We start from the raw sequence: 115,343 nt of genomic DNA, 5'->3' as shown, positions 1-115,343 counted from the left end.
CGGTGAGGTTCCGGCCGAGATGGTGCACCAACTCGGACGGCGCCTGGTCGAGCTGGGGCAGGAACTCCAGCGCTGGCGCGACCCCGACGCCGCCGGGGAGGGATAGCGCGATGCCGTCCAACGTTGCCTTCCCCCCGGCACGTGCTCTGCCTGGACGCCGACTTCGCCAGCACGTGCAGCACCGCCGTGGATGTCATGCCCGACCGGAACGGTGTCGTGCTGCGGCTGGCCTGCCTGACGGCGTTCACGGTCGTGGTCGACATCGAGGCCGCTGATGCCTTGATGGACGCACTGCGCACCGGAGACATCGGAGCCGTGCTCGCCCACCACGACCAGCGCGGCCGCGTGCTGCTCGGCGTCCGCCCACACCCGCTGCCCGGTGCGCCGGCCGCCGTGGAGCTGGCGCCGATGGAGCTGGAACTGCACCTCTCGCCCCGGCACAGCGTGCGGCTGGTGTTCAGTCGTTCACGGGCGCACGAACTGCTCCAGCACCTCGCGGACGCGCGTGACGTGCTGAGCAGGGTTGCGGGCCGCCGGCAGTGAGCGCGCCGGTAGGTACGATCCGGTCGTCAGCGGTCCGGAGGATGCGGGGACGGTGAATGAAGCACATCCACGCCGGGAAGGTGCGGGACCTGTACACGATCGACGGCGACCTGCTGCTGGTCGCGTCCGATCGGGTCTCGGTGTACGACGTGTCGTTGCCCACGCCGATCCCGGACAAGGGCAAGCTGCTCACCCAGCTCTCCGTGTGGTGGTTCGAGCGGCTGGCCGACATCGTGCCGAACCACCTGATCTCCGCCACCGACGTGCCCGCCGAGTTCGCCGGCCGGGCGATCCGCTGCCGGCCACTTGAGATGATCCCGGTGGAGTGCATCGCTCGCGGCTACCTCACCGGGCTCGGCCTGCGCGAGTACCAGAGGCACGGCACGGTGTCCGGGGTGCCACTGCCGGCCGGGCTGACCGAGGGCAGCCAGCTACCCGAACCGATCTTCACCCCGACCACGAAGGCCGAGGTCGGCCACGACGAGTTCATCACGTTCGAGGACGTGGCCAAGGCGGTCGGCGCGGACACCGCGGAGCGGCTGCGCGACCTGACCATCCGGATCTACCAGGCCGGCGCGGAGCACGCGGCGCGCAACGGCATCATCATCGCGGACACCAAGCTCGAGTTCGGCTGGGACGCCGACGGCACTCTCACCCTGGGCGACGAGGTGCTCACCTCGGACTCGTCCCGGTTCTGGCCGGCGGACGAGTGGCGGCCGGGCCGGCCGCAGCACTCCTTCGACAAGCAGTTCGTCCGCGACTGGTCGACCAGCACCGGCTGGGACAGGACGCCGCCCGGCCCGGAGATCCCGGACGACATCGTGCGGGCCACGCGGCAGCGCTACATCGACGTGTACGAGCGAATCACCGGCCACCGCTGGACCGGCTGACCGTGCACCGCGGAGTTCAGTGGCGGGCGATCACCACGAACGGGCCGACGTCCTGCTGGGCGAAGGTGGGCGAGGCGAACAGCCGTTCGGGGAACACCACGTCGTAGGCGCCGACGTTCGGCGTTCCGGGGAAGGTGTCCCGGGTGAGCCGCACGTGCAGCCCGTCCGACTCGCGACGCAGCACGAACACGTCCGGAGCGCGATGCGGGTTGGCGGCCAGCCGGTGCAGCAGGTCGGCCGCGTCCCTGGCCTGCGCCCAGGACGCCACCTCGGCGCGCCGCGCGTCGAAGTCGGCGAGCGGGTTGGCGTAGTGCGGCGTGGACTGCTGGAAGCCCCGGTACGGCTGAAACGACAGGATCTCGGAGTACGTGCTGAGCACCACCACGTCCTGCGGCGGCCGGCCGGTGAGCCGGTCGATGGTGTCGATCAGCCGCCCGTTGTAGGACCCGTCGTCGCTGGGCGAGGACTGCCGCAACGCGGTCACCCCGGTCGGGTAGTAGTCGTGGTAGGCGGAGTAGATCGCCGGGGACAGGCGGTGCGGGGTGGCCTGCGCCACGCCGACGGCGGCCAGGAAGCCCACGGCGACCACCACGGTGACCGCCCTGCGCCGCTGGTCGTCACGCACCAGCCGGAGACCCCAGCGGACCAGTTCCACCACGCCGAGTACGCCGGCCGCGGCGAACACCGCGTTCAGCGGCACCTGGATGCGGAAGGCCAGCAGCGTAGTCTTGCGCAGCAGGTCCAGAGTGGACAGCGCGAACCACAGGTAGCCGCCGGCCGCGCTGATCAGTAAAGCCCTGGCCCGCTCGTCCCGCCGGGCGGTGAGCAGCATCCAGGCGGTGCCGACCAGGCACAGCACGCCGAACAGTGACGGCTCCAGCATCGGCAGCGGGAACACCGCGCCGTCCGCGGGTAGGTAGCGTGGCGCCACGCCGGACGGCATGCCGGCGCGGACGCTGGCCACCAGGTACGGCGCCCAGACCAGCAGCATGATCGGCAGCGCGGACACGCCGACCACGACGAGGCGCAGCAGCACCACGCGCAGCACGGTCGGCCACGCTGGCCCGGGTTCGCCCCGCCGGGCGGCCAGCCACGCCGCGCCGACCACCGAGGCGCCGGCGAGCACCAGGACGAACACCGCGAAGCCGAAGTACAGCGTGTAGACGGCGCCGGCCAGGCCGACGTAGCAGCCCACGCCGACCAGCGCCCAGCGGTGCCGGTGCGCCGGCGGCTCGGCGCGGCCCAGGCCGGCGTGCAACGCATGGTGGGCGAGCACCACGATCGGCGGGAGCAGCCCGGCGACCAGCCAGGAGTACGGCTCGGTGGCGCTGCCGTCGGTGAGCGCCACGGCCACCGTGGTGGTCAGCGCGACCAGCAGGGCCAGGTGCCGGCGCAGCACCACGCTCCACAGCACGAATCCGGCGGCGGCGACCACCGCGACGGTGGCGATCGCGTACGGCTTGAACGCCTCCCAGCCGGGCCTGCCGATCAGGTTGGCGAACCGGCCGCCCAGCCAGAACCAGCCGGCCGGGTAGTACGGCGGCAGGCCCGCGTAGTTCATGTCGGACAGCGCGGGCGAGCTGGTCATCCTGGTCAGGTACTGGGTGCGGAAGACCTGGTCGATGGAGATGCCGCCGAAGTAGAAGTGGGTGCCCGCCAGCGGCAGCGCCAAGGCCATGGTGACCAGCGCGGACAGCCCGGACCACGAGCCGAGCAGGGTCCACCACGGCCACCGCTGCGGCCGCCGCCAGCGCCACAGCACCAGCGCGCCCAGGGCGAGCAGCACGACGGTGGTGCCCAGGGTGGCCAGCGCGGTGGCGGCGTTGGTCGGGAACGGGATGTGCGCCCGCCCGATGACCCACTGCAGCACCACGCTGACCAGCGCGGCGACCGGCACGGCGACGGCGAGTTCGCCGGCGACCCGGCCGGGTGAGCGGCGCTGGCCGCAGCCGCCGTCGGCCGGCCCGTGCGTGTCCGGTTCGGCCGCGACGGCCCCACCCCGCTGGGCCTCACCAGCTTCCGACCATGTCGTCACCATGTGACTCCGACTCCTTACCGGCGGCCCCCACGCACCGAGCTGACCTGCGAACTCATGGTTCCACACCGCGGGTGGACCATCGCGGGCGGCACGGTCACGGCGGCCATCCGGGTAGGAGCGTCAGGACAGGTAGAAGGCGAGCGACACGGCGACGAACCAGATGCCGCCGAGCGCCTGGAGCACCCGGTCGCTGAGCGCGATCTCGTCCGGCGCGCCGGCCTTGCCGCCGTCCACGTCCACCGCGTACCGCAGCACCGCGACCACGAATGGCACCATGGACACCACCGACCACACCGAGTGGGTGCGCTGGTGCAGCTCGAACGCCCACAGGCCGTAGCTCATGATCAGCACCGCGGCCGAGGTGGCCCAGACGAACCGCAGGTAGCTGCTGGAGTACTTGCGCAAGGAGGCCCGGATCTCCGCGCCGGTCTCCTCGAACAGCCGGATCTCCGCGTACCGCTTCCCGGCCACCATGAGCAGCGAACCGAACGCGGTAATCAGCAGGAACCACTGCGAGAGGTAGATCTTGGCGGCGAGACCGCCGGCCATCGAGCGGAGCAGGAAGCCGGAGGCGACGATGCACAGGTCGACCACCGGCTGGTGCTTGAGCCCAAAGCAGTAGCCGAGCTGCACCGCGATGTAGACGGCCAGCAGCAGGGCCAGCGGCCAGCCGGTGACGAACGCCACCGCGAGCCCGGCCGCGGCGAGCAGCACCGCGGCCACGTACGCGACCGGCACCGGGACGATGCCGGCCGCGATCGGCCGGAACCGCTTCTTCGGGTGCGCTCGGTCGGCCTCCACGTCGATCGCGTCGTTGACCAGGTACACCGCGGACGCGCACAGCGAGAAGGCGACGAACGCCAGCAGCGCGGCGATCAGTACGCCGCGGTCAAGGATCCGGCCCGCGGTGAACGGCGCGGCCAGGACCAGGACGTTCTTCACCCACTGCTTGGGCCGGGCGGTGCGGACCAGCCCGACGACCATCGGCACCGGCCCGGTCTTCTGCGCCTCGGTTGTCTGCACGCTGCTGCTCATGACTTCCTCTTCGGTCGCACCCAGCGGCGCAGCCCGGCCGCGACCGCTGCGCCCAGCGCCGAGCCCGCCATGACGTCGGACGGATAGTGCACGCCGAGCAGGAGCCGGCTGACCAGCATCGGCGGCACCAGCACGGGAAAGAGCCTGCGCCCGAGCAGCCGGCCGTAGAGCACGGCGGCGGCGGTGGTCGAGGTCGCGTGCGAGGACGGGAAGCTCAACCTGCTCGGCGTGCCGACCAGCACCTGCACCCCCGGGTCGTCCGGGCGGTGCCGCTTGACCACCCGCTTGACCGCGATGGACGCGCCGTGCGCGGCGACCACCCCGGCCGAGGCGACCAGCCAGTCCCTCCGCCGGCGGCGGTCGACCAGTGCGCCCAGCAGGCCGAGCGCGAACCAGCCCGCGCTGTGCTCGCCGAACAGGGACATCGCGCGGGCGGCCTTGACCGCCGGCGGCTTGGCCAGGGCTCCCTGGACCCTGCGGACCACGGCGGTCTCCCCACCGCCGAATGGCAGATTGCCGTTCAACGTTCCTCCGCGCCTGGAGTCGGATGGCGTTGGCGCACCTTGCCGCCGCCGGTCGGCCTGGTCTCGGCTCAGTCGTCGAGCGAGCCGTCGAGCGGACGCCCCTCGGTGAGGTGCGGTGCGATCTTGTTGTCGAAGGCGCTCAGCGCGGAGCCGATCGCCATGTGCATGTCGAGATATTTGTAGGTACCCAGCCGGCCGCCGAAGAGCACGTTGCGCTCCCGGGCCTCCCGCTTGGCCAGCTCACGGTACTTCTCCAGCTTGGCCCGGTCGTCGGCGGTGTTGATCGGGTAGTACGGCTCGTCGCCGTGCTCGGCGAACCGGGAGTACTCGCGGACGATCACCGTCTTGTCGGTCGGGTAGTCCCGCTCCGGGTGGAAGTGCCGGAACTCGTGAATCCGGGTGAACGGCACGTCCTCGTCGGCGTAGTTCATCACCGAGGTGCCCTGGAAGTCGCCGGTGGGCACGACTTCCTGCTGGAAGTCGAGCGTCCGCCAACCCAGTTCGCCCTGCGAGTAGTCGAAATACCGGTCCAGCGGTCCGGTGTAGACGACCGGGGTGCCCTCGGGGATCTGGTCGCGCACGTCGAAGAAGTCGACGTTCAGCCGCACCTCGATATTGGGGTGATCGGCCATGCGCTCCAGCCACGCGGTGTACCCGTCGACCGGAAGTCCCTCGAAGGTGTCGTTGAAGTACCGGTTGTTGAAGTTGTAGCGCACCGGCAGCCGGGTCACGATCGCCGCGGGCAGTTCCTTCGGGTCGGTCTGCCACTGCTTCGCCGTGTAACCGCGGAAGAACGCCTGGTAGAGCGGGCGGCCGACGAGCGAGATCGCCTTTTCCTCGAAATTCGTGGCGTCCTTGCTGTCGATCTCGCCGGCCTGCTCGGCGACCAGCGCCCTGGCCTCGTCCGGCGTCATGTACCGGCCGAAGTATTCGCAGATCGTGGCCAGGTTCACCGGCATCGGGTAAACGCGGCCCTGGTAGATCGTGAACACCCGGTGCTGGTAGCCGGTGAACTCGGTGAACTGTCGGACGTAGTCCCATACCCGCTTGTTCGAGGTGTGGAACAGGTGCGCGCCGTAGCGGTGCACCTCGATTCCGGTCTCCGGTTCCGCCTCGGAATAGGCGTTACCACCGATATGATCACGGCGCTCCAGCACCAACACCCGCTTGTTCAGCTGGGTCGCGGTGCGCTCGGCAACCGTGAGGCCGAAGAATCCGGAACCGACGACGATCAGGTCGTAGCCTGCGAAGCTCACGGTGGAGCAGGGTACCCACGTCACGGCGCGTCACCGAACCCCCCGTCCGAACGGACCATCCGGTCCGCCGAACCGCAGCGCACAGGCGTGCCGGGTGCACCCGCACCCGGCACGCCACGTAGTGCCACGGCCGTGTCCCCGTTCACGGTCACCCGTTCTCGAAGACCTTGCGCCAGGACTCGACCGAGGTCAGCTCGGGCAGCGCGTCCCGGTAGGCCCGCCGCAGCCGGGGCCACTCGCGGACCAGCCGCCGGTAGTTGCGGACCGCCCGGGTGGCCAGCTCGCGGAAGGCCTGCGGGTCACGCCGGCGGAACGCCACCCCGCTGCCGTCCGCATTGGACACCGTGGCGCTGTCGAGGTTGCCGAGCAGGAACCAGCGGGCGTTCGCCGCCGGAACGTTGATCTGCGGCCGGTCCTTGGCCGACGGCTCCGGCGCGCTCAGGTTGTGCACCAGCGCCTTGGACGCCCGTGCCGCGATGACCACCGGGTTGACCGGCGGCTTGAGCAACTGCTCGGCGCGCACCAGGTCGAAGGTCGGCGGCGGGAACTCCCGCGCGGACGGCAGCACCTGCGCGTCCGAGTACTTGCTGCGCAGCTCGCGAATCTCCGGCAGCGCGCCGCGCAGGCTGTCGAACAGCTTCGCCGGGCCGGCCAGGAAGTCCTCGATGGCCTTCTGCTGCACCGCCACCGTCGAGTACTCCATGGAGAGCAGGTGCCGCAGGGACAGCTTGAGGCCCTGCTTGAGCAGCGTGGACCGGACGTCGTACGGGCTGTGCAGCGCGGCCATGATCAACCGGTTCCGCACGTGGAAGTACGCGGTCCAGTCGGTGGCGTCGTTCTTGTCCGTCCACGGCATGTGCCACACCGCCGAGCCGGGCAGGGTGACCGTGGGGAAGCCGTGCTCCTGCGCGCGCAGCGAGTACTCCGCGTCGTCCCACTTGAGGAACAGCGGCAGCGGCAGGCCGGTGCGCTCGATCACCTCACGCGGGAAGGTGCACATCCACCAGCCGTTGTAGGTGGCGTTGATCCGGGTGTGCAGCTCCTCGGTCTCGCGCAGCGGCTCCTCGCCGAAGTCGTGGTCGGTGACCGCGCCCGGAGCCGCCCGCCACAGGCAGGAGTGCAGGTCGACCACCTCGCCCATGCTGTGCAGCCGGGCCCGGGCCTGCAGGTTGAGCATCTGGCTGCCGACGATCGCCGGCTGTGCCAGCGCGCGGGTGAAGGCGTTGGCCCGCAGGATGCTGTCCGGCTCCAGCCGGATGTCGTCGTCCATCAGCATGACTTGTGGGACGTCGGTGTGCTCCATCGCCTCGTACAGGCCACGGGTGAACCCGCCGGAGCCGCCGAGGTTGTCCTGTTCGATGACCTCCAGCCGGTCGCCGAGCAGCTCCGCGGCCTCGGCGAAGCCCTCGGTGTCGCGCACCTTCTGCGCGCCCTGGTCGGCCACGAAGACCTTGTGCACCACGTCCAGCACGGCCTGGTCGTCGCCGAGCGCGCGCAGCGCGATCACCGCGTCCACCGGGCGCATCGTGGTCATCCCGATGGCCATCTTCTGCTCGGGCAGCTCCTGGTCGGTGGTCCAGGCCGCCTCCCGGATCTCCAGCGTGGAGTCGTCGGTGAAGACGTCGAACCAGATCCAGCCGCCGTCCTCGAAGGGCGTGAGGTTGACCCGCAGCTCCAGCTCGCTGAGGGCGCGCGGGCTGCGTACCGGGTGGCCCTGCAGGTGCACGATGTCCCCGGTCGGCTTGGACCGGTAGACGTCGATGCGGCCGGAGCCGCGCACGGTGAGCCGGAGGACCACTTCCTCCACCACGGTCCAGCGCTTCCAGTAACTGGCCGGGAAGGCGTTGAAGTACGCGGCGAAGGACACCCGGGCGGACTTCGGCACGGTGACCGCGCGGCGCGAGGACACGTGGCAGTGGGTGTTCGCCGGCTCGTCCAGGTACAGCGGCCGGACGTCCAGCGGGTCCTCGTCGCGCGGCAGGATCACCCGCTGGAGGACTCTGCGCGGATCGATCTTGGATCGCCCGGAGGCGACACGCACCGAGGTGACGTCGCTCAGCTTGCTGTCCTCGACCTGTTCCTCAGCGGCCTGGCCGGTGGCTTCGGCGCTCGCCTTTTCAGTCACGTCGCGTCCTCCAGGGGCCGTGGTGCAGGCACGACCCGCTCCGTTAGGGCGGAGTAATCGGTAGCGGGACGGTCCGGCGACCGTTCGTCCGCGCGGTGGCCCCAGGGTACCTGCGCGTCTGTCAAGCCCCGAGAGGGTCGTTGGACCGACGTGGCGTAACAACGTGGCTACGGTCAGGCGGCGGAACGTAGCTCCTCGGCGAGCTTGCGGTCCAAGGTCACCCGGACGAGTGCGGCGGCGAACCGGGCCATCTGGTCGTCCGGCACCATGCCGGCGAGCTTCTCCGGGTCCTCGGGCAGTCGCAGCTCGCGGGCGCCGGAGAGGGTCTTCTTGTCGAAGTGCGGGCGCACCTCGGGCCACACCGCCTGCACCTCGCGGCAGAAGATGTCCGCTCCGGTGGGGCCGATGCCCTTCACCTCGGTGAGCAGCCGGTGCAGCTTCCGCGGATCACCATCCGCGGCCTTGCGCATCCGCCGCAGGTCGCCACCGTACTTGTCGAGCAGCAGGCGGGCGCCGTCGCCGAGCGTGGTGGCGGTGCTCTCGTCGTAGCGGACGTAGTGACCGCGGCCCAGCGCGTCCACCCGCTGCTGCCACGTCGTGTCCACGGTCTTCTCCGGCGTGGTGCAGCCGGCCGCGAACAGCTCCCGGGCCGCGGCGACCGCGATGTCAGCCTTGATCCGCGCGGACAGCAGCACGGCCAGCACCAGGAGCTGGTACAGCGGGGCCGGCGCGTCACGCAGCTTGATGCCGGCCTCGTCGGCGTAGGTCCGGCCGCACGCGTCCAACGCCCTGCGCACCTTCATGTCCACGTCCCGGGCGTACCCCGCCGGGCGGCCGGTCAATCAGCGCGGCGAGCGGCTGCGCTCCAGCTCGGGCAGCACGTCGGTGGCCACCGTCTCGAGCACCGACTCGTGCCCGGCGAACACGCCCTCGCCGCGCGGCCAGTGCGCCACCACGTCGGTGAAGCCGAGTTCGGCCGCCCGGCCGACGGCGTCCCGGAAGCACTCCGCGCTGGAGAGCGAGTAGACGGGGCCAGCATCCAGGTTGACGTAGCGGTCCACCGCGGTGGGTGGCCGGCCGGTCGCCGCGAGGGTGTCGTCGAACCGGCGGGACAGCTCGGCCAGCGAACGCCACCACGCCGCGTCGTCGTCGCGGTCGGTGCCGGTGGTCACCCAGCCCTGCCCGAACCGGGCGGCCACCCGCATGGTCTTCGGTCCGTTGGCGGCCACCACGAACGGCATCCGGGGCCGCTGCACGCAGCCGGGCGCGCTGCGCGCGTCCACCGCCGCGAAGTGCTCGCCGCGCCAGGTGGTCCGCTCCTGGCTGAGCAGCAGGTCGAGCAACTCGACGAACTCGCCGAACCGGGCGACGCGCGCCCGCACCGGCGGCGGCGGTTGACCCAGCACGGTGTCGTCATAGCCGTTCACGCTGCTGCCGCCGGCGCCGAGGCCGAGCACCACCCGGCCGTCGGAGATGTCGTCCAGGGCGAGCAACCCGCGGGCGAACGGCACCGGGTGGCGGTAGTTCGGCGTGGCCACGAGCGTGCCCAGCCGGATCCGCGAGGTGACCATGGCGGCGGCGGTGAGGGTGGGGATCGCGCCGAACCACGGGCCGTCCACGAGGGTGCGCCAGCCCAGGTGGTCGTATGTCCAGGCGTGGTCGAACCCGTACTCCTCGACCGCCCGCCACTTGGGCTCGGCCACCCACCACCGGTGTTCTGGAAGCACCACGATGCCTGCGCGCACGGCGAGCGACCCTAGCGGTCACCGGCAACCCGAGGGAACGGCTGCGGCTGGCGATTTCGGCCATCTGCTCGGAACTGCCGGTTCAGGAACGGCGTGCAGGATGGAAGGGTGGAGAGACCTCGCCTGGTGGCCTCGGACGTGGACGGCACCCTGCTCGACCCGATGGAGCGGGTCACCACCCGAACGCTGCGCGCGATCCGCAGGGTGGAGGCGAGCGGCACGCCGTTCGTGCTGGTCAGCGGTCGCCCACCGCGGTGGATTCCGCGGGTGGCGGCGGCCGCCGGGGTGCGCGGCTACGCGGTGTGCGCGAACGGCGCGGTGCTCTACGACATCGGTGCGGACCGGGTGCTGACCGTGCGCGGGCTCGACCCGGTGCTGCTGCACGACGTGGTCGGCGCGCTGGACGCCGCGCTGCCCGGCTGCGCGGTGGCCACCGAGCGGGTGGGCGACTCCGCGCTGGCGGGCGCCGCCCGCCAGTTCCTCGCCGAGTACGCCTACCAGCACCCGTGGCAGGACGGTGACCACGCGGCCGCGCCCCGGGCCGAGGTGCTCGGCCACCGCGCGGTCAAGCTGCTCATCAGGCACGAGGGGATGAACAGCGAGGAGATGGCCCGGGCCGCGGCGGCGGTGCTGGACGGCCAGGTGCACGTCACCTACTCCAGCGGCGCCGGGCTGCTGGAGGTGTCCGCACCCGGGGTGACCAAGGCCACCGGGCTGGCCGAGGTGGCCGAACTCACTCGGGTGGACGCGGCCGACGTGGCCGCGTTCGGCGACATGCCGAACGACGTACCCATGCTGCGCTGGGCCGGGCACGGGGTGGCCGTGGCCAACGCCCACCCGGAGGCGCTGGCGGCCGCGGACGAGATCACCGCGCCCAACTCCGAGGACGGCGTCGCGCTCGTCCTGGAACGCTGGTTCTGACAACCCGTCCCGCAACGGAACCAGCACCGACCTAGCCGACCGGTTCGAGGATCTCCCGGCCGCCGAGGAAGGGGCGCAGCGCCTCCGGAACCCGCACCGAGCCGTCGGCCCGCTGGTGGTTCTCCAGGATCGCCACGATCCACCGGGTGGTGGCCAGCGTGCCGTTCAGCGTGGCCGCCACCTGCGGTTTGCCGTTCTCGTCTCGATACCGGATGGCGAGCCGGCGGGCCTGGAACGTGGTGCAGTTCGAGGTGGAGGTCACCTCGCGGTAGGTCTGCTGGGACGGCAGCCACGCCTCGCAGTCGTACTTGCGGGCGGCGCTGGCGCCCAGGTCCCCGGCGGCCACGTCGATCACCCGGTACGGCAGCTCGACCTTGGCCAGCATCTCCTCCTCCCAGGCCAGCAGCCGCAGGTGCTCCTCGTGCGCCTGCTCGGGCCGGCAGTAGGAGAACATCTCCACCTTGTCGAACTGGTGCACCCGGATGATGCCGCGCACGTCCTTGCCGTAGGAGCCGGCCTCCCTGCGGTAGCAGGACGACCATCCGGCGTACCGCCTGGGGCCGGCGGACAGGTCGATGATCTCGTCGGCGTGGTACCCGGCCAGCGGCACCTCGGAGGTGCCTACCAGGTAGAGGTCGTCGTCCCGCAGCCGGTACACCTCGGCGGCGTGCGCGCCGAGAAACCCGGTGCCGTCCATGATCTCCGGGCGGACCAGCGACGGCGTGATCATCAGGGTGAACCCGGCGGCCACCGCCTGCGCGGCGGCCATGTTCAGCAGGGCGAGCTGGAGCTGCGCGCCGACGCCGGTGAGGAAGTAGAACCGCGACCCGGACACCTTGGCGCCGCGCTGGGTGTCGATCGCGCCGAGCGCCTCGCCGAGGTCCAGGTGATCGCGCGGGGTGAAGTCGAACGACGGCGGCTCGCCGACGTGCCGGAGCACCACGTAGTCGTCCTCACCGCCGGGCGGCGCGCCCTCCTCGACGACGTTCGGGATCCGCTTGTGTGCCTCCAGCAGCGCCTGCTCGGCCTCGGCCTGCTCCGCCTCGGCCGCCTTGACATCCGCGGCCAACTGTTTCGCCCTGGCCAGCAGCGTCTCCCGCTCCTCGCCGGAGGCCTTGCCGACCTGCTTGCCGAGTTGCTTCTGCTCGGCGCGCAGCGAGTCGGCCCGGGACACCACGGCGCGGCGCCACTCGTCGGCGGACAGCAGCGCGTCAACGGGCTTGTCGTCCTCACCACGGGCGCGCTGCGATGCGCGCACGACGTCCGGGTCCTCGCGCAGCGTCTTCAGGTCGATCACAGCAGGTCAGCCTACTTTGTTCGGACCAGCCGTTTTCGGCCGGTCAGGACTCCGGGATGCGATGCGGGACGAACGCGGAGCCGTTGTCGGTGACCAGGCCGACGGTCTCCCGGATGCCCAGGCCGGCGGCCGCGTCGCCGACGATCCACGCGCCCAGGCACGGGCGCAGGCCGTCGAAGTCGGGCAGCGGGTCGAACGCCTGGTAGACGTAGCCCTCCCTGCCGTACACGCCGCCGGTGGCGGTCTCGTACCCGGGCGCGACGATCTCGATGTTCGCGCCCTCCCGGCCGAGCTTGGGCTTGCGCACGTACTCGGTGAGCAGCCCGGGCTGGTCCACGAAGGCGGGCAGCAGGTTGGGGTGGCCGGGATACATCTCCCACAGCACGGCGAGCATCGCCTTGTTGGACAGCAGCATCTTCCACAGCGGCTCGATCCACAGCGTGCCGGGCAGGCCCTCCACCGCGTAGCGGCCGAACTCCTCCTCGACCATCCACTCCCACGGGTAGAGCTTGACCACCGTGGACATCGGCGCCTCTTCCAGGTCGACGAACCGCTTGAGCAGCGGGTCCCAGCCGATCTCCTCGATGGCCAGGCCGACCGTGTTCATCCCCGCCTCGGCGGCGGTCTCCTGCAGGTAGGCGACGGTGACATGGTCCTCGCCGGTGGCGTCCGCGGTGGACCAGGTGAAGTGGGTGTCGCCGGAGGGCAGCAGCCCGGTGATCTCCTTCCACCGCTCGACCAGCTTCTCGTGGATGGAGTTCCACTGGTCGTCGTCCGGGAACAGCTCGGTCTTCCAGTGCCACTGCACCACCGACGCCTCCAGCAGCGCGGTCGGGGTGTCCGCGTTGTACTCCAGCAGCTTGGCCGGGCCGGAGCCGTCGTAGCGCAGGTCGAAACGGCCGTAGACGTGCGGGTCGCGGCGGCGCCACGACTCGGCGATGTGCGGCCACACCCACTCCGGGATGCCGAACTCGCGGTAACGCTCCGTGGTGATCACATTGTCCACCGCATCCAGGCACATCGAGTGCAGCAGTTCGACGTCCGCCTCGATGGCCAGCACCTCGTCCATGTCCAGGACGTAGTGCGCGGACTCGTCCCAGTAGGGCCGCGGCGCGCCATTCGGCAGGCTGGACGGCGAACCGAAGACGAGGCCCTGCTCGGCGATCTTCTGCCGCCAGTCCGGCCGCGGCCGGGAGATTTCCCGGCGCACTAGCTGCCGCCTCCGCTCTTGCCGCTGAAGCCCTTGATGCCGAAGCCGCCGCGCTGGATGGTCTTGCCCGACCCGGTCCTGATGGTGGCGTTGTCCGGCTTGGTGAACGTGCCGCCGCTGACCGTCTGGCCGACGTGGAACGGGGATGGGCCGTAGTAGTAGCGGTACTGGCCGAAGCCGGGCAGGAAGAAGATCCCGCCCGAGTTGTAACCGCCGTGTGAGGCCACATAGTTCTGGTCGCAGTCCTCTTCCGGCACCGCGACGTTGTTCTGGTCGACGCAGGTCGCGCTGACCTCCTCGGGGCTGGCCAGCGCGTAGCCGGCGGCCACCAGGGCGGCGACGCCCACGGTCACCCCGCCGCCGATGAGCAGCCGCTTCTTCCGCCGCCGCTTCCGCTCCGCCTCGGCCTGCTCCGCCTCCTCGCGTTCCCGCTCCTCCTGCTCGGCGCGGGCCCGGGCGCGCTGCTCCGCGACGGTCGGCGGGCGGGGCGTGGCGGACTCCGGATCCTGGAAGCGCATCGTGCCGCGCACCGTGGGCTCCTCGGGCGCCGCCCGCTCGCCGCCCGAGCCCGCGGCGCCTTCGTCGGCGGCCGCACCCAGGTCCAGCGGTTTCGTCTCCGGGGGTGGCTCAGCATGCTGCGCCGATGTGGCCGGCTCTGCTGCGCCGGACGTGGCACCGTCTGTGGGGCGGCCGGCCGCGGTGCCGTCCACCCTGCTGTTCTCGCTCATGGGCCCTCCCGGCGGGCACCGTATCCAAGGATCGCCCATTCGGTGGGCGAAATGGCTCCATCTCCCGCCACGTCACACTGGTCGGCTGCCCGTGCCGTGGCTTCGCCTGGTCGTGGCAACTCCACCGCTCATTCTGCCCGTCACACCAGCGTCAACGGCAAGGAGCGGCATCATGGAGGAGATGTCCGCAAGCGCCGATCGGTTCCCTCGTCCGGGTCGCACCCGGAGCACCCGCGTGGTCATGGCGGGAGCACTGGTCGGCGCCTTCGCGCTGCTCGCGTCGAGCACGCTGCTCTCCTGGCCGGTGCGGGGCGGCGGCGGGCTCGGCTTCAGCCACGCCGCGTCCACCGCCGTGTTCAACGCCGCCCCCGGAACCTGCCTGACCTGGTCCAAACCGGACGGCTCGGACATGGCGGCGGTGAACTGTGCGGATCGTCACCTGTTCGAGGTCAGCGCGGCCGTGGACATCGCGGCGAGGTACCCGCAGGGGGCGGCGTTCCCCGACCCGGCGGCCTGGCCGCAGCTCACCCAGCAGACCTGCACCGAGCCGACCAGGAAGTACCTGGGCGGCCGCCTCGACCCGTTCGGCAGGTTCGGCGTCGGCGCGCTCAAGCCCAGCGAGGACCAGTGGCGCCGGGGCGTGCGTACGCTGCACTGCGGCCTGCAGAACGCCGCACCGTCCGGCCGGCTGCTCTTCACCACCGGGCGGGTGGCCGAGGGTGACCAGTCCGACGTGCACGAACCCGGTAGCTGCCTGGGCATCGTGAACAAGGGCGTCGGCGACCCGGTGAACTGCGCCCAACCGCACTCCTTCGAGATCGTCGGTGTGATCGACCTCGGTACCCAGTTCCCGAACGGCTTCCCGCCGGAGGGCAAGCAGGACGAGGCGCTGGCCGGCCTGTGCGGCAAGCTCGCCGCCGACTACTCCGGCCACGCCGACCTCGGCGCGCGGAACCTCATCGTCGCCTGGGACAACCGCCGGCAGGAAAGCTGGAACGCCGGCTCGCACCGCACCGACTGCAAGGTCGGGCAGAAACTGCCGGACAACAGCGGGCTGGCCCCGGTGACCGGCAGCATCCGGGCTAAGGCGCCGCTGCAGGCCGCTCCGCCGCAGGAGGCGCCGCAGGGCGCGCCGCAGGAGCAGCAGCCGCCCCGGCAGGGAGGCTGAGACGGTGCCGGTGCAGATGTCCCGCGCGCGGTTCGAGGAACTCGTCGGCGAGGCCCTCGACCTGCTTCCCCCCGAGCTGGCCAGCGCGATGGACAACGTCGTGGTACTGGTCGAGGACTGCGACCCGGACGACCCCGGCCTGCTCGGGCTGTACCACGGCATCGCGCTGACCGAGCGCACCTCCAGCTACGCCGGCGTGCTGCCGGACCGGATCACCATCTACGCCGAGCCCATCCTGGCCATGTGCTCCTCGGAGGAGGAGGTCGTCGACGAGGTGGCGGTCACCGTGGTGCACGAGGTCGCGCACCACTTCGGCATCGACGATGCCCGGCTGCACGAACTCGGCTGGGCCTGATCAAGCCAGGTGGACGCCGGTCCACTCCAGGCAGCGCCAGCCGGTCGGCGAGGCGTGGTCGGCCTCCAGCACCACCTGGCCGGTGTTGGGTACCAGGGCGTGCTTGGTGAGCTCCGCCGCGACGTTGGCCAACTGGTGGGCGACCAGCCGGACCGCGGCGCCGTGGCTGACCAGCACCACGGCGCCATCCGGGTGCTCGGCACGGATGCGTGCCACCACGGCGACGAACCGGTCGAGCACCTGGCGGCCGGTCTCGCCGCCCGGCATCGACACGTCCAGGTCGCCGTCCGCCCACGCGGCGTAGACCGCGAAGAACCGCTCCAGGGCGGGCCGGTCGTTGCGGCCCTCCAGGTCGCCGACGAACACCTCGTGCACGCCCTCGACCACGCGCACCGGAAGACCGTGCGCCTCCGCTACCGGGGCGGCCGTCTGCTGCGCGCGCACCGCCGTGCTGGCGTACACCGCGACCACCGGCTCGGTGGCCAGCGCCGCGGCCAGTTCGGCGGCCTGCCTCCGGCCCTCCTCGGTCAGCGGCGGGCCCGGCGGCTTGGAGTCCAGCGCCATGTGCACGTTGGACGGCGTCTGGCCGTGACGTACCAGGTGCAGCCGCAACGTGCTCATCGACGCTCCCTCCGCTCGTACGGGTCATCCGGTCTCGCCGTGGCGGACCGCGGTGAGCCACTCTGCGGCCTGCCGGAACTCCGTGTCCACCGCGTATGCGGGCACGGCGGTGCTGATCCGTTCCGCGGTGGGATACGAACCCAGGAAGCGGACGTGCAGGCAGCGGCGGCGCAGCGCGGCCAGCGCGTCCCCCACCCGCTCCTCGGCGACGTGGCCGATCAGGTCGAGGAAGAACCGGTACTCGCCCAGCCGCTCCTTGGTCGGCCGCGACTCGATCCGGGTCAGGTTGATCCCGCGCAGCGCCAACTCGGCGAGCATCTCGGCGAGCGCGCCGACCCGGTCGGGGGTCACCGCCACGATCGAGGTGCGGTCCGACCCGGTGGGTTCCGGCAGCGACCCGGGGCGGCGGACCAGCAGGAACCGGGTGGCCGCGTCGGCGACGTCGGCGATGTTGGTGGCCAGCACGTCCAGCGGGTAGTGCTCGACCGCGACCGGCGCGGTCACCGCCGCGTCGTACTCGCCCCGGCGTACCGCCACCGCCGCGGCGGCGGTGGACGTCGCGGCGACCGTCGCGGCGTGCGGCAGGTGGGTGGCCAGCCAGTCGTGCACCTGGGCCAACGCGTGCGGATGGCTGGTCACCGTGCGTATCTCGGCCGGCCGGGTCCCCGGTCGGACCAGCACGCTGAACCGCACCGGCAGCACCGTCTCGGCCACCGCCACCACCGGTTCCCCGGTGGCCAGCGCGTCCATGGTGGCGGGCACCGCGCCCTCGACCGAGTTCTCCACCGGCACGCACGCCGCGTCCGCCTCGCCGGTGCGCACCGCGGCCACGGCGGCCGACACCGTGTCGGCCGCCACCAGTTCGTCGCGATCAGGATGGGCGAGCGCGCGGGCCGCCTGCTCCGTGAACGTTCCCTGCGGTCCGAAGTAGGCGATGCGCGGCACGTTGACACCCTAACGACCGCACAGAGTGATTGTTGCTGAGGCGGAGATCACTCAAATGGCCGGTAGCCGGCCGGGTGACATGTAGGACGGCTCTCCTGCAATGCTTGAGCCGTGACGGCCGATTCGGAGGGTGTGACGGACGCTCCGGGACGATCGCTGCGGTTGGTGCTGTGCGCGGTCGACAACGCCCTTGCCGAGGCGTGGCTCGCCGAGGCGGAGGGGCGCGACGGCATTGTCGTGCATCACGGGTCCGTGCTGGACATCGGCGCGGACGCGGTGGTCAGTCCGGCGAACTCGCACGGCTGGATGCGCGGCGGGATCGACGCCATGTACGCGCGAGCCTTCCCGGCCGTGCAGCAGAACGTGCGCAGCGCGGTGCTCGCCTACCACGGCGGCGAGCTCCCGGTCGGCGAGGCGGTGATCGTGCCCACCGGCGAGGTGGCACCGTTCTGGCTGATCAGCGCGCCGACCATGCGGGAGCCGGGCGAGCGGCTGCCGGCCGACAGCGTGCACCCCTACCTCGCGGCGCGCGCCGTGTTCCGGCTGTGGCTGCACGGGCGGCTGGACGAGGGCAGCCCGGTCCGTGAGGTGGTGCGCACCATCGCCATGCCCGGGCTCGGCACGGGGGTCGGCGGGATCTCCCCGCGTACCTGCGCCCGGCAGGTGGTCGCCGCCTGGGACGAGGCGTTCAGCGAGATCACCACCTCGAACGGCTGACACCTGTGGACAACCTGGGGACAGTCCCCGGGACGGCTGTGGACAACTCCGCGTCCGACCAGGAACGTACTGTGGACGCGTGGCGGTGCGAGTGCTGCTCGTCGACGATCACGAGGTGGTCCGCCGGGGTCTGCGCGACCTGCTCGACTCCGAGGACGGCATCGAGGTGGTGGCCGAGGCCGGCGGCGTCGCCGAAGCCGTGGCCATGGCCGGGGCGCACCACCCGGACGTCGCGGTGATCGACCTCAAGCTGCCGGACGGTGACGGGGTGGCGCTGTGCCGCACACTGGGCGCCGGCTCGGGCGGTCCGCGCTGCCTGGTGCTCACCGCGTTCGACGACGAGGAGGCGCTGGTCGGCGCGATCAGGGCGGGCGCGTCCGGGTACCTGCTCAAGCAGGTGCGCGGGCACGATCTGGTGCACGCGGTACGTGAGGTCGCCGAGGGCCGCTCACTGCTCGACCCGCTGACCACCGCCCGGGTGCTGGACCGGATGCGGCGGGGCGAGCGGCCGGACGAGTTGGCCACGCTGACCGACCAGGAGCGCCGGGTGCTGGACCTGGTCGGCGAGGGGATGACCAACCGGCAGATCGCCGAGCGGCTGTTCCTCGCCGAGAAGACGGTGAAGAACTACGTCACCTCGGTGCTGGCCAAGCTCGGCATGGAGCGGCGCACGCAGCTGGTCGCCTGGGTGGCTCGCCGCACTCGCCCGCGGTGATGTCCTCGGCGGCCGGCGGGCCCCGCACGTCGCGAGCTCGGGCCCGCCGCTAGGACGGGACCGGCGCGGTCCAGCTCACCGTGGTGCCGCTGCGCGCGGAGGACACCACCTCGCAGTGCCCGCCCGCGGCGGCCGCCCGCTCCTCCAGGTGCCGCAGGCCGCGCCGGGTCACCCCGGGCGGGATGCCGCACCCGTCGTCGCTGACCGAAAGTCGCAGCGTGCCGGCGTCCCGGGAGAGCCGCACGAGCACCGTGTGCGCACCGGAGTGCCGCACCACGTTGGACAGTGCCTCGCGCAGCGCCGCCCTGGCGTGGTCGGCCACCGCGACCGGCACGTCCGCCGGATCGCCCTCGATCTCCAGCCGGGGTGGGAAGCCGAGCAGCTCACCGGCGGTGTGTACCTCGGCCCGCACCGAGTCGAGCAGGTCGGGAACCTTGGCCGGCTGGTACGGGTCGGCGCTGCGCAACGCGCGCACCGTGGCCCGCACCTCGGCGATGGTCCGGTCGAGCTGGTCCACCGCGTCGGTGAGCCGGTCCCGCTCGGCCGGGTCGAGCCGGTCGGCCAGCTTCCGGGACAGCACGTCGAGCCGCACCCCGGAGGCGTACAGCCGCTGCACGATCACGTCGTGCAGGTCGCGGGCGATCCGCTCGCGCTCCTGGTAGACGGCGATGCGCTGGCGGGCGGTGGAGCCCTCGGCGAGCACCAGCGCCAGCCCAGCATGCGCCGCGAACGAGGCCAGCACGTCCACCGCGACCGGGGCGAACGGCGCCGCGCCCTTGCGCCGGTACACCGCGAGCGCGCCGAGCTTGCGTTCCCGGGTGCCGAAGGGGGTCACCGCGAACGGGCCGTAGCCGCGCAGCGCCCGGGGCACGTAGGGCGCGGTCCTCGGGTCCGCGGTGAAGTCGTCCACCACGAACGGCACCGCGCCGCGCGCCACCCGGGCGGCGGTGGACCGGGCGGAGAGCACGGTGCCGACCGGATCCTCGCCGGGCCCGGCGACCCGACCGTGCGCGGCCTCCACGGTGAGCCGGCCGTCGTCGGCGCGCACCATCGCCAGCCCCAGGTCGGCCTCGGCCAGCTCGGCGGCCCTGCGGACGACCAGCGGCAGCACCGCGTCCGGGTCGTCCCCGGCGAGCGCCGCGGTGGTGATCTCGGTCGACGCGGCGAGTACCCGCGAAGCCAGGTTCGGTTCCATGGTCAGGTTCAGGTTATGCACCCACCGGTTCCGGGTGCGACAGACGCGCACTGGCCTATTCAGAAGTTCGCGTCATTCAGCGGCACGTGCGGTCTACCCGGCCCTCACCACACCGGCCGCTCGCACGGGCCTGGCGGCCCGTGGTCGCTGGGCCGGTTCTGAATGAGGCTCACAGGCGGCGCGCAGGTCGATCACCAGGTCGGCGCCGGCGGCCTCCTCCGGGCGGTGCGTCACGTGCACCACGGTCCGGCCGGCGAGCACCGTGCGCAACCGGTCCAGCAGCGCGCGGGCGGTGGGCTCGTCCAGGTGCGCGGTGGGCTCGTCGAGCAGCACCAGGTCGGCGTGCTCGGCCGCCAGCAGCGCCCTGGCCAGCGCCAGCCGCTGCGCCTCGCCACCGGAGATGGCCGCTCCCCCGGTGCCCAGCCGCACGTCCAGCCGGTCGGTCCAGCCGGGCAGCCCGGCGTCCCGCAGTGCCCGGCGCAGCCGCTCGTCGTCCGCGTGCGGGTCGCCCAGCCGCAGGTTCTCCCGCACCGTGGTGGACACCAGCTGCGGTTCCTGCGGGCACCACGCCACCGCGTCCGGCAGGTCGGCCCGGCCGCGTTCCGGGACGAGGAAGCCGAGCAGCAGGGCGAGCAGGGTGGACTTGCCGGCTCCGGAGGGGCCCGTCACCGCGACCAGCGAACCGGCCGGCAGGTGCAGCGACACATCCCGCAGCGTGGGTGCGGCGGCACCCGGCCAGCGGGCGGCCACGCCGTCCAGGCACACCTCGGCGGCGGCGTCCGGACGGATCGGTGGACCCGTCTCGGCGTGCAGCACCTCGTCCAGCCGGCCGGCGGTGGCGTGCAGCACGCCGAGTTGCTGGGCGGCGGGCGGCAGCAGGGCCAGCGTCTCGGCCAGGGCCAGCGGCAGCAGCCCGAGCAGCGGGGCCAGCACCGGGTCCAGCCGGCCGGCGGCGACCGCGGCGGCGGCCAGCACCACCCCGGCCAGCGCGGCCAGCCCGGTCGCGGCGGTGACCACGGCGGTGGCCGCGCCCGCGCCGAACGCCTGCCGGCGGGCGCGGCCGGCCAGCTCGGCGTCCCGGCTGGCCAGCTCGACGCGGCGCGGGCGATGCGCCCCGCAGGCGATCAGGTCGGCGGCGGCGTCCAGCAGGCCCAGCACGGCGGTGGTCACTCCCCGGCGGCCGGCGGCGAGCGCGTGGCTTGCCCGGCGCTCGGCGAGCACCGCGACGGCCGGCGCTCCCAGCCCGGCCACCAGCAGCGCGGCGGCCAGGGCGAGCCCGGCGGCGGGGAGCACGGCCGCCTGTACCGCCACCGCGCCGGTGGCGACCAGGCCGGCGACCAGCGGCGGCAGCAGCACGCGCGGCACCAGATCGCGCACCGTGCCGGTGTCGTCCACGAGCCGCTGCAGGCCGTCGGCGCGGCGCAGCCCGGCGGTGCGCGCCGGCCCGAGCGCGACCAGCGCCCGCCACAGCCGCACCCGCAGCGCCCCGGCCAGCCGGAACGCGGCGTCGTGCGACACCAGCCGCTCCGCGTACCGCAGCGCGCCCCTGGCCAGGCCGAAGGTGCGCACCGCGACCACAGCGACGGACAGGGTGAGGATCGGCGGCTGCTGGGACGCCTTGGCGATCAGCCACGCGGACGTGGCGGTGAGCGCCACGCCGCAGCCCAGCGCGGCCGCGCCGAGCACGGCGGCGCCCAGCAACCGCCGGTCCACCAGCCGGCGCAGCGCGGCCCGGCTCGGTGTGGTGGTCGGTGTCGCGGCGGTGAGCACCGGGGCGGCTGGGCTCGGCGACGGGTCCGGGTCGGCGAGCCGGTGGCTGACCAGGAGCACCGCGGCGCCGCGGTCCGCGGCCCGGTGCAGCGCGGCGGTGACCCGCGCGGCGCTGGCCGGGTCGAGGTGCGCGGTGGGTTCGTCGGCGAGCAGCAGCCAGGCGCCGCGGCGCAACCGCAGCAGCCCCCTGGCCACCGCGACCCGCTGCCGCTCGCCAGTGGACAGCTCGCCCACCGGCCGGTCCAGCAGGTGCTCGGCGGCCGCCTCGCCGGCTACCTCGCGCAGCTCGTCCCGGGTGGCCGGCCCGCCCGGCTGGTCGGTGACCGCCAGCGCCAGCTCGCCGGCCACCGTGCCGCCCGCGAAGGCCGGTCGCTGCGGGATCCAGGCGGTTCGCGCCCGCCAGGCAGCACCGTCTACTGTGGACAAGTCGGTCCCGCCGACGGTGATCCGCCCGGATGCCGGAGTGACGAAGCCGAGCAGCACGCCCAGAGTGGTGGACTTGCCGGTCCCGCTGGGCGTGTCCAGCCGGGTGATCTCACCGGGCCGCACCCGCAGTGACAGCCCGTCCGGGGCGTAGCCGTCCCGGCGGGCCACCCGCAGGCCGTCCACCCGAAGCTCGCCGGGGCCGGGCGCGGCACCCCCCGCGCCCGCCGGCACGGGTTCGTCCAGCACCTCGGCCACCCGGCGCACCGCCTCCATGCCGTCCTCGCTGGCGTGGTGCGCCGCCCCGGCCGCGCGCAGCGGCAGGTAGCACTCCGGCGCCAGCACCAGCACCAGCAGTCCGGTGGCCAGGCCCAGGTGCCCGCCGACCAGCCGCATGCCGATGTCCACCGCGACCAGCGCCACCGACAGGGTGGCCACCAGTTCCAGCACGAACGCGGACAGGAACGCCACCCGCAGGGTGCCGAGCGTGGTCCTGCGGTGCTGCTCGCCGACCCGGCGCACGGCCTCCGCCTGGGCCTCGGCGCGGCGGAACGCGGTGAGCACGGGCAGCGCCCGGACGAGTTCCAGCAGGTGCCCGGACAGCCGCGCGGTGGCGTCGGCGGCCCGGGCGGCGCGCTGCTCGGTGTGGCGGCCGATGAGGACGGCGAACACCGGGATCAGCGGCACCGTGATCGCGATCAGCATCGCCGACGTGGGGTCGGCGAGCAGGATGTAGCCGCCGACCAGCGGCGGCACCACCGCCGCGGTGACCAGCGCCGGCAGGTACCGGGTGAAGTACGCGTCCAGCGCGTCCAGCCCGCGGGTGGCCAGCACGGTCAACTCGGCCGGGCCGCGAGCGTCGATCCACTCTGGGCCGAGCGTGAGCGCCCGGTCCAGCAGCCGGGCGCGGAGTTCCTCCTTCGCGCCCGCGGCGGCCCGGGCGGCCACCGACTCGATGGCCCAGCCGAGCACCGCCCGGGCGACCACGGCGACCGCCAGCACCCCCGCGCGATCGGCCACTGTGGACAGCCCGGAGCGGTGCCCGACCACGTCCGCCAGCGCGGACGAGATCGCCCATGCCTGCACGGCAAGAGCGACGGCATTCAGCGCGGCCAGCAGCCCGCAGCCGTACAGGGCCCGGCGCGCGGAACCGGACAGCCGGGGCAGCGCGCCGAGCGGACCCCGTGATCCGCGCCCTGCCGGCGCGATCGCGGGCGGGCCGACTCGCGGAGCAGCAGGCGGCCCGTTCATGGGACGTGCACCGGGGGAATGTGGTTGGTTCCGATCCGCTTCCGGAACACCCAGTACGTCCAGCCCTGGTAGACCAGCACGGCCGGGGTGCCGAAGGCGGCCACCCAGGTCATCACGGTGAGGGTGTACGGGCTGGACGCGGTGCCGTGCACGGTCAGCGAGTACGCCGGGTTCAGCGTGGACGGCAGCACGTCCGGGTACAGCGCGCCGAACAGCGAGATCACCGACGCGGCGAGTGCCGCGCCGAGCAGGGCGAACGCCCGGCCGGCCCGCCCGGACGCGAGCACCACCAGGGCCCCCACGGCGGCCAGCGCGGCCAGCCCGGCGGCGACCGCGGTGGGCGCGCTGCCGTGCCGCAGTTGCACCACGGCCAGCAGGGCGGCCAGCGGCAGCAGCGCGACCGGGCCGATCCGCATGGCCAGGCGGGCGGCCCGTCGCCGCACGTCGCCGTCGGTCTTCAGGCTGAGGAACAGGGCGCCGTGCAGCAGCGAGAACCCGGCCACCGCCAGCGCGCCGAGCGCGGTCTCCGGCCGGATGATGGCCAGCGCCGAGCCGACCCGGTTGCCCTGGGCGTCCAGCGGCATGCCGACCACGTTGGTGGCCAGCAGCGCGCCCACGCCCAGCGCCGGCACCCAGGAGCCGAACACGATCGCCCGGTCCCAGTTGCGCCGCCACCGGTCGGTGTCCACCTTGCCGCGGTACTCGAAGGCCACCCCGCGCAGGATCAGCGCGACCAGCACCAGCAGCAGCGGCAGGTATGCCGCGCTGAACAGGGACGCGTACCAGCCGGGGAACGCGGCGAAGGTGGCGCCGCCGGCGACGATCAGCCACACCTCGTTGCCGTCCCACACCGGCCCGATGGTGTTGACCAGCACCCGCCGCTCCTCGTTGGTACGGCTGAGCACCGGGAGCAGCATGCCAACCCCGAAGTCGAACCCCTCCAGGAACAGGTAGCCCAGCCAGAGCAGGGCGATGACGCAGAACCAGAATGTCGCAAGGTCCACTGTGGACTCCTCGGTGCGGGCCGCGGACCGGCGGGCGCTAGTAGGCGAAGGCCAGGACGTCTTCGGCGGGTTTGTCCTCGCCGGCCGGGGACGGCGCGGCCCCGTACTCCGGCATCACCCCGGGTACGCCGGCCCGGGCGTAGCGGACCAGCAGGAAGCCCTCGACCGCGGCGAGCGCGGCGTACAGCGCGGTCAGCACGATCACCGAGGTGAGCATCTCGCCGGCGGAGACGCCGCGCGAGACGGCCTGCGCGGTGTACAGCCACACGCCGTCCACACCAGATGGATTCGGGTTGGGCACCACGACGAACGGCTGCCGGCCCATCTCGGTGAAGATCCAGCCGAAGCTGTTGGCCAGGAACGGGGTGGCGATGGCGGCGAGCGCGGCACGGTGGAACCACCTCCCCCGGGGCACCCGGTCCCGGCGGGTCAGCCACAGCGCCAGCGCGGCCGCCAGCGCGGCGATCCCGCCGAAGCCGATCATCAGCCGGAAGCCCCAGTAGGTCACCGGCAGCGAGGGCACGTAGTTGATCGGTTTGCCGGCCAGCGAGCCGAGCGCCGGGTCGTTCGGGTAGGTGGTGCCGTACTTCGCCTGGTATTCGCCGATGAGCTGGTTGACGCCCTTGACCTCGGTGGAGAAGTCGCCGTGCGCGAGGAAGGAGAGCAGCGCCGGCACGGTGACGCTCTTCACGCTCTCGCAGTCCCGGCGGGCCACGTCGCCCACCGCGAAGATCGAGAAAGAGGCGGGCGACTCGGTGTTGCACAGCGCCTCGGCCGACGCCATCTTCATCGGCTGCTGCTGGAACATCAGCTTGCCCTGCACGTCGCCGCTGACCGCGACGGCGGCGAACGCGGCGAGGCCCACCCAGGCGCCCAGCCGCAGCGAAGCCCGCCACACCGTCCGGTCCGGGTGGTCCTTCGGGGTGTCGCGGTGCTTGCGGGCCAGGTGCCAGGCGGCGACGCCGACCAGGAAGGTGCCGGCCACGGCGAACGAACCAGCCAGCGTGTGCGGCAGGGTGGCCAGCACGGTCGGGTTGGTCAGCACCGCCCAGATGGAGGTGAGCCGGGGCCGGCCGTCGACGAAGGCGATCCCCACCGGATGCTGCATCCACGAGTTCGCCGCCAGGATGAAGAACGCGGAGACGTTGGTGGCCAGCGCGGCCGCCCAGATGCAGGCCAGATGCGCGGCCCTGGGCAGCCGGTCCCAGCCGAAGATCCACAGGCCGAGGAAGGTGGACTCGACGAAGAACGCGACCAGGCCCTCCATCGCCAGCGGCGCGCCGAACACGTCGCCGACGAACCGGGAGTACGCGCTCCAGGCCATGCCGAACTGGAACTCCTGCACGATGCCGGTCACCACGCCCATGGCGAAGTTGATCAGCATCAACTTGCCCCAGAACTTGGTCATCGCCAGGTAGTGGGGCTTGCCGGTGCGGAACCACGCGGTCTGCATGACCGCGACGAGGACGGAAAGGCCGATGGTGAGCGGCACCATCAGGAAGTGGTAGACGGTGGTGATCCCGAACTGCCACCGGGCGATGTCCAGCACGTCCACGGCCGTTGCACCTCACTCACGCCGGCACCCGCCGCGGCGGCGGGTGCCTTTCCCGATCGACGCTAGATCGGCCGGAGAACACCAGATCAGATACAACGGTCCTCTTTGCGCACGGGACCTAGGTCCCGTGCGCTGCGTCACCTTCCCACGACACCAAAAGCCCAAGTCAGAACGGGTTCGGCGGACTCGGTCACGGGAATGGCAGGGGATCGCGTGACGAAGAACGCAATCCGCGGAAGTGACCGCGGTGATGCGTTCTGCAGCGGTGGGTCAACGCAGCGCGTCGGCGACCACGGCGGCGGCCTGCACCACCCTGGGGCCGACCGCGTCGACGTCCAGCGGCTCCATGGCCACCACGCCCACGCTGGCCCGGATTCCGGGCACGCCGCGCACCGGGGCGGCCACCCCGTGCGCGCCCGCCTGAAGTTCGCCGGAAGTCACCACCCACGGCGGGCCGTCCGCGGGCAGGCCGATCGCCCGCCCGGCGGCGCCGCGATTGAGCGCATGCCGGGTGCCGACCCGGTAGGCCACGTGGTACGCGGTCCAGGACGGTTCCACCACGGCGACCGCCTGCGCCTCGTTGCCGTCCGCGACGGTGAGGTGCGCGGTGGCACCCACCTGCTCGGCCAGCGCGCGCAGCGCGGGGAGCGCGGCGAATCGAAGTTGCGGCAGCACCTTGGCGGCCAGGCTGAGCACGCCAAGGCCCAGCCGCACGCGGGAGCCCTCCCGGCGCACCAGGCCGCGCGCCTGCAACGGCACCAGCAGCCGGTACACGGCGGCCCGGCTGGCCCCGATCGCGGCGGCCAGCTCGCTGATGCTCGGCGCCTCCGCCTCGGCGTCGGCCACCGCCTGCAGCAACGCCAGCCCGCGCTCCAGGGTCAGCGAACTCTCCTTGGTCGACCCGCCGCCCCGAGCCGCCGACCCGGGTCTGGCCAGGCCGGTCACCGCTGCTCCCGTTGATCCGCGGGTCCGGCCAGCACCGTCCCGGTCACCTCGGCCAGGCCGACGAGCGAACCGCCGTCGCCCGGCGCCGTTGCCGTGATCATCACCGTGTCACCGTCCTCGAGAAAGGTGCGCCGCGTACCGTCGTCCAGGGTGACCGGTTCCCGGCCGCCCCAGCTCAGCTCCAGGAACGAACCACGCTGCCGCCGCTCGGGCCCGGACACCGTGCCGGAGGCGAACAGGTCGCCGGGCCGCACCGTTGCCCCGTTCGACGTCAGGTGGGCCAGTTGCTGGGCACACGTCCACGACATCGTGGCGAACGGCGGGGTGGCCACCAGCGTGCCGTTCCAGCGCACCTCCAGGGAGAGGTCCAGGCCCCACGGCCCGGACTCGAGGAGGTACTCCAGCAGCGGGTGGTCCGGCAGCGGCGGCGTCACCCTGGCCACGGTCAGCGCCTCCAGCGGCGTGATCCACGCGGCGATCGAGGTGGCGAAGGACTTGCCCAGGAAGGGGCCGAGCGGCTGGTACTCCCAGGCCTGGATGTCCCGCGCCGACCAGTCGTTGACCAGCGCGACGCCGAAGACGTGCTCGGTGACCGCCGAGGTGGGCACGCGGGAGGCGACCGGGCCGCCGCAGACGAATCCCACCTCTGCCTCGATGTCCAGCCGCTCGGTCGGGCCGAACACCGGGCCGCCGGTGCTCCGGCGCTGGCCGCTGGGCCGGACGACGTCCGTACCGGAGACCACCACGGTGCCGGCCCTGCCGTGGTAGCCGACCGGCAGGTGGGTCCAGTTCGGCAGCAGCGGCTCCGCGTCCGGGCGGAGGATGCGGGCGACGTTCTCCGCGTGGTGCCGGGAGGCGTAGAAGTCGACGTAGTCGGCCACGGTGAAGGGCAGCACCGGCCGCACCTCGGCCAGGGGCAGCAGACTGGCGCCCCGCGGCGCGGACGCCGAGCGCACCGCCTCCCCCAGCCGGACCCGCAGTTCCTGCCAGGCCACCCGGCCGGCGGCCAGCAGTGGGTCCAGCGAGTCCGCGGCGACCAGCGGGCCGACCCGCTCGCCGAGCGCGTCTGCCAGCGGCCGCAACGGCAGCGCGTGGTCCCCCACCCGCACCGCGACCTGCCGGCCGCCTTCCGTGTCGATCACCCCGTACGGCAGGGTCTGCGGGCCGAACGGCCGGTCGGCACGGAACTCCGGGTCGTCGATCCAACTCACAGCAGGCCCAGCCGTTCCAGGTCGGCGACGGGCTCGGCGATCGAGCGGGAGCCGTACGAGGCGAACACCCCGCGCACGGCGTGCGCGGCGGCGTCCGAGAAGGACTTGGCCTCGGCGGCCAGCGCCGGGCCGTCCGTACTGGACAGTGCGGCGCGCACGTCGCCGCCGGAGAGCGCCCGGCCGGTGGCCACCAGCAGGTTCAGGAAGCCGTGCCGGGTGATGCCGGTCCGGTCGTCGGTGCACCGCACCGCGCCGTCCAGGCCGGTGGTGGCCTTGAAGGACACTCCGCTGCCGGCGAGCACGGACAGGAAGTCGGCGACGTCGTCCACGGTCGGGTACGCCTGCGAGTTCAGGCCGCCGCAGCGCAGTTTGGGCCAGCTACCGTGCTCGGCGACCCGGCGGACGCCGTCCAGCCAGTCCGGGCCGCCCCGGCGCGGCTCGACGACGCGGATGACGTCCTCGGGCACGAACTCCGACACCCGCTCCAACCAGACCTCGTCCACGTCGGAGGGTGCCGGCATCTCGACCATGCGCAGCGCCAGCAACTCGCTGCGGGACTCCACAATGGACACCGATTTGGGCACTCCGCCCAGGCCGGTGTCGATCACCAGTGACAGCGCCACCGGCTTCACCGGCTTGAGCTTGATCAGCTCGGTGATCAGCTCGGGCAGCCGGGACGCCGGGCAGAGGAAGAGACCCATCACGCCGGCCCGTTCGCCGGCGCGCTCGTCGAGGTGGACGCGTACCGCGTCGGCCATGGTCACGTCGCTCGGGGGGAACAGAGCGGCGTCGTCGACCAGCCGCGCGAGCAGGGGTGGAGTGCCTCCGGGACCGAGCGAGCGGAGTTCTGCAGCGCTTGACACGGATGACACGCTAACGGTGACTCAGAAGCGAACAAAGACGTTCGCAGAACGAACACCGGGAGGGGCTATGCCGTACTATCGCCAGATAGGACAAATACCCCGAAAACGGCATACGCAGTTCCGCCGGCCCGACGGGGGGCTGTACGCCGAGGAACTGATGGGCGCGGAGGGCTTCGCCTCCGACTCCGCCCTGCTGTACCACCGGCACCTGCCCACGGCCATCGTGAACGCCGAGGCCGTGCCGGACGATTCCCGGGAGACCACACCCAACCTGCCGCTCAAGCCGAGACACTTCCGCACCCAGGAACTGAAGTGGGAGGCGCCGGGTGAGGTGGACGCCGTCACCGGCCGGCGGCTGCTGTTCGGCAACGCCGACGTGCGGATCTGCTTCGTCGCCGCGAACCGGCCCAGCCCGCTGTACCGCAACGCCACCGGTGACGAGTTGCTGTACGTGCAGACCGGGTCCGGCGTGGTGGAGACGATCTACGGGGTGCTGCGCGTCAGCGCGGGCGACTACCTGGTCGTGCCCACGTCCTGCACCTACCGGGTGGTGCCCGGGGAAGGCGGGGAGCCGTTGCGGGTGCTCGTGCTGGAGGCGTCCGGGCACATCGGCCCCCCGAAGCGGTACCTGTCGGCCAGGGGGCAGTTCCTGGAACACGCGCCGTACTGCGAGCGGGACGTGCGCGGGCCAACCGAGCCGCTGGTGGTGGACGGCGAGGACGTCGACGTGCTGGTCCGGCACCGCGCGGGCGTCACCCGCTACACCTATGCGCACCATCCCTTCGACGTGGTGGGTTGGGACGGTTGCCTGTACCCGTGGGTGTTCAACATCCGCGACTTCGAGCCGATCACCGGGCGGGTGCACCAGCCGCCGCCGGTGCACCAGACCTTCGAGGGACCGAACTTCGTGGTCTGCTCGTTCTGCCCGAGAAAGGTCGACTACCACCCGCAGGCCATCCCGGTGCCCTACAACCACGCCAACGTGGACTCCGACGAGTTGATGTTCTATGTGGGCGGCAACTACGAGGCGCGCAAGGGCTCGGGCATCGGCATCGGGTCGATGTCGCTGCACCCCTCCGGCTGCACGCACGGGCCGCAGCCCGGTGCGGTGGAGGCGGCGCTCGGCGTGGAGTACTTCGACGAGACCGCGGTCATGGTGGACACCTTCCGGCCGCTTTCCATCGGCGAGGCCGGCCAGGCCTGCGAGGACCCGCGCTACGCCTGGACCTGGGCACGTCGCGGACCGGACTGGAGTTGACCCGGCTGAATCCGCCGGGGTCGCGACCGTCGACCGTTCGGGGAGTGACAATCGTCACTCAGTGAAGCCGCGGGGATCGCCAGCCGCCCGATCGGGCTCTTCCCCGCGCGACCCACTCCGCTTAGGGTTACCTAAGTTGGAGGTGCCAGTGTCTGCCAGTCGCCGCCCCCCGGCGCCGGACCCGGCCGAACGCGCGCGGACCATCGCCATGCGCGGCGGCCGGGCCACACTGATTCCCTGCGCCGACGATTCGATGCGGCTGACGCCGTTGCTGCACCACGTGCAGCCGGACGGCTCGGCGGCACTGCTGCTGCCGGACGACCACGCCCTGGTGGCCACCGCGTGGCAACTGCCGCGCGGAGACCTGACCGCCGTCCTGGAGATCGCCGACCCCGCGCCGGTCGCGCTGCGCGAACCGGTGCGGGGCCTGCTGTGGATCGCGGGCTGGCTGCACGTGCTGGACGAGACGGCGGCGCGGGCGGAGGCGCTTGCCATCGCGGAGGAGCGCGCCGACCCTCGGCTGCTCGACGTCGGCCACGGTGTCGCCGTGCTCCGGCTGGTACCCGCCTCGCTGGTGCTGGCCGACGCGGAGGGCACCAGTTCGGTGCAGATCGCCCAGTTCGCCGCCGCCCGGCCCGACCCGTTCTGCCGGGACGAGGACGGCTGGCTGCGGCACCTGGAACTGTCCCACCGTGACGTGGTCGGGTTGCTCACGCGGCACCTGCCGGAGCGGTTGCGGGGTGGCCATGTGCGGCCGCTCGGCCTGGACCGCTTCGGTCTCCGGCTGCGGGTGGAGGCGGCTGACGCCGATCACGACGTGCGGATCGCGTTCTCCCGCCCGGTTTCCACCGCCGGCGAGTTGGCCGCCGAGCTACGCCGCCTCGTCGGCTGCCCGTTCCTCGCCGCCACCCGAGGATCAGGGCGGTAGCCGAACTGGCGAGCGATTACCGAGGTAGCCCCACTGGTTTTCGGCCGCGGGCTGCGGTGGGGTGGGTGGTTGCTGCCGACCGCCGCCGTCCCTCGTCGGTCGACCGGTCGCCGGAACCGCGGCGCGGTGGGCGGGTAGCGTGCGGGCGTGGCGCTGCGCGACTGGGTGCTGCCGGAACGTCCGGCCGGGATCGTGACCATCGACGAGGCAGAGCAGCGTCGAGCCGCCACCTGGGAACTGCTGATCGTCTTCAGCATCACGCTCGGGCTGTCGGCGCTGCGCAGCCTGCTGTCCCTGCTGGACTCGCTCCTCAAGCCCGGGCCGCTGAACCGGCAGTCGGTGGCACTGAACGTTCCGCAGGCCGCCGCACACCTGATCGACCTGCTGCTCCAACTCGCGAACGTGCTGCAACTCGCCGCCTGGGGCGCCCTCGGCGTGTACCTGCTGTGGCGCACCGGCACCCGCGCCCGGGAGATCGGGCTGGACCGCCGGCATCCGGCGGGTGACCTCGCGAAGGGCGTCGGTCTGGCCGCGCTGATCGGCATTCCAGGACTCGGCTTCTACCTGCTCGCCCGCGCGCTCGGGCTGAATCTCACCGTGCTGCCGTCCACGCTGACCGACACCTGGTGGCGGGCTCCGGTGCTCGTCCTCGCCGCCATCGGGAACGCGTGGGCGGAGGAAGCCCTGGTGGTCGGCTACCTGATCACCCGGCTCCGCCAGTTCGGCTGGCGGGAGAACCGTTCGCTGCTGGCCTCCGCCGTACTGCGCGGCTCGTACCACCTCTACCAGGGCTTCGGCGGCTTTCTCGGCAACGTCGTGATGGGGCTGGTGTTCGGCCGGGCGTGGCAGCGCACCAACCGGCTGTGGGCGCTGGTCGTCGCGCATGCACTCCTCGACGTGGTGGCCTTCGTCGGCTACACCGTGCTGCACGGCCACGTCCGGTGGCTGCCCTGAAATCCAATGTGACGGCTATCACGTCTGACCCCAGGTTTCCGAAGTGGCCGGATCTCGCCCCCAGGAGCACGGCGTCGCCCCACCGTACCGGACCGCGGACGCAACGATTCACCCTAGGAAGAGGCGTCCTGGTTAACGATCAGCTCTTCTAAACCGCGATATTCGAGGATCTCGCTCGTACGTTGGCGGTTGGGTGCAGCCATCCACCGCCGCAGCCGCTACCCTGCATGGCGTGACCGCGCAATCAACGGCTGCCGAGGAGTTGATCGCCGAGCAGGGTCCGGCTCCCCGGGTGGACAGCGAAGTTGGCCCGTTGCGCACCGTGCTGCTGCACCGGCCGGGCGCCGAACTGAAGCGACTCACCCCGCGGAACAACGACCAATTGCTCTTCGACGGCATCCCGTGGGTGGACCGCGCCCAGGAGGAGCACGACGCCTTCGCCGAATTGATGCGGGCCCGCGGCGTCGAGGTGCTGCTGCTGGCCGATCTGCTGGTCACCGCGCTGTCCGACGGGCGAGCCCGGGCCGCCGGGATTCACTCCGCGGTGGACGAGCGGCGACTCGGCATCGACCTCGCCGACGCGGTCCGCTCCTACCTCTCCAGCGCCGGCCCCGAGGAACTTGCCGGCATGCTGACGGCCGGCCTGACCTTCGAGGAACTGCCCGCCGCCGAGGGCGCCTCGCTGGTGCGGAAGATGCACCACCCGCACGACTTCGCCCTGGAACCGTTGCCCAACCTGCTGTTCACCCGCGACTCGTCGGTATGGGTGGGCGACCGGGTGGCGATCACCTCGCTGGCCATGCCGGCGCGCAGCCGGGAGACCGCGCTGACCGACCTGGTCTACGCCTATCACCCGCGGTTCCGCCGCACCGGTCGCGCCTACGGGGCGCACTCGGCGCCGCTGGAGGGCGGCGACGTGCTACTGCTGGCCCCGGGCGTGCTCGCCGTCGGCGTCGGTGAACGCACCACGCCAGCCGGGGCGGAGTCCTTCGCCCGCTCGGTGTTCGCCGACGGCCTGGCGCACACCGTGCTCGCGGTGCCGATCGCGCAGGCACGCGCCACCATGCACCTGGACACCGTGTGCACCATGGTGGACCGGGACGCGATGGTGATGTACCCGGCGGTGCGCGACAGCCTGTCCGCCTACCCGTTGCGGCCCAACGGGTCCGACGGCGTCGCGGTCTCCGGCCCTGTGCCGTTCCTGGCCGCGGCGGCGGAGGCGATGGGCATCGAACGGCTCCGCGCGATCGAGACCGGCCTGGACCCGGTGACCGCCGAGCGGGAGCAGTGGGACGACGGCAACAACACCCTGGCAATCGCACCCGGGGTGCTGGTCGCCTACGAGCGCAATGTGGAGACCAACAAACGCCTCGAGGAGGCGGGCATCGAGGTGCTGCGCATCTCCGGCTCCGAGTTGGGCTCCGGCCGCGGTGGGCCACGCTGCATGTCCTGCCCGATCGACCGCGCGCCGTTGCGCTGAGCAAGCCGCGCACTGACCGAGCCCGGCAAGCTGAGCAAGCGGCCGAGCCGGGCCCGGTGCTGTCAGGTCAGCAACACGGCCAGCACGTTGCGGTCCACGGTGGTGGGCTGGCCAGCGAGCCAGTCGCCGACCTCGCGGACGAACCCCTCGGCGCCGGTCACCGCGACGTCCGTGCCCTCCCAGGTGCTCGACGCAGCGGCGTCGGAGGTCTCCGGCCAGACCAGCACCACGCCGCGCACCTCCAGCCGGGGCAGCAGGAGTTGGAAGGCGCGGGCGGCCTCGCCCAGCACCAGCGCGCCGCCACCGAAGGACTTCCCGTCCCGCTGGATGTAGCCCTGCCGGTCGACGGTGTACCTGCCGCCGGGCCAGATCATCGAGTCGATCAGCACCAGCCGGTGCCCGCACAGCACGGCGTGGTCCACCTCGGGGAACTCGGTACCCGGCCAGGTCACCTGGTGGAACACCCGGGCCGAGGGGATGTCGGTGACGTAGCGCGCCAGCAGGTCGGCGGTGAGCCGCACGGCCAACTCCCGCCGCGCCTCGTGCGGGTGGCGCACGGACGCACCGAAGATCCGCGCCGGCGCCGGCCTGCCGAACACCCGTCGGGCCCGGATCTCCGGGGTGAACATGCGGTCGGCCACGCGCGCCCTGGCGTCCCGCAGCGCGAACACCGCGACGACCGGGATGCCGGCGCCGAACATCAGCAGGAGTAACCCGGTGATCATGTGCCCGGTGACCATCAGGCCAATGCCGCCGACGCCGAGCAGCAGCGCCAGCCCGTAGGACATCCAGCCCAGCGGGGCCAGCCAGCGACCGGTCATGCAGAGCACGACGTGCAGCCCGGGAACGACCATCACCAGCAGCACGGCCGCGTCCGCGATTCCGGGGATGGACGCGTTGATCGCGCCGGTGACGCTGCCCACCGTGCCGACCAGCCAGAGCGCGCCCCAGATCGCTCCGGCGATGGAGAGCGGCCGCCGGTCGTGGTCGAACGGTGGCGTCCAGGCCACCTCGGTGTCCGGATCGACCCGGCGCCGCCACGGGATCTGCGCGGCGTCCAGGTCGGGCACCCGCGGACCGGTGGGCGCCTTGGGTCGCGCGGACTCGGCCTTCTCCGGCACCGACCGCTCGATCCTGCTGCGCACGGATTCCCGGCGGTCGTAGGTGGCCCGGCGGCCGGGATCGGCGAGCGTCTGGTACGCCTCGCTGAGCAGGCTGAACCACGCCGCATCGCCGCCGCGGTCGGGATGTAGTTTGCGCGCCTTGCTGCGGTATGCCTTTTTGATCTCGTCGGTGCTGGCGCCGCGCTTGACCCCGAGGAGGTCGTAGTAGTCCACCGCAACCACGCGATCACTTTAGGCCGACCACGAGTCCGCGAGCCGAATTTCATCATGATTGGTGAGTCCGACTCGATTCCGTGACGCCGCGCGACCACGCCTGGTTATCTGGTCAGCCGGCCGAGCAGAGCAGAAGCCACCGCGATCGCCACCACGGCGGCCAGTACCAGGACACCGAAGTCCAGCGCCAACCGGCTCGGGGTGCCGATCAGCAGGCCGCGCACCGCGTCCACCTCGTAACTCAACGGATTCACGTGGTTCAGCACACGCAACCAGGTCGGCATGATGTCGACCGGATAGAGAGCGTTGGACGCGAAGAACAGCGGCATGGTGATCGCCTGACCGATACCCATCAACCGTTCCCGGCTCAACACCAGTCCGGCAATCGTGATCGACAGGCAACAGAAGAAAGCCGAGCCGAGCACCAGTGCGGCCGCCACACCCAGCAGCTTCAGCGGGTTCGCGGTCAGCGCGACGCCGAGCAGCGCGGCCAGCACCAGCACGATCACCGCCTGGGCGAGTGCGCGCACCCCGGCGGCGAACGCCTTGCCGGTGACCAGAGCGGCCCGCGGCGTGGGTGTGACCAGCAGCTTGGCCAGCACGCCGGCGTCCCGCTCCCAGATGATCTGGATGCCGAAGAAGATCGCCACGAATAGCGCGGACTGCGCCAGGATGCCCGGCGCGAGGTAGTCCAGGTACGGGGTCGACCCGGTCGGGATAGCCCGGATGCGGGTGAAGGTTTCGCCGAACACCAGCAACCACAGCGCGGGCTGGATCGCCCTGGTCACCAGTTCGGTGCGGTCGTGCCGCAGCTTCTGCAACTCGACCAGGCACATCGTGCCCACCCGGGACGCCAACTGGCGGACCGGGTTCGGCGCGTTCTCAGCCGAGACGGCGGGCCGTGCGGCGGGCGGCGCGGACATCCCTGATCCCTCCCCCCGATTCGAGGTCGTCTCCGGTGATCACGCGGAAGACGTCGTCCAAAGTGGACTCCCGGCCGAGGTTCGCCTTGAGTTCGGCGGGCGTGCCCAGCGCGCGCAGCCGGCCGCGGTGCATCAGCGCGATGCGGTCGCAGAACTGGTCGGCCTCGTCCATGTAGTGCGTGGTGACCAGCACGGTCATCCCGGTCTGCTCGCGGACCTCGCCGATCCGCCGCCAGACGCTCGCCCTGGCCACCGGGTCCAGCCCGATGGTCGGCTCGTCCAGGATCAGCAGTCGCGGCGCGTTGACCAACGCCTGGGCCAGCTCCAGGCGGCGGATCATGCCGCCGGAGTAGGTGCCCGCCAGCCGGTCGGCCGCATCGCCCAGGCCGACCATGGCCAGCGACTCGTCCACCCGCACCCGCCGCTGGCCGCGCGGCACGTCGAACAACCGGGCGAACAGCGCGACGTTCTCCCGACCGGTCAGCGCTGAGTCGGCGGAGAGCTGCTGCGGCACGTAACCGACCATCCGGCGGACCGCCATCCGGTGCCGTGCCACGTCCACGCCGAACACCTGAACCACCCCGGACGGCGCCCGCAGCAGCGTGGTGATCAGCCGGATCGTGGTGGTCTTGCCGGCGCCGTTCGGGCCGAGCAGGCCGAACACCTCACCGGGCCGGACGGTGAGATCGACCCCGTCCACCGCGACGTTGTCGCCGAACGCGTACCGCAGGCCAGTACACCGCACGGCCGGGAGGTCGTCCGTCATGGCCGCTCCTTCATGTCCGCGAGTCTGCGGCGAGCTCACCGCCCTCGCCATGGCTCGCGCCGGTCACGGGGACTCCCCGCTGCCGGCCAGGCGCTCGGCCAGGCGGCGCAGGGCCGGCAGGGCCTGCTCGATCGCCTCGACGTCGGCGGCGTCGAGACCGGCGAGCGCGCGACCGACCAACTCGCTGCGCGCCTGCCGCCACGCGGTGAGCCGGTGCGCCGCCGCCGGCGTCAGCCTCAGCCGCGCGGCCCGGCGATCGCTCGGATCGGTCTCCCGGGACAGCAGGCCGGCGTCCACCAGCCGGTTGACCAGCGTGCTCACCGAGTTCCCCGCCAGGTGCAGCTCACGCGCGGCCGCGGCGACGCCGATACCGGGCTGGTCCTCCACCACCCGCAACAGCTCCACCTCCGCGCCACGCAGCCGCTCACCCGGCCAGCGGTCCCGCAGCCGCCGCCGGATCAGCCGGCGCAGCCCGGCGACCGCGGCCATCAGCTCGTCGGCCAGCACGGTTGCCATGCCACCACAGTACCTCTCATTGAGAGCTAATCTCCATGAGAACTGTCCGCCGATCGGTCGGGTGCTTCCTCATGCGTACGTCGGGTCGCGGCAGCCAACGTGACCAAGGCGCGCGCCAGGGCCGCGATCGCGGCGGAAAAGGAAGGCCGCGTCAGTACCGCTGCGGAGCCGCCAGCATGCCCTCGCAGGTGCGCACCACGATGCGCGCCGCGTACCGCTGGTCGTGATTGAGCAGCGGATCGGCCGCCACCTCCTGCCAGCGGCGCAGCGCGTCCAGCAGGGCGGCGCGCAGTTCCGGCTCGGTGGCGCCCTCGCCGAAGCCGAGACGCGCGGCCGGGCTGACGCCCTCCGCGCCCACCAGCCGCCCCGCCTCCTCGTCCAGGCCCTCGGGCAACCGCGTCCGGCCGACCTGTAGGGCCGCGAGCAGGCGCAGCTCGCGGAAGTCGTGCGCGCCGCACAGCGCGCGCTCGGCGTCGGCGGCCAGCCGCCCGGCCTCCGGGCGGGAGTCCGCGCGTACCACGCTGCCCAGTGCGATCAGCGCGGACCGCGCCTTCAGCACCTCGTGCCGGTCGGTGAAGTAGCTGGCGATCGACTCGCGCAGCTCGCTCAGCCCGCTGCGCTGCACGAGTTGGCCGGCCAGCTTGGGGTGCGTGTCGCAGCCGGTGCGGATCAGCGTGGTGGCCAACCGCACCCCGAACAGGCCGAAGCGGTCCAGCAGCGCGCGGCGCACGTCCGGTCCGACCGGGAGTCGCAGCTCCGCGGCCGTGAACCGGTCGGTGGACAGCAGCACCCGGTCCAGCTCGTCCCTCGGTCTCCCGGCCAGCGCGGACAGCGCGGCGAACTCGGCCTCGCGCAGCGTCCGGCCGGCCTGGGCGACCAGCCCGGCCACCGCGATCACGTTCTGGCACAGCCCGCGCACCGCCGGGTCCCGGCGCAGCCGCCTGGCCACCTGCTTCGCCGAGGACAGCGCGTCGACCCGGCCCGCGCCGACCTCGTCCGCCCGGCAGAGCACCAGAATGGTGTTCACCCGGGTGCTCCTGGCCAGCGGGCCGTCCTGCACCGCGCGCAGCAGGCGCAGATCGGTTCGGTGCATGCGGCGCATCAGGTAGATCACCGCGTCCGCCTCGGCGGTGACCTGGCGCACGCCGTCCTCGTCGGCCACCTCCGACCCCGGCGGGTCGACCAGGGTGAAGTCCCGCAACGCCCGGGCCGGCCAGTCCACCACCAGCCGGCTGACCGGCGCCGCGTCCCGGCTCGGCGGGGAGATGTGCAGCCGCTTGTCCCGGCGCGCGACCGGAAGCTCGCCCAGCGGGCCCTGCGGCGAGAAGGCGGTGGCCCTCGGCTCGGCGCCGTTGGAGTACCAGCCGGTGACCGCGTCGCCGTCGGCCGTCCGGATCGGCGCGACCTCCTCCCCGACGATCGCGTTCACCAGCGTCGACTTGCCGGAGCCGGGCAGCCCGGCGACGGTGACCCGCAGCGGCTCGTCGAACCGGGCGAGTTGGTCGCGCAGCCAGTGTGCGGTACGCGGGTTGTCCCGGTACAGGCCGAGGGCGCCGTTGAGCATCGCCCATGCCGCGTCGACCAGGTCGTTCCCCCATCCGCCCTGACCGCCGCCCGGTGCGGCGCCGGTCATGCGGTGATCTCCCGGCGCGTGCCGGCGAGCGCGGTGGGCGGCGCGGCCAGCGCATGGGCGCGCTGGTAGAGCGCGGTGAGTCGCTGCAGTTCCTGGTTCAACTCGGTGGTGCGGCGGTTGCGCTCGTCGGCGTCGGCCTGCAGCGCCTGCTTCGCGTTCGCGGCGGTGGCGGTGATCCGCGCCTGCAGGTCCTCGACCAGCGCGGCGAAATGGTCACGCAGCGAGCGCTGCACCTGCCGCGCGGTGTCCTTGCACTCCTTGCTGAACTTGAGGAAGTAGTCGTCGACGTGCCGGTGCACCGCGGACTTCGCCTCCGCCTGGCGCCGCTTGAGCCGGGCCTCGCCCTCGTCCAGCACGGTCTTCCCGCCGAACACCACGCCAGCCGCCAGCGAGATGGCGTTGATCGGCTTCATCCCGGCCAGGCTGGTGGCCAGCCCGACCATCAGCACACCGCCGTAGGACCCGCGCAGCCCGGTGAACACCTTCTGGCCGACGGTGAAACGTTCCAGGATCGGCCGCTCCAGCCGGACGAGGTGATCGAGCAGGTCGTCCGGCACGTGGAACTCCTCGCCGAGGACGAGGTCGTCGCGTACCGGAAAGAGCCGGGCGATCTTGTGCGCGATCCACCGGGAGCGCTCGACCAGCCAGGCGAAGTTGGCTTCGGCGGCCTCCGCCAGGTTGTCCTCCAGCCAGTCCCCGAAGGTCTCCCACACCACGGCCGGGTCGGCCTCGCTGAACGCCCGGTCCGCCTCCCGGAGGATCCGGCGGGTGCGGTCGCGCAGGTCGTAGTCGATGTCGGAGATCAGGTCGGCCATGTCGTCGGCCAGCATGTTCTGCCACTTGGCGGTGCGCTGACGCAGGTCCTCGACCATCCGCTGGGCGGCCTGGATGGTGGACAGCGCGACGGTGGCCCGACCCGAGTCCACTGTGGACGCCCGGGTGTGCAGCGCGGCGGCCACCTCCTCGATCGCGGCGGTCGCGACCACCGCGACGGTGCGCCGGGCGAGCGCGTCACCCTTGCCGCCGGCGTCCCGCTGCAGCGAGGCGAGCAGGTCGGGAAAGCCGGACTCCGCGTTGAGCGCCCGGTCGCCGGTGCGCGCGGCCTCCAGCCGGAGCGCGGCGGAGACCGCGAGCACCGGCACGGCGAGGCCGGCCTCGGCGAGTTGCGCCCGCGTGCGCTCGGCCACCTGCCGCCAGGCCGGCGCGATATCGATCTTGGTGAGGACGACCAGCGCGTTCGGGCAACGTTTCGTCACGCGCCGCAGCAGGTCGATCTCGGCCGGGGACAGCTCCGTGGTCGCCTCGGTGGCGAGCAGCACGGAATCCGCCTGGTCCAGCGCGGTGAAGGTGTTCGCGTGCCGCGCCGAGTCCGGGCCCCCGACCGCCGGGGTGTCGATCAGGGTCAGCCCGTCGGCCAGCAACTTGCGCGGGATGCCGATCTCGACGCCGACGACCTTGCCCTGCTTCTCCCGGTCCTTGCGGTCGATCCGCCTGGTGACCTCGTCGATCGGCACGGAGACCCGCTCCTCCGACGCGGCGGGCGCGCGCGGGACGGCCGGTGCGGGCGCGGGCGCCGGAACCCGGACCAGCGCGGCGGACGGCGTGTCCGAGTACTCCACGATGGTCGGCACGGTGGTGGTCAGGTCGTCGCCGACCGCGCAGACGGGGGCGTTGAGTAACGCGTTCACCAGCTGGCTCTTGCCCTGCTTGGGTTCCCCGACCACGGCCACCCGCAGCCTCGGGTCCAGCAGTTGCGCCCGCTTCTGGCGGAGCCGTTCGACCAGCTCGGGACTGCCGTGGTTGCCGCATGCCCCAATCGTCTCGTCAAGAACGTCCAGCCAGGGCCGTGCCGTCACGGGGAAAGTGTCCCTCGTCCCGCTCCGTGCATGCGCGAGGGGGCCGAACCCGCACGCTGTGCTGCGGGTTCGGCCCCCTCGGCTACCGCGACGACGCTACCGCCGACTCAGAGGCCGAGGTGGTGGTCGTCGAGGTTGGGCAGGTTGACCGGGGCGTGCTCGGTCACCGCGCCCAGGTGGTCGGTCACGTGCTGGTCGACGACGTTGGTCACGCCGGTGTCGTGCAGCGCGTTGGTCACCGAGGACACCGGGCTGTCGTGCAGCGGGTTCACGCCGCTGACGTCCGGCACGTGCACCTGCGGCGCCGCGTCGGTCACGTTCGGCACGGCGGCCGGGATGCTGCCGTCCACCGCGTGGTCGACCGCGTGAACGCTGGTGTCCGCGGCCTGGGTGACCGCGTGGACGCTGGTGTCGGCCGCCTGCGTGGCGGCGTGCGCGCCCTCGGTGGGCACGGCCGGAGCCGCCGGCAGGTTCGGCAGGCTCGGCAGCGAGGGCAGGCCGGCGGCGGGAACGCCGGGCAGACCCTCGACGCCGGGCATCGCGGGCAGCGGAGCCGGGGCAGCCGAGCCCAGCGTGCCGGCGGCGCCCTCGACCGCACCGGTCGGGTTGGACAGCACCGAGGTCACCGTGGTCGGGTCCACCGGCAGCTCGCTGGTCGGCAGCGCACCGGTCACCGCGGAGGCGTTCGCCGGCAGCGCGTCGAGCGTCCCGGCCGGGTCGGCCAGCGCGCCCTCGACGTTGCCGAGCGCGGCGGACGGGTTGGACGCCGCGCTGGTCACCTCACCGGCCACCGCGGTCGGGTTCACCGGCAGCGCGTCGGTGCCCGGCACCGCGCCCAGCGCCTCGGTCGGGTTGGACAGCGCGGTGGTCGCCGGGTCGGTCGCCGCGGCCGGGTCGGAGAGCGCCGACTGCACCGTGCCGAGCGCCTCGCCCGGGTTGCTCAGGGCCGAGGTCACCGCGGAGGTCACCCCGGTGGGGTCGGCCGGCAGGCCGCCGGTCGGCAGCGCGTCGGTGGGCAGGCCGCCGGTCGGCAGCGCGTCGGTGGGCAGGGCACCCTTCAGCGCGTCGAACGCTGCGCCCGGGTCGGAGGCCGCGGAGGTCACCGTGTTCAGCGCCGAGGTGGCCTGGGACAGGTGCGAGTCCAGCGCGTCGGCGGCGTCGCCCAGCCCGCCGAAGGCCTGGTGGCCGTCGTGGTGCCCATGGTGGTGCCCGTGGTGGGAGGCGCTGATCCAGCCGGCGCCCACGACTCCGGCGTGCAGGTCACCGCCCGGGGTGTTGATGCCAAGGCCGCCGCCGCCGTGCGCCTTGGCGACGAAGTGCTCGCACCCGTCCGCCAGGTGCTTGAGCTGCTGGATGGCGCCGGCCGGGCCGTCCGCCAACTCCTCCAGCGGCAGGGCGCTCAGGCCCTGCGTGGGCGCGGCGGAGGCGTAGTCCAGGACCAGCGGGATGACCTCCTGCACGTCCTGCGCGCTGATGTCACCCAGACCCGCGTGCTGCAGGGCACTGGTCGGGTCCTGCGCGAAGGCGTCCCGCGCCCCTTGGTCGGTCAGCAGGTTGAGCACGAAGTCGTGCAACGTCAAGCCAGAGGCCATCAAACGTCTCCTTGCGAAACGGGGATCGAAGGCAGGCCGGGCCGATGGTCCGGCGCCGCGGGAGACGCTAGGGCGGCGACCACACGGAGATCATCGGGGATGACTCCGGGTTGCGATCACTCGCCTACCGGGGTGATCGACTCCGTCCCGTTAGGGGATTAGGGGAACCTCACCGACCCCTTGACTCCCCATAGGGGTTACGACTTTGGTACGAACAGGGGACACCCAAAGTGGGCGTCGGTCGGGGTACGTCCCGGGCATACGGGTGTCGGCAGGCTGTGGCTTGGAGGAACGTCTACATGCCATACGTGCTTGGCATCGACGTTGGCACCGGCTCCACGGCCGCCGCCACGTGCCTGCTCGGCGGTCCCGGACCGGCCCGCGCCGACGCGGTCCGGCTCGGCGGGCGGGGCTTCGGCGTACCGTCCGTCGTCCACGTCGCACCGGACGGCGCCTTTCTGGTCGGCGAGCCCGCCGCGCAGCGCGGCCTGGTCGAGCCGTCCCGCACCGCGCGGGACTTCGTGCGCCGCGTCGGCGACGAGGTGCCCCAGTTACTCGCCGGCCGGCTGGTCACCGCGCACGAACTGACCGCGTACCTGGTCACCTGGGTGGTGCAGCGGGCGGAGGCGCAGTACGGCGGGCCGGCGGAGCACGTGGTGCTCACCCATCCCCCCGAATGGGGCCCCTACCGGCGCGGGTTGCTGCATCAGGCGCTGTGGCACGCCGGGGTGGGCCGGGTGACCCTGCTGCCGGAACCGATCGCCGCCGGGGAGAGTCATGCGGCGCGGGAGGACGTGCCCGACGGTGGCCTGCTCGCCGTGTACGCGCTCGGCGAGCACTCGTTCTGCGGCTCGGTGGTGCTCCGCACCGACAGCGGGGCGTTCGAACTGGTCGCCGCCATGGAGGGGAACGAGCACACCGGTGGCGCGCACTTCGACGACGCACTGCTGGAGCACGTGCGCACCGAGATGGGCGGCCGGTGGGTGCCACCGGATCCGGGCGACCCGAGGTCCCGGCCGAACATGGCCCGGTTGCGCCACGAGTGCGCGGTGGCGAAGGAGCGGCTGTCCACCGCGACCGAGGCCGCTGTGCCGGTGCCGGTGCCGCAGGGCGTGGCCGAGGTTCGGGTGGCCCGCGCCGACTTCGAGGACCTGATCCGTCCCGAACTGGACGGCACCGTGGAGACCCTGCTGCACGCCCTCCGGCTGGGCTCGGTGGAGCCGGAACGGTTGGCGGCCGTGCTGCTCACTGGCGGCTGCGCGCGGATTCCGCTGGTCGCTGAGCTGGTGTCGGCGGCGCTGCCCTGCCCGGTCTCGGTGGAGCCCGATCCGGAGCTGACCGCGGCCCGGGGCGCCGCGCTGGCCGCGTACCGGATGGTCACCTCCTCCGAAGCGGTGCACGCCAGGCCGCCCTCGATGGAGGAGACCTCGGTGCTGGTGCCCACCCGAGCGGAGCTGGACCCGCTCGGCGACGACTTCGACGCCCCGCCGCCACGCCCCGCGGTCGAGATCACCCCGCTGGAACTGCCGGAGCGGCGCGGCGTGCGGCGTTTCCTCCCCGGTTTCCGGGCCAACGCGCTGAGCGCGGTGCTGATCTCGACGATCACGCTCGCGCCGGTGCTGCCGCTGGCCCCGCGCCTTCCCGCGCCGCCGGCGGGTGTTGCGGAGACGGCCAGATCCTTTTCCCTTCCCGGCGCGTTTACCGGCCGAGAACAGCCGCGGACCGACCGTACCGGCGACGACCACCACCACGAGGACGGCCGTTGAACAACCGAGCAGCGAACCAGCCGAAGCCCATCCTCGACCGCCACGCCAGGGAACTCCTGCAGGCGGTCGAGGCCGACCCGTTCGCCCCGCTGCACGTGGGCGTCATGGCACCCGGCGGCTACGGCAAGACCAGACTGCTCGCCGAGCTGGCCCAGGCGTACCGCAGCGCGGGCGTCGACGTGGCGGGTGTCCGGCAGGCGATGACCGATTCGGTGGACACCACCTCGACCGCGCTGCTGGTGGACGACGCGCACCTGCTCGGCGAGCCGCAGCTGGACCGCCTGCGCCGTCTCGCGGAGACGGAACAGATCCGTCTCGTCGTCGGCTACCGGCCGTGGCCCCGGCCCGCCGGGCTGTCCGAGCTGACCGAGGTGCTCGGCCCGACCCGGCAACCGCTGACCCTCGGCCCGCTGGACCGGGACCAGATCAGGGAGCTGGCCGGCTCGTCGCTGGGTGCCCGGCCGCGGCCGGCGCTGGTCGAGTTCGTGCAGGCGTGGACGGGTGGCGTGCCGGCGTTCGCGGAGCGGCTGGTCCGCGCGCTCGCCGAGTCCGGGGAGGCAGCGCGGGAGAAGAGTCTGGAGGTGCCCCCGGCGGCGATCGCCGCGTTCCGGCACGACCTGGACCGGCTCGATCCCGACGTGCTGCGCTTCCTGCTCGCCGTGGAGGCCGGCGTCGGCCTGCACATGGATCTGCTCAACGCGCTGTTCGGCGAGGAGTCCACGGCGCTGGACGAGGTGATGGAGGCGGCAAGGGCCACCGGGCTGCTGGGTCGGGACGGCGCCCTGCTGCCGATCGGGGTGCTCGCGGTGCGGGCGCTGATCCCCGCGGAGCGCCGGATCGCGGTGCGGCAGCGGCTGGCCGAGCTGCAGCTCGCCCGGGGCGGTTCGGTGCTCGGGCTGGCCAAGCCGCTGCTGGGCACCGGCATCGGCGGGGCGAGCGCCGCGGCCGCGTTCGAGGCGGCGGGCGAGGAGGCGATGGCCGACGACCCGGCGCTGGCCGCGCGGTTCTTCGCCGCGGCGGCCACCGCGGGAGGGCCGGTGTCCCGGCTGGCCTGCCGGTGGGCGCGGGCGGCCGCGCTGGCCGGCGACCTCGACTCCGCGCTCCGGCTGGCCGACCGGTTGATCGCCGAGGAGGAGTCGCCGGACCGCCGGGAGGGGGCGCGGATCGCCGCCACCGCGCTGGCACACCGCGGTCAGCTCGGCCGCAGCGCCGAGCTGTACCGGTGGGCGGGCAGCGGCGCGGCCGGCGGGTTCGCCACCGTCGGGCTGATCGGCACCGGGCAGCTCGCCGGCGCGCAGCAACTGCTGATCGCCGCGCCGCCGGACGATCCGCCCACCCTGCTGTCCGGCGCGGCCTCGCTGATGGCGCACGGCGTGCACGAGTCGGTGGCCGGGTCCGCCACCAGCGCGTTACACAACCTGGTGCGCTCCGCCACGCTGCTGGAGCCGGCGGCGCGCGGAGTGCTGCTGCCGGACAGCCCGGCGGCGCTGGCCGCGCTGGTCGCGCTGCACTGCGGCGAGCTGAACGTGGCCGAGTCGGTGCTGGACCGGGCGGTGGCCGCGGACATGGGCGGGCCGCTGATGGCGGTGCGGCACCGCTTGCTGCGGGCCTGGATCGCCATGGTGCGTGGGCAGACCGCCGCGGCCCGGGAGCACCTGGCCGAGGCGGGCCGGAACCGGAAGACCCTGGAACCCCGCGACTGGCTGTTCGCCACCGCCCTGCAGGCCGGCCTGGCCCGGCGGGACAGCGACGTCGCCGCGTTGCAGCGGATCTGGGGCGACGCCTGCGAGGCGATCATGCGGCACCCGGTCGACCTGTTCACGTTCCTGCCGCTGGGCGAGTTCGCCACCGCCGCCGCCCGGCTGCGTGACCAGGACCGGTTGGTGCCGCACCTGCACGAGGCCAACCGGCTGCTGGCCCAGCTCGGCAACCCGCCGCTGTGGTCGGCGCCGCTACACTGGAGCGGGCTGCACGCCGCGATCATCGCCCAGGACACCGCCGCGGCGAAGGAGCACGCCGACGCGCTGTCCGACGGCGGCGAGCACGGCAGGTACCGGGCGGTGCTGGCGGCCGCCGCGGCGTGCTGGGTGGATGTGCTCACCGGCGAGGTCGACCCGGGCAGGGTGGACACCGCCGCGCACGGGCTGCACGACGCCGGCCTGTGGTGGGACGCCGCCCGATTGGCCGGGCAGGCGGCGATCCGCACCTCCGACCGCAAGGCCATGGTCAGCCTGCTGGACTGCGCCCGGCTGCTGCAGGGACGCTCGCCCGGGACCAAGGCACCGGCCCCGGCCACGGGCGGCCGCTCGTCCGGCCGCGGCCGGACCGCCGCGGACCCGGCCGGCACCGGCACGCTCAGCGAGCGCGAGCAGGAGGTGGCCCGGCTGGTGCTCGCCGGGCTGACCTACAAACAGGTCGGCGACCGCCTGTTCATCTCCGCCAAGACCGTCGAGCACCACATGGCCCGCATGCGGCAGCGGCTCGGCTGCACCAGCCGCAGCGAACTGCTCGACCAGCTTCGGATGCTGCTCCAGGAGGGCCCGCCAGGGTGAACCACACGGCCAACCGCGGCGAAACTGTCGGCCGCGGATGGCAGGCTGCCCGCCATGGACGTGCTGTCGTGGACCGCGGCACTGCGCCGTGGTCAGCGCCACCGACGCCGGGCGGTACTGGCTGGTGCGCCTCGGTCCGCACGCGCCGCGCACCACGGAGACACCGGAACCGGTATCCGCCGGCACGGTGATCAGCGGGGCCGCGGCCGACATCTATCTCGCGCTGTGGAACCGGCGGCCGTGGGACGGCGTCGCCGTCACGGGTGACGACGACCTTCCGGCCCGCTGGTCCGACGCCGTGCGGGTGCGCTGGGCATGAGCCCGTCCACGGGTTGTCCACAGCGTCCGCCCGGTTGTCCACAGGAGAGTGGCGGGTCTTTCCCCAGACCGTCCCCAGTGGATCGGTCGCCTTGTGGACAACTCGGTGATCAGGCCGTGATCGGGCCGGCGAGCAGGTCGGCGGTCGATTCGGGCAGCCGGAACGAGCCGTCCGGCTCGGGCGGGAGGTCGTGCACCGCGACCACCGCCTCTACCGGGATCGGTCCGTAGACATGTGGAAACCACGGACCCCCCGGCTCGGGCGGGTCGCCTGGCTCCCACCGCAGCGGCACGGAGAGCCGGTGCGGGTCGATCACCAGCAGCACCAGGTCGGTCCGGCCGCGGAACAGGCGGTTCGCCGGCAGGTGCAGGGTGCCCGGGTCCGAGCAGTGCACGAAGCCCACGCTGTCCAGCGACGGAGGGCGGTAACCCTGCTCCGGCCGCGCGGCCGCCCATTCCTCCCGGCCACAGATGTGCAGGATCACGCCGTCAGCGCAAGGTCACCTGACGGCCGCGCAGGCCGTCCCTGGCCCGCCGCTCCGCCTCGCCCAGGGGCTCGGACTCGACCGTGGCCAGCGCGTCATCCAGCCGCTTGGCCAAGGCCTCGGCCGGGCCGGCCCACTCCCGGGAGTGCCGCTCCCGGTCCAGGTCCCAGACCGGGACAAGGGTGCCGTGCGCGCGGAACGACCCGGCGTACCGGGAACCCTCACCCAGGTCGAGCTCGCCGCGGGCGGACAGCCGGGCCATCGCGGCCAGCAGCCGCTCCTCCGGCTCCGGCCGAACCCAGCGCAGGTGCGCCTTCTCCCCGGCGTCCACCCAGTAGGCCGCGCGCACCCCGGCGCCGGTGACCCGCTCGGTGGGCATGATCGCCGAGTTGGCCCGCTCCAGCGACAGCGCCACCTCCCCGGTGGGCTGGGTGTCTTCCGGAATCCACCAGGCGAAGTCGGGATGCAGTTCGGGCTCCAGCACCGCGTCCGCCGGCACCAGGTCCTGCAGCCGGCCGGGATCCTCGCCGGTGCCCCGGCCCACCACGGGCAGCGCGTCGCCGGGCTCCGCGGTCAGCGCCCAGCGCACCGCGCGCGCCACGTCCCGGCTGATGTCGCCGGAGCGGGTCTGCACCTGCAGGCCGACGAACGCGGTGCCATCCGCGCGGACCAGCGCCGCCGCGGCCATCGGTAGCACCGTGGCCAGGGTGATCTCCCGCTGCGCCGCCACGTCCTCGCGCAGCGGCAGGCGAGCCGTGGCGGAGGGCACGAACTCGCGCAGCGCGACCAACTCCGGTTCCGCGGCCAAGCCCGCGAACGGCCGGGTGACCAGCACGTCCTCGGCGCCGCCCGCGGAGCCGTGGCAGGCCTTGTACCGCCGGCCCGAGCCGCACGGGCAGGGCTGGCGCGGATTGATCCCTTCGCGGGAGCCGGCCTTGCCGGCGCGCCTGACCGCGGTTCGCTTGCTCACCCGGGATCTCCTTCTTTGCGCGTTCCCCCCGGCCGCCGCCGTTGCCGAAATGCCGTGTCCGCGACGTTAGCCCACCCCGCGCGGGCGGGTCCGGTCCGGGTCGGTCAGCGTCCCCGGCCGTCCAGCACCGCCCTGGTCGCGGCGGGCACGTTGGTGGCCAGGTAGTGCACCTCGAGCCGCTGGCACAGCCGCACGTCCTCGGGATCGTCCACGGTCCAGCAGTAGGTGCCATGGCCGCGCTCCGCCACCCGGCCGGCGTACCCGGGGTCGGTGTGCAGCAGGTGCACGCCCGGCCCGGCGTAGTCGGCCCACGGCGGCAGCGAACCGTCCCGCCGCGCCCGCGGCAACCGATCGACCAGCAGCACGGTGGGCAGCATCGGCGCGTGCTCGCGGACCCGGCGGACCGCCGCCGAGGAGAAGGACATCACCGCGACGCGCGACTCCTCCCGGGACGGCGGCCGGGCCAGCCCGTACCGGGCGAGCAGGGCCAGCAGCTTGGCCTCGACCAGGCCGCCGTAGCGCACCGGATGCTTGGTCTCCACGAACAGCCGCACCTCGGGCGGGGCGTCGACGAGCAGCCCGAGCAGAGTCTCCAGGGTGAGCAGGCCGCGGTGCGCCACCGGCGCGGAAGGCAGCCCGCTGGGCTGGTGCACCAACTCGTCCGCGGACGCCGGCGGCGCGTGGTGCCACCGGCCGAAGTCGTGGCCGGCCAGGCGCTCCAGCGTCATGGTGCTGACCACGCCGCGGCCCGAGGATGTCCGGTCGATTCGCCGGTCGTGCACGCACACCAGGTGACCGTCGCGGGTGAGCCGGATGTCGCACTCCAGGCCGTCCGCCCCCTGCTCCAGGGCGAGGGCGTACGCGGCCAGCGTGTGCTCGGCGCGGTGCTCGGAGGCACCTCGGTGCGCGACAACGGCGGGTTGCACGATCGAATCGTCCGGTACCTCGGTGACGGGATCATGGCCGTTCGCCCGAGCCTGCCCTATCGGCGCGTGAGTGTCCCTCAAATGTGATCCGAACGAAGGACCAACGAGACCCGGCAGGGACGTAAAACCGTCAGATGGGGTGGACTCGGACGGGTAGCCGCCCTACTGTCCGCGGAGTGACCAGGTGGTTGCTCGGTGTCCGCAGGCGCGCAGCGCGGCGGCGCGGACCCGCGGGGTGGGAGACATGACCGGCGCGGCGCCATTCGACGTGCACGACCCCGCGTTCATCGCCGACCCCTACCCGCATTTCGCCGCCGCCCGCGCGCGGGCCGAGGTGCACTGGCACCCGCAGCTCGAACTGCCCGTGGCGGTGTCGCACGCCGCGGCCTCGGCCGTGCTCCGGCACCGCTCGCTCGGCCGGATCTGGTCGGACGCGCGGCCACTGGAGGCGTTCCCCTCGTTCAACCTGTTACACCGCAACTCGCTGCTGGAGCGCGAGCCGCCGACGCACACCCGGCTGCGCGGGCTGGTTGCCACCGCGTTCGGCCGGGGGCACGTGCGGCGGCTGCGGCCCAGGGTGCACGAGCTGGCCGCCGGGATGGTGGCCGGGCTGGCCGACCGGGCCGCCGGGGACGGCGCGGCCGACCTGCTGGACCACCTGGCCGCGCCGCTGCCGGTGGAGGTGATCGCGGAGCTGCTCGGTGTCCCGCCGGCAGACCGGCCGTTGTTGCAGCCGTGGAGCAACGCGATCGTCAAGATGTACGAACCCGCACCAGGGCCGGAGCTGCGCCGCCGTGCCGAGCGGGCGGCCACCGAGTTCGTCGGCTACCTGCGCGAACTGGTCGACCTGCGCCGGCGCGCACCGGGTGAGGACCTGATCAGTGACCTGGTCGCGGTGCGCGACGCGGACGGGGCGCGGCTGTCCGAGGACGAGCTGGTCGGCACCGTGGTGCTGCTGCTCATGGCCGGCCACGAGGCCACCGTGAACGTCATCGGCAACGGCACGCTGGCGTTGCTGCGGCACCCCGAGGCCTGGCAGAAGCTGGTAGCCGACCCGGGACTGGTGCCGACCGCGGTGGAGGAACTGATCCGCTACGACTCGCCGCTGCAGCTCTTCGAGCGCACCGCCACCACCGACGTGGAGATCGCCGGTTACCGGGTCCGCGCGGGTGAGAAGATCGCAGCGCTGCTCGGCGCCGCCGGCCGGGACCCGGCGGTGTTCGCCGAGCCGGACCGGTTGGACGTGACCCGGTCCCCCAACCCGCACCTGGGCTTCGGCGCCGGCATCCACTACTGCCTGGGCGCGCCGCTGGCCCGGCTGGAGATCGAGGCGGCGCTGCACGCGCTGGTCCACCGGATGCCCGGGCTGGCGCTGGCCGGCGAGCCGGTGCGGCGCCGCGAGTTCGTCATCCGGGGGCTGGCCGCGCTGCCGGTCACCGCCTGACCCCGGCGGGGCGGGCCGGGCGGAGCGGGGGCGGCGGCGCGCCGGTCACCCGCACCACGCGGGCGCGTCGCACCCGGTGCGTGTCCACCGGGCCGATCAGGCCGTTGATCCAGTGCACCACGCGGATGGTGAGCACCGCGAGCGCGGCCGCGGCCAGGTCGTTGACCGCGTGCAGCAGCACGCCGTCGGCCGCGGCCTGCACGCCGCCGCGGAACGACCACAGCACGGTGAGCACGAACAGCAGCACGCCCACCACCCATGCGCCCCACCACAGCAGCACCAGCCGGGACGGCGTGGGCCGAGTGGCGGCCGGCCGGCCGAGCGCCGCATGCTCCAACTCGGCCAGCGCCGAGCCCGGAACCACCAGGTTGATCCCGGGCAGCAGCAACCCGAGGACCACCTGCCAGTCCGGGCGGGGCGGTGCGAAGCCGGCGGCGAGCGCGGCGACCTCCCTAGCCCGTCGCAGCCACAGCACGGCGAGCAGCAGGGACAGCAGTGCGGCCAGCACGCTGACCACCCCGGTGGTGATCACCAGCGCGTCGGACAGCGAGACCACCGCCCCGGACAGCGCCCCGTAACGGCTGGCCAGCAGCAGCGTGTACCGCCAGCCCTCACCGCAGGCGGCGGTCAGGCAGAGTGCCGCGGTGATCCAGAGCGCCTGGACCGCGGCCGCACCGGTGGCCCTGGCCCGGTCCACCGGCGACACCGAGGCGGACGACCCGGGCACCGGCGGCAACGCCGTCGGCCACCGCCACACCAGCAGCGGGAATCCCCATCGCGGCGTGGCCGGGTAGGAGGGTGGCCCGGTGTAGGGCAGCCGGCGCGGGGCGAACCGGGGCGGCTGGGCACCGGGCGGCGGGGTCGCCACCCAGTCCACCCGCATCGGCCCACCCGGATACGTCACCGTCAGTTCCCGTTCCGGAACGCGCGCCGCGACCGCGTTGTCCGGGCGCTGCGATGGCCCGGCAGCCGCCGGTTCGGCCAGGAGAGGCGCCCCGCCACCGCGGTGGCGGGGACTTCACCCCGGCGCGTTCCCATAGTCGTCATCGCGGGTCCGTCCGCCTCCGAAGAGTCCGTCAGAGCACCTCCGGCTGACCGCCGGGGTCCTCGCTGACCATGGGACGACCGGCGGCCGCCCAAGACTTCATCCCGCCGTCCACGTTCACCGCTTCCCAGCCGTTCTGGTTGAGGTAGGCGGCGGCCCGGGCGGACCGGCCACCGCTGCGGCAGATCACGTACACCTGCCCCTCCTCCGGCACCTCGCCCAGCCGCCCGGCCAGCTCACCGAGCGGGATGTGCACGGCGCGCGGCGCATGGCCGGCGGTCCACTCGTCGGGTTCGCGGACGTCAAGTAGCACCGCGTCCTCAGGCACCTCGGAGGCGGTCACGGTGGGCACGTTCAGCGGCATCACGGTCCCGATGCTGCCACGTCCAGCCGTGGGAGCAAGGTGAACCCGGGTCACCGGTGGGATCGGTCGCGGAGCAGCCGGTGCCGGCCGTCGGTGGCCGCCCGGCCGTCGGCCGGGGAGCCGAACCTGGCCACGTCCCGGTCCTTGACGAAGCCCAGCCGGTCCGGCGCGTGCAGCCGGAGCACGATCCGGCCGACGTCCGGCGGCAGCCGCCGGCTGGTCGCCTTGCTGACGGCCACCATGGTCAGGAACGCGACCGGCACGCTGACCAGCGCCGGCTCGTACAGCAGCGGGCTGGCCCAGCCACCGGTCAGCGAGCTGACACTGGTGACCACCGCCGCGGCCACCGCCAGGCCGCCGCCCACCACCATGCCGGCCGCCGCCCCGGCCGCGGTCAGCCCCCGCCACCAGATGCCGAGCACCAGCAGCGGGCAGAACGTCGACGCCGCCACCGCGAAGGCGAGGCTGACCGACCGGGAGATGTCGATCGAGGTCATCGGGACGGCCAGCAGCAGCGCCGCCGATCCGGCGATCAGCGTGGCCACCCGGAAGTCGCGGACCCGGCCGGGTAGCACGTCGGTGGACAGCACCCCGGCCAGGCTGACCACCAGACCGGACGAGGTGGACAGGAACGCGGCGAACGCACCCGCGGCGACGATCGCGCCGAGCAGCCGGCCCACCACGTTGGGCAGCATGGTGTTGGGTAGCAGCAGCACCGCCGCGTCGGTCTGCCCGGTGACCAGTAACTGCGGCAGGTACAACCGGGACAGCGCGCCCAGCACGGTCGGGAACGCGTAGAACAGGGCCAACAGCCACAGGACGTGCAGCGTGGTCCGCCGGGCCGCCCGGCCGTCCGGGTTGGTGTAGAAGCGCACCAGTACATGCGGCAGGCCCATGGTGCCCAGAAACGTGGCGAAGATCAGCGAGTAGGTGGCGAACAGCGAGCGGGCCCCGCCCGCCTCCGGGTGCAGCCAGAGCGCGTTGGTCGGCGGGTTGCCGTCCACCACCGGCGCGGAGGCGCCGGCCGGGAACCGCAGCGTGGTGCCGCGGTCCACGTCGTGCAGCCCACGCCCCCAGTACACCGGCCCGTTCGCCGGAGCGCCGTCCACCGCGCCGGTGGCCGACAGCCGCACCGGCTCCGCCACCCGCAGCCGCACCGGGGAGCGCACGGTGACCTCGGTGGCATGGGTGAAGCTCGGTGGCGCCGCGGCGGACAGCGGGCGTGCCTTCGCCGGCTGATCGGTGAAGAACACGGCGAACAGCACGAACGCCGGCAGCGCGATGGCGAACAGCTTGACCCAGTACTGGAACGCCTGCACCACGGTGATCGCCCGCATGCCGCCGCCGAGCACGTTGACCATGACCACCGCGGCGACCACCACCGCGCCCACCCAGGCCGGCACCGAACTGACCGCGTTCAGCGTGAGCCCCGCCCCCTGGAACTGCGGCACCAGGTACATCAGCCCGATGATCACCACGAACCCGGTGGACAGCCGGCGCAGCGCGGTCGAGCCGAGCCGGGCCTCGGCGAAGTCCGGCAGGGTGTACGCGCCGGAGCGGCGCAGCGGCGCGGCGACGAACAGCAGCAGGGCGAGGTAGCCGGCGGTGAAGCCGATCGGGTACCACAGCGCGTCCGCGCCGTCCTTGAGCACCAGGCCGGCAACGGACAGGAACGAGGCCGCGGACAGGTACTCGCCGGAGATCGCGGCCGCGTTCTGGTTGGCCCGCACGGTGCGCCTGGCGACCAGGAAGTCGGGCGTGGTGATCGCCTTCCGGGAGCTGTACCAGCCCAGGTAGAAGGTGAGCATCGCGACGATCACGATGCCGCCGAGTGCCCACGCGCTCTGCCCCATCACGGCAACGACCCCGCGGTCAGCTCTCGACCATGTTCACGAAGTCCTTCTCGTGTGTCTCGACCGCCCGGTTGTACCGGCGGCCGACCAGGTAGAGCAGCGGGAAGGGAGCCAGGCCGAGCACCAGCCAGGGCAGCCGGATGCCTAACACCGAGATGTCGCCCAGCGCCGGGAAGAACGCGAAGACCAGCGGCAGCGGCAGCAGCAGGCCGAGCGCCACCGCGGCGGAGAGCATCGCGGCGCGCATCTGCGCCCGCACCAGGTTGCGCACCAGCGCCTCGCCGACGCTGGTCTGCTCCTCCAGCTCGCTGGCGATGTGCATGACCCGGGAGCGGCCCCTGGCCTCGGCGAGCACCACCCGCCGGCGGCGCGGCCGGCGGGCCGACACGGACAGCCACGGGTCCCGGTCGGCTCTGCCCTCCGGCGGTTCCTCGCCCGATCCGTGCCGGCTCATCCGCCCGAGTTCCATCCCTGCTTGGGCGCCCGCACGAGGCGGTCCTTCAGGTCGCGGGTGTGCCGGCGGGACACCGGGAGTTCCTTGGCCTCCGGCCCGCTGCCCAGCACCACCGTGTACCCGGACGAGGACATCCGCAGCTCGGTGACCAGCGGCAGGGCCACCAGGTAGGAGCGGTGGATGCGGATGAACCCGGCGTCCGCCCAGCGTTCCTCGAGCTGCGCCAGGGGCACCCGGACCAGGTGGCTGCCGTCGTTGGTGTAGAGCCTGGCGTAGTCGCCCTGGGCCTCCACGTACCGCACCGCGGACCGGGGCACCAGCTTGGTGGTGCCGGCCAACTCGACCGGGATGACCTCGTCGTCGCGCTGCTCCGGCTGGGCCGCCTCAACCTGCTGGACCAGCGCGCGGCGGAGGTTCTTCTCGACGCGCTCCACCGCCTTGTTGACCCGTTCCTGCCGGGCCGGCTTGACGATGTAGTCGGTGGCGCCCAACTCGAAGGCGTCCACGGCCTCGCCGGGATACCCGGTCACGAACACCACGGACGGCGGGTTGCGGAACGCGGTGAACACCTTGCCCAGCTCCATGCCGGACAGTCCGGGCATGTCGATGTCCACGAACACGGCGTCCACCGGAGGCATACCCGCCCTGGCGCGGTGGGCCAGTTCCGGGTCGTTGCCCCGGACCACCCGCAGCGCCTCGGCGGCGTCGAACGCCGTCAGGACTCGCCTGACCCTCGGGTTCTGCTCGAGCAGGTACTTCAGCTCGTTGAGCCCGTGTTCCTCGTCATCGACCGCGAGGACGATGAGTCCGGCGGTGCTTTCTTGGCTGCTCACTGTGACGCGAATCTTGCCCATTCGGCCCGGGCCCTGTCCACGATCAACTGACCGGCCCGGGCGGTGACGTTGATCCAACAGTACAGGTTCTTACCGCCTACAGGCCGAAGCGTGACCAGGTGGCCCGCTGCTCCAGCGCCTGCACCGCGGCCAGCAGCGTATCCGCGGCCGGTGCGACCCCCCAGCGGGCGTTCGCGCCGCCGGCCAGGCCGAGCCGGGCGAGCAGTGGCCGGCGCGGCTCGGCGACCACCACGTCGGCATCCGCGAAACGGCGGCCGATCACCTCGCGGGCGGTGCCCAGGCCGTCCACCAGGCCGCGTTCCAGCGCCGCAGCACCGGTCCACACCTCGCCGGAGAACAGTTCATCGTCCTCGCCCCGCAGCTTGCCGGACCGCCGCTGGCGGACCCAGGCGACGAACTGGTCGTGCAACTCGGCCTGCAGCTTCTTCAGCCAGGCGATGTCCTCGTCCTTCTCCGGGCTGAACGGGTCGAGCCGCATCTTCCGCTCGCCCGCGGTGTGCACCCTCCGCTCCACGCCGATGCGTTCCAGCAGGCCGTTGAGCCCGAAGCCGGCGGAGAGCACGCCGATCGAACCGACCAGCGAGGTGGCGTGCGCGTAGATCTCGTCGGCGGCGCAGGCCAGCCAGTAGCCGCCGGAGGCGGCCACGTCCTCGCAGAAGGCGAGCACCGGCACCTTCTTCTTCGCGGCCAGACCCCTGATCCGCTCGGCGACCAGCGCGGACTGGGTGGCCGACCCGCCCGGCGAGTTGATCGCCAGCGCCACCGCGGCCAGCCGGTCATGGCCGAACGCGCGGGTGAGCGCGGTCTCCACCAGATGAAGGCTGATCGTGCCGCGTGCCACCGGGGTCGGCGTCGGCGTGATCACCCCGTGCAGGCGGACCATGGCGACCACCGGGGCGCGGTCGATGCGCTCGCCGAGCACGGGCAACCGGGTCGCCAGCCGTTCCCTCACGCTCATACTCCGACCCTACGTCCCCGCGCCGCCGCCGTGGTCGGTTCCGGTCAGTGCTTGTTCCTGAACGCGCGCCGCGATCGCGTCGCCGGGGCGCGATCGGGACCCGGCACTCCGGTCGTGCCTGACCAGGCGCCCCGCCCCCGCGATCGCGGGGCTTCGCCCTGGCGCGTTCCCATACTCGTCATCGCAGGGTCGGTCCGGTTCCGGAACAGGCTGTCAGACGCTCGCGGTGCTGTGCTGGCCGTCGGAGGGTTCGCCGATCTCCTCCGGCACCATGGACAGGCTGGGCCGCACCCCCGGGCTGAACTTCGGCACCCGCAGGATCACCTTCATCCCGGCGTCCGGTGCGGTCTCCACGGTCAGCGCGTACTCGTCGCCGAACACCGAGCGCATGCGGTCGTTGATGTTGCCGAGGCCGACGTGCGCACCGGTCTTGTGGGAGTCCTTGAGGTCGTCGAACAGCCGGTCCGGGTCCATGCCGACGCCGTCGTCCTCGACGCTGATCAGTGCCTCGGTGCCGTGGTCCTCGGCGGCCACGGTGACCGTGCCGCCACCGGGCTTCTTGGCCAGCCCGTGCCGCACCGCGTTCTCCACCAGCGGCTGCAGCACCAGGAACGGCACCACCACGGGCAGCACCTCTGGGGCGATCCGCAGCCGGACGTTCAGCCGCTGCGGTCCGTACCGGGCACGTTCCAGGGTCAGGTAGCGGTCGATGTTGCGCAGTTCCTCGGCGAGCGTGGTGAACAGCCCGTTGGTGCGGAACGAGTAGCGGGTGAACTCGGCGAAGTCCAGCAGCAGTTCCCTGGCGTGCTCCGGGTCGGTACGGATCAGCGAGGAGATGGTGTTCAGCGCGTTGTAGATGAAGTGCGGGGAGATCTGCGCGCGCAACGCCTTCACCTCGGCCTGCGCGAGCTGCTGCCGGGACCGCTGCAACTCGGCCAGTTCGAGCTGGGTGGACACGTAGCGGGCGGCCTCGTCGGCCATCCGGATCAGCCGCTTGCCGCTGATCGCGCCGACCACGATCAGCGTGCCCTCGATCCGGCCCTCCACGGTCAGCGGCACGACCACCGCGCCGCGCATCGGGCAGGAGCCCTTGTGGTCACAGGGCAGCTTGCCGTGCTCCACGTACTCTCGCTTGATCCCGTCCATCGCCTTGTCGATGTAGGGGACCAGGCCCTGGTAGTGCTCGTTGGCCTCGCCGTCCCAGGACAGCAGGGTGCCTTCGGCGTCGGTGATGCCGACCGCGATGCACTTAAGCAGTTCGCGCAGGTGCGGCACGGCCTTGTCGGCCGCTTCCTGGGTCAGCCCCTCGCGCAGGTCGGGCGCGGCCTTGGACATCCGCTGCAACACGGCCATGACGGCGTCCTCGACCGACGCGGTCACCCGGCGGGCCCGGCAGAGCATGACGAACAGTCCGAGCACGGCCAGCGTGGCTACGGTGGTCAGCAACGCGCGCTCGGTCAGCAGTTCAGCCACGCGAACATGCTCCTGCCGGTGAGTCGAGCCGGGCAAGGCCGCGTCGACCTACGCGTCGTCCGCATCGGTGAGCGGTCGGCGACACCCGCAGTAGACATCGGATGAGCGGGCAGGCATGGTGAGGTGGTGCAATCCAGGACCACCCGGGTGGCGCTGTTCGCCACCTGCCTGACCGACACGTTCTACCCCGATACGGCGCGCGCGGTGGTCCGGTTGCTCGAGCGGCTCGGGTGCACGGTCGACTTCCCGCTCGGGCAGACCTGCTGCGGGCAGATGCACTTCAACACCGGCTACCGTGAACAGGCCAAACCGCTGGCACAGCGGTACGCGGGGGTGTTCGCCGGCTACCACGCGGTGGTCGTGCCGTCCGGGTCGTGCGCCGGCATGGTGCGCGAGTTCCACCCCGGACTGGTCGGCGCCAGCCCGGCGACGACGATGACCTACGAGCTGACCGAGTTCCTCGTCGACGTGCTCGGGGTGACCGACGTGGGCGCGTACTTCCCGCATCGCGTCACCTATCACCCGACCTGTCACTCGCTGCGCATGCTGGGCGTGGGCGACCGCCCGCTGACACTGCTGCGCGCGGTGCGCGGTCTCGACCTGGTCGAGCTGCCGTTCGCGGAGACCTGCTGCGGCTTCGGCGGCACCTTCGCGGTGAAGAACGCGGAGACGTCGACGGCGATGCTGGCGGACAAGATGCGCTGCGTGCTGGACACCGGCGCGGAGGTGGTCACCGCCGGTGACAACTCCTGCCTGATGCACATCGGCGGTGGGCTGTCCCGCGTGCGCGCCGGGGTGCGCCCGGTGCACCTCGCGGAGATCCTGGCCAGCACGGAGGAGGAACCGTGGGCAGCAATCCGGTGACCTGGCTCGGCACCCCGCCGTTCCCGAAGGCGGCGCACGCCGCGCTCGGCGACTCGCAGCTACGGGCCAACCTGCGCAAGGCCACCGGCACCATCCGCGCCAAGCGGGCCGAAGCCGTGGCCGAGCTTTCCGACTGGGAGCGGCTGCGCCGGGCCGGCGAGGCGATCAAGGACGACGTGCTGTCCCGCCTGGACACCTACCTGGAGCGGCTGGAACGGGCGGTCACCGAGCGGGGCGGCGTGGTGCACTGGGCGCGGGACGCCGCCGAGGCCAACGACACCGTGCTGCGGCTGACCCGGGAGGCCGGCGCCGACGAGGTGGTCAAGGTCAAGTCCATGGCCACCCAGGAGATCGGGCTGAACGAGGCACTGGCCGCCGGCGGGGTGCACGCGATCGAGACCGACCTGGCCGAGCTGATCGTCCAGCTCGGCCATGACCGGCCCTCGCACATCCTGGTCCCGGCGATCCACCGCAACCGCGCGGAGATCCGGGACATCTTCCGCCGCCAGATGCCAAGCGCGCCGCCCTGGCTGTCCGACAAGCCGGTGGCGCTCACCGAGGCCGCCCGCCGTCACCTGCGCCGGAAGTTCCTGTCCGCCAAGGTGGCGATCTCCGGGGCGAACTTCGCGGTCGCGGACACCGGGTCCATCGTGGTGGTGGAGTCCGAGGGCAACGGCCGGATGTGCCTCACCCTGCCGCGGACACTGATCACCGTAATGGGCCTGGAGAAGATCGTGCCCACCTGGCGCGACCTCGAGGTCTTCCTGCAACTGCTGCCCCGGTCGTCCACCGCGGAGCGGATGAACCCCTACACCTCGGTGTGGACCGGGGTGACGCCGGGCGACGGCCCGCAGCGCTTCCACCTGGTGCTGCTGGACAACGGCCGGACCAACGCGCTGGCCGACCCGGTGGGCCGGCAGGCGCTGCGCTGCATCCGCTGCTCCGCCTGCCTGAACGTCTGCCCGGTGTACGAGCGCACCGGCGGGCAGGCGTACGGCTCGGTCTACCCCGGGCCGATCGGCGCGATCCTCGCCCCGCAACTGGTCGGCGACATGCACGATGCGCAGGCCGCGTCGCTGCCGTACGCGTCCTCGCTGTGCGGCGCCTGCTACGAGGTCTGCCCGGTGCGGATCAACATTCCCGAGGTACTGGTGCACCTGCGCGCGCAGGCCACCGCGGCGAAGGGGTCGCGCGGCCCGGAGGCGCTGGGGATGGCCGCGGCGGGCTGGGTGTTCGCCGATCCGAAGCGGTACGAGGCGGCGCAGCGGGCCGGGTCGCTGGCCCGGTTCCTGGCCCGCGACGGGTGGATCACCCGCCTGCCGTTTCCCGGGTCGCGGTGGACCGCCTCCCGGGACGTGCCGGCGCCGCCGGCCGAGTCCTTCCGGATGTGGTGGAGGCGCACCCGTGGCTGACGCGCGAAGTGAGGTGCTGCGGCGGGTGCGCGCCGCGCTGGCCGACCGGCCGGCCGCGCCGGAGGTGCCCCGCGACTACGACCGCACCAGGGACCTGGGCGAGCTGCCGGCGCTGCTGGCCGAGCGGATCGAGCACTACCGGGCCGCCGTCCACCGGGTCGCCGCCGACGGGTTGGCCGAGGCGATCGCCGCGCGGCTGGCCGGGCGGGGCGCCCGGGTGGTGGTCGCGCCGACCGACCTGCCGGAGCCCTGGCGGGTCCCGCGGGTGACCTGGCGGCTGGACGAGCCGCCGCTGCCGGTGGCGGATCTGGACGCCTGCGACGGTGTTGTCACTGGCTGCGCGGTGGCGATCGCGGAGACCGGCACGATCGTGCTGGACGCGGGGGAGGCTCAGGGCCGGCGGGCGCTGACCCTGGTCCCCGACTACCACCTGTGCGTGGTGCGGGAGGACCAGATCGCCGGCACCGTGCCGGAGGCGCTGGCCAGGCTGGACCCGGTGCGGCCGCTGACCTTCGTCAGCGGGCCCTCCGCGACCAGCGACATCGAACTGGACCGGGTGGAGGGCGTGCACGGCCCGCGCGCGCTCGAGGTACTGGTCGTCGGCTGAGTTACTTCAGCAGCCGGGACAGCCGGCGGTCGGCGAGCGGCTTGCCTCCGGTCTGGCAGGTCGGGCAGTACTGGAAGGACCGGCCGGCGAAGGACACCTCGCGCACGGTGTCCCCGCACACCGGGCAGGGCAGCCCGGTGCGGCCGTGCACCTTCAGCCCGGACCGCTTCTCCCCCTTCAACCGCGCCGCGTTCTGGCCGACCGAGCGGTCCACCGCGTCCCGCAGCACCGATCCCAGCGCGTCGTGCAGCGCGGTCACCGCGTCCGCGGACAGCCGGCCGGCCGTGGCGTACGGGGACAGCCTGGCCGCGTGCAGGATCTCGTCCGAGTAGGCGTTGCCCACCCCGGCGAGCACCGACTGGTCGGTGAGCACGGTCTTGATCCGCTCGGTGCGCCCGGCCAGCAGCTCGGCCAGCTCGTCCCTGCTCACCGCGAGCGCGTCCGGGCCGAGCCGGGCGATCCCGGGCACCTCCGCCGGGTTGCGCACGATCCACACGGCGAGGCGCTTCTGCGTGCCCGCCTCGGTGAGGTCGAAGCCGGGTCCCTGGCCGGGCGGGCCGAGGTGCACGCGCAGCGCGAGCGGTCCGCGGCCCGGCTTGGGCGGTGCCGCGCCCAGCGTGTCCGCCCACCGCAGCCAGCCGGCCCTGGCCAGGTGAACCACCAGGTGCAGGCCGTCGCAGTCCAGGTCGAGGTGCTTGCCGTGCCGGTGCGCGCCGGTGACGGCACGGCCGGCCAGCTCGGTCCACGACGGGTTCACCGTCTTGAGCACGTTCAGTGCGACCACGTCGACCCGGGCCACAGTGCGGCCCACGGCGTGCTCGCGCAGGTGATGGGCGAGCGCCTCCACCTCGGGGAGTTCTGGCACGGGGTCCAGTGTTACCCCGCCGCGCCCGTCAGTCGACCGGCTGCAGCGGGCCCTCCACGTCCGGCGCGGAGTACACCTCGATGTTGCGGGCGATCTTGTTCGTCTCCGAGCGGATCTTGAACAGCCCGCGCACCGTGCCGAACCACCGCTCCGGCGGCAGTTCCTCGACGTCCCCCGCGGTCTCCGCGACCACGGTCCACGGCCGGCGCAGCGACCACCGCGCCGGGAAGAAGAGGAAGACCACCGCCAGCGCGAGGATCAGCCAGGGCGGCACCACGACCACGCCGGGCATCCAGGCCACCAGCACCACCGCCAGCAGGGTGAGCAGGCCCAGCATCATCAGCCCCGGGCCGGGACCGCCGTTGACGTCGTGCTCGAAGTCGTCCTCGGTCGCGGGATGAGTCCACTCGACCCGCGCCCGTATGGTCCACATCCGGCCATCCGCGCCACGTACCAGCCGCGTCATCACCGCCTCCTCAGCTGCGAGCCCGCCACTCGGACGCACGACTGATCACTGACCGTGCCCCTCACGCTACCCGGCACCCCCGGGGTCCCCGAGGGTGAACCTGGGAGCAACCGGACATCTGGGTGACCGGTCCTGGTGGACAGGGAGTCAGCGGCGATTCTGCCGAACGAGGTATGGAGTACCCGATCACACCCCGCGCTTCCACGGACGGTGCATCCGCCCGGGCTCGCGCGGACGGTGGTCATCCCGATCCCACGCGGGCCGTGGCGACGACGGCGGCGCCGCCGACGAGCCGGGCGGGGTGGAGGGGCTCGGCCGGCCGGTGCTCGACCGGGTGGGGTCCGGTTGACCTGGGTCGGAACGGCCCGTGGGCGCGGTACTGCCGGATGCCGGCGGCGTCGTGGTAACTGGCGGGTCGGCGCCCGGACCGGCACCGGTGGGCGGCGGCCCGGCGCGGGTACCGGCTCCCCCGGCCACCGGGGCTACGCCGCGTGACTCCGGCAACTGGGGGAGCCGGGTGATCTTCGCCACAGCGGCGGGAGCCGGCGGCGCGGCGGCCGGTCCGGGCGGCGAGGCGGGCGCGGGTTGGCCCGTTGGCGGCTCGGTGGTCGGTCCGGCCGGGTCCGGGGCGACGGGCAGGCAGTTGGGCGTGGCGTCGCCGTCGGCGTGCACGCCCTGCCGGCCGAACCCGTCGGCGATCAGCGGTCCCGCGGTGACCCCGAAGATGCCGACCGCGGCCACCGACGCGGCGGTGAGCGCGAGCTTGACCCGGGTGCCGAGCAGCGCCCCCTTGCCGAGCAGGGTGCCCGCACCGCCGCCGGAGGCGCCCGCCGCGCCGGCCGCCGCCGGCCCGGCCGTGCCGCCGCCCGAGGTTCCCGCCACCGTGGCCGGCATGACCGTGCCGCCCGCAGGAGGAGCCACCGCCGTGGCGGCGGTGCCGCCGAGGTGGTGGCCGGCGGCGAACGCGGCGACCGTTGCCGCGGGCGCGAGTACGGCGGCGTAGCCGCGCAGCTCGGCGCACACCTGCCGCAGCTCGTCCTGCAGCGACCGGCAGGAGCGGCAGCTGGCCAGGTGGCCGCGGATCCGCCTGGCCTCCAGGCCCTTGACCCCGCCGGCGGTGTACGCGCCGAGCCGGTCCAGCACCGGCCGGCAGTCGGCCTCGCCGCGGCCGGCGGCGACGTGGGCCTGCAGGTAGGCGGCGCGCAGACCGTCCCGGGCGCGGCGGGCCAGGGCGGCGGTGGCGTTGGCGGAGAGGCCGAAGTGCGGCGCGGCCGTGGCCGGGCGCTCGCCCTCCACCTCGATCCGCCACAGCACGGTTCGCCAGCGCTCGGGAAGGCTGGTGAACGCTTGGGCGATCAGGTGGTGGTCGGCCCGCCGGGTGAGGTTGTCGGCGTGCGGCTCGACCCGCTGGCCCAGTTCCTCGTCGGTGACCGGCACGTCCCGCCGCCGGCCGGACCACTCCCAGGCCACCCGCCTGGCCACGGTGAGCAGGTACGTGCGGACGTTCTCGCTGGGCCCGGCGCCGCGCCGGACGGCCTGCAGCACGCGGAAGAACGCCTCGGCGGCCAGGTCGTCGGCGTCGGTGGGATCGGCGGCGTGCCGGGCGGCGAACCGCCGCACCGCGTCCGCGTGCCGGGAAAACAACTCGGCGAACGCGGCCTCGTCGCCGCTTCGTAACCGGTCGAGTAATCGCTGTTCGTCCTCGGGAGATTCGGGCTCATGAGCGTTGCCGGACCGGGCGTCCTCACTCATTCGCCCGGCACCTCCTCCCCCGTGGCTTCGGACCGCGCACCGCCGGCCGCGCGGGGCCGGTGGTCGAGTCCATCGGCGTCCCCGGCCGCGTTCTGTAGCGCCGTTCGGGTTACCGGGGAGAGCCGGGTGGGCTGCGACCTCGTGCCAGTTCCTGTTCCGCGAACCCGCCCCGGCGCGCTCCGGCGCTCGTCAGCGCAGGCCGGTCGAGCTTCGGAGCGGGCTGTCAGCGGACGCGGTGACCGGGCGGCCCGCCGGGCCGTCCCGGCCACGGGTCCGGCGGCGAACCGCGGGACGGGTCGTGGTTCCCCGGCGGGGCCGGTCCGACGCCGTGCCCGGCGTGGGCGCCGCGCGGCGGGCGGTTCGGCCGGCCGGCAGGTGGCCGGCCACGGCGACCGCCGCTCGTTGCCGAGCCGGCGTCCGCGGAGCTCTCCGGGCCGGCCGCGGTCGCCCCGGCGGGCTGCCCGGCACCCTCGTCCGTGCCCCCGCCGTCACCGTCGGCGGCACCGCTCTCCTTGCCGGTGCCGTTGTCCCGGCCCTCGCCGGTGGCCTTGTCCCTGCCCTTCTCCTTGCCGTGGCCGGCGGAGGTCCGCCCTTCGGCGCCGCCGCTGGTGGCGCCGGGGCCGGACGGTCCGCCCGGACCGGGGTCGTCCGGGTCCGAGGACCCGCCGGTCACGGCGGACCGCGGAATCGTCGAGGGGCACGCCACGACGCAGCTCGCGGGCGCGGCCAGGTGGCTGCCCGATCCACCGCCGACGCCGAAGCCGAACAGCCCCACCGCGGCCACCGACGCGGCCACGACCAGGCTCTTCATCCCGGCGGCGACCCCGCCGGCGGCGACCGCCGAGGTCGCGGCGGCGGTGGGCACGGCGGCCGGCACCGCTGCCGCGGCGGCACCGGAGGACGCCGCGCCGATCCCCGAGCCGGAGGCCGCGCCCGAGGTGGCACCGGAGGCAAACGCGCCGACGGTGACCGCCGCGCGCCCGGAAACGCCGGCGAGCACACCGGCCGCGGCGAGCAGCACGCCGAGGTCGGCCCTTAATGCCGCGCCGACCTCGTCCAGTTCGGCGTGCAACTCCCGGCAGGCCGGGCACCAGGCCAGGTGGGCGCGCACCCGCGCGGCGTCCCGGCGGCGCAGCCGGCCGACCGAGTACGCGCCGAGCTTGGCCACCACCGGCTGGCAGTCCAGCGGGCGCTCCTGCTCGCGCAGGTGGGCCTGGACGTACGCGGCGCGCAGCCCCTCTCGGGCCCGGTGCGCGAGGGCGGCGGTGGCGTTCGGCGTCAGCCCGAGCATCGGAGCGACCGAGGACGGACCCTCGCCCTCCACCTCGACATGCCACAGCACGCGCTGCCAGCGGGGCGGCAGGCTCCGGAAGGCGCGGGCGAGCATCTCCAGCTCGACGCCGTCGGACCCGTCGTTCTCCTCCAGCGGGGCGTTGTCGGAGGCCGCCACGTCCTCGACCGGGATCTCGGAGCGCTTGCTGCTCCACTCGCTGGCCACCCGGCGGGCGACGGTGAGCAGGTACGGGCGGGCGTTGTCGACCGGGCCACGGCCCCGGCGAACCACGCGCAGCACCCGGAAGAACGACTCGGCGACGAGATCCTCGGCCTCGGCGGCGTTCCTGGTCAGCGCCCAGGCGAGACGTCGAACCGGACCAACGTGACGCTCGTACAACTCGGTGAACGCGTCGTCGTCGCCGGCCCGCACGCGGACCAGCAGCGTCCGGTCGTCTCCTCCCGAGTCAAGCATCTCCCCCGCTCTCCCTCCCGAGCCGATACCAACGCCCTGTGTGTGCGGCACCGACCTCATTCCAACGAAGAGGTGAGGACATGGTTACCCCACCACGGGTTTTCCGCCCGATCAGTAGAAGCAAGTAACCCATTTGCGACGGCGCCTTGTCCATCCCCACACGCATCGTGTTCACTCTTGGTGTCAGCCCGATTACGGATGAGCGTCGGCTTTGCTCCGGTTGAGCGCGTAGCGAGCGGAGATCAGTAACCTCAGTGTGCGTGGTTGAGTGGCGCGGCCGGGCTCTCGCGGAGTTCCCCGAGCTCCGTTCGGTCATCGAGCATGAGGCGTGGTCCTGCCACGTGTTCTTCATCGAACTGCTGGACCTCGTTCGGGACGCGCACCGGCGCGGGGACGTGGACCTGCTGCGACGTGCCTACGGGTTCGCCCAATGGTGCCTCGAACAACCGGGCGGCTTCCTCTCCAACGCGGCCGTGGTGAGCTTCTACGAGCATGCCTTCGACGAGTGGGAGTTGCGCGACGAGGTGGCCCGGTGGCTGCCGGCGCAGGTGGCGCAGCGCGCCCGGCCGCTGTGGGAGTGGCGGCTGCCCGCCGACCGCCTCGCCGAGGTGGACCGGCTGCTGTCCAGCGGAGATCATCCTGGTTAACGGTGCGTGGCCGCCGTCCGTTATGCTGGGACCGGCAGCCGGGGGGTAGCCCCGCCGGTGGCCATGCGGACGTAGCGCAGTTGGTAGCGCATCACCTTGCCAAGGTGAGGGTCGCGGGTTCGAGTCCCGTCGTCCGCTCGCGAGAGGGCGAGCCCTGTCCGCGGAGGTACGCGGACAGGGCTCGCCTTTATGTGTGTTCCGCGATGGCGCGGCCTCCCGGCTGAGGCTCCCGGAGACCGAGCGGCCGGCGACCGGTCACTGCCAGACGTCGGTGATCGGGCTGACGTTCGCGCTCTGCCCGGCGTAGGGCAGGCCGAAGGCGTCCTCCAGGGTGCGCAGCACGTTGTAGTGGTTGATGTGCTCGCCGAAGTTGCCGGTCCTGACGTGCTGGCCGACGAACACGGTCGGGATCTGGTTGTTCTGGCTGCTGTCGTCCTCGTCGAAGGTGATCACGAGCAGGCTGTTGTGCGTCTTCGCCCACTGCGCGTAACCGTCGATGTTGTTCTTCAGCCAGGTGTCCCCGGTCTTGATGCTGCAGTCGTGCATGTCGTCGCACAGGTTCGGCACCACGAAGGACACCGAGGGCAGCGTGCTGTAGTCGGTCGGCCAGTGGTTCTCGAAGACCAGGTTGCTGGCGGCGGGCACGTTGGTGAAGTTGACCCAGGGATTGTGCTTCCTGGCGTACTTTCCGCTCGTGCAGCCGGTGTAGCCGTCCGAGGGCATGCTTTCCGAATAACCGATGAACGAGCGCCCGGCGGAAATCAGTTCCTGGCCGAGATTGGCGCTGGAATAGGTGTGCGGGCAGGAGTCGTCGGTGAGCCCCTGCGTCGACCCGGAGAAAAGGGCCAGATAGTTCGGCTCACTGGGGTGGGTCACCGCGAAGGACTGGGTGAAGTTGGCGCCGCTCCGCGCCAGCGAGTTGATGTAGGGTGCCGAGTTGCTGCCGATGATCTCGCTGTAGGAGTGGTTCTCCATGACCACGACCACCACGTGGTCCGGTTGCGGCACACCGTTCGCCGCCGATGCCGACGGTTGGCTCAAGACCGCGGTCGCAGCGGCCAGTGCGGTCGCGGCGAGCACGCCGACGATTCTCCGGGCCAACACGAATCCCTCCTTCTGGGTGGGAAAATCGATCGGCCCAGAATCATGGAGGGAATTCGGTGAAGCGCGGGTGGACCGTGCGGGAACAGCTCACCAATGCTGGGGAGCGTCAAGGGGCGGGAGCACTGGCAGTAGCATGCCGGCCGCCGTTCGCGTGACAGTTTTCTATCGGCGCTCGGATCGCCGGGGTATTACTCCTTCACGCCGAGTCCGACCGGGCAGGAGACGCCCGTTCCACCGAGGCCGCAGTAACCGTTCGGGACCTTGTGCAGGTACTGCTGGTGGTAGTCCTCGGCGTAGTAGAAGTCGCGCAGCGGTGCGATCTCCGTGGTGACCGTGCCGTGCCCGGCGGCGGTCAGGGCGCGCTGGTAGGCGTCCCGGCTGGCCTCCGCCTCGGCGCGCTGCTCGTCGGAGGTGTGGTACACGGCCGACCGGTACTGGGTGCCGACGTCGTTGCCCTGCCGCATGCCCTGCGTGGGGTCGTGGCCCTCCCAGAACCGGCGCAGCAACTCGGCGTAGGAGACGCGCGCCGGGTCGAACACCACGAGCACCACCTCGGCGTGGCCGGTGAGCCCGGAGCACACCTCCTCGTACGTCGGGTTCGGGGTGTACCCGCCCGCGTAGCCGACCGCGGTCGACCAGACCCCGGGTGTCTGCCAGAACTGCCGCTCCGCACCCCAGAAGCAACCCATGCCGAACACCGCGGTCCGCGTGCCCTCCGGGAAGGGCGGCTTGATCCGCCGGTCCGGGTAGACGGCGTGCGCCGTTGGTACGGCCAACGGCTCGGCCCGTCCGGGCAGCGCCTGCGTCGGGTCCACCATCCGCGTCTTGTCGAGGCCGAACCAGCTCATACCACCAATGTACGGAAACCCCACCGAACCCCACGGACGCGCCGCAGGTCACGACTTGACACGCGAGTGCGTGACCGTCCGTGGGCTTCGGCAGAATGTGCCGCGACCAAGCACCACCGGGGTGACCCACTCGGAAGGGGGTGCCAGGGTGACCTGGCAAGACCAGCTGCGGCAGTTGGACCAGGAACTCGCAGCCGGGAAGATCTCCGCCGACGACTACCGCCGCCGCCGGGACGAATTACTCGCCGAGGCCCAGCGCGAGCAGGACCAGGCGCAACCGCCGGCCGAGTCGGGCGAGGGCCGGCCGCAGGGCCAGCAGGGCCCGTTCCCGCCGCCGTTCAAGTGGGAGGCGTCCACCCCGGAGACCACGCAGGTGATGCAGCCGGTCCAGGACCAGGGCGAGGATGGCTCGGCCGATGCCACCCAGGTGGTGCGGGACGAGGGCGGTCCGGCCGACACGACACAGCGGGTCGATCCGTCCGCCGGGCCCACCCAGCGGGTGGACCCGTCCTCGGGCCCGACCCAGGTGGTCAACCCGGGTGCCCCGCAGGACCCGGAGCGCACCCAGGTGGTCCGCGGTCCCGGCACCGGACCGTTCCCGCAGCAGCAGTTCCCGCAGTTCCCGGGGCAGCCGGGCGTCCAGGGCGGACCGCAGTTCTCCGGCCAGCAGCAGGGCTATCCGGGCCAGCAGATGCCGCGGCAGCAGGGCGGCTGGCCGCAGCGCGGGCAGGAGGACGTCGCCCCACCGTGGGCGTCCTCCGACTTTCCGCCGCTGGACAGCGGGGAAAGCTGGGTCAAGCAGGGGCCGGAGGTCTTCGACGACGGCGGGGGCCGCAACGTCGGGAAGATCGTCGGCGTGGCGGCGGCCGTCGTGCTGCTGCTCGCCGTGGCGTTCGGCGCGTACTGGATCTGGGGGCGTGGATCGACCGGGGGCGCGCAGGCGGCGTCCAGCGCACCCGCGCCGGCCACCACGACGACCAAGCCGAAGGACCCGACCGACATCGCCGACCTTGGCGGCAGCAAGGAGGACTACAGCGCGATCAAGACCTTCGCCGACATCCAGTCGCGGGTTCCCTACCTGACCTCCGACGAGCAGCAGCTCTACCAGTCGGCCGGGGCCGGCAAGGCTCAGTTCGCGGTGAGCCGGCTCAAGGACGGCGCGACGGTCATCGTGCTCACCGTGCAGGCGGGCGACAAGCAGTCCGCCCAGACCGCCGCACAGAGCCTCGGGCAGCTCCAGACCACCTACGGCATGCAGCCGGTGCCCAACGCGCCGACCGGCGTGGTGGCCACGCAGATCGCCGCCAGCGGGCAGAACCCGGCCAAGCTGCGCGCCCACTACGCCTCCCAGGGCGTGATCATCCGGGTGGAGGTGGCCGGCGGCGGCAACGGCCCTGGCATGGACACGCTGACCAAGGACTTCGAGGACGCGCTCGGCAAGCAGCTCAGGCTCTCCCCGGCGAACGCCTGATATCGGCGGTAGACCACCATGGCGGACAACACCTCTGGGGGCGGTGCACCCGTGATCCTCGACGGCGCAGGCGCACCGGTCGCGTGCACCGTGGTCGCCCGCAACTACCTGCCGGCCGCCCGGGTGCTCGCCCGGTCCTACCTGGCGCACCACCCCGACCACCGGTTCGTCGTCGCGGTGATCGACGCCGACCGCGACAAGCGGACCGAGCGGGACGGTTTCCTGGTCGTCGGCCCGGCGGCGTTCGACATCGGCGCGGAGGACTACCTGCGGATGGCCACCGCGTACTCGGTCACCGAGCTGGCCACCGCGGTGAAGCCGTACCTGCTGCGCCGGCTGCGGGCCGAGGCGGAGGTGGTCACCTACCTCGACCCGGATATCCAGGTCTTCGCCCCGATGCGCGAGCTGGTCGAGCTGGCCCGGGAGCACGGGATCGTGCTCACCCCGCACTTCCTCACCCCGCTGCCGCGCGACGGCAGGGAGCCGGCCGAAGCCATGATCATGGGCGCCGGCATCTTCAACCTGGGCTTCGTCGCGGTGGGCCCGGGCTCCGAGCCGTTCCTGGACTTCTGGGCGGAGCGGCTGCGGCATGACGCGATCGTGGCCCCGGAACGGCAACTGTTCACCGACCAGCGCTGGGTCGACCAGGTGCCCGCGTTGTTCGGCCACCACGTGTTACGCGACCCCGGCTTCAACGTCGCGTACTGGAACCTGCACGAGCGCGAGGTGGAGCGGGACGCGGGCGGCGCACTGACCGTCTCCGGGCGGCCGCTGCGCTTCTTCCACTTCTCCGGGTACCGCCCGGAGACGCCGTGGATCCTCACCTCGTACTGCGTGGACCGGCCGCGGACGCTGCTCTCCGCGCACCCCGAGTTGCGTGCGCTCTGCGACGCCTACGGCGCGCTGCTCCGTGAGTCCGGCTACGCCGAGACGCTGGACGCCGTGCCGTACGGGTTCGCCACCATGCCGGACGGCACGAAGCTCACCCAGTCCATGCGCCGGCTCTTCCGCGACGAGTGGGTGTCCGCCGAGCGGAAGGGCAAACCGCTGCCGCCGCACCCGTTCGGCGCCGACGGCGGCGCGGCGTTCCGCGACTGGCTGACCGCGCCCGTCACCCCGGAGCAGGCCAACGCCGGTCTCAACCGCTGGGCGTACGCCGTCTGGCAGGCCCGCACCGACCTGCAGCTCGCATTCCCGCACCCGTGCGGCCGGGACGCCGAGCGGTTCCGCGGCTGGTGCCGCACGTCCGGCGCGGCCGAGGAGGCGATCGCCGAGTGGGCGCTGCCCATCGAGCCGCCGACCCCGCGGGCGCCGGACGACGAGTTCGGCGTGAACGTGCTCGGTTACCTGACCGCGGAACTCGGTGTCGGCGAGATGGGCCGGCTCGTGCACGACGCCATCGAGCGGGCCGGCGTACCCCTGGTGTCCATTGTGGAGGATCGGCTGCTGCCGAACCGGGCCGCGCTCGACTCCCCGGACACGCTCGGGGAGCCGCGGTTCCCGGTCAGCCTGCTGTGCGTGAACGCCGACCAGACCGCGGTGATGCTGGACAACCATCCCGAGGTGGCGCACCGGCGCTACCGGATCGGGCTGTGGGCCTGGGAGCTGGAGGAGTTCCCCGCGTCGCTGCACGAGGCGTTCCGGCTGGTCGACGAGGTGTGGACGGTCAGCGAGTTCTGCCGGGAGGCGATCGCGCGGCACTCCCCGGTGCCGGTCAGGGCGGTCCCGGTGCCGGTACGCGTGCCGGACGAGGTGCCGAGGACCGGGCGCCGGCCCGGCGACCCGGTACGGTTCCTGTTCGCCTTCGACTTCAACAGCGTCGGCGAGCGCAAGAACCCGTGGGGCCTGGTGGACGCGTTCCGCCAGGCCTTCCCGGACCGCGACGACGTGCGCCTGGTGCTCAAGGCGATCAACGGCAACCGCAACCCGCGCGCGGCCGAGCGGCTGCGCGTCAAGGTCGCCGGCGACCGGAGGATCGAGCTGGTCGAGCGGTACCTGAGCGTCGCCGAGCTGGACCAGTTGTACGCGAGCAGCACCTGCTACGTCTCGCTGCACCGCAGTGAGGGGTTCGGGCTGACGGTGGCCGAGGCGATGGCCAGGGGCATGCCGGTGATCGCCACCGACTACGCCGGCACCGCGGAGTTCCTGGACCACACCACGGGCTGGCCGGTCCCGTACCGGATGGTCGAGGTCGGTCCGGGCTGCGCGCCGTACGACCCGAAGGCGATGTGGGCGGAACCGGACCTGCGCGCCGCCGCGGCCGCGATGCGCGCCGTCGCCGACGATCCGGAGGAGGCGGCCCGCCGCGGCCGGGCGGCGCGCGAGCACCTGCTGCGCACCCGCTCGCTGGACGCCGCGGCCCGGTGGCTGCGCGAGCGGCTCGAAGCGGCCTACCAGAACTGGCGTGGCCGCACGGAGACACCGGCGCCCACCCCGGGCAGCCCGCTGCGCCCGCTGCACGACGCGCGGCAGGCCCTGCACTGGCGGGCCGAGCCGTCGGCGCCGTCCCGTACTCCGCTGGCCCCGGCGCTGCGCCGCGCCGTGCTACGCGCGATCGACCACTACGACGTGCACCAGCGGCGCGTGATGGGCGCGCTGGTCGACGGCGTGGAGCGGACCGTCGGGAACCTGCTGGACCGGTTGACGTCGGTAGAGGCGCAGCTTCGCGCCACCCAGCAGGCCGCGGCTCGCGCGGAGCGGGCCGCCGACGCGGTCTCCGCCCTGCAGCGCACCGTGGACGAGCTGCGGATGGGGGCACCGGGCACCGCGCTGGCGCTGCACAACCTGGAGGCGGACGTCGCCGCCGTCCGGGAGGCGCTCACCGTCGAGAGTGCCGCCCGGGAAGCCGGCCTGGTCAACGCCCAGCAGCTGGCCGACCACGTGGACGCGCTACGCATGCGGGTGGAGGAGACGGACAAGAAGACCTTCGAGATGTTCGTCGACCGGGACCGCCGCATCGACACCGACGAGCAGGCGCTGCGGCAGCTGCGCCGCGACCTGGCCGCGGTGCACCAGGCCGCCGCGCAGGTGCATGCCCCGCTGCCGCCCGGCGCCGAGGCGGTGGTCTGCGACGCGGGCGTGCTGCTGGTGCCGCGGGACGACGTGTTCCTGCCGTGGCTTGCCTACCACCGCTCCTGGGAGACCGGCGAGGCCGATCTGATGGCCGAGCTGGCCGGCGGCCGCACCTTCCTGGACATCGGTGCGCACATCGGCTACCACACGCTGCGCCTGCTGCGGCGCTGCCCGGAGTTGCCCCGCGTGGTCGCGGTCGAGGCGAACCCGGCCAACGCGGAGCTGCTGCGGCGCAACGTCGCGGTGAACCTGCCGGCGGAGATCGCCGAGCGGGTGGCCGTGCTGCCGGTGGCGGCGTGGGACGCCGAGGGCACCGTGCGGCTGGTCCAGGTCGAAGCGGACAACAGCGGCGACCACCGGGTACTGCCGAGTGGCGACGCCGGGGTCGAGGTTCCCGCGGTGCGGCTGGGCAGCCGGCCCGAGGTCGCCGGCGACCCGGTCGGACTGGTCAAGGTGGACCTGCAGGGCCGCGACCACCGGGCGCTGGCCGGACTGGTCGACGTGCTGCGCCGGGACCGGCCGCACGTGGTGTGCGAGTTCTGCCCGAGCGCGATCGACGAGCTGGGGGACGATCCCGCGGACGTCCTCGCCGCCTACCGGAAGCTGGGCTACCACCCGGTGCCGGTCAGCGACGACGGTCCGGTGCGCGGCGACCACACCGACGACGCGTTGATCACCGGCGCCCGGGAGTCCACCACCGGATTCCTCACCCTCTGGCTGCGCCCCGACTGACCGCGCGGCGGGGTGGTCCTGGACACGTCGATCACTCCCCCGGATGAAATCCTCGCGGTGGTCATCGATGCCGGTAACACCGGACCGTGACCGCACGACGGTCCCGGTGGAATCGTTTGATCGCCGGCCCGTGACGCGAAGCCCACGCCACGTCCCCGTGTGGTGATCGCGCCGGCCGGCTCGTCCATCGGGGGAGTTCCACTCGTGTCCGACGATGCATCCCGAAGCCCGCTCCGGGTGTTCGGCGCGGTGGCGTTGGTCACGCTGCTCTACGCCGCGTCCACGCTGGCGTGGTGGCTGTGGGGCCGGAACAGCGCCACGGCCAGCGACATCCAGCCGGCGTACCGGATCGGCAAGGCCGCCGAGCCGCTGGAGATCGGCGACATCGGCGGCGCGCCGGAGAACGTCGATCGGGTGCGCAGCCTTTCGGCGCTCGCCGACCGGGACGATCTCACCTCCGCCGAACTCGGCGCCTACCAGGACGGCGAGGGCTCGGACGTGCGGATCGCCGTCTCCGACTACCCCGAAGGCAAGGCCGTGGTCGTGCTCGTCCGGTTGGCCGACGCCCAGCATGCCCGGCGCACCGAGCAGGAACTCGTCGCGCTGCAGCACGGGTACGGGCTGACCGATCTGTCCGCGTCCCGGCCCGGAGTGGCCGTGCTCGGCCCTGGCCGGGACGGTGCGCCGCTGGAACGCGCCGTCTACCGGCACGGCGACGTGGTGGCCAGGATCGAGTTCCGCGGCTCGGACCCGGCGGCGGTCTACACCCGGATGGCCGGCGTGCTGGACGCCGAACTGCGCGCGCTGCCCGCCGACGCCTGGGTCGCGCCGGAACCCGGAGTCCGCGGCCGACCGGGTGCGGCCTGAGACAATCCGCCAACAGCACTAGATCAATCCGTTACCCTGAGCGCGCTCGATCGACTCGCGGCTGGTCGAACCGTGAAGGGGGGTAGGTCGCGCTGGACGACTACACCCAGCCGATCCGCGTCTCGGCGGCCGGCGCGCCGCCGCCCCGGGACGCCGATCCGCCGCGAGGCGCCGACGACGACCGGCCGGCGCAGGCGGACAAGACCCGCATCGCGTTCATCGACATCGGCCGCGCGATCGGTGCGTTGCTCGTCTTCTACAGCCACATCGCCGAGCAGTGGGTGCACAAGCGCAACGACCGGTTCGCGCCGATCGACTGGATCGACGCGCTCACCAGTGTGCCGATGCACATGGCCAAGCAGGGCATCGGGCAGATCGCGGTACCGGTGTTCTTCCTGATCAGCGGGTACGTGGTGACGCCGATCGCGCTGCGCCAGGGGCAGCGACGATTCGCGGTGAACCGGCTGTTCCGGGTCTACCCGCCGCTGATCTTCGTCGTGCTGCTCACCGCGGCGGTGCTCTCCCTCGGTGAGAACCCGCTCGCCACCGGGCAGCTTCAGACGGTCAGCCCGCTCACCCTGCTGACCAACTCGCTGCTGATCAACTACCTGATCTACCCGCAGGTCGTGCTGGTCGGCGTGGCCTGGACGATGATCATCGAGGTCACCTTCTACGTGGTCCTCGTGCTGATGCTGCCGGTGCTGCGGCGCTGGGTGTGGCTGGCGCTGGCCATCCAGCTCACCTTCGTCTTCGTCATGCTGATGACCCGCGGCGTGGCCGGGCCGTCCTGGGCGCTGTTCGCGGTGAACGTGTCCTACCTGCCCATCCCGATCATGGGGCAGATCATTTGGGCGGGATACAGCCGCCGGATCCGACCGTGGCTCGCCGGGGTGTTCCTCGCGCTGGCGTGGTCGCTGTACGTGCTGGCGGACATCCTCGGGCTCGGCCGCATCGACCCGTCCTACAACCTGGCGCTGGCCGTCGCCGTGCTGTTCTTCCTGGTCGGGTTGTTCGCCGAGCCGCGGTTGCGGCAGCGGCGGTTCTGGACCGGGCTGTCCGAGCGCAGCTACTCGCTGTACCTGTTGCACGGCCTGATCGCCTTCGTCACGCTGGACCTGCTGCGGCCGCACGTGCCGTTCGCCGTCGCCCTGGTCGCCGCGGTGGCGGCGACGTTCGGCATGGTGGAGCTGAGCTACCGGTTCGTCGAGCAACCCAGCCACCGGCTGGCCCGGCGGTTCTCCCGCGGCCGGGCCGCGTCGCCACCGTCCATATCGGACGATGCGGTGGACGCGCCGGCCGGTGACGCGCCCTGGCGGGCCGGGCACGACGATGACGCCCCGTGGCGCGCCGAGAACGGCGCGGAGGACCGCCCGGACGGCGCCGGCTGGCCGGGCGCCGAGGACTCGTCGACCACCGCGCTGCCCAGGGTGGCGGAGGCGCCGCCTTCCCCGCCGTACGGGTTCCCGGCGGCCGGCGGGTTCCGGCCGATGAGCGGCGCCCCGCTGGTCGACGACGGTCCCGGGTTCGGCGCGCCGCTCGCGGCCGAGCCCTCGGCGAGCCGGGTGCGCCGCGTGAACTGGCCGGCCGAGCGGGAACCCGCCTGGCCGAGCGAACCGACCTGGCCGCGCGAGGAACCGGACTCGGCGGCGCAGCCCGCGGCGGCAACGCTGTGGCCGCCGGAACGGCCGGCAGAACCGGAGCCAGCACAGCCGCCCAGGTCCACCGGTGTCCCGGCGTCGTCGCCCGGTTTCGGCGGCGCGCAACCGCCGGCCCGGCAGCCCCACCCGGCCACGGGAGCGGTGGACCCGGCCGGCGCCGCACCGCCACCGGCGCTGCCCCGGCGGGGTCGGCACGGGGTGGCCGACGAGGCGGCGACCACGGTCGCCGAACTGATCGCCAGGCAGGCGGGCGGATCGACCGCCGCGGCGCCACCCGGGCGGGACCGGCCAGGCCAGCCGGGCGCGAACGGGTCCGGCCAACCGAGCGCGAACGGGTCCAGGCCGGTTCGGCCGGACGGCGCCGTTTCCGCGCCCACCTGGACACCACCGAACCGCCGCGGCTGACGCCTTTCGTGACATTTCGCGCCGCGATGGTCAGCCGGTCGCAAGAAATTCGGGACGCTCAGTGATCGTCTGATACTCGCCGTGATTGCACACCGGGCCTTAGGGATAATTTAATCGAGTCGGGCTCCCCAAACGCCCCAGTTTGTGCCACCTTGGGATATGGGTTGGTGGCTCCTTCCACACGGACGGAGTAGACACCGGCTCGAACAGCCCAGTGCTGGACACAGTGACACACTCACCGTCGAAGGCTCTGGGACCGCTCACCCGTGGAGGCGACGATGGGGACGCCGGCCAGGACACGGAGGGTCACCGTGACGGGTCGCTATTCCGGTCGTCGCCGCCTCCGGTGACCGACCGGCGAAAAGGTAGGTGTGCCGTGGAGCTCGCTCTGGCCAAGCTCGCCGAGCTACGTGACAAGGGCTTTCGCTTCATGCACCTTCGGGACGAGGCGGGCCAACTCGACCGCATTATGGGCTTCAAGCAGGTGCGAGGTTTCATCGACTCCATCCTGTTCTGGTCGGAGACGGAGGCACGGGCCGGCCGGGTCCCGATCACCCGGGACACCAACCGGCCGGTGCAGGCGGTGTGGATCTACGAGGGTCCCCTGGTCGAGGCGGTGGACCGGCTACTCGAACTGCCCGAGCCCGGCGCCCGGCACGCGCCCACCCTGCTCCGCCGCACGGCGTCCGACCTTGCCCTGGTGAACACGCTGCCGTTCCGGCTCAAGCTGCCGCCCGGCGCGATCGCCTGATCACTCCGGAAGGTTGCCGCTCGCGGTGCCCACCGAGAACGGCGTGCTGACCCCCTCGTAGGCCAGGTGCATGGTCATCCCGGCCGCGCTGTGGGTCAGGTCGTGGCAGTGATCCATCCAGATGCCCGGATTGTCCGCGCGGAAGCCCACGGTGACCGTCTCACCCGACCGAACCAGCACCGTGTCCAGCCACAACGGACTGCCCCGGGCCGGCTCCCCGTCCCTGGCCAGCAGCAGCACCCGATGGCCGTGGAGGTGCATCGGGTGGTCGAACCGGCCGTGGTGCCGGAAGGTGACCCGCACCAGATCGCCCTCGCGCGCGGTGAGCATCGGCACGTCCGGGAAAACCTGCCCGTTCATCGTCCACACGAAACCGAACGAGCCACCGTGGAACCACCACCCCTGGTCCAGGTCCACGGTCTCGTCCCGGTCGAAGCGGCCGCCCAGACCGAACGGGGTCGGCGCCGGCCGCCCGTAGGTCATCAGGTCCAGCTCCGGCCCCGGTGCCGCGGCATCCACGGTGGACCGGCCGTCGGGGCTGAGCACGTAGGCCGGCCCGGACTCGCCGGCCAGCGACAGCCGGACCGGGCGGTCCGGCATGGTCAACTCGACGTCCGCGCGGCCGCCGCCGCCCAGCGGCACCACCTCGTCGCCGAGCGGGCCGGGGGCGTTGAGGTCCTGGCCGTCCAGCGCGGCCAGCCGCCACGTCGCGCCGGTGACCTCGACCTGGTGGGTGTCGTTGTCGGCGTTGACCACCCGCAGCCGCACCCGGTTCCCCGGCCGCACCTGACGCAGCCGCACGCCGTCGTCCGCGCCGAAGGCGAGTTTCTCGCCCCGGTCGGTGTGCCACCGGTGCACCAGCACCGCGTCGTCCATGTCCGCGGTGGCTCCGCCGGCGGGGTCCACCACAAGCAGGCCGAACAGTCCCCGACTCACCTGCTCGTGGCTGATCTCGTGGGAGTGGTACCAGAACGTGCCGGCCTGGTGCGCCCGGAACCGGTAGGTGAAGCTCCCGCCCGGCCGGACCGCGTCCTGGGTCACCCCGGCCACGCCGTCCTCGGCGTTGGGCACATCGATCCCGTGCCAGTGGATGGTGGTCGAGGTGGCGGGAAGGTGGTTGGCCATGGTCACCTCGACCACGTCGCCCTGCCGCACCCGGATCGGGTCACCGGGCAGCCCGCCGCCGAAGGTCCACGCGTCCACCGTGGCCCCGCCGGTGAGCCGAGCCGGGTGCTCCTCGGCGGTGAGGTCGACGTGGTGCACGGGTCCGTCGAGCGGCCCGCCAGTGAGCGTGGTCACGCTGCGTGGCGGCGCGGCGCTCGCGGTCGCGGCATGGCCGTGCGGCTCGTGCATCCCCATGTTCATCGCCACCGGGATGCGCGAGCCGATCACGCCGGTCACTCCGCAGCCGGCCGCGGTGACCAGCAGCAGCACCGGCGCGGCGAGCCGGCCCGCCGCCCTCGGCCAGCGCATTCCCGCGGGCCGACCGCTCATCCGCCGGTCACGCTGCTCCGTGTCGATCGCCACGATGGCGGCCACCGCCGCGAACACCGTCAACGTGCCGGCAAACACCCCACGGTTCGGCACCGCGAGGCCCAGCACGGCGGTCGCGCCGCCGGCCACCGCGAGCAGCCGGGCGGGCAGCGCGAACCGGGTCCTCGCGAGCGCGCTCCACGCCGGCACGGGCTCGTTCCGCCCGGCCAGCCGGCGCAGCGTGGGCAGCGTGCGCAGCGCGGTGAGCGTCACCGGCACGGCAAGGACCAGCAGGTCGACCAGCGGACGCTGGGCGAACGAGGGGCCGGCGAGGAGCATGCCGCCCGCGGCGAGCAGCTTGACCGCCAGCAGCGTGGCCGCCGCCCAGGCGAAGCGCACCCCAGCCCGGGCGGTGCGCCGCACGGCCGGGTGGTCGGGCCGCGCCGGGAGCCGCCGCACCGCGCTCCCCAGGCCGAGCAGCGGGACGAACAGCGCGACGGAGGTGGCGATCTCCGCGACGCAGGCGAGCGGGAACAGCACGCGTAGCAGCACCGTTCACCTCCCCGCGTCCTGGCGCGACCGTCGACAGACCACCGTGCGGAGAGCACTGTCATCGAGCCGTCACAGCGGCGCAGGCACGTGCCGGTTCAGCCGGCGGAACCCGGGGTGACCATGCGGGACTCGTAGGCGAGCACGACGAGCTGGGCGCGGTCCCTGGCACCGAGCTTGGTCATGATCCGGCTGACGTGGGTGCGCGCGGTGGCCGGGCTGATCACCAGATGCTCGGCGATCTCGTCGTTGGACAGCCCGCCGGCGACCAGGGCGAGCACCTCCCGCTCCCGGTCGGTCAGTTCCCGCAACGCGGCCGGGTCCGGCCGGCGGTGCTCGGGGCGGGCGACGAACTCGGCGATCAGCCGGCGGGTGACGGTGGGCGCGAGGAGCGCCTCCCCCGCGGCCACCACGCGCAGCGCGTGCAGCAGTTCCACCGGTTCGGTGTCCTTGAGTAGGAACCCGCTGGCGCCGCCGCGCAGCGCCTCGTAGACGTACTCGTCCACGTCGAAGGTGGTGAGCACCAGCACCTTCACCCCGGAAAGGTCCGGGTCGGCGGTGATTCTCCGGGTCGCCTCCAGCCCGTCGGTGCCTGGCATGCGCACGTCCATCACCACCACGTCCGGCCGGTGCCGCCGGGCGAGCGCCACGGCCGCCTCGCCGTCCGCCACCTCCCCGCACACCTCGAAGCCGTCCTCGGTCTCCAGCAGCACCCGGAACCCGGCGCGCACCAGCGCCTGGTCGTCGGCCAGCACCACCCTGATCACGCGTTACCCCCGCTCACGTCGGCGTCCCCGGTGATCTCGGCGGCGTCGCGCGGGCCGGTGTCCGCGCCCAGCGGGAGCACCGCCCGCACCTCGAACCCGCCACCGGGCGCCGGCCCGGCGGAGAGCCGCCCGCCCAGCGCCTCAGCACGTTCCCGCATGCCGCGCAGCCCACTGCCGGTGCCACCGGGAGCCACGGCGGCCGCCTGGCCGTCGTCCCGGACCGCGAGTTCCAGGTCGTCGCCGGCGCGGGACCACCGCACCGTCACCGTGGTCGCGCCACGGGCATGGCGCACCGCGTTGGTCAGCGACTCCTGCAGGATGCGGTACCCGGCCACGTCCACCGGGGCGGGCAGGTCCCCCGGCTCGCCGGCGACCTCGACGCGCAACCCGGCCGCGCGCACCTGGTCCAGCAGTTCGGCCATCCGGTTCAGGCTCGGCGCGGGCGCCCGGTCCTCGCCGGAGCGCAGCACACCGAGCGTGGCACGCAGGTCCGCCAGCGCGGTCCGGCTCGCCTCCTTGATCGCCAGCAGGGCCTGCCTGGCCTGCTCCGGGCGCCGGTCGGCGACGTGCGCGGCGACACCCGCCTGGACGTTGATCATGGCGAGGCTGTGCGCCACCACGTCGTGCACCTCGCGGGCCACGCGCAGCCGCTCCTCCTCGGCACGGCGCCGCGCCTCCGCCTCGAACCGCTCCCGCGTGGCGCGCAGCGCGGAGTACCGGTTGCGGACCGCCGACCCGGCCGCGACCACGGCCAGGATGCCGAGCAGCAGGCCGCCGAGCCATGGCGCGAGCACCGACGCGTCGCGCAGCAGGGCGAGCACCAGGGCGGCACCCCACAGCGCCACCCCCGCGGCCGCGCCCCGGACCGGCCCGCGCACCAGCGCCACGGTGAACAGCGCGAGCACCGGGAACACCACGTCCGGCCCGCCCGGGTAGCCGGACACGTAGTAGGAGAACGTCAGTGCGGCGGACAGCACGAACACGGCCACCGGGTACCGGCGCCGCCACGGCAGCGGCAGGCCACCGGCCGCCAGCCAGGCCACGCCGAGCGGGTCCACCGGCCGGGCCGCCGGCTGGTGCCACCGGGCCACCCCGACCGTCACGCCGACCACGAAGACCATGAGGGCGAGCGCCAGCAGCACGTCCACCGGCGGCGGCCGTCCGATCCTCTGGCGCAGCACGGCTCGACGCTACGGCAGCGCCGCCCACCTGCACATACGTCACCGGACGCAGTATGCGGGTACGCCGGCCTGCGCATTCCGGACAACCGAAGGACTTCTCCCCGAGGGCGGCGGGGCGGCCGCGTCCCGGTGTCGACTCTGCCGGTGGCCACGGTCGGAACGACTGACGAACATCGTTGACGGTTGACGCAGTTATTGTCTAGTCCAATCCGCGCGGGTATACATCGGATCTGTTCGCGCACAACCTCGGAAGCGGCGCGGAGAAACCGCCCGTTTCCGCTCGATTCACCCGATCACAGTCGGACAAGAGCCGCCGCCATCGGCACGGGGATCACCGTGATGCGCACCGACGGGAGGACAGGCATGAGACGACTGGTCAGGACGGTGGTCGCGGCGCTCGGGGTGGCCGCCGCGCTGGCGGGCGGGACCACGGCGGCACAGGCCGCCGCCACCACGGCGACACCGCAGGCGGCACCCACCGCGGGGCTGACCCGCTACACCGACGACTACACGGTCCAGCACCCCTACGACCTGCCCACCTCGGCGCGGTTCTCGATCAGCGACGGCGTCTACAACACGTGGATTCTCAAGGGCGACAAGCCGCACACGCCGACCAGCAACACCGGGCCCCGTACCGAGATGCGGTGGAAGACGAACTGGACCTCCGGCGAGCACATGTGGGAAGCCGACGTGCTGATCGACCCCGGCACCGAGCACACCTGCATCATGCAGATCAAGTCGAACACCGCGGGTGAGGCCATCTACGTCCAGGTACAGAACGGTGGCGACATCTACCACGGCTCGCACGCCCTGGTGGCCCGCGACATGTGGGGCAAGTGGTTCCACCTGACCGCCGACTACAACCCGTCCACCGGCGCGGCCCACATCTGGATCAACAACAGCCTCGCGTTCACGACCCACTACGCCGACCCGTCCGGCACCGAGTGGTACTTCAAGAACGGCGTCTACAACCTGACCGGGAACAGGTCCGAAACGCACTTCAAGAACATCCGGTTCTGGCACGGATAGGCGCGGCGCTCGCCGACCGCGACGGGGTCCGCCGGTGGGTCGTCAACGGAACGGCCCACCGGCCCACCGGCCCACCGGCCCCGCCGATCCGGGAAGACGGGGAGACCCTGACCGAACCTGTCAGGGTCGGTGGGCAGAGTGCTTGTCATGTACGAAACCCCAGCCGAACTGGACGACCTCCAGGCCCTGCTCGACGCGTCGCTGTCCCGGTCGGGCGAGCACCTGCGGTCGATCATCGTGCCCGGGGAACGCACTCTCGCCGCGCCGGAACTGGTGGCCGCGCTCACCGGCATGTGCACCCTGGCCATCGCCACCGTGACGGCGGCGGGCGAGCCACGGGTGAGCGGCATCGACGGCCACTTCCTGCACGGCCGGTGGGTTTTCGGCACGGCACGATCGGCGGCGAAGGCGCGGCACCTCGCCGCGCGGCCGGCCGTGAGCGTCGCGCACCTGCGCGGCGAGGACCTGGGCGTGTTCACCCATGGCACGGTCGAGGTCCTCAACCCCGAGCACGGCCCGGACGACCCGGAATGGCCCGGCGTGCTGGCCCACCTGACCGACCACTACGGCGAATCACCGCTGAACTGGGGCGAAGTCGTCTACTACCGGCTCACGCCGTCCTGGATGGTCGCCTTCGCCAACCGGGAGAGGCTGGGAACCTGATCAGCCGTGGTCCAGCCGACCCTGCTTGGCGGCGCCGAGCAGCGCACGCCATGCGACGGCCGGCACGACCAGCACCGGCCCGGTCGGATTCTTGGAGTCCCGCACCGCCGCCCCCGGCCCGCCGAACGCCACCTCGACGCAGGCGGCGTTGTTGCCGGCCGTGCTTCGGCTGCTCTTCCGCCAGGCGGCGTCCACCATGCCGACCTCGACACAGGCGGCGTTGTTGCCGGCTCCGCTGCGGCTGCTCTTCCGCCACCGGACGCGAGACTGGTCCACAATGGACATACCGGTCGCCTTCTTCCCGGTTCGGGCTACAGCTCGGCGGCCACCCGCTCGATCAGCGCGATCGACTCGGTAGGAGCCAGCGCGAGCGAAGCGAGGTGGTCGAAGGTCAGCCTACAGCCGGTGACCTCGTCTTTCCGCTCGATATGCACGGAGCCCGAGCTGTGCTCGGCATAGGCCATGTCGGGGTCGTCGGCGTCCGGGAAGCTGAGCACGATGAACATGCCGTTCCAGCCGTCCGGGGCTACCACGAACCGCGAAAGCACCCGCACTGTGACGTTGGGAAGCTCCGAAAGCTGGACGATCCGGCGGAGCTGCGCCCGCCAGAGGGCTCGGCCACCGACGACACGGTGCAGCACCGGCTCGTCGACGACCGCGTGAAACCGCAGCGGCGGGTCGGCGGTCAGGCGTTCCTGGCGTTTGAGCCGAACCGCGACCTGGTTGTCGATCCATCGGCGGGGGTGTTTGATCCGCGAGAGCGCGAAGATTTCCCGGATGTAGTCGGCGGTCTGCAACAGCCCGGGTACGTAGCCGGGCTGATATTCCCAGACCGCGCACGCCTCGTGCTCCAGGGCGATGAAACCTCGGTCGTCCACCCCGTACGCCTGCCACCAGCCCCTTTCCCTGGCGCGTTCGTACATGTCCAGGTAGGGCTGCCACTGGTCGACGGTGAGGCCGTAGACGTCGAGCATGGCGCGCAGGGCGTGGTAGTTGGGCAGTTGGCCCTGCTCGACCCGGCTGATCGTGCTGTCCGTGTAGTTCAGCGCCCGCGCGGCCTCCTCCTGGCTGAGGCCGGTCTCCTCACGCAGCCGGCGCAGCTCGCGGCCGAGTAGCCGCCTGCGTAACGTGGGCCTGCTCCGCTTCGCCACCGAAGCACCTCCCGACCGAAACGATCAAGCACGGTAGGCGCGGGAACGCGCGTGCGGGAATCCCGCGCGTCTTCCCGCCCGCGCGCCGTCCGGTCATTCCACAGTGGACGTGGAGACGGACGTGGCCGGCTTCCAGGACCGTCACCGGATCGAGTGGAGCTGCGTAACGCCCAGGCCCCGACACGCGCGGTGATGACCGTGTGAAGTACCTCATCCCCCGGGTTGCGGAGCCGGCCGGTCGGCGCACCCTGGATACATGCGCCCCGACGACGTGCGAGTCGGCGAAACGTATCGGGTGCATGTGTCCCGGCGTGCCGACGCGGCCCAGTGCCTCACCGGCGATCCCCGGCGCGCCGAGGCCGATCTCGTGCTGCTCTCCTGGTTACTCGGCGGCGCGGAGGACTTCGAGTTGACCGTGACCGCCACCGGCGAGCGGCTGTGCGGGGAGCCGGCCGTCACCGGCATCCGGGTGGACGAGTCCTCGGCGGTCAGCACCCCGCTGCCGCCGGAGACCGCCGAGCGGCTGGGCCTGTCCCGCAGCGTGGACTACCTGGTCCGGGGCGTGCTGGTGGACGCGGCCACGGGCAGGGTGGTGAGCCTGCCGACCCAGCAGACGGTGACCATCCCGGCCCGCTGGCTGGTGCCCCTGTCGTCATCGGGCAAGCCGGCCTAGCGACCCACGGCGTAGCCCTGCATCCCGCGCGGGTTGGCGGCGGCGCGGAGCAGGCCGGTGGCCGGGTCGCGGGAGACCGCGGACAGCCGGCCGAGCGCCCATGGGCCGGCGTCCACCACCCGGTGCCCCCGCTCGGCGAGTTCGGCCACGACCGCCGGGCCGAGCCGGGACTCCACCACCAGTTCGCCGGGCTTCCACGAGCGCGGGTAGAACGAGCCGGGGAACGCGGCGGTGTGCCAGGCCGGGGCGTCGATCGCGGCCTGCAGGTTCAGCCCGCCCACCGTGTGCGCCAGCCAGAAGCACAGTTGCCACTGGTCCTGCTGGTCACCGCCGGGCGTGCCGAAGGCCATGGCACCTGCGCCGTCGCGCAGCGCCAGCGACGGGCTGAGCGTGGTGCGCGGCCGCTTACCGGGGGCGAGCGAGTTGGGCAGCCCGGGGTCGAGCCAGAACATCTGCGCCCTGGTGCCCAGGCAGAAGCCCAGCGACGGGATGGTCGGCGAGGACTGCAGCCAGCCGCCGGACGGGGTGGCCGAGATGATGTTGCCCCACCGGTCCACCACGTCGACGTGGACCGTGTCACCCCGGGTGCGGCCCTCCCGGCTGACCGTGGGCTCGCCGAGCGCGCCCATCACCGCGGGCTCGCCGGCGCCGACACCGCGCTCCGCCACGATGTGCCGGGGCAGCCGGGGTTCGCGCCCGCCGGGGCGGCCGGGGCGGAGTTCCAGCGACGCGGTCTCGCCGACCAGCGCGCGCCGGGCGGCGGTGTACTCGGGGGACAGCAACTCGTCCAGCGGGACGTCGGCGTCGCCGTACCACGCCTCGCGGTCGGCGAAGGCGAGCTTGGCGCATTCGGTGGCGATGTGCACCGTCTCCGCGGTGGGCACGCCGTCCACATAGGACAGATCGAAGTCGGCGAGCAGCAGCAGTTGCTGGGCGAGCACCGGGCCCTGGCTCCACGCCCCGCACTTGGCCAGCGTCCACTCGCCCAGCCGCACGGTCAGCGCGTCCTCGTAGCTGGCCTGCCAGCCGGCCATGTCCGAGCCGGTGAGCACTCCGGCGTGGTCCCGGCCGGAGTCGTCGCGGAACGACCGGCGGCAGAACTTGTCCACCGCGTCCGCGACGAAGCCCTGCGACCAGGCCCGGCGCGCCGCGTCGAGTTGCGCCGCCCGGTCCGGGCCCGCCGCCTCCGCCTCGGCCAGCAGGCGCTCCCAGGTGTCGGCCAGCACGTGGTTGGTGAACCGGCTGCCGCCCGCGGGCGCTGCGCCGCCGGGCAGCCACAGCTCGGCCGAGGTCGGCCAGTGGTCGCGGAACAGGTCGGCCACCGAGGCGATGGTCACGGCGATCCGGTCGACCAGCGGGAAGCCGCCGCGGGCGTAGCCGATCGCGCGGTCCAGGACCTGGCGGAGCGTCATGGTGCCGTGGTCGCGCAGCAGGAGCAGCCAGGCGTCCCAGGATCCGGGCACGGTGGCGGCGAGTAACCCGGTGCCGGGCACCAGGTCGAGCCCGAGGTCGCGGTAGTGGTCGATGGTGGCCCCCGCCGGGGCGATGCCCTGCCCGCACAGCACGCGCGGCTCGCTCTCGCCGGCGGGGAGGAACACCGCGGGCAGCTCGCCGCCCGGCCCGTTCAGATGCGGCTCCACCACCTGGAGCACGAACCCGGCCGCCGCCGCGGCGTCGAACGCGTTTCCACCGTCCTCGAGTACCGCCATCCCGGCCGCGGAGGCGAGCCAGTGGGTGGCGGCGACCATGCCGTGTGTGCCGACGAGTTCGGGGCGCGTGGTGAACACGTTCCCGAACCTAGGCGATCACACCGCGTTCGTTAACCCCGCTAATCAGACGGATTCGGCTCAGCCCGCCGTGGGCACCGGGGCGGCCGGATGCACCGGCGCCGCGCCGACGCCGTGCCAGGACAGGCCGGCCCGGCTCAGCGCCTCGGGGTCCAGGTGGTTGCGGGTGTCCACCACGGCGTCGCCCGCCATCAGCTCGGCCACCCGTGCCCAGTCCAGCCCGCGGAACACCGGCCACTCGGTGAGCAGCACGGTGGCCGCGGCGTCCCGCACGGCCTGGTAGGCGTCCTCGACCAGGTTGATCCCGGACATCTCCACGGTGGGGTCGACGCCGGGGTCGTAGGCGTGCAGTTCGGCGCCCTCGGCGGCGAGCAACTCGGCCACGGCCAGCGCCGGCGAGTCGCGCAGGTCGTTGGTGCCGGCCTTGAAGGTCACGCCGAGCACGCCGACGCGGGCCCCGACCAGCGAGCCGCCGACGGCCTCGCGCACCTTCGCCACCATCCGGGCGCGCTGCCTGGCGTTGGCGTCGATGGTGGCCCGCAGCAGGCCGAAGTCGAACCCGACAGCGTCCGCGACCTGAAGCATCGCCGAGGTGTCCTTGGGCAGGCAGGAGCCGCCCCACCCCGGCCCGGGCGCCAGGAACGCCTGGCCGATGCGCCGGTCGTAACCCATTCCCTCGGTCACGTCCGCAACGTTCGCGCCGAGCAGCTCGCACAACTCGGCGACCGCGTTGACGTAGGACAGCTTCATCGCCAGGAAGCAGTTGGCCGCGTACTTGACCATCTCGGCGCTGGCCGCGTCGCTGATCACGGTGGGCGCGCCGAGCCGGGCGTACAGGGCGGCCACCCGCTCCGCGGCGTCCTGGGAGTCGGAGCCGACCACGATCCGGTCCGGGTTGAGGAAGTCCTGCACCGCGCTGCCCTCGCGGAGGAACTCCGGGTTGCTGGCCACCGCGACGTCGTCCCGGTCCAGCAGGGCGCCCAGCCGTGCGGCGGTGCCGACCGGGACGGTGGACTTGGTCACCACCACGCAGCCCTCCGGCAGCAGCCCGCGCACCTCGTGGATCACCGACTCCACCGCGGCCAGGTCGGCGGCGCCGCCCGCGCCCATCGGCGTCGGCACGCACAGGAACACCACCTCGGCGTCGGCGACCGCGGCCGCCGCGCCGAGCACGAAGCGCAGCCGGCCCGCCGCGATGCCCTCGGCGACCAGCTCGGCCAGCCCCGGTTCCAGGATGTCCACCCGGCCGGCGCGCAGCCGGGTCACCTTGGCGCGGTCCACGTCCGCGCACACCACCCGGTGCCCGAGGGAGGCCAGACACGCGCCGGTGGTCAGGCCGACATACCCGGTCCCGACCACGGCGATCCGCCGGACGAACACACCAATCACCCCGACCTTCCACCGGCGTGGCTCGCCGGATACGCGCTCCGTGCCTGTTCCGGAACGCACGCCATCGCAGGTCAGTCCGGTTCCGGAACAGCTGCCAGTGGTGCGACGGTGGCACCCGCAGATTGCCGGGGGACTAACGACAGGAATCCAGCGGCGGTACGGGCCCCAAAGCCGCTGGTTCCACCCGTCGAGCCGGAAACGCTGGTCAGCCGAATGTGCTGGCCGCCCACCCGGTCAGTTCCCGCTGGGCGGCGGCCCGCGACTCGGCCGGCGGCGCGGGCCCGTTGGTGACCAGCGCGACGTGCACCCCGGTGTCCGATGTGGACAGAAGGAGGCGGTTCACCCCGGCCGGGCCGGGCTCGGCGGCCACCGCCACCGGCGTCCCCCCTCCGGCGTAGCCAGGCAACCCGGTCACCGCGCCCAGGTCGGAGACCACCGTGGTGGCGGCCGGGTCGAACCCCGCGGGCAGATGCAGTTCGGTCGGCGCGGTGGTCCCCGCGCCGCGCCACACCAGCACGCCGAACTGCCCGGTGCCGACCAGCGCGCGCAGGTTCGGCAGGTCGGCCGGGATCTGGTTCCACACCATCTCGGTGCCGCCGTCCCGGGAGCGGTCCTCGTAGCTGAACGCGAGGGTGGTGCCGGCCACAGCGCGCGGGAACACCCGGTCCAGCAACCGGGTGTCCTGGCGGAGTTGGGGGCCGCCGGCGTCCTCGGTGCGCACCGAGGAGTAGTCCTCGCCGTTGAACGCGTCGCCGTCCGTCTGGATCTTGCCCGGGTTGCCGTTCATCGGCTCGTGGTGCCGGCCGCTGTAGACGTCCCAGTGCCACTGGCTGGCGGACAGCGGCGGGCCGGACCGGGCCGCGTCGCGCCACCAGTTCGCCCCGGCGACCCGCGAGTCCAGCGCCTGGTACATGGCCTTGTCCACGCTGGGCGCCTTGTCCGAGGTGAACCCGCCGAGCGGGTGGCCGAACTCGGAGACCAGCGCGGCGGTGCCCAGGTCGGCGGCCCGGTCCCGGATGGTGTTGAACGCGTCCAACTCCTGCCCGTCGCCGGCCTTGCCGGGCATGAGGACCCCGGACTGCGCCCTGGCGTCGTAGACGTGCGCGTTGAACACGTACCTGCTGCCCAGGCCGGAGATCGCGGTGAACCCGCCGGGCTGGGCGACCAGCGGGATGTTGACGTTCCAGAACACCTCGGGCTCCACCAGTTCCGGCCGGTCGACCCAGCCGGCGTCGTCCATCACGCGGCGGAACTGCTGGTAGAACGGCCAGGCCAGGTCGCGTTCCCAGGTGTCCCCGGACTGGCCGGAGTCGTAGTCGCCGGCGTAGGGCTCGTTCAGCGGGTCGACGCCGACCATCCCGGCGAACTGCTCGGCGGACAGGTGCTCGCGCAGGTAGCGCAGGGCCTCCCCGGCCTGGGCGAGGAACTCGTCGCGGATCGCGATCGGGCCGGCCGCCGTGTCCAGCACCCGGTTGTGCCAGAAGTCGTGCAGCGCGGCGCGCACCGCGGCGTTGTTGGTGAGGTTCTGCCCCCACTGCAGGCACGCCACGCAGAACTCGGGCGGGTAGTGCCCGGCGTCGATCACCCACTGCGGCGCGCCGTCGCCGGTGTACCACGAGTCCGGGCGGAACAGGTACCGCGAGTACAGGTCCTCGTGGAAGTCGAGGTAGACCCGGATGCCCTGGTCGCGGAAGGCGGCGACCTGCGCGGCGACCTGGTCCAGGTAGCCGTGGTCGATCTGCTTCGGGACCGGCTCGGTCCGCGCCCAGGTGACCAGGAAGCGCACCGCGTTGGCCCCGGTGAGCCGGCGCATGTCGGCCGCGGCGCGGCCGGCCTGGACGGCGTCGGCGAACGGTAACCCGCCGTGCTCGGCGAGCTTGGCCTCGCCGGAGACGTTGAACCCTCGCAGCACGACCTCCCGGCCGTACCCGTCGCGCAGCACCTGCCCGTCGCCCACCGTGATCCGCTGGCTGGCCGGACCGTCGAACCACAGCGAACCCTGCTGGGCGGCGGCCCGCCCCACACCGAGCGTGCCCAGTAACGGAAGCACCAGCGCCGCCACCCCGGCGCGGGCCAGCCTGCCGATCATGCCAGCGAACCGTAGCCGGAACGATCGCGTTCCGACAGCCCGGATGCGAAATTTCCTCGGACATCGCGGTGGTCAGTGGTCACCCACGGTGGCCGGCCGCCGTCCCCCGGAGGCAGGCCAGAACGGCACGAGCGGCGGACGCGCGAACCGGTCACCGCGGCGCATCGTCGGCGGCATGGAAATCCTGGAAGTCGCCCTGACCTTCGCCGGCCTCGCCATGGCCGCCGCGATCCCGCTGGTCGCGCTGCTGCACTCGGCCGAGGCCCGGGCCGCCCGCCGCGCCCACCGCGACCGGCCGGGTTAGCGGGCGTTAGCCAGCCCACAGCCCGCGTCCGCGCACCGGGGCGCCGGTTAACCTCTCCGCCGCAACGGCCACAGCGCGCTCGCGGAGGAGAACATGGAGATCACCGGAACCGCTGCCATCGTCACCGGGGGCGCCTCCGGGCTCGGCGGGGCCACCGCCAGGGCGCTCGCCGCCCAGGGCGCGACGGTGTTCGCCCTGGACCTGCCGGCCGCCGTGGACAAGGCGGAGGCGGTGACCGGGGTCAGGTACCTGCCCGCCGATGTGACCAGCGCGGAGGAGATCCGGGCCGCGGTGGACACCGCCGCGGGCTCGGGGTCGCCGCTGCGCGTGGTGGTCAACTGCGCCGGGGTGGGCACCGCCGGCCGGGTGCTCGGCAAGAAGGGACCGCACGACCTGGACGTGTTCCGCAAGGTCGTCGAGGTCAACCTGATCGGCACGTTCAACGTCATGCGACTGGCCGCGGAGGCCATCGCGAAAACCGAGCCGCTGGCCGACGAAGCGCGGGGCGTGATCGTCAACACCGCGTCGATCGCCGCGTTCGACGGGCAGATCGGCCAGGTCGCCTACTCCGCGTCCAAGGGCGGCGTGGTGGGCATGACCCTGCCGGTCGCCCGCGACCTCGCCTCCTACGGCATCCGGGTGATGACCATCGCCCCGGGCATCGTGGACACGCCGATGCTGGCCGGGGTGAGCGACGAGTTCCGGGCCGGGCTGGGCGCCGGCGTGCCGTTCCCCAAGCGGCTGGGCCGCCCCGACGAGTACGCACGGCTCGTGCTGGACATCGTCCGGCACGACTACCTCAACGGCGAGGTCATCCGGATGGACGGCGCCCTTCGGATGGCACCTCGGTAACGAGGGTTTACCGGCCCGGCAACCCGACTAGCCTGGCCTACCGTGCCGGACGGGCGTCACGCCCGGCACCGCTGATCGTTGCGTAGGTGGCGTGGCAGACCATCCGGGGGAGTCGGTGTGGGCTGGGGACGGGGTGGCTAGGCCGAGCCGCACGGCCGAGCAGGTCGCGCCGCGGACGGCGGCCGGTGCCGCGCCGGGCCGCCGGCTGATCCTCACCCGCCTCGACGGCGGGGTGGCTGGTGCCGAGCGCGGCCGGACCGCGCGGGTCGGGGTGCCGGGATGACCCTGGTTCACGCCATGCAGGTACAGCCGAACGCTCCTCGCCGCCCGGTGCTCTCGCATGCCGTGTCGCTGTCCTCGGTGGACCTCGGGGCGCTCCGGCCGCTGTCCGCCCGGGTGGAGCCGGTCGAGCTGGACCGGGAGCGGACCGCGGCGCTGTTCGCCGCGCTGCGGCGCAACTCCGACGCCGCGGTGGAGCGGCTGGTGGCCCGGCTGGCCGCGCGCCTGCCCGGGGCGGGTGCCAGCGACGCGGAGCGGGTCGGCACCGCGCTGTACCACCTGCTGACGAACAAGCGGTTCCGCAAGGGACCCCGGGCGCACTTCCCGGTGGAGGCGGCGATCCGGCGGGCGCGGCCGTTCGTCGCGGACGGCGCGCCGATTCCGGTGATCCTGCAGGGCTTCCCGTTCAAGCAGTACGACAACCGGCTCAAGGCGGCCGGACCGCTTCCCGACCTCGCCGACGCCGGCGCGATCCTGCGGGTGGCGGAACTGTGCCGGGCGTTCGCCGCGCTCTACCCGCCCAGCCTGGACATCACGGTCATGCTGGACGGCGGCTACTACCGCCCGCGCCGCGAGGCCGAACTCGGCTGGTACCGGAACGTGCTGGGCGAGTTGGAAGACCTGCTCGGCGTGCCCAACACGGTGCACTGGCGGGACAAGCGGGAGCTGATCGCCACCGCCGTCGGCCCGGCCCGCTGGGCGGAGCGGGAGGCGCAGTTCCGGCGGTACCGCTGGTTGATCAGCGCACTGCTGCGCCCGGCCGCCGCCACGGGATCCGTCCGGCAGGCCGACCGGCTGCTGCGCGCCGCGACCCCGGACGCCCTCCCGGACCGCATCCCGACCTTCGGGGCGATGTTCCGGTCGCTGCTGTACTCGGTACCCGTGCCGGCGCCGGACCACCCGGCGGTGCCAGCCTGGGAATGGTCCCGGCAGGTGCTCTCCGACGTGTGCGACACCGCGGGCGGGCCGGCCGCGCTGCGCAACGCCCGCCGTCGCGTGCTCGCCACGGCGTGGCAGGAGACGATCTACTACCTCGCGGTGTGCGCCGCCGACAGGTTCTGCCGGGTGGACGACGCGCTGCCGAACCACGTCCGGCTGCGCACCGGTCTGGCCGGCGCCGAGGAGATCGGCTTCACCTACCTCGGCGGGTCCGCGTTGCTGCCCTGGCACGGCACCGGCTGCGTGAACGAGCGCGGGCAGGTGGCGGTGGACTTCAACGTGGTACTCCGCGACCGCGGCTTCGTCCCGGTGCACAGCGACGTCACCGGACCGGACCAGCCGCTGGTGATGGTGCCGCCCCAGTTCGTCGCTGCGACGGCGGCCGGCCGCGGATTACGCCGCGACTTCCTGGCCGGCATCCGGCTTCGCCCCCGCTGAACCCGGCTCACAGGTCGCCGGCATAGGGCAGGCCCCGGACGGCCGGGGAGCACATCCACCGGCGCAGCGTCCAGGTGGCCCGCACGTCGTCCTCGTTGTACTCCAGCAGGCGGGTGCGCTGGGCCACGTCGGGCCGGCCGCCGTCCATTCCCACCGCGTACCGGTACCAGCGCATCGAGTTCTCCCCGCCGGCCTCCGGATCGCGCCAGCGGAACCCGGCCTCCGGTGCGATCGTCTTCAGCCCCTTGCCGCGGGCGCAGAGGAACTGGTCCCGCACGCAGCCGAACAGGTCCACCCACTCCTCCGAGCCGATGAACCGCTGCACCGCCTCGACCGTGGGGATGCCGGGCCGGCCGGCGAACCGCTCCGCGGACGCGAGCATCCAGCGATTCTCCGCCAACTCGTTGTAGCAGTACGCGCGGAAGGCCAGCCCGCGCCGCACCGCCCGTTCGCGCACGCCGGTCAACCAGGCCCAGAACTCGGCGAACGACCGGGCCTCGTCCGCGCAGGGCAGCGGCTCCCAGGTGGTGAAGGCCCGGTAGCCCGGCGGCTCGCCGACCTCCACTCCGGACAGCCAGCACCCCCACAGGTACGCGCCGGCGTCGCCGAAGCTCTCCATGTCCACGTCGACCTCGACGTCCGCCCGGGGCACCCGCACCTCGGGCACCTTGCGGACCAGCGTGAGGTCCCGCTGCCAGGCGCGGGCCAGCACCACGGCATCGGTGAACGGCATCCCGACCAGCTGGGTGGGTGGCTCGGCGGAGGTGTCCAGCGCGGCCAGATCGTCCACGGTGACGATGCCGACCCGGCGCAGCGCCATCGCGTCCTCGCCACGCAGCACCAGGCTGACGTCCCTGGTCTCGCGCAGCTCCGCCTCGCACACCGGCCACCACGGGCAGCTCCGGCAGGCGAGGATGCGCGACGGCCTGGCGAGCGGCTCCGCCCCCGACCGGGCGGCGGCCGCGATGGCCAGCCGGTCGGCGAAGCGGGCGTCGTACTCGTCCAGCGCGGTGCGGCCGCCCGGCCAGGTGGGCGCCTCGAGGTCGTGCCAGAGCACCACCTCCGCCTCCATGCCGACCACCCCGCCGGTGGCGGGGCCGTCCGCGGCGAACCCCGCGGCCTGCAGCAGCCGCCGCACGTGCGCGAGCCGAAGCTGGTCGCGCGGCTGCGGGCGCACCTTGCGCAGCGGGTCCTCCCGGGCGCCGGCCGGGTCCGGCTCGGCCAGCGGCGTGGTCAGCGCGCCGGACCCGGGATCGGTGACCTTGTGCCGCACCACCAGCACCGGCACGTACCCGGAGCCGGTGCGCACCAGCAGGTCGACCCCGCCCCGCCGGCCACCGCGCTCGTCCCGGGGGAGCTGCGCGCCCCACACCAGCCGGGCGCCGGCGGTGAGCGCCGCGACGGTGGCCCGCTCCCGCTCCTCCGGCCGCCCTTCGGCCGCGATCTCGGTCCACCCGTCCCCGGCGGACCTGGCGATCCGCTCGGCCACCGCCCTGCGGTGCGCCGCCGCGTCGGCGATCCGCTGCTCGGCGGCCGGGTCCGGCGCGGCACGCGGGGCGTCACGCATCGTGGGATCGTTTTCCAGGTGCACGCGACGCCGGCAGCGGCTCACCACGCCGGCCTCGAGCAGCACCGAGGACATCACGTTGTGCAGCGTATGTCGTGCCCCCGACATTCCGTGTGGGGACCACCTTCGGGCGGTCCCGCTCCGCCGATTCTCCGGTGCGCCGGCAGCTCCGCCGGGTCCCGGCCCGCATAGGGTGTCCGTCGCGGATGAGGAAGGGGGCGGAATGGCACGCGGGAAGGACCGGTCGACGCCGGACGAGGGGAAGCTCACACCCCGGCGGGCCAAGCGGCTGATCAAGCTGGCCAAGGTGGTCGGCCCCACGGTGGTGCCGCTGGTGGCCCCGTACGCGCTGCGCGCCGCCGGCGCGTTCCGCGAGGGAGTCGACCGCCTCCGGGCCCGCCGGCTCGGCGTGCCCCCCACCGAGCTGGCCAGGTACACCGGCCACGGCGCCCGGCTGCACGCCAGGATCGCCTCCGCCGCCCGGGCCCTGGCCGAGCTGTCCGAACGGCAGCCGGAAGCGGCCGAGTTCGCCGGGGCGAGCCACGCCACCCTGGCCAAGCTCACCGCCGCGGTCCGCGCCGCCGAGCACATGCCGAGCGCCCGGCGGCGTGCCGCGCACCGGGCCGTCGCCACCGAACTGAACCGCATCGAGGGCGAACTGCTCCGCCGCATCGGCATCTGACAGCCTGTTCCGGAACCTGGCGGCGTTCGTCGAACGGCACCGAGCGGTGCGGCCCGCGCCCGCGACGGCGGGCACGGAGGTACCTCCCGACCAGATCGTTTCGGTATCCGAGCAGGTCAACTGCGGGACGACGAGGATCACACGGGTCGCGCCGACCGCCCCGCGCCGCCGTCCGGACCCATACACTGCTGCACCATGACCGGCCAGTCCGTGCCCACCCGCGGCGGGCCGCGGGTGCTCCGTGGCGGGCTGCTCGCGCTCACCGCGGGGGCGCTCGCGGTGACCGCGCACGGCTTGGCCGGCGGTGGCTGGCCGGACTCCGGGTTCACCCTGCTGCTGACCGCACTGCTGGCCGCGGCGGGCACCGCGCTGGCCGGCCGCAGGCGGGGCCTGCCGGCGATTCTCGGCGCGCTGGGCGCCTCCCAGGTCGCGCTGCACCTGCTGCTCACCGACCTGGACCCGCACCCGGACGCCGGCGCCGGCGGGATGGCGGCGGACTGGCGGGTGATGACGGCCGCGCACACGGTCGCCGTCCTGCTCACCGCGTTGCTGCTGACCAGGGCCGAGGCCGCGGTGTTCGCGGTCGCCGCGGCGATCGCCGCGCTGCTGCCCCGGCGGATGGCGCCGGGGCCGGTGAACGCCGGGCCCCGACAGCGCGTCATCCCCGCCGTGCGGGCCGGCACGGAACTGCGCGTACTGTTCCGCCGCGTCTGCGCCCGGCGCGGCCCCCCTGCCCACTCCTGACCCTCACCGATCACGCGGCGGCGTGCGCCGCGCCTCGGAACACGCCGAGCCGCTCGTCCGGGCCGGCCGCCCGTGGCCGGCTCCGGCCGCCGCGCGACCCGTATCCCCCGCCGGGCGCGCCCAGATTCGTTCCGGGTGGTCCGGCCGACCCTCGATGTCAGGAGTACCCAAGAAATGTCGACAACTCGACTCATCCGCATGGCGGTTCGGGCCGGCACCGCGATGACCGCGGCCGGCCTCATCACGGTCGTCGGGGCTGGTATCGCCTCGGCACACGTCACGGCCCAACCGGGCACGGCCACCAAGGGCGGCTACTCCAAGATCACCTTCCGGGTTCCGGACGAGAGCGACACCGCGGGCACGGTGAAGCTCGAGGTCGACCTGCCGGCCGATCACCCGATCGCGTCGGTGAGCACCAAGCCGATCCCGGGCTGGACCGCCACCGTGACCAAGGCCAAGCTGGACAAGCCGATCAAGTCCGACGACGCGGAGATCACCGAGGCGGTGCGCACCATCACCTGGACCGCCGACCCGGGCACCCGGATCGCGCCGGGCCAGTTCCAGGAGTTCGACGTCTCCGCCGGCCCGCTGCCGGACAACACCGACGAGCTCGTCATCCCGGCGATCCAGACCTACGACAACGGGAACGTGGTGCGCTGGGACGCGCCGCCACCCGCCCCGGGCGCGCAGGAGCCGGAGCATCCGGCTCCCAGCGTCAAGCTGGTGGCCGCCGCGGCCGCGGGCGAGAGCCACGGCGGCCACGACTCGGCGGCGATGACCGACGCGGCGAGCCACGGTGAGGACACCGCCGCGCGCTGGCTCGGCGGGGCCGGCCTGGTGGTCGGCGCGCTCGGGCTCGGCGTCGGGGCCGGTGCCCTGCTGCGTGCCCGGCGACCGGCCGCAGCCGGGGGCGACTCGGCCGGCGACACCGAGGGAGGGCCACGGGCGTGAGGCGCGTGCTGGCCGTCCTGCTGCTCGCGGTGACCGCCGTGCTCGGTCTGGCCACCCCGGCCTTCGCGCACAACGTCCTCCTCGGCAGTGACCCGGCGGACGGGGCGAAGCTCGCCACCGGGCCGGCGAAGGTCACCCTGACCTTCGACCAGCCCGTCCAGTTCGGCTTCAACACCGTCACCGTCACCTCGACGGACGGCGCGCACTGGGAGGCCGGGCCGGCCACCGTGGCGGGCAACGCGGTCTCCGCGCCGGTCCGCCCGCTCGGCCCGGCCGGCGAGTACACGATCGGGTACCGCGTCCTCTCCGCGGACGGCCACCCGGTCACCGGAGCGGTCCGGTTCACGCTGACCACGCCGGGCACCGGAACGCCGGCCAGTGTGGCGCCCACCGGCACCGCGGCGCCCAGCGCGGGCGGTGGCGGCGGCACCCCGGTGTGGCCGTGGATCGTCGGCGCCGTGGTGCTGCTCGCCGCCGGTGTCGTGATCGCGCTCCGGCTCGGGCGTTCGGAGGACGGCCAGCGGTGACCCGCGGCGCGGTCCGCGGCCGGACGGCGCGGCCCTGGCTGGTCACCGGACTCGTGGTGGCCGCGGTTGTCGGCGTGCTCGCCGGCACCGCGGCCACCGCGCAGCCGCCGGTGCCCGGGCTGGTCGGCCCCGGCCCGATGATCCGGTACGGCGTTCCGGTGGCGCGGGTGCTGCTCGACCTCGCGGCGCTGGTCACCGTGGGGCTGAGCCTGCTGCCCAAGCTGCTCGGCTTCGACCGCCCGGCGCACACCGAGCCGGTGCTCGCGGTCGCCCGGCCGGCCGCGGTGGTCACCTCGGCGGTGTGGGTGGTGGCCGCACTGGCCGCACTGGTGCTGCAGACCGCCGAACTCCACCCTGGCGAGCCGGTCACGGTTGGCGACGTGGCCGGCTACGTGCGGCGGATCGGGGCCGGCGAGGGTCTGGTCATCGTGGCCGCGTGCGCGCTGGCGTACCTGGTCGTCGCGGTGCTCGCGGTGCGCTGGGGCGAGACGGTGCCGGCCGAGTTGCGCATCGTGGTCGCGATGTTCGCGGTGCTGCCGCTACCGGTGACCGGCCACGCCGCCAACACCGGCGTGAACCTGCACGACCTCAGCATGATCTCGATGGAGCTGCACGTCATGGCGGCGGTGGCCTGGACGGGCGGGCTGGCCGCGGCGGTCACACTGCTCGCCACCAACCGGGGGCTGCTCGCCGACGTGCTGCCCCGGTTCTCCCGGCTGGCCACCATCGCGCTGGCAACAGTGGCCGTGACCGGCGTGTTCAACGGGTGGTTCGAGCTGTACCTGACCCCCGGCATCCACTGGTACACCGCACTGGCGACCACCGGGTACGGCCGGCTGGTGCTGGTCAAGGTCGCGTGCCTGGTCACGCTGGCGGCGCTCGGCGCGATCATCCGGTACCGGCTGCTGCCCAGGATCGTCCGGCACGAGCGCACCGCGCTGGCCGGCTGGGCGGCCACCGAACTGGCCGTGATGGGCCTGGCCTTCGGCATCGCCGTGGTACTCACCCGCACCCCGGTGATCTCCTGACCGGGCACCGGGCGGTGAGCGGTCCGTCCGGGTCGCCGAGCTGCTCCATGCGGGCCAGCGGGACAGCGGCCGGGCGGATCAGTCCCGCTCGGTGAACTGCGCGGCCGGCGGTCGCTGCTGGCGCATGGCGTTCAGCCGGGCCACCGCGGCGCTGCCGCGCCGCTCCAACTCGCGCCGGTCGATCCAGCCAGCGGCGTAGTGCCGGTACGCCTGGCCGAGCATGACCAGTTCGGCCAGGTAGTCGGCCGCGCGGCGGCGACTGTCCTCGGCCAGCGAGGACAGCAGCGGAAGCTGCGCGTCCACCACCTCGTCGAGAAGTTCGGCGGAGCGTTGCGCCCGCCTGGCCCGCCAACGTGGAACGCCGAAACGAGCACCGATACCCAACACCGTGACAGTTCACCTCGCCGGCCTCGGGGCGCCACGGAGGCGCGAAAGTGGCCGGCGGACCCTCCCGTGCGGGCAGGTGTCCCGCTTCCGCTGGCCTCCGCTCCTGGATTCGCTTCCCCGGGGGCCGGCGTTACGCGTCGGCGCGCGGGCACGGGCGATCAGCGGAACGGCGCCCACCGTTCGGAGGTATCGCCGGAGCGGAACGCCGCCAGCCGGCGTCGCAGTTCCACCCGCACATCCGGGTTGCTGCGCAGGATCGGCAACACGCTGGTGGTCAGCTTCAGCTCGCGCGCCTCGCGGAGCACGGCGAACCCGGACCACCCGGTGACGTCGAACCCGTACTCTCGGGCGAGCGTGCGGTGCCACGGCGGCGGGTGGCCGAACCGCTGGACGCCCACCGGCAGCGGGGTGAGATCCCACTCCCTCGGGCCGAAGCAGGTGGAGTCGAAGTCGCAGAGCACCGGCCCGTCCCGGGTGGGGATGAGGTTGCCCAGGTGCGCGTCGCCGTGCACCACGCCGGGTGGTAGGGGGAACCGCAGCCTGTCCAGCTTGGCCTGCACCTCGGCGCACCGGTCCATCAGGAACCGCCGGTCCGCCGGGGCCAGCTCCTCGGCGTCCGCCACCCGCCGGCGCACGTCGTCCAGCGGCGCCCAGCGGGGCAGGTCGAAGGGCGGCGGGGGAAGCTCGTGCAGCCGGCGGAGCAGCCGGGCCAGGTCGCCCGCGCCGGGCCGTGGGCCGGCCTCCGGGGCGAGTTCCCACAGCGTCGCCACGTACCCGGCAGCGTGCACGGGCTGCTCCAGGCCGGGCACCAGGCGCACCGCGGGCACGTCGTGCTCGGCCAGCCAGCGGGCCACCCGGACGAGCTTGCCCACCCGGTGCTGCATCGCCCGGGAACCGACGATGCGCACCACGATCGGCTGGTCGGCCAGCCGGAACACCGCGTTGCTGGTGAAGCGCAGCAGCCGCGCGCCGCGCGGATCCAGGCCGACGCCGGCGCAGATCTCGGCGAGCGCGGCCCGCAACCGGTCCCGGGTGAACCGACCGTCCAGCGGGGCGTCCGTGAGGGTGACCGACATAACCGCCGCCCGCTACACCCCGATGAACTTCGCGATGCGCTCGGAGAGGTCCCGCGCGTCGGGGTTGTTCCGCCGCTTGTCGGTCTCCTGCTTGAGCGGCAGCATCCGGTCCCTGGCCCGGCTGGACTTCAGCCCCTCGGCCAGCTCGACGGCCTTGCGCCCGATCCGCGCTCCGTGGTCGATGTCGCCCTCGATCAGGTGGTCGGTGGCCAGGAAGGTCATGTTGAACGCCTTGTTCCTGGTCATCTCGTCGCCGTAGGACTCGACCGCCCTGGTCATCGCGGGGATGGCGAACCTGGTGTACTTCCGGTCGACGCGCTGCGCGAGCACCGTGTAGACCGTGCCGATCATCGCGTGCAGGTCGTTCTCGTCGAAGAACCGCACCCACGCCTCGGCGTTCTGCACGTCCGCGCGGGCGAACTCGTCCTTGGTCCGGCCGAGCAGCTTCTGCGCCTGGTCCGCCTTGCCCATCAGGGCGTATGCCCACGCCTCGTTGGCGCAAAGCACCGCGACGGCGAGCTCGGAGCCCGCCTCCTGGGCGGCGATCTGCCCGAGCTGGAACAGCTTCAGCGCGTCGTTGGGCGCCTCCTGGTGCAGGTACACCCGGCCCATCCGGTAGAGGATGTTGGCCACCAGGTGATCGTTGTTGCCCTGCTTGGCCAGCTCCAGCGCCTTGGCGAAGTGGTTGCGGGCGGAGTCCACCAACCCCACGTCGAACGACGTCCACCCGGCGAGGTTCTGCAGGTCGGCAAGGGCGACGAACAGGCGCTCCTTCACCGGCTGCGAGCCGCAGGCCCCCAGCAGTTGCTGGCCCCACGACAGTTGCGCCACGACCGCGTCGCGGCAGAAACCACCCCCGTACTGGAAGTCCAGCGCGCGCAGGGCCCGGGTGGCCGCTTCCACCTGCCGGACGTCCGTCATGCCGATCCGCCCTGGAGCCGGGGTCTGAGTGGGGTTCTGTACCCACGACCCGGAGTCCGCGCCGAACACGGCCGCACCCATGGTGACGGCCGCGGCGTGCGCGAGGAACCTCCGACGCTTCACCGACTCGTCCTCCTCAGCCTGGGAGTCGTCCGTGGCTACGGCGACTCTCACTGCCGTCGCCTCGTCGTAGGCGAGGCCCATGTATCCCCTCGGAATGTTGAGCCCGTCGGCGATCCTCGCCAGCACGTCATAGGCCATGACCTGCCGCCCCTTGAGGATCTCCGACACCTCGGACTGTGACTGGCCGGTGTACGCCGCGATCTGGCGCTGCGAGACCCCGTACCGCCGCAGCAGCCGGTACACGGTGCTGACGTCGCGGTTCAGCAGAGCGTCCCGCATCTCCTGGGACTCCCACACGTCGGGTGTAACGGGAGAGCCACCGGAACCGATGGTATTCATTTGCGACCCCTCACAGTCCGTCGGGCGTCAAGCGCAGAGTAAAGGCATTGATCCAGCCTGGAGAAGTGTGCTTCGGCGAGGCTGATCGGCGCAGCCGAACTTGGCCGACCGCTTACCGTGGGGGGGCGGCCGATCAGCGCTACAGGACCCCATCCGGCCCTCATACCCCCCAATCTAGGTTGTTGTAAGCATGGAGCTAGTACTCCGGCACAGAGAGCGAGCTACGGAGGGGGCCACCGCAGTGGAGCTGGTGGAGTTGGCACGGGGCGCCGGACCAGCGCCCGCGGATGCCGAAGACGGCTCCGAGCCAGCGTCCGGCTGGGTAGGGTCCACGGGTAACCGACGCTGGTGGCGCATCCGCTGCCGGGACGTGGGCAACCGGGACAGATGCCTCACCGTGCTCGCCGACCGGGGAACAGTGGTGCTCGTCGGGCCGCCCGGCGAGACCGCGGTACTGTCCGCCGGCCAGCTCGGCCAGTTGCGGACAGCCCTACGTGAAGCCGCCGACCAGGCGGAAAGGTGACGGTGAGTCTCCAGTGGACGCGATACTCGGCCAGGTTCTGCGGAACGCGGTGTGGGAGCGGCTCGACATGCTCTCCGAACTCGCCACCCGCGCCGACGCCCCCTCCTTGCTGTCCGTCGCGCGGTCCGAACTGCCCCGGCTGACCGAGGGGTGGCGGGCGCTGCTCGCCGAGCACGAGCCCGACGAGCGGGGTAACTGCCCGCAGTGCTCGACCCGGTGGCGCCAGCAGAAGTCGCCCTGCTCGGTGTGGCGCGCCGCATACGAGCACCTGGTCGCCGGTGCGCTCGCCCCCCGGCCGGCCCGCCATCTCCGCGGCACCACCTCGGCGCCGCCCGCGGCCGTCCGCCCGGCGGTCGCCGGAGCGCACTAGCACCAGGACGGGCGGTCCGGCCGGCCCGAACTCCCCGACGCGGGATCGGTCGAGCAACCGCCTCCATGCCGGCGGCCCGGGTCGTCCGTGCCCCCGACCGCGGCGAACCGGGCTCGCCGGCCTCCCGGTCGGCGGCACCGCCGGCACGCACACAACCGAACAGACTTCCGTGGGCCGGTGCCGCTGTGCTCCCCTCCCCCCGACCGGTACCGGCCCGCGGTCTCCAAGCCCGGCGCTGGTGCCCGTTTCCCCGGACGGGCGCCAGCGCCGTCACCATGTCGGGAACGCGGAGAAATCGGGGCACGGTGGTCTACGGCGGCGTCACCGGGTATTCCCGGGCAGAGGCCGGCCACGCGCTCGCCGACCAGAGACCGCCGCCACCGATCCGGCGCGCCGAGCGTGTCCCGCCTCACGACGCCAACCGGCCGTCCGCGACTGCTCGGTACCGGGCAAGATGGGCAGGCCGACTGATGGAGGAGGGACCGTGTCAACGCATGCCGCCCCACTGCGCCGGCGGCCGGTGCAGCAACGCAGCACGCAGCGGGTCGAGCGGATGCTGGCGGCCTGCGCCTCGCTCGTCGACGAGGTCGGCTACGACGGCGTGACCACCACCCTGATCGCCGAGCGGGCCGGGGTCGCGGTCGGCTCGCTGTACCAGTTCTTCCCGGACAAGCGGGCCGTCGTGCAGGCGCTGACCCTGCGCAACCTGGACAGGTTCATGGCAACCGTGGTCGACCGGTTCAGCACGACCCGGCTGGAGCACTGGTGGCACGCGGTCGACACGGTGATCGACGTGTACGTGACCATGCACCGCGAGGTACCCGGCTTCGCCAAGCTGCACTTCGGCGACGTGGTGGACCTTCGCCTGCTGGACGACCGCAGGGACAACAACACGGTGGTCGCGGAGCGGCTGGCCGGGCTGATCGCCGCGCAGTTCGACATTCCCGCGGACGACATCCGGTTGCCCATCGCGGTCGCCGTAGAGGCCGCGGACGGCGTGTTCAAGCTGGCCTTCCGCCGCGATCCCCGGGGTGACGACACGGTGCTCAACGAGGCCAAGGCCATGATCAAGGGCTACCTGTCCACTCGCCTGGGCGAACCCCAGTGAGCGTCATTCAGACCGGCCCAGTGGCCCCGGCCGGCGAGGGCCGTCCGGCCGGTCCAGCGACACCGGGCCGGCCGGCCCGGTGATCGTTTCCATTCGCCGAACGGTGCCGGTTCTGCGCTGAAAAATGCAGGTCAGCTTGGCTCCACCCGGTGAAGAGGGGTCAACCGAAGCAGCGCCCCTCGCCGCGATAGGTGGGAACGGTCCGCGCCACGGTGTCCCCGCGGACGAGATGGAATTCGGTGAACCGCTCGGCCAACTCCCCGGCCTTGGCGTGGCGCAGCCATACCCGGTCGCCCAGCGCCAGCCCGGCCGCGGCCCGGCCGAGGACCGGGGTCTGCACCTCGCCGGCCCCCTCCAGGGCGCGCAGCCGCAACCCGGCCGGTGCGTGCGGCCGAGGCAGCCTGTCCCGGTCGGCCGGCCCGGAGGCCAGGTAGCCGCCGGCGAACAGGGTGGCTGACCGGCGCCCCGGGCGGCGCACCACGGGCAGCGCGAACAGCGCCGCCGGCTGCGGCCGGAAGCCCCGGTAGCCGTCGAAGAGCGCCGGGCCGAGCAGCCCGGACCCCGCGGTCAGTTCGGTGATCGCGGGCTCGGCGGCGGTGCTCTCCAGGCTCCCGGTGCCGCCGCCGTTGACGAACTCCAGGTCCGCCTCGGCGCGCACCGCGGCCACCACGGCGGCCCGGCGCTCGGCGAGTTCGGCCGCGGATCGGCGTCGCATCCAGCGCACCACGGCGCCGCGCAGCGGGCGTCCCGGCGGGGCGTCGCCGATGCCGGCGATCTGCCCCTCGTAGGCCATCAGGCCGACCAGCCGGAATCCGGGGCGGTCGGCGATGTGCCGGGCCAGCGCCGCCGCCTGAGCCGGCGTGCGCACCGGCGAGCGGAGCGGGCCGACGTGCACCCCGGGCAGCGGGCGCCAGCCCGCGTCCACCTCCAGGCACACCCGCACCTCCGGGTGCGCCGGCCCGAGCGCGTCGTCCACCACGTCGAGGTGTGCGGTGGAGTCGACCATCACGGTGACCGTGTTCCCGGCCCGCTCGTCCGCGGCCAGGTCGCGCAGCGCCGAGCGGTCCACCGTGGGGTAGCCGATCAGCAGGTCGTCGGTGCTGCCGAGCCGGGACAGCCACAGCGCCTCGGTCAGCGAGTAGCACATCAGCCCGGTGAACCCCGGCATGCCGAGCACGCGTTCCAGCAGGTGCCGGCAGCGCACCGACTTGGTGGCGACCCGGATGGGCCGCCCGCCCGCGCGGCGCACCAGGTCCGCCGCGTTCCGCTCGAACGCGTCGAGGTCCACCACGGCGAACGGCGGGTCGAAGGACTTCGTCGCCGTGTCGTACCGCAGGCTCGACTGCTTGGCTGACACCCGAGTAACGGTACGTCCGTGGCGGTTGAGATGTGAATAGCTTTCACCTATTTTCTGTGCACCAGCTCACAGTGCGCGGGGGACGTTCGGTTGTTCGGCCGGGCGAACAGCTCTTACCGGTTGGAGGTTGCCGTGCCCGCTCGACCCGTCGGCCAGGCCGCCGCGGCAGGGGCCGTGCGGTGGACGAACTGGGCCCGCACGGCGAGTTGCGCACCCGCCAGGGTGGCCCGCCCGCGCAGCACCGAGGAGATCGCCGAGGCGGTCGCCTCGGCCGCGCGGGACGGCCTTGCCGTGCGGCCGAGGGGCAGCGGCCACTCGTTCACCGGCGTCGCGACCACCTCCGGGGTCGCGGTGGACCTGGCCGCCTGGTCGGGCGTGGTCGCGGTGGACGGTGAGCTGGTCACCGTGCGGGCCGGCACCCCGCTGCACCGGCTCAACGCGGAGCTGGCGGCGCTCGGGCTGGCACTGCCCAATCTCGGAGACATCGACCGGCAGACTGTCGCGGGCGCGATCTCCACCGGCACCCACGGCACCGGGGCGCGGTTCGGCGGGCTGGCCACCGGAGTGCACGCACTGGAGCTGGTGACGGCGGACGGGTCGGTGCTGCGCTGCGCCGAGGACGAGCGGCCCGAGCTGTTCGCCGCGGCCCGGGTCGGGCTGGGCGCGCTCGGCGTGATCAGCACGGTGACCCTGCGCTGCGTGCCGGCGTTCGTGGTGCGTGCCCACGAGTACCCGGCGCGGCTGGACGCGGTGCTGGCCGAGTTCGGCGACCTGACCGAGCGCGAGGACCACGTGGAGTTCCACTGGTTCGTCCACTCCGACCGGGTGCTGGTCAAGCGAAACGAGCGGCTGCCGCAGGGCACCCCGGCGCGGCCGATGCATCCCCTCCGCAGGTTCTACGAGTACGAGGTGATGGAGAACGCCGCGTTCGGTCTGGTCTGCCGGCTGGGCCGGGCGGTGCCCCGGCTGGTCCCCCGGCTGAACCGGATGTGCGGCGCGTTGCTGTCCGAGCGCGCCTACTCGGACGCGTCGTACCGGGTGTTCACCACGCCACGGCGGGTGCGGTTCGTTGAGTCGGAGTACGCCTTACCCCGGGAACGCCTGCACGACGTGCTGGCCGAGCTGCGGTCGGCGGTACGTGTGCTGCCGCACCCGGTGATCGTGCCGGTCGAGGTGCGGGTCGCGGCCGCGGACGACATCTGGCTGTCCACCGCGTACCGCCGGGAGACCGCGTACGTGGCGGTGCACCAGTTCCTCGGCATGCCGTACCGCGAGTACTTCGACGCCTTCGAGGCCATCGCCGCGGCGCACGGCGGCCGGCCGCACTGGGGCAAGCTGCACGGCATGGATGCGGCCGGGCTGCGCGAGCGCTACCCGAGGTTCGAGGACTTCCGCCGGGTGCGCGCGGAGCTGGACCCGGCCGGGGTGTTCCGCAACGACTACCTGGACCGCGTGCTCGGGCCCGCCGGTTAACCGGGCAGCCCCGCCACGGCCTGCGCCACCGGCGTGTCGCCGGAGACCAGTTCCAGGGTGAGCCCGGCGGTGCGCGGTTCGTCCAGCAGCGCCATCAGCACCGCGGCCACGTCGTCCCGGGGCACCTCGCCGTAGGGCACGCTCGGGCCCAGCCGAACCCGGCCGGTGCCGGCGTCGTCGGTGAGCCGCCCGGGCCGCAGGATGGTCCAGTCCAGGGCGCGGCCGCGGAGATCCTCCTCGGCGGCCTTCTTGGCGCGCAGGTACGCGGCGAACACCTCGCCGGTGCCCGGCGCCTCGGCCCGGTCCAGGCCCATCGCGCTGACCTGGAGGTAGCGCCGCACGCCGGCGCGCTCAGCGGCGTCGGCGAGCAGCACCGCGGCGGCCCGGTCGACGGTCTCCTTGCGGGTCGCCCCGCTGCCCGGCCCGGCGCCGGCCGCGAACACCACGGCGTCCGCCTCGGTGAGGTGCCCGGCGACCTCGTCGACGCCGGCCACCTCGAGGTCGCAGAGCACCGCCTCGGCATCCAGCGCCCGAAGATCGTCGGCATGGTCGGGGTTGCGGACCAGGCCGACCGGCAGGTCGTCCCGGGCGACGAGCAACCGCGCCAGCCGCTGCGCGATCTTGCCGTGCCCGCCCGCGATCACCACCCGCATGATCTACAGACCCTAAGCGGGACGGTGCCGGCCCGCACCTTCGGGGTGCCGGTCAGCAGGTGGCGAGCAGCTTCTCGTAGACCACCTCGTGCACCCAGCGGGACAGCGAGGTCTGCTCGGGCGCGCCGCCGCGCTGCCCCGCCACGTCCAGGGTGACCTCGCCCTCGGGGTCGGCGAGCAGCACGGCGACCCCGTGCCGGCGCACCCTCGGCAGACAGTTGGCCAGGTAGTCCCTGGTCAGCGCGGCAGAGGAGGGCAGGACCATGGCGACGTTGCCGTACCGGGCGAAGGGGACCGCGGAGGCGAGCGCGGTCCGCCAGTGCCGGGCCACGGCGAAGGCGCCGACGATGCGCACGGCCTGCGGGGGGACCCGGCCGGCCATCTCCGGCCAGAACCAGGTGCTCACCGCGACCCGGTCGGGTACCGGGCCGCAGCCCAGGCACAGCCGCTCGGCGTGCGCCTCGGGTACCAGTTCCGCGCAGACGACGATCTTGCGGCCAAGGAGGGTCATCTGCGGCAACACGACGCCTGGCCAGCCAAGCACCTCACCCGCTCTGGCGGCGAGCTGGTGTGGCGCGGCCGGGAGATCGGCGACCGGGACAGCAGTTGCCGACGGCGTCTGCACGTCGCTCCGGACTGCCGATTGGCCTGGCGTGCGGCTCACGAGTCTCGCCTCCCTCAGCAGTCGCGACGGTGGGTCCGCCGCGATCGACCGATGCACACATTAGCCTACCAGGCGGGCGGCGGCTTTCTTACCGCCTGACAGCGCCCCTGCGATTGGCGGCGCCGGGCGATCGGCGACCGGTCGATGACCGGTCAAGGGACTTCAGCCCGACGGTGCTGCCATCCGGGTGACGTCGCGACACAGTCGTGACCTTTGATTTCCGGAGGGATCAACCGTGAGTAGAACCGATCCCCACGTGGGTCATCGGAGACACCGGCTGGCCGCGAGACGTCGGGGAGCAGGTGCCGCCCGAACGGGGCGCCCACACCCTTGTCGACCATGCCCGAAACTCGGCCCCCTGCTTCACTGGCACCGGGCTGACCTGCGGCGTCGATGACGTGTCCCGGCCGACGCCACGCGGCCCGCCCGGCTCGCCGGCGCGGACGAGTGACCGTGGCAACCCTGCGGTGGTAGCCGGAGGCGACCCGCCGCCGAACGTGTGACCTGCGCCGGTGCCGCTCGTCGCAGACCGGGCTTCGGTCGGCGCGGTCAGCGGTCGCGGACGCCGCCCACCGCGTGCCGGGCACCACCCGCGCCCCACCGGTATACCTCTACCCCCATAGGGTATAAACGAAGGAGCGCTTCGTTCCCCGACCGACCGGGTCGGCCGCGCGGGGCGCCACGAGCAGACGGGGAGCGACAACCATGCCGGGCTACGCCGACCGGAAGGCCGACCACCTGCGCCGCCTGCGGCGGATCGAGGGGCAGGTGCGCGGCCTGCACCGGATGATCGAGAATGACGAGTACTGCATCGACGTGCTCACTCAGATCTCCGCCGCCACCCGGGCGCTGCAGGCGGTGTCCATCGCACTGATGGACGAGCACCTGCGGCACTGCGTGGCCGACGCGATCGCCCAGGGCGGCGACGTCGCCGAGGACAAGGTCCGCGAGGCCAGCGACGCGATCGCCCGCCTGGTCCGCTCCTGAGAGCGATCCGAACCCGGGGAGGGCGAAGGCCATGACCGAGAGGCACGCTCGATGAGTTCCACCACCCAGCACGCTCGCACCACCGAGGTCCGGCAGCTCGAGTTGAGCATCGGTGGGATGACCTGCGCCTCCTGCGCCGGGCGCATCGAACGCAAGCTCAACAAGCTGGACGGCGTGACCGCGACGGTCAACTTCGCCACCGAGAAGGCCAGCGTCACCTTCCCCGCCGACCTCACGCCGGAAGACCTGGTGCGGGTGGTGGAGAACGCCGGTTATACCGCCGAACTCCCCACCGCTTTTCGCAAGGATGGGGAACGTGACGGCGATCGGGAGGACCCGGTCCGCTCGCTACGGCAGCGCCTGCGGGTCTCCACGGCGCTGGCCGTCCCGGTGATCCTGCTGGCCATGGTGCCGCCGCTGCGGTTCCCCGACTGGCAGTGGATCTCCCTGACCCTCGCCGCCCCGGTAGTGGTGTGGGGTGCGTGGCCGTTCCACCGGGCCGCGTGGACCAACGCTCGGCATGGCGCCGCCACCATGGACACGCTGATCTCCCTCGGCGTGACCGCCGCCTTCGGTTGGTCGCTGTACGCGCTGCTCTTCGGGTCCGCCGGGCAGGCCGGCACGGGGCACGGCTTCGACCTCACCTCCGGACGCATGGACGGCGCGAGCCAGATCTACCTGGAGGTCGCCGCCGGGGTGACCGTCTTCATCCTGGCCGGCCGCTACTTCGAGGCCCGCGCCCGCCGCCGCGCCGGCTCGGCGCTGCGCGCCCTGCTGGAACTGGGCGCGAAGGAGGTCGCGGTGCTGCGCGGCGTCCGCGAGGTCCGCATCCCCGTGGCCGACCTGCGCGTCGGCGAGACGTTCGTGGTCCGGCCCGGGGAGAAGATCGCCACCGACGGCGTCGTGGTGGACGGCAGCTCCGCGGTGGACGTCAGCATGCTCACCGGCGAGTCCGTGCCGGTGGAGGTCCGCCCTGGGGATGCCGTGGTCGGCGCGACCGTCAACGCCGGCGGCCGGCTGGTCGTGCGCGCCACCCGCATCGGCGCCGACACCCAGCTCGCCCAGATGGCCAAGCTGGTCGAAGAGGCACAGAACGGCAAGGCCGCCGTGCAGCGGCTGGCCGACCGCATCTCCGCCGTCTTCGTCCCCATCGTGATCGGCCTGGCCGCCATCACCGGGGCGGCGTGGTGGGCGGCCGGCGCGGGCGCCACGGCCGCGTTCACCGCGGCGGTCGCCGTGCTGATCATCGCCTGCCCGTGCGCGCTGGGCCTGGCCACCCCGACCGCGCTACTGGTCGGCACGGGACGCGGCGCGCAGCTCGGCATCCTGATCAAGGGCCCGGAGGTGCTGGAGTCCACCCGCCGCGTGGACACCGTCGTGCTGGACAAGACCGGCACCGTCACCACCGGGAGGATGAGCCTCGTCGCCGTGCACCCTGGCGACGGAGTCGACGGCGATGAGGCGCTGCGGCTGGCCGGCGCACTCGAGGACGCCTCCGAGCACCCGATCGCCGCGGCCATCACCGCGGGCGCCCGGGAACGCGCCGGCGACCTGCCCCCGGTCGAGGAATTCACCAACCACGAGGGTCTCGGCGTGCAGGGCGTCGTGGATGGGCACGCGGTGCTAATCGGGCGCCCCGCACTGCTGGAACAGTGGAGCACGCCGCTGCCCGAGGACCTGCGGCTGGCGCGCAAGCAGGCCGAAGCGGCCGGCCAAACAGCGGTCGCCGTGGCCTGGGACGGTCAGGCCCGCGCCGTGCTCGCCGTCGCTGACACGGTCAAGCCCACCTCCGCCGAGGCCGTCCGCGGCCTGCGCGCGCTCGGGCTCAGCCCGGTGCTGCTCACCGGGGACAACGAGGCCGCGGCCCGCGCGGTGGCCGAGCAGATCGGCATCGGCGAGGTCATCGCCGAGGTGCTGCCAGCAGGCAAGGTGGACGCCGTGAAACGCCTGCAGGCCGAGGGGCGGGTGGTGGCCATGGTCGGCGACGGGGTCAACGACGCCGCCGCGCTGGCCCAGGCCGACCTCGGCCTGGCCATGGGCACCGGCACCGACGTGGCCATCGAAGCCTCGGACCTCACCCTGGTACGCGGCGACCTCCGTGCCGCGGTCGACGCCATCCGCCTGTCCCGGCGCACGCTGCGCACCATTAAGGGCAACCTGTTCTGGGCGTTCGCCTACAACGTGGCCGCCCTGCCGCTGGCCGCGCTCGGCCTGCTCAACCCCATGATCGCCGGCGCCGCCATGGCGCTCTCCAGCGTCTTCGTCGTCTCCAACAGCCTGCGACTGCGCCGCTTCACCACCGCGACCGGGCGGTGAGCTCCCCCGCCGCCCGTGCGTGGTGCCGCTGGTGGCGTACCACTCGATCGCGCCGTACTAGAAGTTGTTGCGCCGCCCGCCGATGATCGCGAACTCGTCGCTGACCGGGTAGCCGAGGCGGCTGCGTTCCCAACCGAGCGCGCGGCCCACTGCTGCCGGATGGCCCCGTACACCGCCCAGGCACCGCGGTTCGGCGTCCAGTAGATCGACCCACCACCGCTACCGTTGACGGAGTACTCGGCGGTGGCACCGAGGATGTCGGTCGGGGTGAAGGTGACCGTCTGGTGGATCACATCACCGGGCGCGAGCACCTGGCCTTCGGCGATGGGGTTGTCGGTGGAGAACACTCCGGTCGGTGCTTTGGCCTTGGTGATCGTCAGCGGCACGGTGCCGGTGTTGCTGATGTCGAAGGTCTTGGTCACCGACTGTCCAACCGGGACGGTGTTGTAGTCCAGGCCCTTCGGGGTGACGGTGAGTTGCGGTTGGCTGGTGAGCGCGGTGCCGGCCAGCGACACGGCGACCGAGCCGGCGTCGCCGTTGACCACGAGTTGGCCGCTGTCGGCGGTGCCGGTGTCGCCGCCGGTGGTGGGCGCGTAGGTCACGGTGACCACGGTGGAGGCGCCCGGCTGCAGGAGCGTGCCGGCGGCGGGCAGGTTGGTGGCGGTGAACGGCGCTGCCGGCGCGGTGGTGCCGGTGATGGTCTCCGGCTGGGTGCCGGTGTTGACGATGTTCACGCCGAGGGCCTTGGCTGCGCCGGTGCGGACCTGGCCGAAGTCCACTTCGAGGCCGTCCGGCGATCCCTGGATGGTCACCGGGAATCCGCTGCGCTCAGCGCCGCTCGCCGCGTCCAGCGCGTGCAGGTACCAGTGCGGCTGGGTGGCATCCGGCCCGTCGTTCACCTTCGACGTCAGATACACCGCACCGGTCGCCGGGCTGTGCCCCACCCCGACGGGTCACCCCCATACCTGGTGAGATGGCTCGACGGACACGAGGGATTGGTTTTCCCCGGTCCGGACAGCCGCGTCGTGGCGCACGCCTCGCACGACCACGTGGCCTTCTGACCGGTATCCGGTGACCTGCTCAGCTAGGAGGTACGCACCATCCTCGACGACCCGATGACCCGCCGCTGGTTCGGCTGGTACTGGCGCACCGTCTCGCCGGCATTCCGGCCATCATGCGAGCCACGCCAAGCGCCGCGAAGCGGACCGCTGAATCCACCGCGCGCGGGTGACCGGCCGGCTGCACCGGTGACCGGCTGCACCGAGGTCACCGCGGTGGCGCCTCCTTGCGTGCCTACCGGCGCCCCAGGCCGGAGTCGCGCCGCTGGCTCCGGCTGGCCAGGGCCGCCGCCGTGCCCGCGGCGAGGATGGCGTTGACCAACCGGCTGCCAGCCAGCCAACGACGCCATTCCGTCCGGCGGATGCCCTACCACATCGGAGGCTCAGGGAACGCCGTCGCGCCACGTGGCTGCACAGGATCGCGCCCACGCCCACTCGATCGAGCGGTTGCGTGACACGTGCGCAACAGCAGCCGACACCGGAGGAACCGCCGGCCTTCCCGCATCGGCGCTCTCACCAGGCGACACCGGCGTGGAGCAACGGCGCTTCCTGGGTATGAGGCGACCTCGGACTGGGTGTTCACCGTTCGCGGGTGGCGGCCCCTGGCCTGGGTACGCCGGGGGCCCGTGGCCGGGGTACGCGCCCGCGGGTGAGCATCCGCGTGCGTGGTGGAGCCCGCCGGAGCCGGTGCCGCAGCGTGTCGACCGCGTAGGGACCGGCACCGAGCACCGCGATCAGCAGGAAGAACCAGGAGTACAGCGCCGCCAGTTCCCCCGCGTTCTGGATCGGTAGGGGTGCCCGAGGTTGGTGCACGCTGAAGTACGCATATGCCATCGTGCCCGAGCACACGATCGCCGCCGGCCGGGTGAACAGACCGAGCAGGATCAGCCCACCGCCGACAAGCTGAATCAATCCCGCCCACCAGGACGGCCACTGACCCAGGGGTTCGGCCGCGCCACGGCGGCCGAACCCGCCGCCCAGCACGCCGAAGAGGGCCGCCACGCCGTGCAGCATGAACAGGAACGACACCACGATCCGCACGGTGGACAGCACAATTCCACTGAGACTATCCAAAGAACGCTGCATCACAATCTCGCACCCATCGCGTGTCCCTCTGGACGCCCATGCATGTGGCGTACCCATAGATTATCCGCACCGAGATGCCCTCAATCTGATCCACATCGAGGGGTTCGACCCATATGCGGGTAGCGGCCGCCTGATCAACTCTGATGGGCGTGACGGCGGACGACGCCACCGACCGACTTGCGGTCGCCGATATGAATCACCTTGATCGAGAACAAGCGGGTGCTCCCGCAGCGCGAAACGGCCGCATGCGCTGGCGCTTCGGCACGCGGGCATAGCGGCCACACGGCCCTTCCGGTCCGCTATAGCCGGGCGGTGCCGATGATGCCGCACCATGGCTCACCATGGCTGGGCTGACGTGTTCGGGCGTCTCCGGCGGTGTCCTCCTCGCCTGCGGGGTTGGTGGGTGCGTCCTCACGCCAACGCCAGTTGGCCGTCGCAGACGTGTTTCCTGCGCTCAATCTGGCCAGTAATGGCGTTCTGGTAAAGGCAGTGCCAACCACCGTTACGCGGATGTGGCACATATCGACAGTGCCTGTGAATCCGCGCGCGGTTAGCTGCCTTCCTCTATGGCCAAGCTGTTTTCTTGACGCAGACGGGAGCGGATGTAATGTCTATGACGTCCGTGTTGGACAAGAATGTTCCATGGGAAGGAGTTCTCGTATGTTTGGTGGCTTTGGTGGCTTTGGTGGTCGAGGCTTCTTCGGCCGGGGCTTCTTCGGCCGGGGCTTCTTCGGCCGCGGTTTCGGTCGCCACTGCTGTTGGTGGTGGTGGTGCTAACCTAGGTGCTGCCGGGGCGGCGACCCAGGGGTCAACGCGATGGCGTCCGAGGGTCGCCGCCTCATTAACTCGCTCCGGTGGTCAATGCCCGGCCGCCATGCCGGCGGCTGGCGCTGAAAATCCATCGGAGTGCCCTGTATCGGGCCGATTCCCACTCCGGAACCGTCCTTTTGAAACCTTTTCACCTCGGCTGGGTCTGCAGGATTCTGCTCGCCAGATGCCGCGCTATGCCGGCGGTGGAGGCGTCGACCCTGGCCTGAGCCGGTACGTCCCCTCGCCGGCTCGGCCAGGGTCTGCTTTTTTGGTCAGGAGCCGCCAACCAGTGGTCACCGCAACATTGGCCGGCTCGCCGCCGGTGTGTGTCATCGGGCCTGGGTCGGCACGTCCTCGAGAGGAGTGTCCGGGTCGGCCAGCCGCTTCGTGTCGACCGGGCGGCCGGCGAGGATGAGGGCCTTGACGGCGTCGGTGACGTCCCAGACGTTGACGTTCATGCCGGCAAGTACCCGGTCGCGGGCGTCCAGCCAGAACGCGATGAACTCCCGGCTCGCGGTGTCGCCGCGCACCACGACGCGGTCGTAGTGGCCGGCCGGGGCGTGCCCGAGGTACTCCATGCCGAGGTCGTACTGGTCGGTGAAGAAGTAGGGGAGCTCCTGGTAGCTGGCCGGGCCGCCGAGCATGGTGGTGGCGGCCGTCGCGGGTTGGTGGAGCGCGGTGGCCCAGTGCTCCACGCGTACCCGGATGCCCAACACCGGGTGCTTGGCGTTGGCGATGTCGCCGACCGCGCAGATGTCGGGGTCGCTGGTGCGCAGCGAGGCGTCGGTGAGGACGCCGTCGCTGACGGCGAGGCCCGCGCGGTCGGCGAGCCCGACGTTGGGCGCCGCGCCGATGCCGACCAGCACGGCGTCGGCGGGCAGGGTGGTCCCGTCGGCGAGCCGGACGCCGGTGGCGACCCCGCCGGTGGTGGTGATCTCCGCCAGGTGTGTGTCGAGGCGCAGGTCGACCCCGTGATCGCGGTGCAGGTGGGCGAACACCGTGGCGAGTTCCGGTCCGAGGGCGCCCAGCAGCGGCAGGTGCGCGGCCTCGATGACGGTGACCTCGACGCCGCGCTCGCGTGCCACGGCCGCGACTTCGAGGCCGATCCAGCCACCGCCGATGACGACCAGTCGCTGCGCGGTGTCCAGCGCGGCGCGCAGTGCGGCGGCGTGCTCAAGGTCGCGCAGGTAGTGCACCCCCTCGGCGTCCGCACCGGCCACCGGCAGGCGACGCGGCCGCGACCCGGTGGCCAGCAGCAGCTTGCCGTAACCGAGACGCCCGCCGTCGGCGAGGTCGACCTCGTGGGAGTCGCGGTGCAGTGCCGTGGCGGGCGCGCCGAGCCGCAACTCGACGTCGTGCTCCTGGTACCAGGTTTCCGGATGGACGGTGAACTCCTCGCGGGTCACCTTGCCGGCGAGGAAGTCCTTGGACAGCGGTGGCCGCTCGTACGGCAGGTGCGATTCCTGGCCCACCAGCACCAGCGGTCCGTCGAAGCCCTGCTCGCGGAGCGCCTCGGCGGCTTTCGCGCCGGCCAGCCCACCGCCGACGATCACGAAGGGCGCAGTGGTCATGTCGTGGTTACTCCATTCCTGTTCCCAGGGGACGCCTCAGGGGTGGATCCCGGTGAGCGCGAAGAACTCCTGCCGGGAGCGCGGGTCTTCGCGCAGCACGCCGAGCAGCGTGGAGGTGACGGTGTCCGAGCCCACGGCCTGGACGCCACGCAGTGTCATGCAGGTGTGTTCGGCCTGGATCACCACGCCAACGCCCTTCGGGCGCAGCTGCGTGTCCAGCCAGCCGGCGATCTGCTTGGTCAACCGTTCCTGCACCTGCGGTCGGCAGGCGAAATGCTCGACCACCCGGGCCAGCTTGGACAGCCCGAGGATGCAATGCCGTTAAGTTTGGGTGTTTGGGCAGGCCAGTAGGGGGGTGGCCGGGCCGGTATGGCGGATGTTCTGGTCGGTGGGGCGTTTGACCCGGTAGGAGTTGTGCCGGGCGCGTTTGACGGCG

Annotated in this window: 102 protein-coding genes, 1 tRNA gene and 3 pseudogenes (1 of these 106 running past the window's edge); 45 read left to right on the top strand and 61 right to left on the bottom strand. The window is 72.9% G+C overall.

The window, feature by feature from the left end:
- The 3 genes in view from FFT21_RS14060 to FFT21_RS14050 are tightly spaced (at most 56 nt apart) and all read left to right on the top strand, a layout consistent with a single transcriptional unit that may run on beyond the window.
- Positions 1-106, top strand: the 3' portion of a protein-coding gene (locus FFT21_RS14060; protein ID WP_137814288.1) for a hypothetical protein. Its footprint begins 83 nt before the window's first position; the window shows 106 of its 189 coding nt (coding positions 84-189); the start codon falls outside the window, past its left edge; it ends in the stop codon at positions 104-106.
- A gap of 17 nt (positions 107-123) precedes the next feature.
- Positions 124-543, top strand: coding sequence for a hypothetical protein (locus FFT21_RS14055; RefSeq protein WP_137814287.1), 420 nt, complete (start codon positions 124-126; stop codon positions 541-543).
- Positions 544-599: 56 nt separating this feature from the next.
- Positions 600-1,433 carry a phosphoribosylaminoimidazolesuccinocarboxamide synthase gene (locus tag FFT21_RS14050; protein WP_137814286.1) on the top strand — a complete coding sequence of 278 codons (834 nt, stop codon included), beginning with the start codon at positions 600-602 and terminating at the stop codon, positions 1,431-1,433.
- Between the two features lie 16 nt (positions 1,434-1,449).
- Here the strand turns inward: FFT21_RS14050 and FFT21_RS14045 are convergent, their stop codons facing one another.
- The 7 genes from FFT21_RS14045 to FFT21_RS14015 form a co-directional block, all read right to left on the bottom strand.
- Complete coding sequence (locus FFT21_RS14045) at positions 1,450-3,471, bottom strand: arabinofuranosyltransferase (protein ID WP_137814285.1); 2,022 nt, start codon at positions 3,469-3,471, stop codon at positions 1,450-1,452.
- A gap of 120 nt (positions 3,472-3,591) precedes the next feature.
- Positions 3,592-4,506 (bottom strand): decaprenyl-phosphate phosphoribosyltransferase, encoded by a 915-nt coding sequence (locus FFT21_RS14040; protein WP_137814284.1) that lies wholly within the window; start codon positions 4,504-4,506, stop codon positions 3,592-3,594.
- Entirely contained in the window at positions 4,503-5,030 is a 528-nt protein-coding gene (locus tag FFT21_RS14035; RefSeq protein ID WP_225978398.1) for a phosphatase PAP2 family protein, read from the bottom strand. The genes FFT21_RS14040 and FFT21_RS14035 overlap by 4 nt, the downstream gene beginning before the upstream one ends.
- Positions 5,031-5,098: 68 nt before the next feature.
- A complete protein-coding gene (gene glf, locus FFT21_RS14030) occupies positions 5,099-6,286 on the bottom strand; it encodes a UDP-galactopyranose mutase (protein WP_137814283.1) in 1,188 nt (395 codons plus the stop codon).
- A gap of 148 nt (positions 6,287-6,434) precedes the next feature.
- Positions 6,435-8,411: a glycosyltransferase gene (locus FFT21_RS14025; RefSeq protein ID WP_307722935.1), complete on the bottom strand. Its 1,977-nt coding sequence runs from the start codon at positions 8,409-8,411 to the stop codon at positions 6,435-6,437.
- Positions 8,412-8,584: 173 nt separating this feature from the next.
- A complete protein-coding gene (locus FFT21_RS14020; RefSeq protein ID WP_137814328.1) occupies positions 8,585-9,214 on the bottom strand; it encodes an endonuclease in 630 nt (209 codons plus the stop codon).
- A gap of 39 nt (positions 9,215-9,253) precedes the next feature.
- Positions 9,254-10,156, bottom strand: a complete 903-nt coding sequence (locus tag FFT21_RS14015; protein ID WP_137814282.1) for an LLM class flavin-dependent oxidoreductase — start codon at positions 10,154-10,156, stop codon at positions 9,254-9,256.
- Between the two features lie 108 nt (positions 10,157-10,264).
- Here FFT21_RS14015 and FFT21_RS14010 point away from each other — a divergent pair, with 108 nt between their 5' ends.
- Complete coding sequence (locus tag FFT21_RS14010; protein ID WP_137814281.1) at positions 10,265-11,077, top strand: HAD family hydrolase; 813 nt, start codon at positions 10,265-10,267, stop codon at positions 11,075-11,077.
- 31 nt (positions 11,078-11,108) lie between these two features.
- Here FFT21_RS14010 and serS read toward each other — a convergent pair whose 3' ends face one another.
- The 3 genes from serS to FFT21_RS13995 are packed head-to-tail and all read right to left on the bottom strand — an operon-like array spanning position 11,109 to position 14,312.
- Entirely contained in the window at positions 11,109-12,374 is a 1,266-nt protein-coding gene (gene serS / locus FFT21_RS14005; protein WP_137814280.1) for a serine--tRNA ligase, read from the bottom strand.
- A 43-nt stretch (positions 12,375-12,417) separates the two neighbouring features.
- Positions 12,418-13,584: a glutathionylspermidine synthase family protein gene (locus FFT21_RS14000; protein WP_137814279.1), complete on the bottom strand. Its 1,167-nt coding sequence runs from the start codon at positions 13,582-13,584 to the stop codon at positions 12,418-12,420.
- Positions 13,584-14,312: a hypothetical protein gene (locus FFT21_RS13995; protein ID WP_307722934.1), complete on the bottom strand. Its 729-nt coding sequence runs from the start codon at positions 14,310-14,312 to the stop codon at positions 13,584-13,586. Before FFT21_RS13995 ends, FFT21_RS14000 begins: the two co-directional genes overlap by 1 nt.
- A 241-nt stretch (positions 14,313-14,553) precedes the next feature.
- Here FFT21_RS13995 and FFT21_RS13990 point away from each other — a divergent pair, with 241 nt between their 5' ends.
- Both FFT21_RS13990 and FFT21_RS13985 read left to right on the top strand, forming a co-directional pair.
- Positions 14,554-15,480, top strand: a complete 927-nt coding sequence (locus tag FFT21_RS13990) for a septum formation family protein (RefSeq protein WP_225978397.1) — start codon at positions 14,554-14,556, stop codon at positions 15,478-15,480.
- 4 nt (positions 15,481-15,484) lie between these two features.
- A complete protein-coding gene (locus FFT21_RS13985) occupies positions 15,485-15,835 on the top strand; it encodes a metallopeptidase family protein (protein ID WP_137814277.1) in 351 nt (116 codons plus the stop codon).
- Here the strand turns inward: FFT21_RS13985 and FFT21_RS13980 are convergent, their stop codons facing one another.
- Both FFT21_RS13980 and pheA read right to left on the bottom strand, forming a co-directional pair.
- Positions 15,836-16,447, bottom strand: coding sequence for a histidine phosphatase family protein (locus FFT21_RS13980; protein ID WP_137814326.1), 612 nt, complete (start codon positions 16,445-16,447; stop codon positions 15,836-15,838).
- 33 nt (positions 16,448-16,480) lie between these two features.
- Complete coding sequence (gene pheA, locus FFT21_RS13975; RefSeq protein WP_137814276.1) at positions 16,481-17,401, bottom strand: prephenate dehydratase; 921 nt, start codon at positions 17,399-17,401, stop codon at positions 16,481-16,483.
- A 111-nt stretch (positions 17,402-17,512) separates the two neighbouring features.
- Here pheA and FFT21_RS13970 point away from each other — a divergent pair, with 111 nt between their 5' ends.
- Entirely contained in the window at positions 17,513-18,118 is a 606-nt protein-coding gene (locus FFT21_RS13970; protein WP_137814275.1) for a macro domain-containing protein, read from the top strand.
- Positions 18,119-18,197: 79 nt separating this feature from the next.
- A complete protein-coding gene (locus FFT21_RS13965; RefSeq protein WP_192909530.1) occupies positions 18,198-18,833 on the top strand; it encodes a response regulator in 636 nt (211 codons plus the stop codon).
- Between the two features lie 49 nt (positions 18,834-18,882).
- Here FFT21_RS13965 and FFT21_RS13960 read toward each other — a convergent pair whose 3' ends face one another.
- The 7 genes from FFT21_RS13960 to FFT21_RS13930 all read right to left on the bottom strand — a co-directional run bounded on the left by FFT21_RS13960 (position 18,883) and on the right by FFT21_RS13930 (position 29,050).
- Complete coding sequence (locus FFT21_RS13960) at positions 18,883-20,028, bottom strand: GAF domain-containing sensor histidine kinase (protein WP_137814274.1); 1,146 nt, start codon at positions 20,026-20,028, stop codon at positions 18,883-18,885.
- A gap of 93 nt (positions 20,029-20,121) precedes the next feature.
- Positions 20,122-23,472: a thiol reductant ABC exporter subunit CydD gene (gene cydD, locus FFT21_RS13955; RefSeq protein ID WP_137814273.1), complete on the bottom strand. Its 3,351-nt coding sequence runs from the start codon at positions 23,470-23,472 to the stop codon at positions 20,122-20,124.
- Positions 23,469-24,476 carry a cytochrome d ubiquinol oxidase subunit II gene (cydB, locus tag FFT21_RS13950; RefSeq protein WP_137814272.1) on the bottom strand — a complete coding sequence of 336 codons (1,008 nt, stop codon included), beginning with the start codon at positions 24,474-24,476 and terminating at the stop codon, positions 23,469-23,471. The genes cydD and cydB overlap by 4 nt, the downstream gene beginning before the upstream one ends.
- A gap of 37 nt (positions 24,477-24,513) precedes the next feature.
- Positions 24,514-26,031, bottom strand: coding sequence for a cytochrome ubiquinol oxidase subunit I (locus FFT21_RS13945; RefSeq protein WP_137814271.1), 1,518 nt, complete (start codon positions 26,029-26,031; stop codon positions 24,514-24,516).
- A gap of 270 nt (positions 26,032-26,301) precedes the next feature.
- A complete protein-coding gene (locus FFT21_RS13940; RefSeq protein WP_137814270.1) occupies positions 26,302-26,976 on the bottom strand; it encodes a helix-turn-helix domain-containing protein in 675 nt (224 codons plus the stop codon).
- Positions 26,973-28,187: a fumarylacetoacetate hydrolase family protein gene (locus tag FFT21_RS13935; protein ID WP_137814269.1), complete on the bottom strand. Its 1,215-nt coding sequence runs from the start codon at positions 28,185-28,187 to the stop codon at positions 26,973-26,975. Before FFT21_RS13935 ends, FFT21_RS13940 begins: the two co-directional genes overlap by 4 nt.
- Entirely contained in the window at positions 28,184-29,050 is an 867-nt protein-coding gene (locus tag FFT21_RS13930; protein WP_137814268.1) for a hypothetical protein, read from the bottom strand. Before FFT21_RS13930 ends, FFT21_RS13935 begins: the two co-directional genes overlap by 4 nt.
- Positions 29,051-29,117: 67 nt before the next feature.
- Between FFT21_RS13930 and FFT21_RS13925 the strand changes: the two genes are divergently transcribed.
- The 4 genes from FFT21_RS13925 to FFT21_RS13910 all read left to right on the top strand — a co-directional run bounded on the left by FFT21_RS13925 (position 29,118) and on the right by FFT21_RS13910 (position 33,670).
- Positions 29,118-30,308, top strand: a complete 1,191-nt coding sequence (locus FFT21_RS13925; protein WP_137814267.1) for a homogentisate 1,2-dioxygenase — start codon at positions 29,118-29,120, stop codon at positions 30,306-30,308.
- 148 nt (positions 30,309-30,456) lie between these two features.
- Positions 30,457-31,236, top strand: coding sequence for a DUF2470 domain-containing protein (locus FFT21_RS13920; protein ID WP_371856796.1), 780 nt, complete (start codon positions 30,457-30,459; stop codon positions 31,234-31,236).
- A gap of 153 nt (positions 31,237-31,389) precedes the next feature.
- Positions 31,390-32,190, top strand: a complete 801-nt coding sequence (locus tag FFT21_RS13915; RefSeq protein ID WP_225978402.1) for a CPBP family intramembrane glutamic endopeptidase — start codon at positions 31,390-31,392, stop codon at positions 32,188-32,190.
- 292 nt (positions 32,191-32,482) lie between these two features.
- Positions 32,483-33,670: an arginine deiminase gene (locus tag FFT21_RS13910; protein ID WP_192909535.1), complete on the top strand. Its 1,188-nt coding sequence runs from the start codon at positions 32,483-32,485 to the stop codon at positions 33,668-33,670.
- 62 nt (positions 33,671-33,732) lie between these two features.
- Here FFT21_RS13910 and FFT21_RS29775 read toward each other — a convergent pair whose 3' ends face one another.
- The 7 genes from FFT21_RS29775 to FFT21_RS13875 all read right to left on the bottom strand — a co-directional run bounded on the left by FFT21_RS29775 (position 33,733) and on the right by FFT21_RS13875 (position 42,293).
- A complete protein-coding gene (locus FFT21_RS29775) occupies positions 33,733-35,016 on the bottom strand; it encodes a J domain-containing protein (protein ID WP_225978396.1) in 1,284 nt (427 codons plus the stop codon).
- A gap of 95 nt (positions 35,017-35,111) precedes the next feature.
- Positions 35,112-35,930, bottom strand: coding sequence for an ABC transporter permease (locus tag FFT21_RS13900; protein WP_137814264.1), 819 nt, complete (start codon positions 35,928-35,930; stop codon positions 35,112-35,114).
- Entirely contained in the window at positions 35,890-36,696 is an 807-nt protein-coding gene (locus tag FFT21_RS13895; RefSeq protein WP_137814263.1) for an ABC transporter ATP-binding protein, read from the bottom strand. The genes FFT21_RS13900 and FFT21_RS13895 overlap by 41 nt, the downstream gene beginning before the upstream one ends.
- Positions 36,697-36,759: 63 nt before the next feature.
- Complete coding sequence (locus FFT21_RS13890; RefSeq protein ID WP_137814262.1) at positions 36,760-37,212, bottom strand: MarR family winged helix-turn-helix transcriptional regulator; 453 nt, start codon at positions 37,210-37,212, stop codon at positions 36,760-36,762.
- 151 nt (positions 37,213-37,363) lie between these two features.
- Positions 37,364-38,845 carry a GTPase family protein gene (locus FFT21_RS13885; RefSeq protein ID WP_137814261.1) on the bottom strand — a complete coding sequence of 494 codons (1,482 nt, stop codon included), beginning with the start codon at positions 38,843-38,845 and terminating at the stop codon, positions 37,364-37,366.
- Positions 38,842-40,701, bottom strand: coding sequence for a dynamin family protein (locus FFT21_RS13880; protein WP_137814260.1), 1,860 nt, complete (start codon positions 40,699-40,701; stop codon positions 38,842-38,844). Before FFT21_RS13880 ends, FFT21_RS13885 begins: the two co-directional genes overlap by 4 nt.
- Positions 40,702-40,808: 107 nt before the next feature.
- Positions 40,809-42,293 (bottom strand): IniB N-terminal domain-containing protein, encoded by a 1,485-nt coding sequence (locus tag FFT21_RS13875; RefSeq protein ID WP_137814259.1) that lies wholly within the window; start codon positions 42,291-42,293, stop codon positions 40,809-40,811.
- 299 nt (positions 42,294-42,592) lie between these two features.
- On the opposite strand from FFT21_RS13875, the gene FFT21_RS13870 reads away from it, so the two are divergent.
- The 3 genes from FFT21_RS13870 (at position 42,593) to FFT21_RS13860 (ending at position 46,930) form a co-directional block, all read left to right on the top strand.
- Positions 42,593-44,059, top strand: coding sequence for an Hsp70 family protein (locus FFT21_RS13870; protein ID WP_137814258.1), 1,467 nt, complete (start codon positions 42,593-42,595; stop codon positions 44,057-44,059).
- Entirely contained in the window at positions 44,056-46,611 is a 2,556-nt protein-coding gene (locus FFT21_RS13865) for a helix-turn-helix transcriptional regulator (RefSeq protein ID WP_225978395.1), read from the top strand. Before FFT21_RS13870 ends, FFT21_RS13865 begins: the two co-directional genes overlap by 4 nt.
- Before the next feature lie 88 nt (positions 46,612-46,699).
- Positions 46,700-46,930: a hypothetical protein gene (locus tag FFT21_RS13860; protein WP_192909529.1), complete on the top strand. Its 231-nt coding sequence runs from the start codon at positions 46,700-46,702 to the stop codon at positions 46,928-46,930.
- Between the two features lie 109 nt (positions 46,931-47,039).
- On the opposite strand, the gene FFT21_RS13855 is transcribed toward FFT21_RS13860, so the two are convergent.
- The 3 genes from FFT21_RS13855 to FFT21_RS13845 form a co-directional block, all read right to left on the bottom strand.
- Positions 47,040-47,414 carry a DUF952 domain-containing protein gene (locus FFT21_RS13855; protein ID WP_137814256.1) on the bottom strand — a complete coding sequence of 125 codons (375 nt, stop codon included), beginning with the start codon at positions 47,412-47,414 and terminating at the stop codon, positions 47,040-47,042.
- 4 nt (positions 47,415-47,418) lie between these two features.
- Positions 47,419-48,384 carry a DUF5926 family protein gene (locus FFT21_RS13850; protein WP_137814255.1) on the bottom strand — a complete coding sequence of 322 codons (966 nt, stop codon included), beginning with the start codon at positions 48,382-48,384 and terminating at the stop codon, positions 47,419-47,421.
- Between the two features lie 104 nt (positions 48,385-48,488).
- Positions 48,489-49,310: a glycerophosphodiester phosphodiesterase family protein gene (locus FFT21_RS13845; protein WP_225978394.1), complete on the bottom strand. Its 822-nt coding sequence runs from the start codon at positions 49,308-49,310 to the stop codon at positions 48,489-48,491.
- Between the two features lie 244 nt (positions 49,311-49,554).
- Here FFT21_RS13845 and FFT21_RS13840 point away from each other — a divergent pair, with 244 nt between their 5' ends.
- Positions 49,555-50,754: a cytochrome P450 gene (locus FFT21_RS13840; protein WP_137814254.1), complete on the top strand. Its 1,200-nt coding sequence runs from the start codon at positions 49,555-49,557 to the stop codon at positions 50,752-50,754.
- Here the strand turns inward: FFT21_RS13840 and FFT21_RS13835 are convergent.
- From FFT21_RS13835 to FFT21_RS13805, 7 genes are all read right to left on the bottom strand, one after another.
- Positions 50,744-51,658 (bottom strand): DUF4328 domain-containing protein, encoded by a 915-nt coding sequence (locus FFT21_RS13835; RefSeq protein WP_225978393.1) that lies wholly within the window; start codon positions 51,656-51,658, stop codon positions 50,744-50,746. The two genes, FFT21_RS13840 and FFT21_RS13835, sit on opposite strands and share 11 nt — an antisense overlap.
- 172 nt (positions 51,659-51,830) lie before the next feature.
- A complete protein-coding gene (locus FFT21_RS13830; protein ID WP_137814320.1) occupies positions 51,831-52,163 on the bottom strand; it encodes a rhodanese-like domain-containing protein in 333 nt (110 codons plus the stop codon).
- A 50-nt stretch (positions 52,164-52,213) separates the two neighbouring features.
- Positions 52,214-54,016 carry a sodium/solute symporter gene (locus tag FFT21_RS13825; RefSeq protein ID WP_137814253.1) on the bottom strand — a complete coding sequence of 601 codons (1,803 nt, stop codon included), beginning with the start codon at positions 54,014-54,016 and terminating at the stop codon, positions 52,214-52,216.
- A gap of 19 nt (positions 54,017-54,035) precedes the next feature.
- Positions 54,036-54,470, bottom strand: a complete 435-nt coding sequence (locus FFT21_RS13820; RefSeq protein WP_225978392.1) for a hypothetical protein — start codon at positions 54,468-54,470, stop codon at positions 54,036-54,038.
- Positions 54,467-55,324, bottom strand: a complete 858-nt coding sequence (locus FFT21_RS13815; RefSeq protein WP_192909528.1) for a LytR/AlgR family response regulator transcription factor — start codon at positions 55,322-55,324, stop codon at positions 54,467-54,469. Before FFT21_RS13815 ends, FFT21_RS13820 begins: the two co-directional genes overlap by 4 nt.
- 76 nt (positions 55,325-55,400) lie before the next feature.
- The gene (locus FFT21_RS13810; protein ID WP_137814252.1) at positions 55,401-56,282 is read right to left on the bottom strand and encodes a S49 family peptidase; all 882 of its coding nucleotides are present in this window, start codon (positions 56,280-56,282) and stop codon (positions 55,401-55,403) included.
- Positions 56,283-56,495: 213 nt separating this feature from the next.
- Positions 56,496-57,755: a sensor histidine kinase gene (locus FFT21_RS13805; protein ID WP_225978391.1), complete on the bottom strand. Its 1,260-nt coding sequence runs from the start codon at positions 57,753-57,755 to the stop codon at positions 56,496-56,498.
- 147 nt (positions 57,756-57,902) lie between these two features.
- Between FFT21_RS13805 and FFT21_RS13800 the strand changes: the two genes are divergently transcribed.
- From FFT21_RS13800 to FFT21_RS13790, 3 genes are read left to right on the top strand one after another with little or no spacing between them, the layout of a single operon-like run.
- Entirely contained in the window at positions 57,903-58,619 is a 717-nt protein-coding gene (locus FFT21_RS13800) for a (Fe-S)-binding protein (protein WP_137814316.1), read from the top strand.
- Positions 58,601-60,031 carry a LutB/LldF family L-lactate oxidation iron-sulfur protein gene (locus FFT21_RS13795; RefSeq protein WP_137814251.1) on the top strand — a complete coding sequence of 477 codons (1,431 nt, stop codon included), beginning with the start codon at positions 58,601-58,603 and terminating at the stop codon, positions 60,029-60,031. Before FFT21_RS13800 ends, FFT21_RS13795 begins: the two co-directional genes overlap by 19 nt.
- Positions 60,024-60,638, top strand: a complete 615-nt coding sequence (locus tag FFT21_RS13790) for a LutC/YkgG family protein (RefSeq protein WP_137814250.1) — start codon at positions 60,024-60,026, stop codon at positions 60,636-60,638. Before FFT21_RS13795 ends, FFT21_RS13790 begins: the two co-directional genes overlap by 8 nt.
- Position 60,639: 1 nt before the next feature.
- Here FFT21_RS13790 and FFT21_RS13785 read toward each other — a convergent pair whose 3' ends face one another.
- From FFT21_RS13785 to FFT21_RS13770, 4 genes are all read right to left on the bottom strand, one after another.
- The gene (locus FFT21_RS13785; RefSeq protein ID WP_137814249.1) at positions 60,640-61,503 is read right to left on the bottom strand and encodes an Fpg/Nei family DNA glycosylase; all 864 of its coding nucleotides are present in this window, start codon (positions 61,501-61,503) and stop codon (positions 60,640-60,642) included.
- Positions 61,504-61,531: 28 nt separating this feature from the next.
- The gene (locus tag FFT21_RS13780) at positions 61,532-61,969 is read right to left on the bottom strand and encodes a DUF983 domain-containing protein (protein ID WP_137814248.1); all 438 of its coding nucleotides are present in this window, start codon (positions 61,967-61,969) and stop codon (positions 61,532-61,534) included.
- A 186-nt stretch (positions 61,970-62,155) separates the two neighbouring features.
- Entirely contained in the window at positions 62,156-63,721 is a 1,566-nt protein-coding gene (locus FFT21_RS13775) for a sigma-70 family RNA polymerase sigma factor (RefSeq protein WP_225978390.1), read from the bottom strand.
- Positions 63,722-63,944: 223 nt separating this feature from the next.
- Positions 63,945-65,468 (bottom strand): RNA polymerase sigma factor, encoded by a 1,524-nt coding sequence (locus FFT21_RS13770; RefSeq protein ID WP_192909527.1) that lies wholly within the window; start codon positions 65,466-65,468, stop codon positions 63,945-63,947.
- A 260-nt stretch (positions 65,469-65,728) separates the two neighbouring features.
- On the opposite strand from FFT21_RS13770, the gene FFT21_RS13765 reads away from it, so the two are divergent.
- Positions 65,729-66,115, top strand: coding sequence for a DUF7674 family protein (locus FFT21_RS13765; RefSeq protein ID WP_137814246.1), 387 nt, complete (start codon positions 65,729-65,731; stop codon positions 66,113-66,115).
- A gap of 65 nt (positions 66,116-66,180) precedes the next feature.
- A tRNA-Gly gene (locus FFT21_RS13760) sits at positions 66,181-66,253 on the top strand.
- A 117-nt stretch (positions 66,254-66,370) separates the two neighbouring features.
- Here the strand turns inward: FFT21_RS13760 and FFT21_RS13755 are convergent.
- Positions 66,371-67,219 carry an alkaline phosphatase family protein gene (locus FFT21_RS13755; RefSeq protein WP_192909526.1) on the bottom strand — a complete coding sequence of 283 codons (849 nt, stop codon included), beginning with the start codon at positions 67,217-67,219 and terminating at the stop codon, positions 66,371-66,373.
- 188 nt (positions 67,220-67,407) lie between these two features.
- Positions 67,408-68,067: a peptide-methionine (S)-S-oxide reductase MsrA gene (gene msrA / locus FFT21_RS13750; RefSeq protein WP_137814245.1), complete on the bottom strand. Its 660-nt coding sequence runs from the start codon at positions 68,065-68,067 to the stop codon at positions 67,408-67,410.
- A gap of 148 nt (positions 68,068-68,215) precedes the next feature.
- Here msrA and FFT21_RS13745 point away from each other — a divergent pair, with 148 nt between their 5' ends.
- From FFT21_RS13745 to FFT21_RS13725, 5 genes are all read left to right on the top strand, one after another.
- Positions 68,216-69,538 (top strand): SHOCT domain-containing protein, encoded by a 1,323-nt coding sequence (locus FFT21_RS13745; RefSeq protein WP_137814244.1) that lies wholly within the window; start codon positions 68,216-68,218, stop codon positions 69,536-69,538.
- 51 nt (positions 69,539-69,589) lie between these two features.
- Positions 69,590-73,342 carry an FkbM family methyltransferase gene (locus FFT21_RS13740; protein WP_225978389.1) on the top strand — a complete coding sequence of 1,251 codons (3,753 nt, stop codon included), beginning with the start codon at positions 69,590-69,592 and terminating at the stop codon, positions 73,340-73,342.
- Positions 73,343-73,546: 204 nt separating this feature from the next.
- Positions 73,547-74,209, top strand: a complete 663-nt coding sequence (locus FFT21_RS13735; protein WP_137814242.1) for a hypothetical protein — start codon at positions 73,547-73,549, stop codon at positions 74,207-74,209.
- Between the two features lie 92 nt (positions 74,210-74,301).
- Positions 74,302-76,272: an acyltransferase family protein gene (locus tag FFT21_RS29770; RefSeq protein WP_307722936.1), complete on the top strand. Its 1,971-nt coding sequence runs from the start codon at positions 74,302-74,304 to the stop codon at positions 76,270-76,272.
- A 376-nt stretch (positions 76,273-76,648) separates the two neighbouring features.
- Positions 76,649-77,023: a hypothetical protein gene (locus tag FFT21_RS13725; RefSeq protein ID WP_137814240.1), complete on the top strand. Its 375-nt coding sequence runs from the start codon at positions 76,649-76,651 to the stop codon at positions 77,021-77,023.
- Here the strand turns inward: FFT21_RS13725 and FFT21_RS13720 are convergent, their stop codons facing one another.
- The 3 genes from FFT21_RS13720 to FFT21_RS13710 form a co-directional block, all read right to left on the bottom strand.
- Positions 77,024-79,048 carry a multicopper oxidase family protein gene (locus FFT21_RS13720; protein ID WP_137814239.1) on the bottom strand — a complete coding sequence of 675 codons (2,025 nt, stop codon included), beginning with the start codon at positions 79,046-79,048 and terminating at the stop codon, positions 77,024-77,026.
- 95 nt (positions 79,049-79,143) lie between these two features.
- Entirely contained in the window at positions 79,144-79,812 is a 669-nt protein-coding gene (locus FFT21_RS13715; protein ID WP_137814238.1) for a response regulator, read from the bottom strand.
- On the bottom strand, positions 79,809-80,993 hold the full coding sequence (locus tag FFT21_RS13710; protein WP_307722933.1) for a sensor histidine kinase: 1,185 nt from the start codon (positions 80,991-80,993) through the stop codon (positions 79,809-79,811). The genes FFT21_RS13715 and FFT21_RS13710 overlap by 4 nt, the downstream gene beginning before the upstream one ends.
- A gap of 363 nt (positions 80,994-81,356) precedes the next feature.
- Here FFT21_RS13710 and FFT21_RS13705 point away from each other — a divergent pair, with 363 nt between their 5' ends.
- Together FFT21_RS13705 and FFT21_RS13700 are read left to right on the top strand one after the other, a co-directional pair.
- Entirely contained in the window at positions 81,357-82,022 is a 666-nt protein-coding gene (locus FFT21_RS13705) for a polysaccharide lyase family 7 protein (protein ID WP_137814237.1), read from the top strand.
- A gap of 147 nt (positions 82,023-82,169) precedes the next feature.
- Positions 82,170-82,685, top strand: coding sequence for a pyridoxamine 5'-phosphate oxidase family protein (locus FFT21_RS13700; RefSeq protein WP_137814236.1), 516 nt, complete (start codon positions 82,170-82,172; stop codon positions 82,683-82,685).
- On the opposite strand, the gene FFT21_RS13695 is transcribed toward FFT21_RS13700, so the two are convergent.
- Together FFT21_RS13695 and FFT21_RS13690 are read right to left on the bottom strand one after the other, a co-directional pair.
- Complete coding sequence (locus FFT21_RS13695; RefSeq protein WP_137814235.1) at positions 82,686-82,970, bottom strand: DUF397 domain-containing protein; 285 nt, start codon at positions 82,968-82,970, stop codon at positions 82,686-82,688.
- Positions 82,971-82,996: 26 nt separating this feature from the next.
- Complete coding sequence (locus FFT21_RS13690; protein ID WP_137814234.1) at positions 82,997-83,836, bottom strand: helix-turn-helix domain-containing protein; 840 nt, start codon at positions 83,834-83,836, stop codon at positions 82,997-82,999.
- Positions 83,837-84,092: 256 nt separating this feature from the next.
- Between FFT21_RS13690 and FFT21_RS13685 the strand changes: the two genes are divergently transcribed.
- A complete protein-coding gene (locus FFT21_RS13685) occupies positions 84,093-84,509 on the top strand; it encodes a hypothetical protein (RefSeq protein ID WP_137814233.1) in 417 nt (138 codons plus the stop codon).
- On the opposite strand, the gene FFT21_RS13680 is transcribed toward FFT21_RS13685, so the two are convergent.
- The 3 genes from FFT21_RS13680 to FFT21_RS13670 form a co-directional block, all read right to left on the bottom strand.
- Positions 84,506-86,296: a gamma-glutamyltransferase family protein gene (locus FFT21_RS13680; RefSeq protein WP_137814232.1), complete on the bottom strand. Its 1,791-nt coding sequence runs from the start codon at positions 86,294-86,296 to the stop codon at positions 84,506-84,508. The genes FFT21_RS13685 and FFT21_RS13680 overlap by 4 nt on opposite strands.
- Before the next feature lie 60 nt (positions 86,297-86,356).
- Entirely contained in the window at positions 86,357-87,676 is a 1,320-nt protein-coding gene (locus FFT21_RS13675) for a UDP-glucose dehydrogenase family protein (RefSeq protein ID WP_137814313.1), read from the bottom strand.
- A 214-nt stretch (positions 87,677-87,890) separates the two neighbouring features.
- Positions 87,891-89,774 carry a cellulase family glycosylhydrolase gene (locus FFT21_RS13670; protein ID WP_137814231.1) on the bottom strand — a complete coding sequence of 628 codons (1,884 nt, stop codon included), beginning with the start codon at positions 89,772-89,774 and terminating at the stop codon, positions 87,891-87,893.
- A gap of 175 nt (positions 89,775-89,949) precedes the next feature.
- Here FFT21_RS13670 and FFT21_RS30295 point away from each other — a divergent pair, with 175 nt between their 5' ends.
- The 4 genes from FFT21_RS30295 to FFT21_RS13655 all read left to right on the top strand — a co-directional run bounded on the left by FFT21_RS30295 (position 89,950) and on the right by FFT21_RS13655 (position 92,586).
- Positions 89,950-90,078, top strand: coding sequence for a hypothetical protein (locus FFT21_RS30295; protein ID WP_264081643.1), 129 nt, complete (start codon positions 89,950-89,952; stop codon positions 90,076-90,078).
- A 93-nt stretch (positions 90,079-90,171) separates the two neighbouring features.
- Entirely contained in the window at positions 90,172-90,930 is a 759-nt protein-coding gene (locus FFT21_RS13665) for a 3-hydroxyacyl-CoA dehydrogenase (RefSeq protein ID WP_137814230.1), read from the top strand.
- 91 nt (positions 90,931-91,021) lie between these two features.
- Positions 91,022-91,213, top strand: coding sequence for a hypothetical protein (locus FFT21_RS13660; RefSeq protein WP_137814229.1), 192 nt, complete (start codon positions 91,022-91,024; stop codon positions 91,211-91,213).
- The gene (locus FFT21_RS13655) at positions 91,210-92,586 is read left to right on the top strand and encodes an L-tyrosine/L-tryptophan isonitrile synthase family protein (protein ID WP_137814228.1); all 1,377 of its coding nucleotides are present in this window, start codon (positions 91,210-91,212) and stop codon (positions 92,584-92,586) included. Before FFT21_RS13660 ends, FFT21_RS13655 begins: the two co-directional genes overlap by 4 nt.
- 7 nt (positions 92,587-92,593) lie before the next feature.
- Here the strand turns inward: FFT21_RS13655 and FFT21_RS13650 are convergent, their stop codons facing one another.
- Positions 92,594-94,261, bottom strand: coding sequence for a TM0106 family RecB-like putative nuclease (locus FFT21_RS13650; RefSeq protein ID WP_225978388.1), 1,668 nt, complete (start codon positions 94,259-94,261; stop codon positions 92,594-92,596).
- Positions 94,262-94,376: 115 nt separating this feature from the next.
- Here FFT21_RS13650 and FFT21_RS13645 point away from each other — a divergent pair, with 115 nt between their 5' ends.
- The 5 genes from FFT21_RS13645 (at position 94,377) to FFT21_RS13625 (ending at position 98,085) form a co-directional block, all read left to right on the top strand.
- Entirely contained in the window at positions 94,377-94,835 is a 459-nt protein-coding gene (locus tag FFT21_RS13645) for a DUF6474 family protein (RefSeq protein WP_137814226.1), read from the top strand.
- A gap of 195 nt (positions 94,836-95,030) precedes the next feature.
- The gene (locus FFT21_RS13640) at positions 95,031-95,579 is read left to right on the top strand and encodes a hypothetical protein (RefSeq protein ID WP_137814225.1); all 549 of its coding nucleotides are present in this window, start codon (positions 95,031-95,033) and stop codon (positions 95,577-95,579) included.
- 198 nt (positions 95,580-95,777) lie between these two features.
- Positions 95,778-96,530, top strand: a complete 753-nt coding sequence (locus tag FFT21_RS13635) for a YcnI family copper-binding membrane protein (protein ID WP_225978387.1) — start codon at positions 95,778-95,780, stop codon at positions 96,528-96,530.
- Positions 96,527-97,057, top strand: a complete 531-nt coding sequence (locus tag FFT21_RS13630) for a copper resistance CopC family protein (RefSeq protein ID WP_137814223.1) — start codon at positions 96,527-96,529, stop codon at positions 97,055-97,057. The genes FFT21_RS13635 and FFT21_RS13630 overlap by 4 nt, the downstream gene beginning before the upstream one ends.
- Complete coding sequence (locus FFT21_RS13625) at positions 97,054-98,085, top strand: CopD family protein (RefSeq protein WP_137814222.1); 1,032 nt, start codon at positions 97,054-97,056, stop codon at positions 98,083-98,085. Before FFT21_RS13630 ends, FFT21_RS13625 begins: the two co-directional genes overlap by 4 nt.
- Positions 98,086-98,163: 78 nt before the next feature.
- On the opposite strand, the gene FFT21_RS13620 is transcribed toward FFT21_RS13625, so the two are convergent.
- The 3 genes from FFT21_RS13620 to FFT21_RS13610 all read right to left on the bottom strand — a co-directional run bounded on the left by FFT21_RS13620 (position 98,164) and on the right by FFT21_RS13610 (position 100,931).
- A complete protein-coding gene (locus FFT21_RS13620) occupies positions 98,164-98,472 on the bottom strand; it encodes a hypothetical protein (RefSeq protein ID WP_137814221.1) in 309 nt (102 codons plus the stop codon).
- Positions 98,473-98,630: 158 nt separating this feature from the next.
- The gene (locus tag FFT21_RS13615) at positions 98,631-99,548 is read right to left on the bottom strand and encodes a phosphotransferase enzyme family protein (protein ID WP_137814220.1); all 918 of its coding nucleotides are present in this window, start codon (positions 99,546-99,548) and stop codon (positions 98,631-98,633) included.
- A 12-nt stretch (positions 99,549-99,560) separates the two neighbouring features.
- Complete coding sequence (locus FFT21_RS13610; RefSeq protein WP_137814219.1) at positions 99,561-100,931, bottom strand: NsdA family TPR-like regulatory protein; 1,371 nt, start codon at positions 100,929-100,931, stop codon at positions 99,561-99,563.
- Positions 100,932-101,121: 190 nt separating this feature from the next.
- Between FFT21_RS13610 and FFT21_RS30695 the strand changes: the two genes are divergently transcribed.
- From FFT21_RS30695 to FFT21_RS13595, 3 genes are all read left to right on the top strand, one after another.
- A complete protein-coding gene (locus FFT21_RS30695) occupies positions 101,122-101,454 on the top strand; it encodes a hypothetical protein (RefSeq protein WP_137814218.1) in 333 nt (110 codons plus the stop codon).
- Between the two features lie 13 nt (positions 101,455-101,467).
- Complete coding sequence (locus FFT21_RS13600) at positions 101,468-101,824, top strand: hypothetical protein (RefSeq protein ID WP_137814217.1); 357 nt, start codon at positions 101,468-101,470, stop codon at positions 101,822-101,824.
- Between the two features lie 454 nt (positions 101,825-102,278).
- Complete coding sequence (locus tag FFT21_RS13595; RefSeq protein WP_137814216.1) at positions 102,279-102,932, top strand: TetR/AcrR family transcriptional regulator; 654 nt, start codon at positions 102,279-102,281, stop codon at positions 102,930-102,932.
- A gap of 160 nt (positions 102,933-103,092) precedes the next feature.
- Here the strand turns inward: FFT21_RS13595 and FFT21_RS13590 are convergent, their stop codons facing one another.
- Positions 103,093-104,289 carry an amino acid deaminase/aldolase gene (locus FFT21_RS13590; RefSeq protein ID WP_137814215.1) on the bottom strand — a complete coding sequence of 399 codons (1,197 nt, stop codon included), beginning with the start codon at positions 104,287-104,289 and terminating at the stop codon, positions 103,093-103,095.
- A gap of 132 nt (positions 104,290-104,421) precedes the next feature.
- Between FFT21_RS13590 and FFT21_RS13585 the strand changes: the two genes are divergently transcribed.
- Positions 104,422-105,762, top strand: a complete 1,341-nt coding sequence (locus FFT21_RS13585) for a D-arabinono-1,4-lactone oxidase (protein ID WP_225978386.1) — start codon at positions 104,422-104,424, stop codon at positions 105,760-105,762.
- Here the strand turns inward: FFT21_RS13585 and FFT21_RS13580 are convergent.
- Both FFT21_RS13580 and FFT21_RS13575 read right to left on the bottom strand, forming a co-directional pair.
- On the bottom strand, positions 105,759-106,415 hold the full coding sequence (locus FFT21_RS13580) for an SDR family oxidoreductase (RefSeq protein ID WP_137814214.1): 657 nt from the start codon (positions 106,413-106,415) through the stop codon (positions 105,759-105,761). The genes FFT21_RS13585 and FFT21_RS13580 overlap by 4 nt on opposite strands.
- A gap of 52 nt (positions 106,416-106,467) precedes the next feature.
- Positions 106,468-106,926 (bottom strand): hypothetical protein, encoded by a 459-nt coding sequence (locus FFT21_RS13575; RefSeq protein ID WP_307722931.1) that lies wholly within the window; start codon positions 106,924-106,926, stop codon positions 106,468-106,470.
- A gap of 858 nt (positions 106,927-107,784) precedes the next feature.
- Here FFT21_RS13575 and FFT21_RS13570 point away from each other — a divergent pair.
- Complete coding sequence (locus tag FFT21_RS13570; protein WP_137814212.1) at positions 107,785-108,066, top strand: metal-sensitive transcriptional regulator; 282 nt, start codon at positions 107,785-107,787, stop codon at positions 108,064-108,066.
- A 51-nt stretch (positions 108,067-108,117) separates the two neighbouring features.
- Positions 108,118-110,382: a heavy metal translocating P-type ATPase gene (locus FFT21_RS13565; protein WP_137814211.1), complete on the top strand. Its 2,265-nt coding sequence runs from the start codon at positions 108,118-108,120 to the stop codon at positions 110,380-110,382.
- A gap of 173 nt (positions 110,383-110,555) precedes the next feature.
- Here FFT21_RS13565 and FFT21_RS29760 read toward each other — a convergent pair.
- Positions 110,556-111,194 (bottom strand): annotated as a pseudogene (locus tag FFT21_RS29760) (choice-of-anchor D domain-containing protein); the annotation flags it as partial.
- A gap of 138 nt (positions 111,195-111,332) precedes the next feature.
- Here FFT21_RS29760 and FFT21_RS29755 point away from each other — a divergent pair.
- A pseudogene (locus FFT21_RS29755) lies at positions 111,333-111,443 on the top strand (DUF1918 domain-containing protein); the annotation flags it as partial.
- A gap of 576 nt (positions 111,444-112,019) precedes the next feature.
- On the opposite strand, the gene FFT21_RS13550 reads toward FFT21_RS29755, so the two are convergent.
- The 3 genes and pseudogenes from FFT21_RS13550 to FFT21_RS13540 all read right to left on the bottom strand — a co-directional run.
- The gene (locus FFT21_RS13550) at positions 112,020-112,493 is read right to left on the bottom strand and encodes a DoxX family protein (RefSeq protein ID WP_307722930.1); all 474 of its coding nucleotides are present in this window, start codon (positions 112,491-112,493) and stop codon (positions 112,020-112,022) included.
- 1,172 nt (positions 112,494-113,665) lie between these two features.
- Complete coding sequence (locus FFT21_RS13545; protein WP_137814210.1) at positions 113,666-114,907, bottom strand: NAD(P)/FAD-dependent oxidoreductase; 1,242 nt, start codon at positions 114,905-114,907, stop codon at positions 113,666-113,668.
- Between the two features lie 36 nt (positions 114,908-114,943).
- Positions 114,944-115,219, bottom strand: a pseudogene (locus FFT21_RS13540) (GTP cyclohydrolase I); the annotation flags it as partial.
- Positions 115,220-115,343 lie beyond the last annotated feature (124 nt).

Origin of the sequence: Gandjariella thermophila, assembly GCF_005405885.1 — a bacterium.
Classification (GTDB): Bacteria; Actinomycetota; Actinomycetes; order Mycobacteriales; family Pseudonocardiaceae; genus Gandjariella; species Gandjariella thermophila.
This window is presented reverse-complemented; position numbering and strand designations above follow the sequence as displayed.

Coding starts and splice junctions, on each gene's coding strand:
- FFT21_RS14050 (WP_137814286.1), top strand. CDS start 600: ATGAAGCACATCCACGCCGGGAAGGTGCGGGACCTGTACACGATCGAC.
- FFT21_RS14045 (WP_137814285.1), bottom strand. CDS start 3,471: ATGGTGACGACATGGTCGGAAGCTGGTGAGGCCCAGCGGGGTGGGGCC.
- FFT21_RS14040 (WP_137814284.1), bottom strand. CDS start 4,506: ATGAGCAGCAGCGTGCAGACAACCGAGGCGCAGAAGACCGGGCCGGTG.
- FFT21_RS14020 (WP_137814328.1), bottom strand. CDS start 9,214: ATGAAGGTGCGCAGGGCGTTGGACGCGTGCGGCCGGACCTACGCCGAC.
- FFT21_RS13995 (WP_307722934.1), bottom strand. CDS start 14,312: ATGAGCGAGAACAGCAGGGTGGACGGCACCGCGGCCGGCCGCCCCACA.
- FFT21_RS13990 (WP_225978397.1), top strand. CDS start 14,554: ATGGCGGGAGCACTGGTCGGCGCCTTCGCGCTGCTCGCGTCGAGCACG.
- FFT21_RS13960 (WP_137814274.1), bottom strand. CDS start 20,028: ATGGAACCGAACCTGGCTTCGCGGGTACTCGCCGCGTCGACCGAGATC.
- cydD (WP_137814273.1), bottom strand. CDS start 23,472: ATGAACGGGCCGCCTGCTGCTCCGCGAGTCGGCCCGCCCGCGATCGCG.
- FFT21_RS13925 (WP_137814267.1), top strand. CDS start 29,118: ATGCCGTACTATCGCCAGATAGGACAAATACCCCGAAAACGGCATACG.
- FFT21_RS13900 (WP_137814264.1), bottom strand. CDS start 35,930: ATGTCCGCGCCGCCCGCCGCACGGCCCGCCGTCTCGGCTGAGAACGCG.
- FFT21_RS13895 (WP_137814263.1), bottom strand. CDS start 36,696: ATGACGGACGACCTCCCGGCCGTGCGGTGTACTGGCCTGCGGTACGCG.
- FFT21_RS13890 (WP_137814262.1), bottom strand. CDS start 37,212: ATGGCAACCGTGCTGGCCGACGAGCTGATGGCCGCGGTCGCCGGGCTG.
- FFT21_RS13885 (WP_137814261.1), bottom strand. CDS start 38,845: ATGACCGGCGCCGCACCGGGCGGCGGTCAGGGCGGATGGGGGAACGAC.
- FFT21_RS13875 (WP_137814259.1), bottom strand. CDS start 42,293: ATGGCCTCTGGCTTGACGTTGCACGACTTCGTGCTCAACCTGCTGACC.
- FFT21_RS13870 (WP_137814258.1), top strand. CDS start 42,593: ATGCCATACGTGCTTGGCATCGACGTTGGCACCGGCTCCACGGCCGCC.
- FFT21_RS13840 (WP_137814254.1), top strand. CDS start 49,555: ATGACCGGCGCGGCGCCATTCGACGTGCACGACCCCGCGTTCATCGCC.
- FFT21_RS13830 (WP_137814320.1), bottom strand. CDS start 52,163: ATGCCGCTGAACGTGCCCACCGTGACCGCCTCCGAGGTGCCTGAGGAC.
- FFT21_RS13825 (WP_137814253.1), bottom strand. CDS start 54,016: ATGGGGCAGAGCGCGTGGGCACTCGGCGGCATCGTGATCGTCGCGATG.
- FFT21_RS13820 (WP_225978392.1), bottom strand. CDS start 54,470: ATGAGCCGGCACGGATCGGGCGAGGAACCGCCGGAGGGCAGAGCCGAC.
- FFT21_RS13815 (WP_192909528.1), bottom strand. CDS start 55,324: ATGGGCAAGATTCGCGTCACAGTGAGCAGCCAAGAAAGCACCGCCGGA.
- FFT21_RS13810 (WP_137814252.1), bottom strand. CDS start 56,282: ATGAGCGTGAGGGAACGGCTGGCGACCCGGTTGCCCGTGCTCGGCGAG.
- FFT21_RS13780 (WP_137814248.1), bottom strand. CDS start 61,969: ATGACGCGGCTGGTACGTGGCGCGGATGGCCGGATGTGGACCATACGG.
- FFT21_RS13775 (WP_225978390.1), bottom strand. CDS start 63,721: ATGAGTGAGGACGCCCGGTCCGGCAACGCTCATGAGCCCGAATCTCCC.
- FFT21_RS13770 (WP_192909527.1), bottom strand. CDS start 65,468: ATGCTTGACTCGGGAGGAGACGACCGGACGCTGCTGGTCCGCGTGCGG.
- msrA (WP_137814245.1), bottom strand. CDS start 68,067: ATGAGCTGGTTCGGCCTCGACAAGACGCGGATGGTGGACCCGACGCAG.
- FFT21_RS13705 (WP_137814237.1), top strand. CDS start 81,357: ATGAGACGACTGGTCAGGACGGTGGTCGCGGCGCTCGGGGTGGCCGCC.
- FFT21_RS13700 (WP_137814236.1), top strand. CDS start 82,170: ATGTACGAAACCCCAGCCGAACTGGACGACCTCCAGGCCCTGCTCGAC.
- FFT21_RS13695 (WP_137814235.1), bottom strand. CDS start 82,970: ATGTCCATTGTGGACCAGTCTCGCGTCCGGTGGCGGAAGAGCAGCCGC.
- FFT21_RS13685 (WP_137814233.1), top strand. CDS start 84,093: ATGCGCCCCGACGACGTGCGAGTCGGCGAAACGTATCGGGTGCATGTG.
- FFT21_RS13670 (WP_137814231.1), bottom strand. CDS start 89,774: ATGATCGGCAGGCTGGCCCGCGCCGGGGTGGCGGCGCTGGTGCTTCCG.
- FFT21_RS30295 (WP_264081643.1), top strand. CDS start 89,950: ATGGAAATCCTGGAAGTCGCCCTGACCTTCGCCGGCCTCGCCATGGCC.
- FFT21_RS13665 (WP_137814230.1), top strand. CDS start 90,172: ATGGAGATCACCGGAACCGCTGCCATCGTCACCGGGGGCGCCTCCGGG.
- FFT21_RS13655 (WP_137814228.1), top strand. CDS start 91,210: ATGACCCTGGTTCACGCCATGCAGGTACAGCCGAACGCTCCTCGCCGC.
- FFT21_RS13650 (WP_225978388.1), bottom strand. CDS start 94,261: ATGTCGGGGGCACGACATACGCTGCACAACGTGATGTCCTCGGTGCTG.
- FFT21_RS13645 (WP_137814226.1), top strand. CDS start 94,377: ATGGCACGCGGGAAGGACCGGTCGACGCCGGACGAGGGGAAGCTCACA.
- FFT21_RS13640 (WP_137814225.1), top strand. CDS start 95,031: ATGACCGGCCAGTCCGTGCCCACCCGCGGCGGGCCGCGGGTGCTCCGT.
- FFT21_RS13635 (WP_225978387.1), top strand. CDS start 95,778: ATGGCGGTTCGGGCCGGCACCGCGATGACCGCGGCCGGCCTCATCACG.
- FFT21_RS13615 (WP_137814220.1), bottom strand. CDS start 99,548: ATGTCGGTCACCCTCACGGACGCCCCGCTGGACGGTCGGTTCACCCGG.
- FFT21_RS13610 (WP_137814219.1), bottom strand. CDS start 100,931: ATGAATACCATCGGTTCCGGTGGCTCTCCCGTTACACCCGACGTGTGG.
- FFT21_RS30695 (WP_137814218.1), top strand. CDS start 101,122: ATGGAGCTAGTACTCCGGCACAGAGAGCGAGCTACGGAGGGGGCCACC.
- FFT21_RS13595 (WP_137814216.1), top strand. CDS start 102,279: ATGGGCAGGCCGACTGATGGAGGAGGGACCGTGTCAACGCATGCCGCC.
- FFT21_RS13580 (WP_137814214.1), bottom strand. CDS start 106,415: ATGCGGGTGGTGATCGCGGGCGGGCACGGCAAGATCGCGCAGCGGCTG.
- FFT21_RS13575 (WP_307722931.1), bottom strand. CDS start 106,926: ATGACCCTCCTTGGCCGCAAGATCGTCGTCTGCGCGGAACTGGTACCC.
- FFT21_RS13570 (WP_137814212.1), top strand. CDS start 107,785: ATGCCGGGCTACGCCGACCGGAAGGCCGACCACCTGCGCCGCCTGCGG.
- FFT21_RS13565 (WP_137814211.1), top strand. CDS start 108,118: ATGAGTTCCACCACCCAGCACGCTCGCACCACCGAGGTCCGGCAGCTC.
- FFT21_RS13545 (WP_137814210.1), bottom strand. CDS start 114,907: ATGACCACTGCGCCCTTCGTGATCGTCGGCGGTGGGCTGGCCGGCGCG.